The sequence below is a fragment of the Microbacterium sp. JC 701 genome (assembly GCF_021026215.1).
In the GTDB taxonomy this organism is placed as follows: domain Bacteria; phylum Actinomycetota; class Actinomycetes; order Actinomycetales; family Microbacteriaceae; genus Microbacterium; species Microbacterium algihabitans.
Window position 1 is genome coordinate 1,186,923 of the sequence record NZ_JAJNCV010000001.1, and the last position, 113,625, is coordinate 1,300,547.

Annotated in this window: 104 protein-coding genes, 1 tRNA gene, 1 pseudogene and 1 riboswitch (2 of these 107 running past the window's edge); of the genes and pseudogenes, 65 read left to right on the forward strand and 41 right to left on the reverse strand. The window is 71.3% G+C overall.

All coding sequences use genetic code 11. The annotated features are described in order from the left end of the window. The 3 genes from LPW41_RS05640 to katG form a co-directional block, all read left to right on the forward strand. Positions 1-378: the 3' portion of a stage II sporulation protein M gene (locus LPW41_RS05640; protein WP_154096023.1), read on the forward strand. The gene continues 618 nt to the left of window position 1, outside the view; 378 of the gene's 996 nt are visible here — the last part of the coding sequence; the start codon falls outside the window, past its left edge; the stop codon is at positions 376-378. Between the two features lie 96 nt (positions 379-474). Beyond that, positions 475-936 (forward strand): Fur family transcriptional regulator, encoded by a 462-nt coding sequence (locus LPW41_RS05645; protein WP_230704319.1) that lies wholly within the window; start codon positions 475-477, stop codon positions 934-936. Beyond that, positions 933-3,185 (forward strand): catalase/peroxidase HPI, encoded by a 2,253-nt coding sequence (gene katG, locus LPW41_RS05650; protein WP_230704320.1) that lies wholly within the window; start codon positions 933-935, stop codon positions 3,183-3,185. Before LPW41_RS05645 ends, katG begins: the two co-directional genes overlap by 4 nt. 277 nt (positions 3,186-3,462) lie before the next feature. Here katG and LPW41_RS05655 read toward each other — a convergent pair whose 3' ends face one another. The 8 genes from LPW41_RS05655 to LPW41_RS05690 all read right to left on the reverse strand — a co-directional run bounded on the left by LPW41_RS05655 (position 3,463) and on the right by LPW41_RS05690 (position 13,832). Beyond that, positions 3,463-4,422 carry an NAD-dependent epimerase/dehydratase family protein gene (locus LPW41_RS05655; RefSeq protein ID WP_230704321.1) on the reverse strand — a complete coding sequence of 320 codons (960 nt, stop codon included), beginning with the start codon at positions 4,420-4,422 and terminating at the stop codon, positions 3,463-3,465. Continuing rightward, positions 4,419-7,067 (reverse strand): alpha/beta fold hydrolase, encoded by a 2,649-nt coding sequence (locus tag LPW41_RS05660; protein ID WP_230704322.1) that lies wholly within the window; start codon positions 7,065-7,067, stop codon positions 4,419-4,421. The genes LPW41_RS05655 and LPW41_RS05660 overlap by 4 nt, the downstream gene beginning before the upstream one ends. Further along, complete coding sequence (locus LPW41_RS05665) at positions 7,064-8,086, reverse strand: 3-oxoacyl-ACP synthase III (protein ID WP_154096019.1); 1,023 nt, start codon at positions 8,084-8,086, stop codon at positions 7,064-7,066. The genes LPW41_RS05660 and LPW41_RS05665 overlap by 4 nt, the downstream gene beginning before the upstream one ends. 125 nt (positions 8,087-8,211) lie before the next feature. Continuing rightward, on the reverse strand, positions 8,212-9,513 hold the full coding sequence (locus LPW41_RS05670; RefSeq protein ID WP_230704323.1) for a DUF58 domain-containing protein: 1,302 nt from the start codon (positions 9,511-9,513) through the stop codon (positions 8,212-8,214). Continuing rightward, the gene (locus LPW41_RS05675; protein WP_230704525.1) at positions 9,513-10,442 is read right to left on the reverse strand and encodes a MoxR family ATPase; all 930 of its coding nucleotides are present in this window, start codon (positions 10,440-10,442) and stop codon (positions 9,513-9,515) included. Before LPW41_RS05675 ends, LPW41_RS05670 begins: the two co-directional genes overlap by 1 nt. A gap of 146 nt (positions 10,443-10,588) precedes the next feature. Next, positions 10,589-11,755, reverse strand: a complete 1,167-nt coding sequence (locus LPW41_RS05680) for a DUF4350 domain-containing protein (protein WP_154096017.1) — start codon at positions 11,753-11,755, stop codon at positions 10,589-10,591. Then, entirely contained in the window at positions 11,752-12,408 is a 657-nt protein-coding gene (locus LPW41_RS05685; RefSeq protein WP_230704324.1) for a DUF4129 domain-containing protein, read from the reverse strand. The genes LPW41_RS05680 and LPW41_RS05685 overlap by 4 nt, the downstream gene beginning before the upstream one ends. After that, positions 12,405-13,832, reverse strand: coding sequence for a glycerophosphoryl diester phosphodiesterase membrane domain-containing protein (locus LPW41_RS05690; protein ID WP_230704325.1), 1,428 nt, complete (start codon positions 13,830-13,832; stop codon positions 12,405-12,407). Before LPW41_RS05690 ends, LPW41_RS05685 begins: the two co-directional genes overlap by 4 nt. Before the next feature lie 163 nt (positions 13,833-13,995). Here LPW41_RS05690 and mtrA point away from each other — a divergent pair, with 163 nt between their 5' ends. From mtrA to iolD, 9 genes are all read left to right on the forward strand, one after another. After that, on the forward strand, positions 13,996-14,676 hold the full coding sequence (gene mtrA, locus LPW41_RS05695; RefSeq protein WP_144828821.1) for an MtrAB system response regulator MtrA: 681 nt from the start codon (positions 13,996-13,998) through the stop codon (positions 14,674-14,676). Between the two features lie 7 nt (positions 14,677-14,683). Next, positions 14,684-16,369 carry an MtrAB system histidine kinase MtrB gene (gene mtrB / locus LPW41_RS05700; RefSeq protein ID WP_144828818.1) on the forward strand — a complete coding sequence of 562 codons (1,686 nt, stop codon included), beginning with the start codon at positions 14,684-14,686 and terminating at the stop codon, positions 16,367-16,369. After that, positions 16,366-18,024 carry an LpqB family beta-propeller domain-containing protein gene (locus LPW41_RS17035; RefSeq protein ID WP_144828815.1) on the forward strand — a complete coding sequence of 553 codons (1,659 nt, stop codon included), beginning with the start codon at positions 16,366-16,368 and terminating at the stop codon, positions 18,022-18,024. The genes mtrB and LPW41_RS17035 overlap by 4 nt, the downstream gene beginning before the upstream one ends. Before the next feature lie 98 nt (positions 18,025-18,122). Continuing rightward, on the forward strand, positions 18,123-18,767 hold the full coding sequence (locus LPW41_RS05710; RefSeq protein WP_144828812.1) for a ComF family protein: 645 nt from the start codon (positions 18,123-18,125) through the stop codon (positions 18,765-18,767). Between the two features lie 135 nt (positions 18,768-18,902). After that, positions 18,903-19,565, forward strand: coding sequence for a ribosome-associated translation inhibitor RaiA (raiA, locus tag LPW41_RS05715; protein ID WP_144828809.1), 663 nt, complete (start codon positions 18,903-18,905; stop codon positions 19,563-19,565). Positions 19,566-19,765: 200 nt separating this feature from the next. Next, positions 19,766-20,737: a 5-dehydro-2-deoxygluconokinase gene (gene iolC, locus LPW41_RS05720; protein ID WP_230704326.1), complete on the forward strand. Its 972-nt coding sequence runs from the start codon at positions 19,766-19,768 to the stop codon at positions 20,735-20,737. Then, on the forward strand, positions 20,730-21,623 hold the full coding sequence (locus LPW41_RS05725; RefSeq protein WP_222123887.1) for a deoxyribose-phosphate aldolase: 894 nt from the start codon (positions 20,730-20,732) through the stop codon (positions 21,621-21,623). Before iolC ends, LPW41_RS05725 begins: the two co-directional genes overlap by 8 nt. Then, on the forward strand, positions 21,620-22,507 hold the full coding sequence (gene iolB / locus LPW41_RS05730) for a 5-deoxy-glucuronate isomerase (RefSeq protein WP_144828803.1): 888 nt from the start codon (positions 21,620-21,622) through the stop codon (positions 22,505-22,507). Before LPW41_RS05725 ends, iolB begins: the two co-directional genes overlap by 4 nt. After that, positions 22,504-24,438: a 3D-(3,5/4)-trihydroxycyclohexane-1,2-dione acylhydrolase (decyclizing) gene (iolD, locus tag LPW41_RS05735; RefSeq protein WP_230704327.1), complete on the forward strand. Its 1,935-nt coding sequence runs from the start codon at positions 22,504-22,506 to the stop codon at positions 24,436-24,438. The genes iolB and iolD overlap by 4 nt, the downstream gene beginning before the upstream one ends. Positions 24,439-24,517: 79 nt before the next feature. Here the strand turns inward: iolD and LPW41_RS05740 are convergent, their stop codons facing one another. From LPW41_RS05740 to LPW41_RS05750, 3 genes are read right to left on the reverse strand one after another with little or no spacing between them, the layout of a single operon-like run. Next, the gene (locus LPW41_RS05740) at positions 24,518-26,335 is read right to left on the reverse strand and encodes a glycoside hydrolase family 2 protein (RefSeq protein ID WP_154096014.1); all 1,818 of its coding nucleotides are present in this window, start codon (positions 26,333-26,335) and stop codon (positions 24,518-24,520) included. A 37-nt stretch (positions 26,336-26,372) separates the two neighbouring features. Beyond that, the gene (locus tag LPW41_RS05745; RefSeq protein ID WP_144828797.1) at positions 26,373-27,377 is read right to left on the reverse strand and encodes a LacI family DNA-binding transcriptional regulator; all 1,005 of its coding nucleotides are present in this window, start codon (positions 27,375-27,377) and stop codon (positions 26,373-26,375) included. Positions 27,378-27,385: 8 nt separating this feature from the next. Beyond that, complete coding sequence (locus tag LPW41_RS05750) at positions 27,386-28,150, reverse strand: GntR family transcriptional regulator (RefSeq protein WP_144828794.1); 765 nt, start codon at positions 28,148-28,150, stop codon at positions 27,386-27,388. A gap of 167 nt (positions 28,151-28,317) precedes the next feature. Here LPW41_RS05750 and LPW41_RS05755 point away from each other — a divergent pair, with 167 nt between their 5' ends. Genes LPW41_RS05755 through LPW41_RS05785 form a run of 7 tightly spaced genes read left to right on the forward strand, consistent with a single transcriptional unit; the run spans position 28,318 to position 38,702 of the window. Further along, complete coding sequence (locus tag LPW41_RS05755; RefSeq protein ID WP_144828791.1) at positions 28,318-29,673, forward strand: ABC transporter substrate-binding protein; 1,356 nt, start codon at positions 28,318-28,320, stop codon at positions 29,671-29,673. Next, on the forward strand, positions 29,670-30,611 hold the full coding sequence (locus LPW41_RS17040; RefSeq protein ID WP_222123886.1) for a carbohydrate ABC transporter permease: 942 nt from the start codon (positions 29,670-29,672) through the stop codon (positions 30,609-30,611). Before LPW41_RS05755 ends, LPW41_RS17040 begins: the two co-directional genes overlap by 4 nt. Before the next feature lies 1 nt (position 30,612). Continuing rightward, positions 30,613-31,491, forward strand: coding sequence for a carbohydrate ABC transporter permease (locus LPW41_RS05765; RefSeq protein ID WP_144828788.1), 879 nt, complete (start codon positions 30,613-30,615; stop codon positions 31,489-31,491). Next, positions 31,488-32,633, forward strand: a complete 1,146-nt coding sequence (locus LPW41_RS05770) for a Gfo/Idh/MocA family protein (RefSeq protein ID WP_230704328.1) — start codon at positions 31,488-31,490, stop codon at positions 32,631-32,633. Before LPW41_RS05765 ends, LPW41_RS05770 begins: the two co-directional genes overlap by 4 nt. Then, positions 32,630-33,463 (forward strand): ThuA domain-containing protein, encoded by an 834-nt coding sequence (locus LPW41_RS05775; RefSeq protein WP_230704329.1) that lies wholly within the window; start codon positions 32,630-32,632, stop codon positions 33,461-33,463. Before LPW41_RS05770 ends, LPW41_RS05775 begins: the two co-directional genes overlap by 4 nt. Next, positions 33,460-36,501, forward strand: coding sequence for a glycoside hydrolase family 38 C-terminal domain-containing protein (locus LPW41_RS05780; RefSeq protein WP_308071693.1), 3,042 nt, complete (start codon positions 33,460-33,462; stop codon positions 36,499-36,501). The genes LPW41_RS05775 and LPW41_RS05780 overlap by 4 nt, the downstream gene beginning before the upstream one ends. A gap of 2 nt (positions 36,502-36,503) precedes the next feature. Further along, a complete protein-coding gene (locus LPW41_RS05785; RefSeq protein WP_230704527.1) occupies positions 36,504-38,702 on the forward strand; it encodes an alpha-galactosidase in 2,199 nt (732 codons plus the stop codon). Positions 38,703-38,719: 17 nt separating this feature from the next. Here LPW41_RS05785 and LPW41_RS05790 read toward each other — a convergent pair whose 3' ends face one another. Further along, the gene (locus tag LPW41_RS05790) at positions 38,720-40,033 is read right to left on the reverse strand and encodes a hypothetical protein (RefSeq protein ID WP_230704330.1); all 1,314 of its coding nucleotides are present in this window, start codon (positions 40,031-40,033) and stop codon (positions 38,720-38,722) included. A gap of 183 nt (positions 40,034-40,216) precedes the next feature. Between LPW41_RS05790 and secA the strand changes: the two genes are divergently transcribed. After that, on the forward strand, positions 40,217-43,018 hold the full coding sequence (secA, locus tag LPW41_RS05795; protein WP_144828781.1) for a preprotein translocase subunit SecA: 2,802 nt from the start codon (positions 40,217-40,219) through the stop codon (positions 43,016-43,018). Positions 43,019-43,236: 218 nt separating this feature from the next. Further along, positions 43,237-44,463, forward strand: a complete 1,227-nt coding sequence (locus LPW41_RS05800) for a pyridoxal phosphate-dependent aminotransferase (RefSeq protein ID WP_144828778.1) — start codon at positions 43,237-43,239, stop codon at positions 44,461-44,463. Positions 44,464-44,737: 274 nt separating this feature from the next. Here LPW41_RS05800 and LPW41_RS05805 read toward each other — a convergent pair whose 3' ends face one another. After that, positions 44,738-45,163 carry an Rv3235 family protein gene (locus LPW41_RS05805; RefSeq protein ID WP_144828775.1) on the reverse strand — a complete coding sequence of 142 codons (426 nt, stop codon included), beginning with the start codon at positions 45,161-45,163 and terminating at the stop codon, positions 44,738-44,740. A 520-nt stretch (positions 45,164-45,683) separates the two neighbouring features. On the opposite strand from LPW41_RS05805, the gene LPW41_RS05810 reads away from it, so the two are divergent. Beyond that, positions 45,684-47,180, forward strand: a complete 1,497-nt coding sequence (locus tag LPW41_RS05810) for a sensor histidine kinase (RefSeq protein WP_144828773.1) — start codon at positions 45,684-45,686, stop codon at positions 47,178-47,180. A 147-nt stretch (positions 47,181-47,327) separates the two neighbouring features. On the opposite strand, the gene LPW41_RS05815 is transcribed toward LPW41_RS05810, so the two are convergent. After that, a complete protein-coding gene (locus LPW41_RS05815; protein WP_013583608.1) occupies positions 47,328-47,576 on the reverse strand; it encodes a WhiB family transcriptional regulator in 249 nt (82 codons plus the stop codon). A gap of 214 nt (positions 47,577-47,790) precedes the next feature. Between LPW41_RS05815 and LPW41_RS05820 the strand changes: the two genes are divergently transcribed. Then, the gene (locus LPW41_RS05820; RefSeq protein WP_230704331.1) at positions 47,791-48,180 is read left to right on the forward strand and encodes a histidine kinase; all 390 of its coding nucleotides are present in this window, start codon (positions 47,791-47,793) and stop codon (positions 48,178-48,180) included. 55 nt (positions 48,181-48,235) lie between these two features. Here LPW41_RS05820 and bcp read toward each other — a convergent pair whose 3' ends face one another. From bcp to aroA, 3 genes are read right to left on the reverse strand one after another with little or no spacing between them, the layout of a single operon-like run. Beyond that, positions 48,236-48,709: a thioredoxin-dependent thiol peroxidase gene (bcp, locus tag LPW41_RS05825; protein WP_154096009.1), complete on the reverse strand. Its 474-nt coding sequence runs from the start codon at positions 48,707-48,709 to the stop codon at positions 48,236-48,238. Further along, entirely contained in the window at positions 48,706-49,764 is a 1,059-nt protein-coding gene (gene rsgA / locus LPW41_RS05830; RefSeq protein WP_144828765.1) for a ribosome small subunit-dependent GTPase A, read from the reverse strand. Before rsgA ends, bcp begins: the two co-directional genes overlap by 4 nt. A gap of 3 nt (positions 49,765-49,767) precedes the next feature. Beyond that, positions 49,768-51,111 (reverse strand): 3-phosphoshikimate 1-carboxyvinyltransferase, encoded by a 1,344-nt coding sequence (gene aroA, locus LPW41_RS05835; RefSeq protein WP_144828762.1) that lies wholly within the window; start codon positions 51,109-51,111, stop codon positions 49,768-49,770. 112 nt (positions 51,112-51,223) lie between these two features. On the opposite strand from aroA, the gene LPW41_RS05840 reads away from it, so the two are divergent. The 5 genes from LPW41_RS05840 to LPW41_RS05860 all read left to right on the forward strand — a co-directional run bounded on the left by LPW41_RS05840 (position 51,224) and on the right by LPW41_RS05860 (position 57,317). After that, positions 51,224-51,826, forward strand: a complete 603-nt coding sequence (locus LPW41_RS05840; RefSeq protein ID WP_144831768.1) for a sigma-70 family RNA polymerase sigma factor — start codon at positions 51,224-51,226, stop codon at positions 51,824-51,826. Next, positions 51,823-52,065, forward strand: a complete 243-nt coding sequence (locus tag LPW41_RS05845) for a zf-HC2 domain-containing protein (RefSeq protein ID WP_144828759.1) — start codon at positions 51,823-51,825, stop codon at positions 52,063-52,065. The genes LPW41_RS05840 and LPW41_RS05845 overlap by 4 nt, the downstream gene beginning before the upstream one ends. A gap of 57 nt (positions 52,066-52,122) precedes the next feature. Next, on the forward strand, positions 52,123-53,421 hold the full coding sequence (locus tag LPW41_RS05850; RefSeq protein ID WP_230704332.1) for a GNAT family N-acetyltransferase: 1,299 nt from the start codon (positions 52,123-52,125) through the stop codon (positions 53,419-53,421). A gap of 84 nt (positions 53,422-53,505) precedes the next feature. Next, positions 53,506-56,016, forward strand: coding sequence for a bifunctional lysylphosphatidylglycerol flippase/synthetase MprF (locus LPW41_RS05855; protein ID WP_154096006.1), 2,511 nt, complete (start codon positions 53,506-53,508; stop codon positions 56,014-56,016). After that, positions 56,013-57,317 carry an esterase family protein gene (locus LPW41_RS05860; RefSeq protein ID WP_154096005.1) on the forward strand — a complete coding sequence of 435 codons (1,305 nt, stop codon included), beginning with the start codon at positions 56,013-56,015 and terminating at the stop codon, positions 57,315-57,317. The genes LPW41_RS05855 and LPW41_RS05860 overlap by 4 nt, the downstream gene beginning before the upstream one ends. Before the next feature lie 228 nt (positions 57,318-57,545). On the opposite strand, the gene LPW41_RS05865 is transcribed toward LPW41_RS05860, so the two are convergent. Further along, entirely contained in the window at positions 57,546-61,238 is a 3,693-nt protein-coding gene (locus tag LPW41_RS05865) for a multifunctional oxoglutarate decarboxylase/oxoglutarate dehydrogenase thiamine pyrophosphate-binding subunit/dihydrolipoyllysine-residue succinyltransferase subunit (RefSeq protein WP_144828747.1), read from the reverse strand. Between the two features lie 148 nt (positions 61,239-61,386). Here LPW41_RS05865 and LPW41_RS05870 point away from each other — a divergent pair, with 148 nt between their 5' ends. Next, positions 61,387-62,847, forward strand: a complete 1,461-nt coding sequence (locus LPW41_RS05870; protein WP_230704333.1) for a GuaB1 family IMP dehydrogenase-related protein — start codon at positions 61,387-61,389, stop codon at positions 62,845-62,847. Here LPW41_RS05870 and LPW41_RS05875 read toward each other — a convergent pair. Further along, positions 62,837-63,871 (reverse strand): glycoside hydrolase family 76 protein, encoded by a 1,035-nt coding sequence (locus LPW41_RS05875; RefSeq protein ID WP_154096002.1) that lies wholly within the window; start codon positions 63,869-63,871, stop codon positions 62,837-62,839. The two genes, LPW41_RS05870 and LPW41_RS05875, sit on opposite strands and share 11 nt — an antisense overlap. Positions 63,872-64,027: 156 nt before the next feature. On the opposite strand from LPW41_RS05875, the gene LPW41_RS05880 reads away from it, so the two are divergent. Both LPW41_RS05880 and LPW41_RS05885 read left to right on the forward strand, forming a co-directional pair. Then, positions 64,028-65,368 (forward strand): hemolysin family protein, encoded by a 1,341-nt coding sequence (locus tag LPW41_RS05880; protein ID WP_144828742.1) that lies wholly within the window; start codon positions 64,028-64,030, stop codon positions 65,366-65,368. Next, the gene (locus LPW41_RS05885; RefSeq protein WP_144828739.1) at positions 65,368-66,423 is read left to right on the forward strand and encodes a hemolysin family protein; all 1,056 of its coding nucleotides are present in this window, start codon (positions 65,368-65,370) and stop codon (positions 66,421-66,423) included. Before LPW41_RS05880 ends, LPW41_RS05885 begins: the two co-directional genes overlap by 1 nt. A gap of 74 nt (positions 66,424-66,497) precedes the next feature. Here the strand turns inward: LPW41_RS05885 and LPW41_RS05890 are convergent, their stop codons facing one another. Next, entirely contained in the window at positions 66,498-67,556 is a 1,059-nt protein-coding gene (locus LPW41_RS05890; RefSeq protein WP_154096001.1) for an NADH:flavin oxidoreductase/NADH oxidase, read from the reverse strand. 29 nt (positions 67,557-67,585) lie between these two features. Here LPW41_RS05890 and LPW41_RS05895 point away from each other — a divergent pair, with 29 nt between their 5' ends. The 3 genes from LPW41_RS05895 to LPW41_RS05905 all read left to right on the forward strand — a co-directional run bounded on the left by LPW41_RS05895 (position 67,586) and on the right by LPW41_RS05905 (position 70,280). After that, the gene (locus LPW41_RS05895; RefSeq protein WP_154096000.1) at positions 67,586-68,440 is read left to right on the forward strand and encodes an ADP/ATP-dependent (S)-NAD(P)H-hydrate dehydratase; all 855 of its coding nucleotides are present in this window, start codon (positions 67,586-67,588) and stop codon (positions 68,438-68,440) included. Between the two features lie 79 nt (positions 68,441-68,519). Next, positions 68,520-69,827 carry a glycosyltransferase family 87 protein gene (locus LPW41_RS05900; RefSeq protein WP_144828728.1) on the forward strand — a complete coding sequence of 436 codons (1,308 nt, stop codon included), beginning with the start codon at positions 68,520-68,522 and terminating at the stop codon, positions 69,825-69,827. 126 nt (positions 69,828-69,953) lie between these two features. Next, entirely contained in the window at positions 69,954-70,280 is a 327-nt protein-coding gene (locus tag LPW41_RS05905; protein WP_144828725.1) for a thiamine-binding protein, read from the forward strand. A 39-nt stretch (positions 70,281-70,319) separates the two neighbouring features. Here the strand turns inward: LPW41_RS05905 and LPW41_RS05910 are convergent, their stop codons facing one another. Next, positions 70,320-70,862: a hypothetical protein gene (locus tag LPW41_RS05910; protein ID WP_186325392.1), complete on the reverse strand. Its 543-nt coding sequence runs from the start codon at positions 70,860-70,862 to the stop codon at positions 70,320-70,322. Positions 70,863-70,910: 48 nt separating this feature from the next. Between LPW41_RS05910 and LPW41_RS05915 the strand changes: the two genes are divergently transcribed. Next, positions 70,911-72,158, forward strand: coding sequence for an MFS transporter (locus tag LPW41_RS05915; RefSeq protein ID WP_269074202.1), 1,248 nt, complete (start codon positions 70,911-70,913; stop codon positions 72,156-72,158). Between the two features lie 33 nt (positions 72,159-72,191). Here the strand turns inward: LPW41_RS05915 and LPW41_RS05920 are convergent, their stop codons facing one another. Continuing rightward, a complete protein-coding gene (locus LPW41_RS05920; RefSeq protein WP_154095998.1) occupies positions 72,192-73,397 on the reverse strand; it encodes a homoserine O-acetyltransferase in 1,206 nt (401 codons plus the stop codon). Between the two features lie 116 nt (positions 73,398-73,513). On the opposite strand from LPW41_RS05920, the gene LPW41_RS05925 reads away from it, so the two are divergent. Further along, positions 73,514-74,212 carry an SDR family NAD(P)-dependent oxidoreductase gene (locus LPW41_RS05925; protein ID WP_144782242.1) on the forward strand — a complete coding sequence of 233 codons (699 nt, stop codon included), beginning with the start codon at positions 73,514-73,516 and terminating at the stop codon, positions 74,210-74,212. Positions 74,213-74,378: 166 nt separating this feature from the next. On the opposite strand, the gene LPW41_RS05930 is transcribed toward LPW41_RS05925, so the two are convergent. Continuing rightward, entirely contained in the window at positions 74,379-75,701 is a 1,323-nt protein-coding gene (locus LPW41_RS05930) for a bifunctional o-acetylhomoserine/o-acetylserine sulfhydrylase (RefSeq protein ID WP_144828717.1), read from the reverse strand. A gap of 156 nt (positions 75,702-75,857) precedes the next feature. On the opposite strand from LPW41_RS05930, the gene LPW41_RS05935 reads away from it, so the two are divergent. Next, complete coding sequence (locus LPW41_RS05935; RefSeq protein WP_230704335.1) at positions 75,858-76,628, forward strand: SDR family oxidoreductase; 771 nt, start codon at positions 75,858-75,860, stop codon at positions 76,626-76,628. Positions 76,629-76,661: 33 nt separating this feature from the next. Here the strand turns inward: LPW41_RS05935 and LPW41_RS05940 are convergent, their stop codons facing one another. Further along, on the reverse strand, positions 76,662-78,158 hold the full coding sequence (locus tag LPW41_RS05940; protein ID WP_230704336.1) for an MFS transporter: 1,497 nt from the start codon (positions 78,156-78,158) through the stop codon (positions 76,662-76,664). 77 nt (positions 78,159-78,235) lie between these two features. Here LPW41_RS05940 and LPW41_RS05945 point away from each other — a divergent pair, with 77 nt between their 5' ends. The 3 genes from LPW41_RS05945 to LPW41_RS05955 all read left to right on the forward strand — a co-directional run bounded on the left by LPW41_RS05945 (position 78,236) and on the right by LPW41_RS05955 (position 80,160). Next, on the forward strand, positions 78,236-78,721 hold the full coding sequence (locus LPW41_RS05945; RefSeq protein WP_144828714.1) for a phosphoribosyltransferase: 486 nt from the start codon (positions 78,236-78,238) through the stop codon (positions 78,719-78,721). Further along, positions 78,718-79,404: a uracil-DNA glycosylase gene (locus tag LPW41_RS05950; protein ID WP_144828711.1), complete on the forward strand. Its 687-nt coding sequence runs from the start codon at positions 78,718-78,720 to the stop codon at positions 79,402-79,404. Before LPW41_RS05945 ends, LPW41_RS05950 begins: the two co-directional genes overlap by 4 nt. A gap of 141 nt (positions 79,405-79,545) precedes the next feature. After that, entirely contained in the window at positions 79,546-80,160 is a 615-nt protein-coding gene (locus LPW41_RS05955) for a GNAT family N-acetyltransferase (protein ID WP_154095996.1), read from the forward strand. A 237-nt stretch (positions 80,161-80,397) separates the two neighbouring features. Here LPW41_RS05955 and LPW41_RS05960 read toward each other — a convergent pair whose 3' ends face one another. From LPW41_RS05960 to LPW41_RS05995, 8 genes and pseudogenes are all read right to left on the reverse strand, one after another. Next, positions 80,398-80,736, reverse strand: coding sequence for a protealysin inhibitor emfourin (locus LPW41_RS05960; protein WP_144828705.1), 339 nt, complete (start codon positions 80,734-80,736; stop codon positions 80,398-80,400). Further along, positions 80,723-81,781, reverse strand: coding sequence for a M4 family metallopeptidase (locus LPW41_RS05965; RefSeq protein ID WP_230704337.1), 1,059 nt, complete (start codon positions 81,779-81,781; stop codon positions 80,723-80,725). The genes LPW41_RS05960 and LPW41_RS05965 overlap by 14 nt, the downstream gene beginning before the upstream one ends. Before the next feature lie 189 nt (positions 81,782-81,970). Next, the gene (locus LPW41_RS05970; protein ID WP_186325389.1) at positions 81,971-82,762 is read right to left on the reverse strand and encodes an ABC transporter ATP-binding protein; all 792 of its coding nucleotides are present in this window, start codon (positions 82,760-82,762) and stop codon (positions 81,971-81,973) included. A 218-nt stretch (positions 82,763-82,980) separates the two neighbouring features. Then, positions 82,981-83,754: pseudogene (locus LPW41_RS05975) on the reverse strand (ATP-binding cassette domain-containing protein); the annotation flags it as partial. Beyond that, positions 83,751-84,620, reverse strand: a complete 870-nt coding sequence (locus tag LPW41_RS05980; RefSeq protein WP_144828696.1) for an ABC transporter permease — start codon at positions 84,618-84,620, stop codon at positions 83,751-83,753. The gene LPW41_RS05980 and the pseudogene LPW41_RS05975, both read right to left, overlap by 4 nt. Then, positions 84,617-85,567: an ABC transporter permease gene (locus tag LPW41_RS05985; RefSeq protein WP_144828693.1), complete on the reverse strand. Its 951-nt coding sequence runs from the start codon at positions 85,565-85,567 to the stop codon at positions 84,617-84,619. Before LPW41_RS05985 ends, LPW41_RS05980 begins: the two co-directional genes overlap by 4 nt. Further along, on the reverse strand, positions 85,564-87,075 hold the full coding sequence (locus LPW41_RS05990; RefSeq protein ID WP_144828690.1) for an ABC transporter substrate-binding protein: 1,512 nt from the start codon (positions 87,073-87,075) through the stop codon (positions 85,564-85,566). Before LPW41_RS05990 ends, LPW41_RS05985 begins: the two co-directional genes overlap by 4 nt. A 180-nt stretch (positions 87,076-87,255) precedes the next feature. Then, a complete protein-coding gene (locus tag LPW41_RS05995; protein ID WP_230704338.1) occupies positions 87,256-88,176 on the reverse strand; it encodes an alpha/beta fold hydrolase in 921 nt (306 codons plus the stop codon). Positions 88,177-88,319: 143 nt separating this feature from the next. Between LPW41_RS05995 and LPW41_RS06000 the strand changes: the two genes are divergently transcribed. From LPW41_RS06000 to LPW41_RS06010, 3 genes are all read left to right on the forward strand, one after another. Continuing rightward, positions 88,320-88,826 (forward strand): carboxymuconolactone decarboxylase family protein, encoded by a 507-nt coding sequence (locus tag LPW41_RS06000; protein WP_144828684.1) that lies wholly within the window; start codon positions 88,320-88,322, stop codon positions 88,824-88,826. Then, positions 88,823-89,536 carry a tyrosine-protein phosphatase gene (locus LPW41_RS06005; RefSeq protein ID WP_144828682.1) on the forward strand — a complete coding sequence of 238 codons (714 nt, stop codon included), beginning with the start codon at positions 88,823-88,825 and terminating at the stop codon, positions 89,534-89,536. Before LPW41_RS06000 ends, LPW41_RS06005 begins: the two co-directional genes overlap by 4 nt. A gap of 69 nt (positions 89,537-89,605) precedes the next feature. After that, entirely contained in the window at positions 89,606-90,070 is a 465-nt protein-coding gene (locus tag LPW41_RS06010; protein WP_144828679.1) for an SIP domain-containing protein, read from the forward strand. 653 nt (positions 90,071-90,723) lie between these two features. Here LPW41_RS06010 and LPW41_RS06015 read toward each other — a convergent pair. The 4 genes from LPW41_RS06015 to LPW41_RS16825 form a co-directional block, all read right to left on the reverse strand. After that, complete coding sequence (locus tag LPW41_RS06015) at positions 90,724-91,179, reverse strand: Fe-S oxidoreductase (protein ID WP_144828676.1); 456 nt, start codon at positions 91,177-91,179, stop codon at positions 90,724-90,726. Further along, positions 91,176-91,988, reverse strand: coding sequence for an arginase family protein (locus LPW41_RS06020; RefSeq protein WP_144828674.1), 813 nt, complete (start codon positions 91,986-91,988; stop codon positions 91,176-91,178). Before LPW41_RS06020 ends, LPW41_RS06015 begins: the two co-directional genes overlap by 4 nt. Before the next feature lie 71 nt (positions 91,989-92,059). Next, positions 92,060-92,815: a PspA/IM30 family protein gene (locus LPW41_RS06025; RefSeq protein WP_144828671.1), complete on the reverse strand. Its 756-nt coding sequence runs from the start codon at positions 92,813-92,815 to the stop codon at positions 92,060-92,062. Positions 92,816-92,908: 93 nt separating this feature from the next. Then, the gene (locus LPW41_RS16825; protein WP_269074019.1) at positions 92,909-95,059 is read right to left on the reverse strand and encodes a YgcG family protein; all 2,151 of its coding nucleotides are present in this window, start codon (positions 95,057-95,059) and stop codon (positions 92,909-92,911) included. A 123-nt stretch (positions 95,060-95,182) separates the two neighbouring features. Between LPW41_RS16825 and LPW41_RS06040 the strand changes: the two genes are divergently transcribed. The 5 genes from LPW41_RS06040 to LPW41_RS06060 all read left to right on the forward strand — a co-directional run bounded on the left by LPW41_RS06040 (position 95,183) and on the right by LPW41_RS06060 (position 99,554). Continuing rightward, positions 95,183-96,016: a DUF3097 domain-containing protein gene (locus tag LPW41_RS06040; protein ID WP_144828668.1), complete on the forward strand. Its 834-nt coding sequence runs from the start codon at positions 95,183-95,185 to the stop codon at positions 96,014-96,016. Positions 96,017-96,075: 59 nt separating this feature from the next. Next, positions 96,076-96,801 (forward strand): tRNA (guanosine(46)-N7)-methyltransferase TrmB, encoded by a 726-nt coding sequence (gene trmB, locus LPW41_RS06045; protein ID WP_230704339.1) that lies wholly within the window; start codon positions 96,076-96,078, stop codon positions 96,799-96,801. Further along, positions 96,798-97,658, forward strand: coding sequence for a CPBP family intramembrane glutamic endopeptidase (locus LPW41_RS06050; RefSeq protein WP_230704340.1), 861 nt, complete (start codon positions 96,798-96,800; stop codon positions 97,656-97,658). The genes trmB and LPW41_RS06050 overlap by 4 nt, the downstream gene beginning before the upstream one ends. Positions 97,659-97,711: 53 nt before the next feature. Then, a riboswitch (guanidine-III (ykkC-III) riboswitch) is annotated at positions 97,712-97,776 on the forward strand. A 10-nt stretch (positions 97,777-97,786) separates the two neighbouring features. Next, positions 97,787-98,110 (forward strand): multidrug efflux SMR transporter, encoded by a 324-nt coding sequence (locus LPW41_RS06055; protein ID WP_144828662.1) that lies wholly within the window; start codon positions 97,787-97,789, stop codon positions 98,108-98,110. Positions 98,111-98,318: 208 nt separating this feature from the next. Continuing rightward, a complete protein-coding gene (locus tag LPW41_RS06060; protein WP_230704341.1) occupies positions 98,319-99,554 on the forward strand; it encodes a mannosyltransferase family protein in 1,236 nt (411 codons plus the stop codon). Positions 99,555-99,621: 67 nt separating this feature from the next. Here the strand turns inward: LPW41_RS06060 and LPW41_RS06065 are convergent, their stop codons facing one another. After that, on the reverse strand, positions 99,622-99,933 hold the full coding sequence (locus LPW41_RS06065; RefSeq protein ID WP_230704342.1) for a hypothetical protein: 312 nt from the start codon (positions 99,931-99,933) through the stop codon (positions 99,622-99,624). A 129-nt stretch (positions 99,934-100,062) separates the two neighbouring features. On the opposite strand from LPW41_RS06065, the gene LPW41_RS06070 reads away from it, so the two are divergent. The 5 genes from LPW41_RS06070 (at position 100,063) to LPW41_RS06090 (ending at position 105,233) form a co-directional block, all read left to right on the forward strand. Continuing rightward, complete coding sequence (locus tag LPW41_RS06070) at positions 100,063-101,220, forward strand: ATP-binding protein (protein ID WP_230704343.1); 1,158 nt, start codon at positions 100,063-100,065, stop codon at positions 101,218-101,220. A 115-nt stretch (positions 101,221-101,335) separates the two neighbouring features. Further along, a complete protein-coding gene (locus LPW41_RS06075) occupies positions 101,336-101,839 on the forward strand; it encodes an SRPBCC family protein (RefSeq protein WP_230704344.1) in 504 nt (167 codons plus the stop codon). Further along, positions 101,836-103,326 carry an NAD(P)/FAD-dependent oxidoreductase gene (locus LPW41_RS06080; RefSeq protein ID WP_230704345.1) on the forward strand — a complete coding sequence of 497 codons (1,491 nt, stop codon included), beginning with the start codon at positions 101,836-101,838 and terminating at the stop codon, positions 103,324-103,326. The genes LPW41_RS06075 and LPW41_RS06080 overlap by 4 nt, the downstream gene beginning before the upstream one ends. 2 nt (positions 103,327-103,328) lie before the next feature. Further along, the gene (locus tag LPW41_RS06085) at positions 103,329-104,153 is read left to right on the forward strand and encodes a DNA-formamidopyrimidine glycosylase family protein (RefSeq protein ID WP_230704346.1); all 825 of its coding nucleotides are present in this window, start codon (positions 103,329-103,331) and stop codon (positions 104,151-104,153) included. A 9-nt stretch (positions 104,154-104,162) separates the two neighbouring features. Beyond that, entirely contained in the window at positions 104,163-105,233 is a 1,071-nt protein-coding gene (locus LPW41_RS06090) for a spore photoproduct lyase family protein (protein WP_154095981.1), read from the forward strand. Positions 105,234-105,249: 16 nt separating this feature from the next. Here the strand turns inward: LPW41_RS06090 and LPW41_RS06095 are convergent, their stop codons facing one another. The 3 genes from LPW41_RS06095 to LPW41_RS06105 all read right to left on the reverse strand — a co-directional run bounded on the left by LPW41_RS06095 (position 105,250) and on the right by LPW41_RS06105 (position 106,298). Further along, a complete protein-coding gene (locus LPW41_RS06095) occupies positions 105,250-105,390 on the reverse strand; it encodes a hypothetical protein (RefSeq protein WP_186325387.1) in 141 nt (46 codons plus the stop codon). 190 nt (positions 105,391-105,580) lie between these two features. Further along, the gene (locus LPW41_RS06100) at positions 105,581-105,916 is read right to left on the reverse strand and encodes a hypothetical protein (protein WP_144828640.1); all 336 of its coding nucleotides are present in this window, start codon (positions 105,914-105,916) and stop codon (positions 105,581-105,583) included. Between the two features lies 1 nt (position 105,917). Next, entirely contained in the window at positions 105,918-106,298 is a 381-nt protein-coding gene (locus LPW41_RS06105; protein ID WP_144828637.1) for a hypothetical protein, read from the reverse strand. A 115-nt stretch (positions 106,299-106,413) separates the two neighbouring features. On the opposite strand from LPW41_RS06105, the gene LPW41_RS06110 reads away from it, so the two are divergent. The 8 genes from LPW41_RS06110 (at position 106,414) to LPW41_RS06145 (ending at position 110,469) form a co-directional block, all read left to right on the forward strand. Then, entirely contained in the window at positions 106,414-106,965 is a 552-nt protein-coding gene (locus LPW41_RS06110; RefSeq protein ID WP_144828634.1) for a MarR family winged helix-turn-helix transcriptional regulator, read from the forward strand. Between the two features lie 38 nt (positions 106,966-107,003). Next, complete coding sequence (locus tag LPW41_RS06115) at positions 107,004-107,141, forward strand: hypothetical protein (protein WP_186325386.1); 138 nt, start codon at positions 107,004-107,006, stop codon at positions 107,139-107,141. A 69-nt stretch (positions 107,142-107,210) separates the two neighbouring features. Beyond that, on the forward strand, positions 107,211-107,564 hold the full coding sequence (locus tag LPW41_RS06120) for a hypothetical protein (RefSeq protein ID WP_186325385.1): 354 nt from the start codon (positions 107,211-107,213) through the stop codon (positions 107,562-107,564). Positions 107,565-107,915: 351 nt separating this feature from the next. After that, the gene (locus LPW41_RS06125; RefSeq protein WP_230704347.1) at positions 107,916-109,085 is read left to right on the forward strand and encodes an RtcB family protein; all 1,170 of its coding nucleotides are present in this window, start codon (positions 107,916-107,918) and stop codon (positions 109,083-109,085) included. Positions 109,086-109,242: 157 nt separating this feature from the next. Continuing rightward, the gene (locus LPW41_RS06130; protein WP_154095978.1) at positions 109,243-109,536 is read left to right on the forward strand and encodes a hypothetical protein; all 294 of its coding nucleotides are present in this window, start codon (positions 109,243-109,245) and stop codon (positions 109,534-109,536) included. A gap of 65 nt (positions 109,537-109,601) precedes the next feature. Continuing rightward, positions 109,602-110,051: a hypothetical protein gene (locus tag LPW41_RS06135; protein WP_144828624.1), complete on the forward strand. Its 450-nt coding sequence runs from the start codon at positions 109,602-109,604 to the stop codon at positions 110,049-110,051. Between the two features lie 83 nt (positions 110,052-110,134). Beyond that, complete coding sequence (locus tag LPW41_RS06140; RefSeq protein WP_230704348.1) at positions 110,135-110,305, forward strand: hypothetical protein; 171 nt, start codon at positions 110,135-110,137, stop codon at positions 110,303-110,305. 91 nt (positions 110,306-110,396) lie between these two features. Beyond that, a tRNA-Arg gene (locus LPW41_RS06145) sits at positions 110,397-110,469 on the forward strand. A 53-nt stretch (positions 110,470-110,522) separates the two neighbouring features. Here the strand turns inward: LPW41_RS06145 and LPW41_RS06150 are convergent. Continuing rightward, entirely contained in the window at positions 110,523-110,729 is a 207-nt protein-coding gene (locus tag LPW41_RS06150) for a DUF2188 domain-containing protein (protein ID WP_230704349.1), read from the reverse strand. A gap of 109 nt (positions 110,730-110,838) precedes the next feature. Here LPW41_RS06150 and LPW41_RS06155 point away from each other — a divergent pair, with 109 nt between their 5' ends. The 4 genes in view from LPW41_RS06155 to LPW41_RS06170 are tightly spaced (at most 54 nt apart) and all read left to right on the forward strand, a layout consistent with a single transcriptional unit that may run on beyond the window. Further along, positions 110,839-111,093: a DUF6458 family protein gene (locus LPW41_RS06155; RefSeq protein WP_144828621.1), complete on the forward strand. Its 255-nt coding sequence runs from the start codon at positions 110,839-110,841 to the stop codon at positions 111,091-111,093. A gap of 31 nt (positions 111,094-111,124) precedes the next feature. Then, the gene (locus LPW41_RS06160; protein WP_230704350.1) at positions 111,125-112,282 is read left to right on the forward strand and encodes a serine/threonine-protein kinase; all 1,158 of its coding nucleotides are present in this window, start codon (positions 111,125-111,127) and stop codon (positions 112,280-112,282) included. Next, the gene (locus LPW41_RS06165; RefSeq protein WP_230704351.1) at positions 112,279-112,779 is read left to right on the forward strand and encodes a hypothetical protein; all 501 of its coding nucleotides are present in this window, start codon (positions 112,279-112,281) and stop codon (positions 112,777-112,779) included. Before LPW41_RS06160 ends, LPW41_RS06165 begins: the two co-directional genes overlap by 4 nt. Positions 112,780-112,833: 54 nt before the next feature. Continuing rightward, a protein-coding gene (locus tag LPW41_RS06170; RefSeq protein ID WP_144828612.1) for a transglutaminase family protein crosses the window boundary here: on the forward strand, positions 112,834-113,625 show its 5' portion. 12 nt of this gene lie beyond the right edge of the window; 792 of the gene's 804 nt are visible here — the first part of the coding sequence; its start codon is at positions 112,834-112,836; its stop codon lies off the right edge, out of view.

Sequence of the window (113,625 nt, forward strand, 5' to 3'; positions counted from 1 at the left end):
GTGTTCTTCCAGTTCATCCTCCCGCACGGTCTGCTCGAGCTCACCGCGATCTTCGTCGCGGGGGCGGCGGGCCTGCAGATCTTCTGGGCGTGGGTCGCGCCGGGCCGGCGCACGCGGGGCGAGGCACTCGCTGCCGCCGGGCGCTCGCTGGCCACGATCGCGGTCGGGCTCGTGTTCGCCCTCGCCCTCTCGGGTGTCGTCGAGGGCTTCGTGACCCCGCGCGAGTGGCCCTGGCAGATCAAGATCGCCATCGGGGCCGCGGCCCTCGGGGTGTTCCTCTTCTACATGCTGTGGGTCGGGCGTCGCGCGGCGCGAGCGGGCGAGACCGGCGACCTCACGGAGTACGAGGCCGGGACTCCCACGCTCACCGCGGGCTGACGGCATCCGGTCTCTCGGGTGATCCATCGCCCCGCGTTCCCGACCGTTCCCCGGCGTGTCATTTTTGATTCACTCAAAACTAGCTAGACTGGCGACATGCTCGACAGTCAGCCGGATGCCGCCGCGGATGCCCTCATCCGCGGAGCCGGGCTGCGGGTCACGGCGACACGCGTCGCCGTGCTCGACGCCCTCCGCGCCCGGCCGCACGCCACCGCCGACGACGTCTTCGACCGCATCGTCGGCTCCCTCCCCGGAACGAGCAAGCAGTCGGTGTACAACGCGCTCGGCGACTTCGCCGACGCGGGACTCGCCCGCCGCATCGAACCCGCCGGCCACGCCGGCACCTTCGAACTGCGCGTGGGCGACAACCACCACCACGTGGTGTGCACCCGCTGCGGTCGCATCGACGACGTGGACTGCATCGTCGGGTCGGCGCCGTGCCTGCACGTGCCGGAGGGGAGCGGCTATCTCATCGAGACCGCCGAGGTGACGTTCTGGGGCGTGTGCGCCGACTGTCGAGCAGAGTCCGAAGCCGAACGACCGAGAGGATCCCGATGAGCGACGCTCTGAACGGGTGCCCCGTTTTCCACGATGGAGCCGCCCCCGACGACAACCGACTGCCGGTGGGCGAAGCCCCCGCCGACAGCGAGCCCGCCGGCGCCCTGCCCCACCCGACCCAGGGATCCGCCAACCGCGTGTGGTGGCCCGAATCCCTGAACGTGAAGATCCTCGCGAAGAACAACGCGCTGCGCGACCCGCTCGACGAGGGCTTCGACTACCGCGCCGCCTTCGAGGCCCTCGACCTGGATGCCGTCAAGAGCGACATCCAGCAGGTCATGACCACCTCGCAGGACTGGTGGCCCGCCGACTTCGGCCACTACGGCCCCCTCATGATCCGCATGGCCTGGCACAGCGCCGGCACCTACCGCGTGACCGACGGTCGCGGCGGCTCGGGCGCGGGCATGCAGCGCTTCGCCCCGCTGAACAGCTGGCCCGACAACGTCAACCTCGACAAGGCCCGTCGTCTGCTCTGGCCCGTCAAGAAGAAGTACGGCCAGTCGATCTCGTGGGCCGACCTCATGATCCTCGCCGGCAACGTCGCGCTCGAAGACATGGGCTTCCCGACCTTCGGCTTCGCCGGCGGCCGCACCGACGTGTGGGAGCCCGACGACGACGTGTACTGGGGCCCCGAGACCACGTGGCTCGGCGACGAGCGTTACACGGGCAACCGCGAGCTCGAGAAGCCGCTCGCGGCGGTGCAGATGGGCCTCATCTACGTCAACCCCGAGGGCCCCAACGGCGAGCCCGATCCGCAGCTGTCGGCCCACGACATCCGCGAGACGTTCGGTCGCATGGCCATGAACGACGAGGAGACCGTCGCCCTCATCGCCGGTGGTCACACCTTCGGCAAGACGCACGGTGCCGCGAGCGACTCGCACGTCGGCGCCAACCCCGAGGCCGCCGACATCAACGACCAGGGCCTGGGCTGGAAGAACAGCCACGGCACCGGCAAGGGCGACGACACCATCACCAGCGGCCTCGAGGTCACGTGGACCTACCACCCCACCCGCTGGGACAACGAGTTCTTCCACATCCTCTTCGCCTACGAGTGGGAGCTCTTCCAGAGCCCCGCGGGTGCGCACCAGTGGCGTCCCAAGAACGGCGGGGGAGCCGACATGGTCCCCGAGGCGCACTCCGACGGCCGCCGCGAGCCCCGCATGCTCACGAGCGACCTGGCGCTGCGCGTCGACCCGGCGTATGAGAAGATCTCGCGCCGCTTCGCCGAGGACCCGGCCGCTTTCCAGGACGCCTTCGCCCGCGCCTGGTTCAAGCTCACCCACCGCGACATGGGACCGCGCGAGCGCTACCTCGGCTCCGAGGTGCCCGCCGAGGTGCTCGTGTGGCAGGACCCCGTGCCCGCCGTCGACCACCCGCTGATCGACGAGGCGGATGCCGCCGCGCTCAAGAAGCAGATCCTCGACAGCGGCCTCACGGTGCAGCAGCTCGTCACCACGACGTGGGCCGCGGCCTCCACGTTCCGCGGCAGCGACAAGCGCGGTGGCGTGAACGGCGCGCGCATCCGCCTCGAGCCGCAGAAGAGCTGGACGGTCAACAACCCCGAGCAGCTGGCATCCGTCCTGGAAATCCTCGAGAAGATCAAGGCGGAGTTCGACGCGCAGGGCGAGAAGAAGATCTCTATCGCCGACCTGCTCGTCCTCGCGGGCAACGCCGGTGTCGAGCAGGCCGCCCTCGCCGGCGGCGTCGAGGTCGAGGTGCCTTTCACCCCCGGCCGCACCGACGCCTCGCAGGAGCAGACCGAGATCGAGTCGTTCCGCTGGCTCGAGCCGGTCGCCGACGGCTTCCGCAACTACGCCTCGCGCTCGACGCGGCTGCCGGCGGAGTTCCTGCTGCTCGACAAGGCCAACCTGCTCACGCTCACCGCTCCCGAGATGACCGTGCTGGTCGGCGGCCTGCGCGCGATCGGCGCCAACTGGGACGGCAGCGACTGGGGCGTGTTCACCGACACCCCCGGCGCCCTGACCAACGACGTGTTCGCCAACCTGCTCGACCTCGGCACCACGTGGAAGCCGCTCGACAGCGGCAAGCACGCGTTCGAGGGCACGAAGGACGGCTCGGGCGAGAAGGTCGGCATCGGCACCCGCGTCGACCTGGTGTTCTCGTCGAACTCCGAGCTGCGCGCGCTCGCCGAGGTCTACGCCTCCGACGACGCCAAGGAGAAGTTCGTGCGCGACTTCGTCGCCGCGTGGCGCAAGGTCACCGAGCTCGACCGGTTCGACCTGGTCTGAGCCGCGGCATCCGGAAGGCCCGTCCCCTCGTGGGGCGGGCCTTCCGGCGCGTGGAGAGCGCCGCGTTGCGAGCAGACCATGTCCCACTACTGGCTGTCTGGGCGGGGGTCGGGCAGCCCTTTTCGGGACATGCTCTGCGCGGAGTGGGACGCGGGGGTCGGGGCAGACCATGTCCCACTTCTGGCTGTCTGAGCCGGCGTCAGGCAGCCCTTTTCGGGACATGCTCTGCGCGGAGTGGGACGCGGGGGACTGAGGAGGGGGCCGGATGCCGCGCGGCTCAGGCGCGCGCGAGGCGGCGCAGGCCCTCGTCGAGCGAGACCGCGGGCGTCCACCGCAGGTCGCGGCGGATCTCGGTCTGGTCGAACCAGTGCGCGGTCGACAGCTGCTCGGCGAGGAAGCGCGTCATGGGCGGCTCGTCCTCACCCGGGCGTACGGCCCACACGCGCTCGATGAGGGAGCCTGCGGCCTTGGCGAGGCCCGCGGGCACGCTGAACCGCGGGGGCGTGACGCCCGAGGCGCGGCAGATGCCCGCCAACAGGTCGCCGACCGGCCGCGGTTCGCCGTTGGTCAGCACGTAGGCGCGGCCGCTGACCTCGTCGACGCGGTGGAGGGCGGCGACGATCCCGGATGCCGCGTTGTCGACGTACGTGGAGTCGATGAGCGCCGTGCCGCCGTCGAGCAGCGGAAGCGTGCCCCGGCGGGCGCGCGCGACGACGCGGGCGATGAGCTGCGTGTCGCCCGGTCCCCACACGAGGTGCGGGCGGATGGCGACGAGGGCGGTGTCGCCCCCGGCACGGGAGAGGGCCAGCAGCTCGGCCTCGGCCTTCGTGCGGGCGTACTCGCCGTGCGCAGCCCGCGGATCGGCGGGCTCGGCGCCGACACCGGCGAGGGCGTGACCGGCGTGTGCGACCGAGGGTGACGACACGTGCACGATGCGCGTGACCCCGGCCGCGGCCGCGGCGTCGAGCAGTGTGCGCGTGCCCTCGACGTTCACGGCGCGGAACTGCGCCGGGTCTCCCGCGAGGGAGACCTTCGCCGCCAGGTGCACGATCCCGTCGATCCCCTCGAGGGCGGATGCCACGGCATCCGGATCCGTCACCGAACCCAGGCGGTCGTCGGCTCCGTCGACACCCGAGGGGCGGCGCTGCAGGGTGCGCACGTCGTGCCCCGCATCCTGCAGGGCACGGACGACTGCGCGGCCGAGGAACCCGGATGCCCCGGTCGCGAGCACCTTCACGGTGCGCTCGGCTTCTCGCCCGCGAGCACGCGCTCGGCCCACGCCGACACGCGCGTGCGGTCGATCTTGGAGTTGTGCCGGATGTCGGTCGGCAGCGTCGGCACCACGAGCACCGCCGCGAGGCGCTGCGCGGTGGCCGCGCGCACGGCCTCGGTGAGCTCGGGCGAGGCCAGGCCCGGGCGACGGGCCCCCGTCTCGACGACCGCGACGACGACCTGTCGGTCCGCGGGGCCGACCCCGACCGCCGCCGCGCGCTGCACGGCCGGAACGGTCTCGGCGTCTTGCTCGATGCCCACCGGGGTCACGGGACCCTCGGCGGTGGTGATGACGTGGGGGAGACGGCCCTCGACCCACAGCCGCCCCTCGGCGTCGAGGTGTCCGACGTCGCCTGTGCGGTGCCACCGCTCGCCGAGCCCGCGGCGGGCCTCGCGGTCGGTGAGGTGCAGGCGGAAGTAGCCGCGCTTGAGATGCGGTGCCGAGATGACGATCTCGCCGGTGACCCGCGGTTCGGTCGTCGTGTCGTCGGACGAACGGCCGAGCTCGTCGAGAGGGGCGATGCGCACCTCGCCGGTGCCGAGCGGACGACCCACGCACACACCGCGGTCTCCCGCGGCGGCCTCGATCTCGGGCAGGGTCACGTCGGCGACGAGCAGGCACTCGGTCATGCCGTAGGGGGTGTGCGCGACCGCGTTCGGCATGAGGGCCTGCGCCCGACGCAGCAGGTCGACGCCCACGGGCGCGCCGGTGGAGAGGAACGTCTCGACGCGCGAAAGCGCGGCCCGGTCGGCATCCGTCAGCCCTCCGGCGGTCGCGACGACGTTGGCCACCGCGGCGGGGGAGAGGAACACGATCCGCGCGTCGGAGGCGCGCACGGCGGCGGCGACGGCTGCAGCGGTGAGGGTGCGCGGGGCCGAGACGTCCATGTCGGGCGTCGCCGAGCGCGTGCCGAGGGCGGGGCCCAGCAGAGCGAACGGGGCGAAGCCGGTGACCAGCCCCGTGTCGGCCGTGACGCCGAAGTGTACGGCGAGGGTGTCGCGGAGGGCAGAGAGCTGCGCGTGCGTGTACACGACGCCCTTGGCCGGCCCCGTGGACCCCGAGGTGAACAGCACCGCGGCGTCGGCATCGGCGGCGGGAGGCGCGGGCAGGGGGCGGCCCCGACCGGCGCGAGCGAGGTCGGAGAGGCTCGCCTCGACCCCGAGCGCCCGCGACGATGCCGCGGGAAGCGCGGCGGCAGAGATGCGTCGCCCCGGCCAGCCGAGGGCACGGGCGGCCGCGAGACCGGCGACCTCGCCGATGACGACGTCGGGCACCGCGCCGCGCACGGCGCGGGAGAGGCCCCGGATGCCGAGACCCCGGTCGGCCACGACGACCACGGCCCCGATGCGCAGGCACGCGTACAGCGCCGCCGTGAGGGTGGGGCCGGGCTGCACGAGCAGCGAGACGCGGTCGCCGGCGCGGACGCCGAAGGCGTCGAGGCCCGCGGCGAGCTCGTCGACCCGCGTGGACAGCTGACGCCAGCTCACGTTCAGAGGGCCGTCGCCGCGCGCGGTCGTCATGTCGATCACGGCGGTGTCGTCGTCGTCGCGGCGCGCGTCGAGGGCATCCCACAGGCGGCCGGTGGGGGCCGGACGCTTCCGCGACGAGGCGCGGCGCGTGCGGGGGGCTGCCGGCGCGGCATCCGGAACCTTCTCGTCGAGCCAGTCGAGCACGACGTCGGCGTAGGGGCGCTCCTCGGCGAGCAGGTGTCCGGCACCCTCGAAGCGGTGCACATCGGCGTGGGGCAGACGCTCGGTGAGGTCGTCGAGGTGATCCTCGCCGAACACCGGGTCTTTCGGACCGCGCAGCAGCAGCGCCGGCACCTGAAGCTCGCGCAGGCCCGCCGACATGCGGTGCAGCGCGGGAGTGCTCTCGTGCGCGGGGGTCGCGGGGATGTCGCTGACGAACCCGCCGATGCCGCGCCGACGCGCGATCGTCGCGTACGGGGCGCGGAAGGCCGCGCGCACGGCCGGGTCGAGGTCGGCGAGGGCCAGCGTCACGTCGAGGAACGCCGTCGTGCCGGTCGTGCCGGCGGCGAGCATGCCGCGGGCCGTCGCCACGCGCAGCGCGAAGGGCAGCTCGGCCCCATCGGGGTGATGCACGGCGGTGTTCAGGGCGATGACGGCCGCGAGGCGGTCGCGGTTCTCGACGGCCCACCCGAGCGAGACGGGCCCGCCCCAGTCGTGACCGATCGTGACGATCGGACCCCGGATGCCGAGCTCCGTCACGAGCGCGTCGAGATCGGCGACGCGCTGGGCGAGGGTGCGGCGCAGCGGTGTGCGCTCCGAGAAGCCCATCTCGAGCTGGTCGACGGCGACGACGCGCCAGGGCGTCGCCCCCGCGTCGGCACGGGCGAGAGAGGCGTTCACGAGAGCGCGCCACAGGTACGACCACGTGGGATTTCCGTGCACCGCGACGATCGTGCCGCGCGGCTCGACGCCGCGTTCGGCGAGGGCGTCGCCGGTGTCGAGCACGTGCCAGAGCCGGGTCTCACCCGCATCGGCGAGCACTCCCTCGACGCTCACGAGCCGCGAGAGGGCGGGATCGAGACCGGGGAGACCGGCCGGGGGCAGGGTGGCCTGCGGGCCGATCACGCGGGGGTGACTCACCAGGCCAGCTCCAGCATGCCGGTGTTGAGTCCGGAGCCCACTCCCATCAGCAGCACGCGATCACCCCGCCGCAGCGTCTTCTGCTCGGCGGCCAGGGTGATGGGGATCGACGCCGGGCCGACGTTGCCCAGTTCGGGGTAGGTGACCGGAACGCGGTCGCGGTCGAGCTTGGCGGCTCGCACGATCGCGTTGGTGTGCACCGACGAGACCTGGTGGGTGACGTAGCGGTCCATGCCCGTCCAGTCGAACTCGCCCTTGGCCTCTTTCCAGGCCGAGACGACGAGGTCGAGGCCGCCCTTGAGCAGCGCCTTGGCGTCGGTGAACATGCCGTCGACGCTGCCGACGCAGAGGTCGTAGAACTGGGTCGCCGCGCGCGTCACGCCACCGACGATGCGGTGGCCCTCGGGGTGGTCGCTCGCGCGACCGAGCACGGCGGCGGCCGCACCGGAGCCGAGGGTGAGCGAGGCGAACTCCTGCATGAACGCGTCGCGGTCGAGGTCTTCGCGCACGAGACGGTTGATCGTGTTGACCTGGATCTCGTCGGCGTCCTCGCCGTTGACGATGAGGGCGTACTTGACCTGACCCGACTGGATCATGCCGGCGGCCAGACTCATGCCGTTGATGAAGCCGAGGCAGGCGTTGGCGACGTCGAAGTTGATCGCCGAGCTCGGCAGGCCCAGACCGTGGTGCAGGCGCACCGCGACCGAGGGCTCGAGGTGCTTGCGGGTCACCGAGGTGTTGATGATCAGGCCGATCTCGCTGGGATCGACCCCGGCCTCGGCGAGGGCCTGCTTGCCCGCGGCGATCGTGGCCTCGTCGGACGACTCGCCGTCGGCCCAGTTGCGGCGCTCGTTGACGCCCGCCACGCGGCGGAGCAGCCCCGGCTTGAGCTTGAGTCGCTTCAGCGCGGGAGCCAGACGCTCCTCGATGTCATCCGACGTCGTGATGCGGCTGGGCAAGACGCTCGCCACCGACACGAGGGCCACATCGTCGAAGTGCGTAGTGGCGTTTCCTGGCAAGAGAGCTCCCGCATCCTGTGCGTAGACGGCAGAGCCGCGCACGGAGGGGACGCGCAGACGGCTGGAAGGGTACCCCCCAGGATAAGCCGCGTCGTATGTCGCGGGCTGCATGCGGGCTGGACGTGCTAGAGGCGACCGGCGGCCTTGAGCGCGAGATAGCGGTCGGCCACGAGCGGAGGCAGGTCGTCGGCCGAGGCCGAGACCGCGTCTCCTCCGGCGCGCACGACCGCGTCGCGCACGCGCTGCGCGTCGTGGCGAGCGCGCTCGACGGCGGCGGCGGCGTAGACGTCGGCAGCGTCGTGATGAGCGGGAACCTCGCCGGGGCCGTCGGTGGCCGTGGCCACGAGCAGGCGCGAGCGCGCGGCGACAGTGGGGAGGGCGGCGAGGAAGGCCCGCGCGGCCTCGGGGTCGTCAGCCGCGGTGAGCAGCACCATGAGCGCGGGGCGCACCGCGAGCCCCCGCACCTGGGCGAGGGCGGCGTCCCAGTCGGTGTCGATCAGCTGCGGATCGACCGGGGCCATCGCGTCGACGAGGGCGGGCAGCAGCTGCGCCCCGTCGACGCGCGTCACGCGGGCGCGGGGCACGCGGTCGAACATCACGAGGTGCACGTGATCGCCCGCGCGCGAGGCCAGCACCGACAGCAGTAGCGCCGACTCCATCGCGGCGTCGAGGCGCACGCCGTCGCCGACGCGCGCGGCGGCCGTGCGGCCGGTGTCGATGACGATGACCACGTGCCGGTCGCGTTCGGGTCGCCACGTGCGCAGCATCGTCGTGCCGGCGCGGGCCGTCGCTCGCCAGTCGATCGAGCGCACGTCGTCTCCGCGCACGTACTCGCGCAGGCTGTCGAACTCGGTGCCCTGGCCGCGCACCTGCAGCGTGGTGTTGCCGTCGAGCTCGCGCAGGCGTGCGAGACGCGAGGGCAGGTGCCGCCGCGAGGTGAACGGGGGCAGCACGCGCAGGCGGGCCGGGGCGTCGACCACGCCCTGGCGGCCGGCGAGACCGAGAGGCCCGGCCGCCCGCACGACGACGAAGGCGCTGCGCAGCTCGCCGCGGCGGCGGGGGAGCAGGGGGAGAGGCGCCCCGCGCCGCTCGCCGGGTGGCACCGTGAACCGCTGGCGCTCCGCGGGGGCGCCGGCGGTCGGCTGCCACGCGTCGCGCACGCGCGCCCGCAGCGTGCGGGTGCCGAGGTTGCGCACGCGCAGCTCGCCCGCGACCGGCTCGTCGAGCAGGGCGCGCTCGGGGTGCGTGCGGGTGATCTCGACGCGCCGCGGATCGGCGGCCAGAGCGCGGTCGACCAGCGCGAGCACCGCGCAGAGCAGCAGCCAGCCGCCCGCCACGGCCCACGCCGACAGCCCCGCCGTGCTCAGCAGCACGAGGGGGACGACGCCGAGGGCGACGAGCAGGGCGAGACGGCCGGTGACGAACATCAGATCGGAACGCGGGTCTGCTGCAGGACCGAGGTGAGGATGGCATCCACCGACACGCCCTCGATCTCGGCCTCGGGCCGCAGGCGGATGCGGTGGCGCCACACCGGCACGAGCATGGTCTGCACGTGGTCGGGCGTGATCGCGGGATATCCGCCGAGCCAGGCCCAGGCCTTCGCCGCCGCGAGCAGTCCCGTGGTCGCACGCGGGCTCACGCCCAGCAGCACCGAGGGGCTCTGGCGCGTCGCGCGGGCCAGGTCGACGACGTAGCCGAGCAGGTCGTCGTCGACGGCGACGGATGCCGCGGCCCGCTGCGCGGCGAGGATCTCGGATGCCGTGACCACGGCATCCACCCCCGCCTCTTTCAGGCGTCGGGGGTCGAAGCCGCGCGCGTGGCGGCGCAGCACGTCGACCTCGGCCTCGCGGTTGGGCAGGTCGACGACGAGCTTGAGCAGGAAGCGGTCGAGCTGGGCCTCGGGCAGCGTGTACGTGCCCTCGTGCTCGATCGGGTTCTGGGTCGCGGCGACGAGGAAGGGATCCGGCAGGGGGCGGCTCTCGCCGTCGGACGAGACCTGGCGTTCCTCCATGGCCTCGAGCAGGGCGGCCTGGGTCTTGGGAGGGGTGCGGTTGATCTCGTCGGCGAGCAGCACGTGCGTGAAGACCGGGCCCGCGCGGAACTCGAACCCGCCGGCGCGCGCGTCGTACACGAGCGAGCCCGTGACGTCGCCGGGCATGAGGTCGGGCGTGAACTGCACCCGCGCGGTGTCGAGGCCCAGCGCCCGGCTGAACGAGCGCACGAGGAGGGTCTTGGCGACGCCGGGGACGCCCTCCAGCAGCACGTGCCCGCGCGAGAGCAGCGCGATGAGCAGACCGGTGACGGTGCCGTCCTGTCCGACCACGGCCTTGCCGACCTCGAGGCGCACGCGATGCATCGCCTCGCGCAGGGCCGCGTGGTCGGCATCCGGGGCGCCGTTGGCCGCGTTCGACGGCGACTCGGGCGCCGCGTCGGCCGGCTGCGCGGGCGCGGTCTCGGCCGGGAAGGCGGGCGCGGGCCAGGTGGGCGATTCGGGGCTGTCGGTCATCGTGTGGTCCCTTCGGGTCGGACGGCGGCGCGCACGCTCGCCTCGAGATCGCGGAGTCGGTCGGCGGCCGCGACCAGGTCGCGATCGGTGGTCGGGGTGTCGTCGACGAGGATGCCGCGCACGACCGAACGGTCGGCGCCCAGGCGTTCGGCGACGGCGTCGGCGACCTCGGTGGCGGGGGTGCGGTCGGTCAGGCCGAGCAGGCGCACGAGCCGCGCTCGGCTGGCGCGGCGCAGCTCGTCGAGGGCGTGGCCGGCGTCGCGCGCCGAGGCGTACAGACGGGCGCGGCCCTCGGTGGTCTCGTTCGCGCGGACCGTGACGGGCAGGCGTTCGACCACGAGCGGGCCGAAGCGCCGCCCGCGCCAGAGCGCCGCAGCGAGAGTGGCGGCGATGAGCAGCAGGAGGGCGGGGGTGACCCACGGCGGGGTCAGCTCGCCGAGGGTGGGCGGAGCCGAGCCGGGGGCCGCGTCGGCGGGAGAGGGCACGTACCAGACGATCGTGGCCGTCTGCCCGAGCACGCCCAGGGCCAGGGCCGCGTCGCCGTCGGCGGGCAGGGTCGAATTGGTCAGGACCGCCAAGCCGTCGAGGACCGTGACGGTCCCTCCGGCGGGGCGGTCGGCGGTCAACAGCGCGAACTCCCCGTCGACGGGGAAGCAGCCGGTGACGTCGTCGCCGGGGGTCATGAGTTCACCGGTGCGGGCGGCACCCGCGTTGTCGGCAGCGGGGAAGGAGCAGTCGGCCCGCACCGCAGTGCCGTCGGAGAACCCGCCCAGCGTCGACCCGTTCAGCAGCACCGAGAGGGCGCGCGAGCGGGGCTCGACGAGGACGACGTGGCGTGCGCGGTCGCCGAGCTCGGTGAGCGTGTCGTCGGACAGCATCGGGGCGTCGCGCATGACGAGGGTCGCGTCACCGGCGGCGAGGGCGCGCTCGGCCGCCTCGCGATCGCGGGCGACGACGACCCGTGCTCCCTGCTGCTCGAGCAGGCGGACGACGGCGCGCGTGCCGTCGGGCCCGGCCGACTCGGGGTCGAGCACGGCGCGCTGCGAGTAGCCGCCGTAGACGAACGACCCGCCGACGAAGGCGACCAGCAGCAGCCCGACGACGAGGGCCGCCCACCCGAGAGCGCTGCGGCGTCGCGAACGGACGGGGGCGGCGACGCTCACGGGGCGTCCACCGGCGTCGCGCGAGCCCGCACCGCGGCGTCGTCGAGGTCGGAGATGACGCGGTAGCGCTCGGCCGTGCCGGGACGACGCAGGTACCGCACGTCGTCGAAGATCGTCGCAGCGTCGTCGAGGGCGTCGGCGAGGCTCGGGAGGGCCCGGGCCGCCTCACGCGAGAAGGCGCGCACGGTCGCACCCGGCGGCGGGTCGACGAGCCCGCGCTCGCCGAGTCCGCGCGCGAAGGCACGGAAACGGAGCACGATCGCCTCGTCCCATTCGCTGCGCGCGGCAGCGGCGGCCGCATCGGCGCGCAGTTCCGACGCGGAGCGCGCGTCGTCGTCGTCGAAGAGCGCCTGTGCGGCGGGGGCGGCGCGGTTCGCGACGCGCGGTCGACCCCAGATGAGCACGGCGACCACGATGAGCGCGATCACGATCACACCGATCACGATGAGAGCGGCCGGACCCCACCCGTCGGTGTCGGGCACGCGCAGCAGGTCGCCGAGGAAGTTGGCGACGGCCTGGGCGATGCGGTCGATGAAGGTCGGTTCGGCAGCCTGGTACGACGGATCGCTCAGTTCCTTCTCGGCCCAATCCCGCGCCTGGTCGGGATCGGGCAGCAGGGGGAAGGTCGCGGCGAGGGCGGGGAGCGCGATCATTCGCCTCCGCCCGAGCCGGGGGCCGCCCACGCCGTGGGGGCGGGCGGTGCCGGCGGCGCGGGGGTGTCCGCCGCGGGCGGGTCGGCGCGCGGGGAGTCGCCGGTCGACGGGGGAGCCCACGAGGGGTCGCGCGGCGCCGGTGCGGCCGCCGGGGTGCCGGGGGCGGGTGGCGCCGGCGGGCCGGACGGGCCCTGTGCGGGAGCGCCGTAGCCGGGCTGCGCCGGGGCGCCGTATCCCTGCGCCGGGGCACCGTACGGTGCGCCGTACCCCTGCGCCGGTGCGCCGTACCCCTGCTGCGGGGCGCCAGCACCCGGCCCGTAAGCCGGCGCTCCCCACCCGGCGTAGGCCGGGGCGGACCCCACCGGCGCGGGGGCGGGCCGCTCGACCACCCGACCGACGCCCACCAGGTACGGGTCGGGCAGAGAGGTCGCCCCGGCGTCGCGCTGCTCGACGTAGGTCTGCAGGTCGTGGTCGAGGGCCTCGACGCGCATACGGGCGTCGACGTAGACGAGTGCGGCGGAGGTCGACTGCACGACCAGGGCGATGCACTGCACGAGCAGGATGCCGAGTTGACCGATGAGTTGCACCACGAGGTAGCCCATGAACGCCTCGACTCCGGAGCTGCCCGTCGGATCGACCAGCACCGGGATGAGGCCGCTGACGAGGCCCAGGGGGATCGAGATGATCTGGGCGACGATGCCGAAGGCGATCGAGATGATCAGGAGAACCCCGAGCGTCGACCAGAACCGGCCGCGCGTCAGGCGCCATGAGCGTGCGACCGCGCGGAAGACCCCCGCGCGTTCGAGGATGATGACCGAGGGCACGAGGAAGAGCTTGGGAGCGAGCCACAGATAGCCGGCGACCAACACCATCGCCAGCAGGATCCCGACGGCGACACCGACCCAGATCACGCTGATCACGAGCAGGGTGACGATGCCCACGACCACCCCGACCACGATCAGGCTGGCGAGGGCGCTCAGGGCGCTGTAGCCCACGAGGCGCCAGAAGACGGGCTTCACTCGGGCCCACACTTCGCGCAGGCGCGGCTTCTCGGACACGACGGCGTGCGCGACCTCGGAGACCACGACGCCCTGGACCACGACGCTGAGGGCCCCCGTGGCGAGACCGAGCACGAGGGCGGTCGCGGCGGTGATGACGGTGGAGCCCGCGAAGATCGCGTTGAAGTCGTCGCTGCCGGGGGGAACGGTGTCGAGTCGGGCGAAGCTCGCGATCGCGACGCCGCCCACCGCCGCCGTGAGCACGACGTACGCGATGGCCTGCACGATGAGCGCGAAGCCCAGCAGCACCTTGGGGTTGTGTCGCAGCGCGACGAACGAACGGCTCAGGATCGTGCCGAACCCGTACGGGTGCAGCGGAACGATGCCGGGGCGGGATGCCGGGGTCCAGGCCGGATACGCGGTCACGGTGGCGCCTCCTCGTCGCGTGGCGATGTCCTCATCGTGTCATAGACCTCCGACACGCACGCCTGCCGTGCGGGCAGGTCGACTACTCTCGATACGACGTGCCCCCACCCGGGGCGTTGTGCCCGTCCCCGAGCGGGTTTCGAGACGGAAGACGTACACCCGAATGACTTCACGGATCCTGGTCGTCGACGATGACACCGCACTGGCCGAGATGATCGGCATCGTGCTGCGCACCGAGGGATTCGACACGGTGTTCTGCGCCGACGGAGCCCAGGCGGTCGACGCCTGGCGCACCGAGCGTCCCGACCTGATCCTGCTCGACCTCATGCTCCCCGGCGTCGACGGCATCGAGATCTGCACGCGCGTGCGGGCCGAGTCGGGCGTGCCGATCATCATGCTGACGGCCCGCACCGACACCGCCGACGTGGTCAAGGGGCTCGAGTCGGGCGCCGACGACTACATCATGAAGCCCTTCAATCCGAAGGAGCTCGTGGCGCGCATCCGCACGCGCCTGCGTCCGACGCAGGCCGCGGTCGACGAGACGCTGCGCATCGGAGACCTCGTCGTCGACGTCGCCGCCCACGAGGTGCGCCGCGGCGACAGCCCGATCGCGCTCACGCCCCTCGAGTTCGAGCTGCTCGTCGCGCTCGCCGAGAAGCCGCAGCAGGTGTTCTCGCGCGAGATGCTGCTCGAGCAGGTGTGGGGCTACCACTACAAGGCCGACACCCGCCTGGTCAATGTGCACGTGCAGCGCCTCCGCGCCAAGATCGAGGCCGATCCCGACAACCCGCGGATCGTGACCACCGTGCGCGGCGTGGGCTACCGCGCCGGCGCGGTGGCCTGAGCGGGCCATGACCGGCGCGGTGCGGACCCTGCCGCCGCCGAGGCGACTGTCGCTGCGCGACTGGAGATCGCTGCGCGACCGCTTCGCCACCCTGTGGCGTCGATCGCTGCGCTTCCGCACGATCGTGATCACCGTCACGCTGACGGCGGCGACGATCCTCGTCACGTGCGTGGCGATGGCCCTCGTCATCCAGAACGAGCTCTTCACCGCCCGTAAGGACCAGGTGCTGCTCGAGGCCCAGCGCGCGACGGCGGCGGCCCAGGCGACGCTCGACGCGGCCGTGGATTCCACCGACCCGGCCGCGGCGCAGACCCTGATGAACGGCATCGCGACCCGGCTCTCGCAGCAGTCCTCGAGCGACCTGATCGCGCTCTATCGCATCGGTCCGCCCTCGCCGCTGGCTCCGCAGCCGTTCATCTCTCCCGCGTTCCAGTCGAGCATCGTCACCGAGGCGATGCGCACGCAGGTGCAGTCGAGCCCCGACCTGCAGTGGTGGCAGTCGGTCGCGCTGCCCACCGACAACGGCCGCGAGGTTCCCGGCATCCTCGTCGGTCATCAACTGCGCTTCCCGGCCGAAGACGGCGTCGATTCGTACGAGCTGTACATGGGGTACGACCTCACCAGCGCCTCGCAGACCCTCGCGTTCGTGCAGGTGCTGCTGTGGGTCGTGGGTCTCGTGCTGGTGCTGTTGATCGGGGCGATCGCGTGGTTCGTGCTGCGCTCGGTGACGACGCCGATCGCGGATGCCGCTGAGACCAGCGCCAAGCTCGCCGCGGGCGACCTCGGGGTGCGGCTGCCCGTGCGCGGAGAAGACGAGCTGGCCACGCTGAACCGCTCGTTCAACGCCATGGCCGACAGCATCGAGCAGCAGATCAAGGAGCTCGCCGACCTGTCGCTCGTGCAGCAGCGTTTCGTCTCCGACGTGTCGCACGAGCTGCGCACCCCGCTGACGACCATTCGCCTGGCCGCCGACATGATCAACGATCAGCGCGCGGAGTTCGACCCCGCCACCGGCCGCGCCGCCGAACTCCTACACGCGCAAGTGCAGCGCTTCGAGGTGCTGCTGACCGACCTGCTCGAGATCAGCCGGTACGACGCGGGGTCGGTGCAGCTCGAGCTCGAGGCCACGAGCCTCGCGCACCTGGCCGAAGACGTCATCGACTCGATGGAGCAGCTGGCCGAGGGCCACGGCTCCGACGTGCGGCTCGTCGCACCCGGCGGCTACACGCCGGTCGAGATGGACGCCCGCCGCGTGCGCCGCATCGTGCGCAACCTCCTCGGCAACGCCATCGAGCACGGCGAGGGGCGCCCCATCGTCGTGTCGGTCGACAGCGATCGGGATGCCGTGGCCCTGGGCGTGCGCGACTTCGGCCTGGGCATGACCGCCGACGACGTCGAGCGGGTGTTCGACCGCTTCTGGCGCGCCGACCCCTCGCGCGTGCGCACCATCGGCGGAACGGGCCTGGGCCTGTCGATCGCCCTCGGCGACGCGCGTCTGCACGGCGGCACCCTGGCAGTGTGGTCCGAGCCCGGCCGCGGCTCCAACTTCGTGCTGACCCTGCCGCGCGACGGCAAGCCCGTGAGCAGTTCGCCGCTGCCCCTCGTCCCCGACGACGAGCAGGGCGGCGCCCTGGAGGCGCTGGGACTGACCCAGCCGATCTCCACCCGCCCCGGCGTGAGGAGGACCCCGTGAGGCGCGCTCTCGCCCTCGTCAGCCTGACCCTCGTGCTCGCGCTCGCCGCGTGCACGGGGCTGCCGACCTCGGGATACGTCAATCCGGGCCGCGGCCCGCAGACCGACGACACCCAGGCCTTCGCGTTCGTCCCCGACGGTCCGCAAGACGACGCCGCGCCCGCCGACATCGTCGAGGGGTTCCTGCGCGCCGGTTCCGGCCCTGCCGACGACTGGGCGACCGCGAAGACGTTCCTGGCGCCCGGCACCCAGTGGGATCCGCGGGCGAGCGTCACCATCGACCGTCTCGCCGACCGCCGCGCCACGGCCACTGACGACGGCACCGGGGTCACGGTGTCGCTCGCCACCGTGGCATCCGTCGACTCTTCCGGCGCGTATGCGCCCGCGGCATCCGGGACCGCTGTCAACCTCGCGTTCGCCCTCACCCAGATCGACGGGCAGTGGCGCATCACCGCGGCCCCCGATGGCGTGGTGCTGTACGAGGAGGTGTTCCCGACCGTCTACCAGTCGGCCTCGATCGCCTACTTCGACCCGACGTGGAGCTTCATCGTGCCCGACGTGCGGTGGTTCCCGCGCGGGTTCGTGGCGAGCCGCGTCGCCACCGCCCTCGTCGACGGTCGCCCGAGCCCGTGGCTCGCCGGGGCCGTGCGCTCGGCCTTCCCCGACGAACTGTCGCTGGTGGGCCGCTCCGTCACGCTCTCCTCGAGCGGCGTCGCCCAGGTGCAGCTGCCCCCCGCGGCGCTGAGCCTGGACCGCACGACGCTCGACCGCATGCAGACGCAGCTCGCCCGCAGCCTCGTCACGGCCGGCATCAGCGACGTGCAGATGACGGTCGAGGGCACTCCCATCACCGCCTCCGAGGTGCCGGTGCGCGTCACCCGCGTCGACCCCTCGCCGGCGGTGCTGACCACCGCGGGGGCGTTCGGCTCGCTCACCGGCGACACCGTCGAGGCGATCGACGGTCTCTCCGACGCCGTGGAGTCGCTCGCCCCGACGGCCGTCGAGCTCGAGGCCGACCGGTCTCTCGCGGCGGTGCGCACCCAGCAGGGGCCGGTGGCCAGCGCCCTGGCCGACGGGCAGACCTTCCTGCTCGACGAGCGTCCCGGACTCATCGCGCCCTCGATCGACGCCGAGGGAGCCATCTGGAGCGTGCCGGCGAACGCGCCGAACCAGGTGCGCGCGATCACCGCCGAAGGTGTGCCGCGCCAGGTGGGCAACGCCTGGCCCGACGCGTCGGAGATCACCGCGATGCAGATCTCGCGCGACGGCACGCGGGTCGCGGCGATCGTGACGGTCTCGGGGACCCGAGAGGTGTGGGTCGCCGGCATCGAGCGCGAGGGAGGCGAGGTCACCCTCGGCGCCCCGCACGTGCTGTCGTTCTCGCAACAGGGGGCGTTCGACCTCGCGTGGCTCGACGACACCAGCGTCGGCGTGCTCGTCGCGGTCGACGGCGGCAGCCTGCTGCGCGAGCTCAACGTCGGAGGTCGCGGAACCGAGTCGGCCGCGCCCGACGGGGCGCGCACGCTGGCGGCCGGTAGCACGAGCGTGCGCGTGCTCGACGACTCCGGTCGTCTGTACAGCCGTCGCGGCAGCTCGTGGACCCTGGTGGCCACCGGCATCCGGGTGCTGGCGGGTCAGCAGGGCACGACCTCGTAGCGGCCGACCCCTCCTCCCCAGCGGTGTGTTCCGCCGTTCCCTCCCCGAACGGGGGAGGGTGGGCGGTGCGGCCGTGCCCTGTCGGCCAGCGTGGGGGAATGACCCTCGCCTCCGTCGTCGCCGCAGCCTTCAGCGACGCCCTGACGTTCTGGTTGCCGGTCTCGTGCGCGGGATGCGACGCGCTCGATGTGTCCCTCTGCTCCGGATGCCGCGACGCCCTCGCCCCGCGGTGCACGCGGCGTCCGCTGGCCCCCGGTCTCACCGTCACCTCGGCCCTGCCCTTCGACGGTGTGGTCGCGCGCACCATCCGCGCTCTCAAGGAGGACGGACGCACCGGGCTCGCAGGAAAGCTCGCCCCCGCCCTCGATGCCGCGCTGCGCAGCGCGACCCCGGCCGGTGCGCAGGTGACGAGCGTGCCCGGATCCCGCGCGGCGTTCCGGCGACGGGGCTACCGACCCGTCGACCTGCTGGTCGCCCGGGCGGGGTGGCGCACGCAGCGGCTGCTGCACCTGCAGCGATCGACGCTGGATCAGCGCGGGCTGGGCCTCCACGCGCGCCGGCGCAACCTCGAGGGGGCCCTGAGGGCGCGCCCCGTGACGGGCACCGTCGTGGTCGTCGACGACGTCGTGACCACGGGGGCGACCCTCGTCGAGGCGGCACGTGCGCTGCGCGCGGCGGGGGCCGATCGGGTGATCGCGGTCACCCTGGCGGCCACGCCGCGTCATCACGGCGATGCGGGATGAATCGGTGAGCCGCAAGATGAATCAGGGGTGATTGCCACGTGACATGAGGGTGGCCGAGCACTAGCGTAAGGATGACTGAAGGCGACGGACGTTCCGCCCTTAGACCGGGCGGAACCCGGAACAAGGAGGTCACGGATGGACACCAACATCGTCGGCGTGGGAGTCGGTATCACCGATCGTTTCCGCTCGGTGGTCGAAGAGAAGGTCAGCCGCATCGAGCACCTGGCGCCGCGTGCGCAGGCGCTCGAGGTCAAGGTGACGCATCGCTCCTATCGCAACGGACGGATGGAAGACGATACGGTCGAGCTCACCCTCGACGGCAAGGGCCCCGTCGTGCGGGCCGAAGCCACCGACGCCGACAAGTTCGCCGCTCTCGACCTCGCTGTCGACAAGATCTCGGAGCAGGTGCGCCGCGCGAAGGACAAGCGCGTCGATCTGCGCAACCACCCGCGCGGCGCGAAGTTCGAGAAGGGCACCGGAGAGATCGCCGGCATCGACGTCGAACCCGCCTCGGTCGAGGTGCTGCGCGCGGTCGCGACCGGCTCGGTGCCGGTGCAGGCCGACTCGGCCGGAGAAGAGGACTACTGCCCGGTCGTCATCCGCCAGAAGGAGTTCGAGGCGGAGTGGATGACCGTCGAAGACGCGGTCGACCGCATGGAACTGGTCGGCCACGACTTCTTCCTGTTCATCGACGCGCGCACCGATCACCCCAGCGTCGTCTACCGCCGCAAGGGCTGGGACTACGGCGTGATCGAGCTGACGACCCAGGCTCAGCCTGCCGTGCCGGTCGCTTCCTGACCTGAACGAACGACACGACGCCCCCGGCCGGAAGGTCGGGGGCGTCGTGTCGTGTGAGGGGGAGTTGCCGTTGCATGCGGAGTGATCCTTGGGGAAACAACGGTCGACGCCGTAGGATCGGTATTTGTAAGTACAAAGTCGTGCGAGCTATGCGCTCACGCGACCTGCCGGTTCCCCCGATCGAAGAGGATCGCCCCGTTTTGAGTTCTCCCGCAGCCACCGCACCGCTCGACGTGCTCGCCATCGGCCGAGCCGGAGTCGACCTGTATCCCCTGCAGGACGGCGTCGGCCTGCCGGACGTCTCGACCTTCGGGAAGTACCTCGGTGGTTCCGCGGCGAACGTCGCGGTCGCCGCCGCCCGCTACGGCCGGAGCGCGGCCTTGATCAGCCGCACGGGCGCCGACCCCTTCGGCGAGTTCGTGCGACGCGAACTGTCCCGACTCGGGGTCTCCGACCGCTTCATCGACGTGGTCCCGGGACTGAACACCCCGGTGACGTTCTGCGAGATCTTCCCGCCCGACCACTTCCCGCTGTACTTCTATCGCGACCCGATCGCCCCCGATCTGGTGATCCGCCCCGGCGAGATCGACGTCGATGCCGTGCGGACGGCGAGGGTGTTCTGGTCCACCGTGACGGGCTTGAGTCGGGAGCCGAGTCGGGCCGCCCACTTCGCGGCCTGGGACGCGCGGGGGCGCCGACCGCTCACGGTGCTCGACCTCGACTACCGCCCGATGTTCTGGGGGAGCCCCGACGAGGCGCGCTCCCAGGTGCGAGCGGCGATCGGGCAGGTGACGGTGGCGGTCGGCAACCTCGAGGAGTGCGAGATCGCCGTCGGCGAGACCGACCCGGACCGTGCCGCGGACGCCCTGCTCGAGCGGGGTGTTCAGCTGGCGATCGTGAAGCAGGGCCCCAAGGGCGTCCTCGCCAAGACGCGCGAGCGCCGCGTCGAAGTGGCGCCGTTCGCCGTGGCGGTCGTGAACGGTCTCGGTGCGGGCGATGCCTTCGGCGGGGCCCTGTGCCACGGTCTGCTCGCCGACTGGGACCTCGAAGAGACGCTGCGCTGGGCGAACGCCGCGGGCGCGATCGTCGCGGGCAGACGCGAATGTTCGACCGCGATGCCGGGCGAAGCCGACGTCCGCCACCTCCTCGACGGGTCGGTGGCGCGTGTTTGACCTCGACGAACTGCGCCGCATCCGAGCCGAGGAGCCGGGTCGTGTCGCGCACGCGCTGCGCGACCGGCGGCGGCGGTCTCTGCTTGACGGCGACGGGCGCCTGTTCATCGTCGCGGCCGACCACCCCGCGCGCGGCGCCTTGGGCGTGGGCGGCCGCTCCGGCGCGATGGCCAGCAGGGTCGACCTGCTGGAACGGCTCGTGGCCGCCCTGGGGCGCCCCGGTGTCGACGGCGTGCTCGGCACCCCCGACATCGTCGAGGACCTCGCCCTCCTCGGCGCGCTGGACGGGAAGATCGTCGTCGGATCGATGAACCGCGGGGGTCTGCAGGGCGCGACCTTCGAGATGGACGACCGATTCACGGCCTACGACGTGCCGGCCCTGACTCGCGACGGGATCGACCTCGCCAAGCTCCTCGTGCGCATCAACCTCGGCGACCCGGCGACGGCACCGACGCTCGAGGCGAGCGCGGCGGCCGTGACGGCAGCCGCCGAGGCGCGGATCCCGATCATGCTCGAACCCTTCATGAGCTTCTGGGAGCAGGGTCGCGTCCGCACCGACCTGACGGCCGACGCTGTCATCAGGTCGATCGCCATCGCCACGGGGCTCGGCAACACGTCGGCCTACAGCTGGTTGAAGCTCCCCGTGGTTCCCGACATGGAGCGCGTGGCCGAGGCCTCGACGTTGCCGACCCTCCTCCTCGGCGGCGATCCGACGACCGGTCCGGACGAGACCTTCGCCTCCTGGCAGGATGCGCTGACCCTCCCTGGCATCCGGGGCCTCGTCGTCGGGCGCACCCTGCTCTATCCCGACGACGACGACGTGGCCGGGGCGGTCGACACCGCGGCAGCGATGGTGCACCCCCGCGCGGTCGCCGGACGAGCATGACGAACGAATGGCTCTACCCTCGCGGGTCGCTGGCCGAGGGGCCGTGGGAGAGCATCGGCGGCGCGGGAAGGGCGCCGGGGTGGACGCACACGGGGATCCGCGTCGCGGAGCTCGACGGCGAGATCCGCCTTCCCGCCGACGCCGTCGAGCGCATGGTCGTGCCCCTGGCCGGATCGTTCTCCGTCGTGCTCGGCGACAGCCGCTGGGAGCTGGCGGGGCGGGAGTCGGTCTTCCACGGGCCGACCGACGTCGCGCACGCCGGCATCGACACGCCGCTCCGCGTCATCGGCACCGGTCGGGTCGCCGTCGCGGAGGCGCCGGCGACCCGGTCCTCGGACCCCACGGTCATGCGAGCCGCGGACGTGCCGGTCGAGATCCGCGGTGCCGGGCGCTCCACCCGGCAGGTGCACAACTTCGGTGTGCCGGGGGCGATGGCCGCGCAGAAGCTCATCGTGTGCGAGGTGATTACGCCCGCCGAGAACTGGTCGTCGTACCCGCCTCACAAGCACGATGCGCCGTCGCCGACCGAGAGCGAACTCGAGGAGATCTACTACTTCGAGACGGCTCCCGCCCGCGGCACGACGCCGCCCAGCGGAGCGGAGCCGTTCGGGCTGTTCGCGGCCTACGCCTCGGATCGACGGCCCATCGACACGACCGCCCGCGTCGGCACGGGCGACATCGCGTTCGTGCCGTACGGATATCACGGACCCGCGGTCGCCGCCCCCGGCTACGACCTCTACTACTTGAACGTCATGGCCGGCCCGGGCGCGGAGCGCGCCTGGCGCATCACGGACGACCCCGCTCACGCATGGGTGCGCTCTTCCTGGGCGCACCAGCGCCCCGACCCTCGATTGCCCTACGCGGCGAAGGAGACCGACGCATGACCCTCGACCCCGAATCCGCGCCGTCCATGGCACCCCGGACGCGGACGATGACCGTCGCCCAGGCGTTGATCACCTTCCTCGCCAACCAGTGGACGGTCGACGGAGACATCCGCGAACGCACCATCGCGGGCACGTTCGGCATCTTCGGTCACGGCAACGTCGCCGGCATCGGACAGGCGCTGGTGCAGCTGCACACCGACGAGCCCGGTCTCATGCCCTACCACCAGGCGCGCAACGAGCAGGCGATGGTGCATCAGGCCGTGGGCTACGCACGGATGCACCGCCGGCGCGCCACCTACGCCGCCGCCGCATCCGTCGGCCCGGGGGCCGCCAACATGCTCACCGGGGCCGCTCTGGCCACGGCGAACAGACTCCCCGTGCTGTTGCTGCCGTCGGACACCTTCGCGACGCGCGTGGCCGATCCCGTTCTGCAGCAGCTCGAGCATCCCCACGACACCGGCCTCCAGGTCACCGACGCGTTCCGCCCCGTCTCGCGGTTCTTCGACCGCGTCCAGCGCCCCGAGCAACTGTTCTCGATCGCGCTCGCCGCGATGCGCGTGCTGACCGATCCCGCCGAGACGGGGGCCGTCACGATCGCCCTGCCCGAAGACGTGCAGGCCGAGGCGATCGAGGTGCCGGTCGAGTTCCTGGAGCCGCGTGACTGGCACGTGCGACGGCCCGTGCCCGAGCCCGACGAGCTGGGGCGGGCGATCGCGGCGATCCGCGGGGCCCAGGCGCCGTTCATCGTGGCCGGGGGAGGAGTGCTCTACTCGGGGGCCGAAGACGCTCTGCGTCGCCTCGTGGAGCAGACGGGAATTCCCGTGGGCGCCACGCAGGCGGGCGTCGGCGTGCTGCCGTGGGATCATCCCCAGTACCTCGGCGGCGTCGGCGCGACCGGGTCCACGGCCGCGAACAGACTGGCCGCCGACGCGGACCTCGTCATCGGGGTGGGCACCCGCTACAGCGACTTCACCACCGCGAGCCGCAGCGCCTTCCGACGTGACGGGGTCCGCTTCGTCAACATCAACGTCGCCTCCTTCGATGCCTACAAGCACGGCAGCCGTCTGCCGGTGGTCGCCGACGCCCGGCGGGCACTGGACGCACTCGTCGACGGACTCGAGGGGACGGCCGTCGAGGCCTCGTACGCGGAGCGGATCCGGGTCGAGAAGGCCGAGTGGGAGGCGGTCGTCGACCGCGCGCTCGCTCCCACGGGCGCGAGGCTGCTCGGGCAGTCCGAGATCATCGGCGCCGTCCACGCCGCCAGCGACCCCACGGACGTGCTCGTGCAGGCGGCCGGTTCTCTTCCCGGAGATCTGCACAAGCTATGGAGGGTGCGCGACCCACTCGGCTACCACGTCGAGTACGCGTTCTCGACGATGGGATACGAGATCGCCGGCGGCCTCGGGGTGCGTCGCGGTGCGCCCGATCGAGAAGTGCTCGTCATGGTCGGCGACGGGTCGTATCTGATGCTGCACACCGAGCTCGTCACCGCGGTGTCGGAGGGACTGAAGATCGTCGTGGTCCTCGTGCAGAACCACGGCTATGCATCGATCGGACACCTCTCCGAGACCGTGGGCGCCCAGCGGTTCGGAACCGCGTACCGCATGACGGATGCCGCGGTGCCCGACCTCGAGGGCGAGCGATACGTGCCGATCGATCTGGCCGCGAACGCACGGTCGTACGGCGTGGACGTCATCGAGGTCGCGCCCGGTGAGGGCGCTGCGCGCGATCTCGAGGCCGCGGTGAGAGCGGCGAAGGCGTCTTCGCGGACGACCCTCATCCATGTCGATGCCGATCCGCTGCGGTACGCCCCCGACGGCGAGGGGTGGTGGGACGTCCCGGTCGCCGCGCACTCGACGCTGCCGTCGACCGCTCTCGCGCGCGCCGATTACGAACGGCTGCGCGCGCGGCAGCGGCCGCTGCTCGGCTGAGCACGGTCCTCCCCGTCCAGTCGCGAACGGCGGTGGCCCCGAAGGTCCACCGCCGTTCGCCGTCGTTCGAGGCGAGCGCTCAGGGCTGCGAGTGGGACTCCCGGCCGATGATGGATCGGAGCGTCTCGAGGGGCAGTTTCGGCGTCCGGTCCTCGAAGGCGAGGCCGTTCGCCTCCTGCATCGTGTCGGTGAGCTGCGTGTAGCAGAAGCCGGACAGCACGGTGCTGTCGAGGAGAGCGCCGAAGAGGCCGCGGAGGTGATGTTCCAGCTCTTCGGGGGTCGCGCTCGTGGAGTATCCCCATGCCGGCGCCGAGGCGGAGGTCTCGTACTTCACGCCCCCGAACTCGGTGACCATGACCGGGAGGGTGTCGACGTCGGCCGTCCCCTCCGCCATCATCAGCCGGTGCGACGGGCCGTACCCGGCGAACAATCGCGACAGGGCGTCCCGATCGGCGTAGCGCCGGGCGAACGTCTCGGGGTCGGGGTCGTAGTCGTGCACCGAGAGGATGTCCGATCGGGTGTGCTCCCACCCGTCGTTCGAGATGACGGGGCGGGTCGGATCGAGCGCGCGGGTCAGGTCGGCCAATCCGCGCGTGAACGCCCGCTGCGGCTCGTCCGTGACGACGTCGCGCACGCCCCAGCTCTCGTTGAAGGGCACCCACGTGACGATCGAGGGGTGCGAGCGATCGCGACGGACGAGGTCGACCCACTCGCGGGTCAGATCGGTCATCGCGCTGGTGGTGAATTCGAACGCGGCGGGCGCCTCTCCCCACAGCAGCAGGCCGAGCCGGTCCGCCCAATAAAGGAACCGGGGGTCCTCGGCCTTCTGGTGGAGGCGGGCGGCATTGAATCCCATGTCCTTGATGAGCTGCACCTCGGCCCGCAGCGCGTCCGCGCTGGGTGCGGCGAGGTGGGACTCCGGCCAGAACCCCTGCTCGAGTACCGAGCGGACGAAGTACGGCCGGTCGTTGAGCAGGAACCGTCCGGCCGCCGTGCCGACGGTACGCAGCCCCAGGTACGACGAGACCGCGTCGACGGAGTCCCCGTCGGTGATCGTGACGGTCGCGTCGATCAGTCGGGGTGTCTCGGGCGTCCAGACGAGCTTCTCGTAGTGCTGTCCGTTGCGCTGGTCGCGCAGGGGGATGTCGAGGATCGGCGCCCCCGTGGCCGGCGACGCGACCTGCACCCGGGTGAGAGGGGAACCGGCGTAGCTCAGCTGCACGTCGATCACCGCGTCGGGGCCGAGGGGGCGGTTGCAGAGGACTTCCAGGACGACGCTGTCGGTGCTGCGCGTCGTGCGCCACGAGAGTTCGGTGACGTGGGTCGCGGGCACCTCCTCGACCCACACGGGCTGCCAGATGCCGCTCGTGCGGGAGTACCAGATCTCGTGCGGCTCCGGCAGCCACTCCTGCTTGCCCCGGGGCTGACCGACGTCGAGGGGACGGTCGATCGCCTGCACGACGAGGAGATCGTCGCCGTCCGCGGCGATGTGGTCGGTGATGTCGGCGGTGAAGGGCGTCTGCCCACCGCGGTGCGTGGCCACCTGGCTGCCGTTGAGCCAGACGGTCGCGGCGTAGTCGACCGCGCCGAAATGCAGCAGAAGGCGCCCGGCGGGGTTGGTGCGCGCGACCTCCTCGGCGCTCAGACGACGGGAGTACCAGAGCACCGCGTGGTAGGACGTGTCGCCGATGCCCGAGAGAGCCGATTCCGGAGGGTACGGCACGGCGATGACGCGGTCGAAGTCGCCGGTGCGGAACCAGCCCGCCGCCGTGCCGGTTTCGTCGTCGTCGTAGGCGAAGCGCCACTCGCCGTCGAGGCTCCGCCAGTCGGGTCGGCGCAGCTGCGGTCGCGGGTACTCGCCATCGAGGTCGGATGCAGGAGGAGTCAGGGGTTGCATGCGCAACACTGTGGCGCAGATTTTCCAGCGCTGCAAATTAGCTCGCGGTACTCCCGCGCACGACCAGGTCGAATCCGACCGTCTCGTGCCGACCGGGGCCGCCCGCTCCGTCCATGCGCTCCCGGAGCATCCGGAAGGCCGTTCGGGTCAGCGTGGGCTTGTCGGGGCGGACGGTCGTCAGCCCCGGATTGGTGAAGTTGGACATCAGGATGTCGTCCCACCCGACGACGCCCACGTCGTCGGGGACGACGCGTCCCGCGCGGGCGAGGGCCTTCATCGCCCCGATGCCGGCGAGGTCGTCGAAGCACACCAGGCCGTCGAAGCTCACCCCCGTCTCGATCGCATCGATCACCGCCGCCTCGGCCGCGAACGCCCCGAAGCGCTGCATCGGGATGAGCAGGTCGTCGCTGCGATGAGCTCCGCAGTCCTCGAGGGCCGACAGATAGCCCTCGGCGCGCAGGCTCGCCGTCGCATGGCCGGCGGCTGCCGCGTATCCGAGGAAGGCGATGCGCGTCCGCCCCGAGTGCAGCAGGTGGAACGTGGCGGCCCGCGCCGCGGCGATGTTGTCGACCATGACGTGATCGACCGTCGGCGGCGGAGGGATCTCGCCCAGCAGGACGAGAGGGGTGGACCCGCGGAACTGCTCGATGGCGTCGGCGTCGAGTTCGGTGGGCTGGAAGATGAGTCCGTCGATCAGCCCCTGCTCGCGCCCCCGCAGAACCGCTCGCTCGTCATCGAGACTGCCCGACGTCTGCTCGATCAGCAGGCGGTAGTCGAAGCCGCCGATCTCGGTGGAGACGAGGGCGGCCAGCTCCGCGAAGTAGGGCGTCTCGATCGCCGGCAGCGCGAACGCGACCATCCCCGTCGTGCCGGTGGCCAGACGACGGGCGATGCTGTGAGGGACGTATCCCAGCTCATCGATGGCGGCCTGCACCCGGGCACGCGTGGAGGGGCGCACGTGCTGATACCCGCGCACGACGTTGGACACGGTCTTGATGGACACCCCCGCGAGCGTGGCCACGTCCTGCAGGGTCGCCGACACCGCGGGCCTCATCGCTCGACGAGGGTCATCTCGAACCCGTAGAGGTCGGGGCGGTAGCAATGGCGGCCGTACTCGACGGCGGCGCCGTCGGCGTCGTAGGCTGTGCGGTCCATGGTGAGCACGGGGGCGCCGCGTCCGATGTCCAGCAGCAGCCCCTCGTCGACGCTGGCCCGACGGGCGCCGATGCGCTGGCGCGCGACGCGCAGCGTCACGCCCCGGGCATGCAACTCCTGGTAGAGGCCGACCTCGGCGAGTCGCTCCGCGGTAATGTCGGCGAAGGTGTCGGGCAGATAGTTCTCGAGGACGGCGATCGGCACGGAGTCGGCGAAGCGCACGCGGCGGATCTTCAGCACGCGGGAGGTCTGGTCGAGACCCAACTGCTCGGTCACCTCGGGACCCACCCGGGCGAAGGTCACGTCGAGCACGCGGGTGGAGGGGACGCGTCCCGACCGCTTCAGGTCGTCGTACAGGCTGGTCAGATCGATCTGCCGCGCCACCGAACCGTGGACGACCTGTGTTCCCACTCCGCGTCGGCGAACGAGCAGGCCCTTGTCGACGAGTTCCTGGATGGCGCGTCGCACCGTCGGTCGCGAGAGCGACAGTCTCTCGCTCATCGAGACCTCGTTCTCGAGCCGAGCGCCCGGGGGCAGGGCCCCCGAGGCGATTGCGGCCTCGAGTCCGCGCGAGAGCCGGATCCACAGTGGCGCGGCCTGCGCCATAGGCTGAAGCAGCTGTTCCGCCGGCAGCACGACCGGCTGTTCTCCCTCGAGCATGCGACCCTCGACTCTCGTCCGGACTGACAAAACCTGCGTATGTCATGTTAGTACAAAGTCGCCCGAGACGGTTGACGACCTCATTCCAATTGTCCTAACATGCAGACGGGATGGACCCGACAGCTCGGCAAAGCAGCCGACGGGGTGTTTCCAGGAGAGGCATCGCAATGAAGCGCAAATACGTCGTTGCTGCGTTCACGGCCACCGTGGTCACCGCGGCGGGACTCACCGGCTGCTCCGCCGGAGACGCCACGAGCGGCGACGGCACGGACGGCCCCGTGACGATCAGCATTCTGGAGAGCAAGCAGACCAACATCGACGCGATCTCCAAGGAGATCCCGGGCTTCGAAGCCGCGATGAAGGAGCAGGGCAAGGACATCAAGGTCGACCTCATCGCCGATGTGCTGACGGACGAGCAGGTGAAGACCAAGCTCACCCAGCAGCTCATCGCCGGTCAGGCGCCCGACGTGCTCGACATCGGCGAGAACATGGCCATAGCGTGGTCGTCGGCCGGTTACCTCGAGCCCCTCGATTCCTACCTCGACCAGTGGGAGGGCTGGGAGCACTACTACCCCGCCGTCAAAGAGGCCATGACCCGACAGGACGGTCAGGTCTACAACCTCCCCTCCGGCGCCGGCGTGCTGAACCTCTTCTACCGCAAGGACGTGCTCGAGCAGCTCGGCGTCGACACGACGCAGCCCAAGACCTGGGACGACCTGATCTCGCGCCTCGAGAAGGTCAAGGCGGCCACCGGTGGGACGCCCATCGTCATCCCCGCCGGAACGGCCTGGGGTGGCGGAACGTGGGGCGAGGGCTTCCAGCCTCTGCTCGGCGGGACCGACACCGGGTACTACGACAGCGAGACGGCGACGTGGGATCTCGACACCCCCGGCTGGCTCGCCGTCTTCGAGCTCTACGCCGAGCTCGTGCAGAAGGGCCTCATGCCGGTCCAGGATCTGCAGAACCCGAACCCGTGGGAGCCGACGAAGTACGTCAAGTTCCCCGCGGGCGACATCCAGGTCTCGGCTCAGGGCACGTGGGGATGGAAGTTCGACTGGGGCCCCGACGGTGCCACCCCCATCGACGGCCTCACCGAGAAGGTCTCGACGTGGCAGTGGCCGGGTCTGCGCGACGGCGACCAGCCCTACGGCTGGAGCAGCACCGGTGGCGGTTACGCGATCTCCGCCGACTCCGACAAGAAGGCCGCGGCCTTCGAGTTCATCAAGTACCTCTCCAGCGGCAAGCCGCTGGCCGAGCAGCTCGTGGCCTCGGGAGCGGCGTCCGCCCGCGACGACCTCGACGACGTGGCCCCCTACTCCGGCGAGCCGCAGCTGCTGCAGGCCGGTGAAGACCTCTCGAACAGCGTCTTCGTGGTGACCGGCGACGGCGCCGACCAGATCAGCCAGGCGGTCGCCACCGCGACCGAGCTGATCCTGAGCGGTCAGGCCGACGGCAAGCAGGCCTACGAGGCCTTCAAGAAGGACGCCACCGACCTGCTCGGACCGAGCCTGGTGAAGCAGTGACGTCGATCATCGACGTCCCCGCCGCGGTGCAGACGGCTGAGCAGCCGCCTGCGCCGCGGCGCCGGCGCGCCCGCACATGGCCGCTGGTCCTCCTTCTGCTGGGCCCCTCGGCCGTCCTGATCGTGCTGTTCATCGTGCTGCCGGCCGTGTACGGCATCTGGCTCAGCCTCACCAACACGCAGTTGACGGGGTTCGCGGCGCGAAATCCGAAGTTCGTGGGGTTCGACAACTACGCGTACCTGCTCGGCAGCACCGACTTCCTCGGCTCCCTGGGGCAGACCGGCACCTTCCTCTTCTGGTCGGCGATCGTCGGGCAAACGGTGCTCGGAATGGTCGCCGCGATCCTGTTGAGTCGGCCGTGGATCCGCGGCAAGGGCTTCTTCGGGGCCGCGCTGCTCATGCCGATGGTCGTTCCGGAGGTCGTCGCCTCGCTCACCTGGGCCAGCGTGCTGGCGACCAGCCCGGAGGGGACGCTGAACCGGCTCACCGCGGTGTTCGGCTCCGAGCCCACCGCGTGGTTGCAGACGGCGCCGATGCTCGCCATCATCCTCGTCAACATCTGGCGTGGTCTGGCCTTCGCCATGATCATGTTCCAGGCCGCCCTCGAGGACGTCCCTGCTGAGCTGATCGAAGCCGCCCGCGTCGATGGGGCCAGCGCCGTCCAGGTGTTTCGGCACGTCACCCTTCCGCTCATCCGCGGTCCGGTCTTCCTCTACCTGCTGCTCACGACCATCAGCACCGTCGGCGTGTTCGGTCTCGTGTACTTCCTCACCCGAGGTGGCCCCGGCGGTCAGACGCGCATCGCCGCCATCTACATCTACGAGCGGGCCCTGCAGTTCTCGCAGATCGGCATCGGCAGCGCCGCGTCGATCATCCTGCTCGTCATCGTCGTCGTGCTGGGCTTCACATACGTGCGCCTGGCGAAGGTAGAGGTGTGACATGACCGCCATCGACAGCCGCGTCGCGGCTTCCGCGCACGTCGAACGTCGACGTCGTCTCGGTCCCGTCGACGTCCTGCAGAGATGCATCGGCTACGCGCTGATCGTCGTGCTGGCACTGTTCTGCCTCGTCCCGTTCGCGTGGGTCGTGTTCAGCGCCGTCGACGCCGATGCGGGCGCGACGGTCCAATGGCCGGCGCTCTCGTTCGAGAACTTCGTGCGCTTCTTCACGGCATCCGGAACGCCCCTGCTTCTGGTGAACAGTCTGATCATCGCGATCTCGTCGACGGCGTTGAACCTCGTCCTCGGGATCGCCGGAGGCTACGCCTTGTCGCGGTTCGCCTTTCGCGGACGACGGTTCTTCATGTTCAGCATCCTGCTGATCCGCGTCATCCCGGCGCCGGCGACGATCGTGGCGCTGTACCTGATCATGGTCAACCTGGGATTGGCCAACACCCTGCACGGGCTCATCATCGTGCAGGCGGTCAGTGGACTGCCGGTGACCCTCTGGTTGATGAAGGGCACCGTCGACGCGGTCCCGATGGAGCTCGAGGAAGCGGCCTGGACCGACGGCAACACCCGCCTCCAGGGTGCTCGGCGCATCGTCCTCCCGCTCATGGGACCCGGACTGGGCGCGGCGGCCATGCTCATGTTCATGGGTTCGTGGGGCGACTTCCTCACCCCGCTCGTGCTCCTGCAGAACCAGGAGCTCTACCCGCTCGCGATCGGACTGTTCCGCGCCTTCAGCGAGCGCAACATCGTCGACTGGGGCCTGCTGGCCGCGAGCGCCGTGGTCTATGTCCTGCCCCCCGCCGTGCTGTACATGCTGGTGCGCAAGAACCTGCTCAAGTCGAGCCTCGGCGGAGCGTTGAAGGGATGACGGAGATGTCCGAGTCGATGCGTCTACCCGTCGTGGTCGTCGGTGCCGGAGCGATGGGTGGGGAGTGGTTGCGGATGCTGTCGCGCTCGCCGCACGCACGCGCCGTCGGCGTCGTCGATCTCGACGTCGACCTCGCGCGCGAGACCGTCGCGGGGATCGGCCTCGACGCGGTCGTCGGCGCATCCCTCGTCGACGTCGTCGAGCGATCCGGTGCCCGAGCCGTCGTCAACGTCACGGTGCCGCAGGCGCATCGGGTCGTGAACGAGCAGGCGATGCGCGCGGGGCTCCCCGTCCTGTGCGAGAAGCCGCTCGCCCCGACGGTCGCCGAGGCATTGCGCCAGGTCGCACTCGCCGACGCGACGGGGCAGCTGCTCATGGTCAGCCAGTCGCGACGCTACTTCGACCACCTCGCGGCGTACCGCGACGTGGTGGGCGCGCTCGGTCCGATCGGAGCCGTGCACGCGCAGTTCTTCCACGAGGACCACGAGCCCGGCTTCCGCGAGCAGATGGCGCACCCTCTGCTGGTCGACATGTCGGTGCACCACTTCGACATGCTGCGTTACCTCAGCGCCGACGAACCGGTCAGCGTGCGCTGCGACTCCTGGAACCCGTCGTGGAGCTGGTTCGCCGGTGACGCGGCCGCCACGGCCACCTTCGAGCTGGCCTCGGGCGCGCGATTCGTCTACTCGGGGAGCCGCGCGACGCCCGGACTGCAGACGTCGTGGAACGCCGACTGGCGGGTCTACGCCGAGCACGGCGCCACGCACTGGGACGGGGATGCCCTCGTCGAGACCGACACGGTCGGCGTCGAGGTCGAGGTGCGCAGCGACAGCGAAGGCATCGAGGGGTCCCTGAAGGAATTCGTCGCGTCCCTGCGGTCGGGTCGCACCCCGCAGAACGAAGTGCGCGCGAACGTCCGCACCCTCGCGATGGTCGAGGGCGCGATCCGCAGCAGCGACCGCGGCGGCGAGAAGGTCGTGCTCGACGACCTGATCGAGGAGTCGCTCGCGCTCGCCATCGCCGCCGAGGAGCACGATGACATCCGCGACCTTCTGCGGTCGTGGACGAGCGCCGCCGACGGCATCACCACACCGGCCTGGGGGTCAGCCCCGGCCATGATCGCGTCTGGAGGCGCTCGATGACCACTCCCACCCTGCCGAAGAAGGCCATCCGCGTCGTCGTGTGGGGTGAGAACCGCCACGAGCAGATCAACGAGGTCGTCCGCGGCATCTATCCCGACGGGATGCACAGCACCATCGCGGCCGGCATCACGGGTCTGCTGGGCGAGGAGGTCACCGTGACCATGCGCGTGCTCGACGACGCCGAGCACGGGATGACGGAGGAACTGCTCGCCGAGACCGATGTACTGCTCTGGTGGGGCCACACCGCCCACGAGGAGGTCGCGGACGAGGTCGTGGACCGCATCCAGAAGCACGTCCTCGAGGGGATGGGCATCATCGTCCTGCACTCGGGGCACCACTCCAAGATCTTCCGTCGGCTCATGGGGACGACGTGCAGCCTGCGGTGGCGCAACGACGCTGACAGCGAGCTCGTCTGGACGGTGTCGCCGCGGCATCCGATCGCCGAGGGCGTCCCGCAGCCGCTCGTCATCCCGGGGCAGGAGATGTACGGCGAGTTCTTCGACATCCCCGAACCCGATGAGCTGGTGTTCATCAGCAGCTTCTCCGGCGGCGAGGTGTTCCGCAGCGGCATCACCTATCGCCGCGGATACGGCAAGGTCTTCTACTTCAGCCCCGGCGACGAGATCTACCCCGTCTACCACCATCCCGACGTGCAGCGCGTGATCGCGAACGGCGTGAAGTGGGCGTACTCCTCTCGCGAGCGCGAGTCGTACCTCGTCACGCCCATGTACCTGACCGGGGAGTTCGACCGGCCGGTGCTCGGCTCGCCCGACGGCCTCGTCGATTACTACACCCGTGAGCTGATCGCGCCGCGGGAGAACGGCGCGTGACAGCCGAGGAGAACCCCAACGGGCGGGTGAGATTGGATGCCGAGACGCTCGCGATGCAGAGGGTGCGGCGCTTCACCCGCTTCCGCCTCGCGCCGGCCGTTCACCGCGATACCCGTCCGGTGGAGATCCGGGCATGGAGGGTCGGCGGGGAGCCCGTCCCCTTCGCGACCGCGGCGGTGCAGGAGTTCGAGCCGATCGCCCTGGGCGCGTCGTGGGGGCGGCCGTGGGACACGGTGTGGTTCGACGTGCGCGGAGAGGTCCCCGCCGAGTGGCCGGTCGACGAGGCCGAGCTGCTGGTCGACCTCGGATTCGTCGAGGAGCAGCCCGGGTTCCAGGCGGAAGCGACCGCCTACCGCCCCGACGGCACGATCGTGAAAGCCATCGAACCCCGCAACGCGTGGGTGCCCCTCCCACACGCGGGCTCGTTCCGGCTGCTGCTGGAAGCCGCGGCCAACCCGACCATCCAGGTGCCCTACGAGTACGAACCGACGTCGCTGGGCGATCCTGCGACGGCCGGCGACGACGAGCACTACCGCCTCGTCCGTCTCGAGCTCGTTCGCCGCGATGTCGTCGTGTGGGAACTGCTGCAGGACGTCATCGCCCTCGAGGGACTGGTTCAGACCCTGCCCCCCGAGACGGCGCGCCGCGCCGACATCGTGCATGCGCTGGAGCGCATGGTCGACGTCATGGATCCCGACGACGTCTCGGCGACGGCGCAGAGCGGGCGCGAGGTCCTGGCCCCCGCGCTCGCGATGACGGCGCCGGGCAGCGCGCTGCGCGTGAGCGCCGTGGGACACGCGCACATCGATTCGGCGTGGTTGTGGCCGACTCGCGAGACCGTCCGCAAGGTCGCGCGCACGTTCGCGAACGTCGTCGACCTCATCGATCGCGACCCCGACTTCGTCTTCGCCGCGTCGTCGGCACAGCAGTACCTCTGGTTGAAGCAGAGTCAGCCGGAACTGTTCGAGCGGGTCCGCTCGGCCGTGGCCGCCGGTCGCTTCCGCCCGGTCGGGGGGATGTGGGTCGAATCCGACACCAACATGCCCAGCGGCGAGTCGCTCGCTCGACAGTTCGTGCAGGGCAAGGCGTTCTTCCTCGAGGAGTTCGGGGTCGACAGTGCCGAGGTGTGGCTGCCCGACTCGTTCGGGTACAGCGCCGCCCTGCCGCAGATCGCCCGCGCGGCCGGTGCCCGGTCGTTCGTGACGCAGAAGCCGTCGTGGAACGAGACGAACCGCATTCCCTACTCGACGTTCCACTGGGAAGGGATCGACGGGTCCCGCCTGTTCACGCATCTTCCGCCCGCCGAGACGTACAACTCCGATCTCGGGGCCGCGGATCTCGCCCGCACGGAGCGCGTCTTCAGCGAGAAGGGTCGGGCCCGCGAGGTTCTTGGGCTGTTCGGCTGGGGGGACGGAGGGGGAGGGCCCACTCGCGAGATGCTGGCCCAGGCTCATCGCAAACGCGACCTCGAGGGTTCGCCCCGGGTCTTCCTGAGCGATCCGCAGTCGTTCTTCGCGGCCGCGGAGGCCGAACTCGCCTCTCCGCCCGTCTGGGTGGGTGAGATGTACCTCGAACTGCATCGCGGCACGCTCGTCTCGCAGCAGAAGACGAAGCGGGGCAACCGCCACAGCGAGGCGCTGCTGCGGCAGGCGGAGTTGTGGGCAGCGACGGCGGCGATCCTCCGGGGGACCCCCTATCCCGCGCGGGAACTGCGCGACGCCTGGCGGCAGGTACTGCTGCTGCAGTTCCACGACATCCTCCCGGGGACCTCGATCGCCTGGGTCCATCAGGAGGCCGAGGCCGCGTACGCGCGCGTGGCCGAGGTCCTCGAGAAGATCATCGCCGCGTCGCTCGCGTCGCTCGCGACGGGGGGAGACGCTCAGCTCAGCGCCAACGCGGGCCCGTACCTCCGCGACGGCGTCGAGGCGATGTCGATCGGGCCGTCCCGCCCGGTCGAGCCCGTCGTGCCCGCCGCCGACGGCGACGTCTTCGTCCTCCAGGACGACACCCTCCGCGTGGTCGTCGATCGTCGGGGAGCATTCACCTCCATCCGCGACCTCGTCGTCGGACGTGAGGTCCTTCCCGACGGCGTCCCCGGGGGCGTCCTGCACGTGCTGCGCGACACTCCGCGTGAGTGGGACGCGTGGGACATCAATGAGGAGGATCAGCGCTCCGGCCGCGCGCTGACGGATCCGGTCGACGTCCGGATCGACGGCGACGCGGTCTTCATCCGGCACCGGTTCGGCGCCTCGCGCATCGACGTCCGTGTGCGCGTTCGCGAGGGGCGCGTGGACCTGTCGTTCGACATCGACTGGCACGAGTCCCAGAAGCTGCTCAAACTGGCGTTCCCGCTCGATCTGCGCGCCGACCGCGCGGCCTCTGAGATCCAGTACGGCCATCTGCATCGGGCCATCCACCGCAACACGTCCTGGGACTCGGCCCGCTTCGAGACCGTGGCCCACCGATGGGTCCATGTCGGCGAGCCGTCGTGGGGTGTCGCCATCGCGAACGACGTGGTCTACGGCCACGACCTGCGCACGCTTCAGGCGCCGTCCGGTCGGCCGATGGTCGTCGCGCGGCTGTCCCTCCTTCGCGCACCGCGATACCCCGACCCGGGCGCCGACCAGGGTCGTCACGAGTTCACCGTCAGCCTCCGGCCGGGTGGCATTCCGGACGCGGTCGTGGACGGATATCGCCAGAGCCTGCCGATGCGCCCGTTGCGTGGTGCGGCCGTGCCCGCGCTCGTCGCCGTGTCGCACCCCGCGGTCGTGATCGAGGCGGTCAAGCTCGCCGAGGACGACAGCGGAGATCTCGTGGTGCGCCTCTACGAGGCCCATGGTGACCGCGTGAGCGCGACCCTGACCACCTCCATCGAGTGGGATGCCGTGGAGGCGACGGATCTGCTCGAGCGGGCACTGCCCGGGACGGGGGTTTCGTCGACCTCTGACCGGGCGATCGAGCTGGACCTCCGGCCCTTCGAGCTCGTGACGCTGCGCCTGCGCGGCCCCCGCTCGCCCTCCGCTCGGGCGTCCGCGTGAGCATGCACGGGAGCGCCGAGCTGATCCCCGCGGACACGATTCTCCATCTCGCTGCGGGCGGGGTGAGCGTTCTTCTCGACCTCACCGAGGGGCGCCTGCCGGCGATCCTGCACTGGGGGGCGGGTCTCGGCCGGCTGAGCGAGGTCGAGGCCGACGCCCTGCGCCTAGCGGCGATCGAACCGGCATCGGGAAACGTCGTGGACGAGCCCGTGCGCGTCGCGATGCTCCCCGAGCACCATGCCGGGTGGGAGGGCAGGCCCGGAGTGACGGGGCATCGCGCAGGTGCGGACTGGTCGCCGAAGTTCACCGTCGTCTCCGTCGCGGTCGCGGCTGAGGGGGATCCCCTCCGTCGCGATGGACGTCTCGTCGAGGCCGGCCCGGCCGTCGTGACGGTGGCCGCCGCCGACGAGACCGCGGGTCTGCGCCTCGAGCTCGACATCGAGCTGGCGGCGAGCGGACTGCTGCGCGCCCGCGCAGAGCTGGAGAACATCGGGGCGGGCGTGTACAGCGCCGACGGGATCGCGCTGGCGTTCCCGATCCCGGTGCGGGCTCGGGAGATCCTCGACTTCGCCGGACGATGGAGCAAGGAGCGCATCCCGCAGCGTCGCGAGCTCGTCGTCGGCATCCACGATCGCGAGGGCCGCAAGGGCCGCACGGGTCCGGATGCGGCGACGGTGCTCACCGTCGGCGAGACGGGATTCGGTTTCGGCGCCGGCGAGGTCTGGGGCGTCCACGTCGGTTTCAGCGGCAACCACCGTCACTACGCCGAGCGGTTGTCGGCGGGGGCGCAGGTGATCGGGGGCGGCGAGCTGCTGCTCCCGGGCGAGGTCGGGCTCGACCGGGGCGAGAGGTACCGATCACCGTGGGTCTACGCGGCCTACGGTGCGGGACTCGATGAGCAGGCTCATCGTTTCCACCGGTTCCTGCGCGGGCGCCCGACGCACCCGGCGACGCCCCGGCCGGTGACCCTGAACGTGTGGGAGGCCGTCTACTTCGATCACGATCTCGATCGGCTCCTCGACCTCGCCGACCGCGCCGCCGCGATCGGGGTGGAGCGGTACGTGCTCGACGACGGCTGGTTCACCGGGCGGAGGGACGACACGAGCGGGCTCGGGGATTGGACGGTGGATGCCGGCCTCTGGCCCGACGGCCTGACCCCGCTCGTGGATCGGGTGACGTCGCTGGGGATGCAGTTCGGGCTGTGGTTCGAACCCGAGATGGTCAACGAGGACAGCGCCCTGGCCCGGGCGCACCCCGAGTGGATCATGCAGACGGGCGGGCGGCTGCCCGTCCGCGGACGCGGCCAGCAGGTGCTCAACCTCGGCATCGACGAGGCGTATCGATACGTCCTCGACGCGATGACGGCGGTCCTCGCCGCCCACGACATCTCGTACATCAAGTGGGATCACAACCGTGACCTCATCGATGCCGGCACCGCCCCGGCGGGGAAGCCGGGCGTGCACGCGCAGACACTCGCGGCTTACCGTCTGATGGACGAGCTGCGTCGCCGGTTCCCCGGTCTGGAGATCGAGTCCTGCTCGTCCGGCGGCGGTCGCGTCGACCTCGGCGTCATCGAGCGCACCGATCGCGTGTGGGTGAGTGACTGCATCGATCCCCTCGAACGGCAGCAGATGATGCGGTGGACCCTTCAACTGCTTCCGGCCGAGCTGCTCGGTTCCCACATCGGTTCGAGCGTCAACCACACGACCGGCCGGTCACATCCGCTGTCGTTCCGGGCGGCCACCGCGCTCTTGGGCCATTTCGGCATCGAGTGGGATCTGGCGCAGGCGACCCCGCAGGAGAATGCCGACCTCGCCGAGTGGATCCGCTTCTACCGCGACCATCGCGCCCTTCTCCACACGGGCGAGATCGCTCGGGCGGAGGAGATCGACCCCTCGTTCCAGGTCACGGCCGTCGTGGCTGCCGATCGCTCGGAGGCACTCGTCTTCCTCGTGTTCCTGACTCGTCCGACGGTGTCTCCGCGCGGCCGCTTCACCCTGCCGGGCCTGGACGCCGAAAAGACCTACCGGGTCGCGCCGGTGGTCGTCGGCACACCCGACCCGGGCCGCGCCGACCCACCGTGGTACGCCGACGGGGCCGGTGTGACGATGAGCGGGCGGGCGCTTGCCGCGGCGGGGCTGCATCTGCCGGGTTCGTTCCCCGAACGGGTCGTGCTCCTGCGCGCCACGGAAGTGGTCTGACGGGGGGAGTGGCCGGGTCAGCCGTCGAAGATGTCGCCGAGGAGCGATCCGATGACGAGGCCGCCGAGCATGCCGCCGACCATGTTGCCGCCGCCCATGCCGCCCCCGCGGCCGTAGCCGCCGCCCCGGCCGTAGCCGTTGCCGCCCCAGTCGTCGGGGCGTGACTGCTCGATGTCGCGCTGGGCGATCTGCAGGGCCTCGGATGCCAGGGAGCCGGCGCGACGCGCGGTGGCGAGGGCCGTCTCGCGGTCGTCTTCGGAGATGGGGCCGAGGGGGAGTCCGGCGCGCAGACGCTCCGCCTCGACGAAGCGCGTGCGGGCGTCGGCCCCGATCCAGCCGCGGTGGCCGGTGATGAGGCCGCGCGCGACGGCGATCTGCCGATCGGCGTCGTCGATCGCGTGGTCGACCTGGTCTTGCGAGGGCACCGGCCGGGCGGCGCGCTCGCGCGCGCGGTCGAGGTCGGCGTTGGCCTGGCGCAGCGACGACAGGGCCGCGAAGGGGTCGCTCCGCGTTCCGGATGCCGGCAGGGCAATCAACGCCTGCTGCAGCGTCGCCATCGCCTGGGTGACGACGGGGGTCTGCGGGCCGCGTCGCGCTTCGACGAGGTCGTTGCGCGAGTCGTCGACGACGGCGGCGAGGGTCGACTCGGCGCGCAGCGCCTCGATCTCGAAGGTGTCCACGGCGTCGAGGAGAGATTCGGCCCGGCGCACGGCCTCGGTCGCGGCCTCGAGGGCGACGGACGCCTGCTCGCGCTGGCCGGCGTCGCGACGACGCTCGGAGACCGAGGCGGTGTGCACGGCGAAGTCGAGCAGCTGCTCGATCTCCTCCGGGTTGCCGCCGATCTGCGAGAGGGCGGAGTCGCTGTAGCGCCGCGAGAGGCGATCCACGACCTCGCGGGCGTTCGGGATGCGTTCGGCGAGGCGGTCGCGGTCGGCGCGGACGCGCGCGAGGATCTCGGGGGCGCGTCGCACGGCGTCGATCTTGGGCTGCAGCACCTGGGTGCGCTCTTCGAGCAGGTCTTCGGCCCACTGCGAGAGCTGGATGATGCGCGCGTTGCGCGTGCGCAGCTCTTCTTTGGTGTCGGGGATCTCGTCGTGGTTCAGCTGGTGCAGCTGGAATGCCTCGGCGAGGTGCGTCCGCACGGAGTCGAGGGCCGCCGCAAGGTCTTCCGTGGCCTTGTCGCCGAGCTCGGCACGGGCGAAGTCGAGCTCATCGGAGGTGAGGCGCACACGTTCGTCGGCCGCGACGATCGCCAGTTCCGCTCGGCGTGCCAGGTCGGCATCCGCCGCGTCTTGTTCTTCGCGCTTCCTCTTGCCCCAGAAACCGGCCATGGCTCGATCCTAAGCCGGTGTTTCGCGCCCCCAGCCGTGTGTTCGCTGCAGGCACGAGCGGCTCTTTCGGATTGCGGCCTGCTCGCAGGTCACGAACGGGTAACACGGATAACATGGGCGATGTATGCCTGTTCGCAGGCCGGTGTCCGTACGGACACCGCACCCGACCAGATGGAGATGCTCGTGGCCAATCCGCTCGAGAAACTGCTGCGCGCCGGCGAGGGCCGCATCCTGCGCCGACTGCAGGGCGTCGTGAAGGCGACCGGAGCGCTCGAAGAGGACTACGAGCAGCTCACCGACGACGAGCTGCGCAACGAGACCGTCGAGCTGCGCGCCCGCTTCGACGCCGGCGAGACGCTCGACCAGCTCATGCCCGAGGCGTTCGCCGCCGTGCGCGAGGCGGCCAAGCGCACGCTCGGCCAGCGTCCCTACGACGTGCAGATCATGGGCGGCGCGGCCCTGCACCTCGGCAACATCGCCGAGATGAAGACCGGTGAGGGCAAGACCCTGACCGCCGCCCTGCCGGCCTACCTCAATGCGATCGCGGGCCAGGGCGTTCACGTCATCACGGTCAACGACTTCCTCGCGAGCTACCAGTCCGAGCTGATGGGTCGCGTCTACCGTGCGCTGGGCATGACCACGGGCACCGTCGTGGCCGGTCAGACCCCCGAGGTGCGCCGCCAGCAGTACGAGGCCGACATCAGCTACGGCACGAACAACGAGTTCGGCTTCGACTACCTGCGCGACAACATGGCCTGGCGTAAGGAAGACCTCGTGCAGCGCGGTCACTTCTACGCGATCGTCGACGAGGTCGACTCGATCCTGATCGACGAGGCCCGCACCCCGCTGATCATCTCGGGCCCGGCATCCGGTGAGGCCAACCGCTGGTTCGCGGAGTTCGCCAAGCTGGCCCGCACCCTCGAGGCCGGGGTCGACTACGAGGTCGACGAGAAGAAGCGCACGATCGGTGTGCTCGAGCCCGGCATCGAGAAGGTCGAGGACTACCTCGGCATCGACAACCTGTACGAGTCGGCCAACACCCCGCTGATCTCGTTCCTCAACAACTCGATCAAGGCGATCGCGCTGTTCAAGCGCGACACCGACTACGTCGTGATGAACGACGAGGTCATGATCGTCGACGAGCACACCGGTCGCATCCTCGTGGGCCGTCGCTACAACGAGGGCATCCACCAGGCCATCGAGGCGAAGGAGAACGTGCCGGTCAAGGCCGAGAACCAGACCCTGGCCACCGTCACGCTGCAGAACTACTTCCGCCTGTACGAGAAGCTCTCGGGCATGACCGGTACCGCCGAGACCGAGGCGGCCGAGTTCATGTCGACCTACAAGCTCGGTGTGGTGCCCATCCCCACGAACAAGCCGATGATCCGCAAAGACCAGTCCGACCTCGTCTACAAGAACGAGACGGCCAAGTTCGCGCAGGTCGTCGAAGACATCGTCGAGCGCCACGAGAAGGGCCAGCCCGTCCTCGTGGGCACCACGAGCGTCGAGAAGAGCGAGTATCTCTCGCGCCTGCTCGCGAAGAAGGGCGTGCGCCACGAGGTGCTCAACGCCAAGAACCACGCGCGCGAGGCCGAGATCGTCGCCCGCGCCGGTCGTCTGGGCGCCGTCACCGTCGCCACCAACATGGCCGGTCGTGGAACCGACATCATGCTCGGCGGAAACGCCGAGTTCCTCGCCGTGCAGGAGATGAAGGCGAAGAACCTCGACCCCGTCGAGACGCCCGAGGCCTACGAGTCCGAGTGGGACTCGGTCTACCAGGGCATGCGCGACGTCGTCGCCGAGGAAGCCGCGAAGGTCGTCGAGGCCGGTGGCCTCTACGTGCTCGGCACCGAGCGCCACGAGTCGCGCCGCATCGACAACCAGCTGCGCGGTCGCTCCGGCCGTCAGGGCGACCCCGGCGAGAGCCGCTTCTACCTGTCGCTCACCGACGACCTCATGCGCCTGTTCCAGTCGGGCGCGGCCGAGGCCATCCTCGCCCGGACCAACTTCCCCGACGACGTCGCCATCGAGTCGGGCCTCGTCTCGCGCGCGATCAAGAGCGCGCAGTCGCAGGTCGAGGCGCGCAACGCCGAGATGCGCAAGAACGTCCTCAAGTACGACGACGTGCTGAACCGCCAGCGCGAGGCGATCTACGCCGACCGCCGTCACATGCTCCAGGGCGACGACATCGCCGACCGCGTGCAGCACTTCATCGAAGACGCCATCACGGCCGTCATCGACGACCACACCGGCTCGGGTCACACCGAGTCCTGGGACTTCGACGCCTTGTGGACCGAGCTGAAGACCATGTACCCGGTGAGCGTCACGATCGACGAGGTCGTGGCCGAGGCGGGCGGCAGCAAGGGCCGCATCACGCCCGAGGGGCTCAAGCGCGAGATCATCTCCGACGCCCGCATCGCGTACGAGAACCGCGAGAAGGCCCTCGGCGCCCAGGCTCTGCGCGAGCTCGAGCGCCGCGTGGTGCTGCAGGTGCTCGACCGCCGCTGGCGCGAGCACCTCTACGAGATGGACTACCTCAAGGACGGCATCGGCCTGCGTGCCATGGCCCAGCGCGACCCGCTCATCGAGTACCAGCGCGAGGGTTACCAGATGTTCCAGTCGATGATGGGGCAGATCAAGGAGGAGTCGGTCGGCTTCCTCTACAACCTCGAAGTCGAGGTGCGCGAGGTCGAGGGCGAGCCCGCGGCCCAGGTCGAGGCGAAGGGCCTGGCGCCCACCCCCGTCGAGACCCAGCGCCTGGAGTACTCCGCCGCGAACGACGCGGGCGAGGTCGAGGTGCGCAACGACCGCGGTCAGGTGCAGCAGGCGGCGACCAACCGCGTGCGCCAGGCGGCTCAGCCGGCCGCCGCTCCCGCCGCCGAGGCGCCCGCCGCCGCCCGCGGCGCGTTCGGGCAGCGCACCGACGCTCCCGAGCAGGCGGGGTCGGGCAACCGCGCCGATCGCCGGGCCGCGAAGAAGAAGTAAGACGGATCCCCGGATGCCGCGTCCCACCCCGGGACGCGGCATCCGGCGTTTCCGGGCTCGGGTGCGGCGGGACCGCCGTCGCGCGGATCGCGGGCTCGGCGCGTCGGCGGGAACGCCCTCGGGGCGGCGTGTCGGGCTCCGGATCCGCACGACGGTTCCGCCGCGGGCGGGCCACCGGGTGTCGATTGGCTCCGAAGGGGCGGGGATATCCTGAACCGATGAGCCCGCTGCGCCCCCTCGACCAGTCATCGAAGCTGAAGGACGTCCTCTACGAGATCCGTGGAGAGGCCCTCGTCGAGGCCGACCGTCTGGAGGCCGAGGGGCACGCGATCCTCAAGCTCAACACCGGCAACCCCGCCATCTTCGGCTTCGAGGCGCCGCACCAGATCGTGCGCGACATGATCGCCTCGGTGCCCAACGCGCACGGCTACAGCGACAGCCGCGGCATCCTGTCGGCCCGTCGTGCGATCGTCTCGCGCTACGAGCAGGAGCCCGGCTTCCCGCACCTCGACCCCGACCACGTGTTCCTGGGCAACGGCGTGTCCGAGCTCATCACGATGACCATGCAGGCCCTGCTCGACGAGGGCGACGAGGTGCTCATCCCCGCCCCCGACTACCCGCTGTGGACGGCCATGACGAGCCTCGGCGGCGGGACCCCCGTGCACTACCTGTGCGACGAGGCGCGCGAGTGGCAGCCCGACCTGGAGGACATCCGGTCGAAGGTGACCCCGCGCACCAAAGCGATCGTGGTCATCAACCCGAACAACCCCACCGGCGCGGTCTACTCGCGCGAGGTGCTCGAGGGGATCGCGGCGATCGCGCGCGAGCACTCGCTGCTGCTGCTGTCGGACGAGATCTACGACCGCATCCTGTTCGACGGGGCCGTGCACATCCCGATGGCGACGATCGCCCCCGACCTGCTGTGCCTGACCTTCAACGGCCTGTCCAAGACCTACCGCGTCGCTGGCTACCGTTCGGGGTGGCTCGCGATCACGGGCCCCAAGGACCACGCGCAGGGCTTCCTGCACGGCATCAATCTGCTCGCCTCGACGCGCCTGTGCCCCAACGTCCCCGCGCAGTTCGCGGTGCAGGCGGCGTTGTCGGGGGTGCAGTCGATCGACGCGCTCATCGCCCCGTCGGGTCGACTGCACGAGCAGCGGGATGCCGCGTGGGAGGGCCTCGAGGCCATCCCCGGGGTCTCGTGCGTCATGCCGCGCGGCGCTCTCTACGCCTTCCCGCGCTTCGACCCCGAGGTGTACGAGATCCCCGACGACGGCAAGTTCGTGCGCGACTTCCTGGTCGCCGAGCACGTGCTGCTCGTGCAGGGGTCGGGCTTCAACTGGCCGGCGACCGACCACGTGCGCATCGTCACGCTCCCCGAGGCGCGGGTCATCAGCGACGCCATCGAGCGGCTCGGCAACTTCCTCTCGACCTGGCGGCCGTGACGCGGATGCCGTGACCCCGGACGCCGTGACGTGGTCACCGGGACGCGGATGCCATGGCGTGAATGCCGTGACGCGGCTGACGTGACGCCGGACGCCGTGACTCAGAGGCCGTGACGCGGATGCCGTGACCCGGTCGATCCGCGGCGACCAGGGCCCGTGCCCGGCACGGCGCCCGCCGGCGTCGCTTCGGCCGGCCGGGGTGCCGCCGCAGCGCCGACCGGTCCGCCCGCGCGGCTGAAGAGCTCGCCGGGCGGCGGACGGTCGACGCTGCGAATCACATCATGCCGAGCGAGGTGACGCGCCAGCGACCGTCGAGGCCCTCGATCCGCATGGCCAGGGCGCGGGTGCGCGCCCGCGCGGAGGCGGTCACCGTGGCCTCGATGATGCCGTCGCCGGGCGAGGAGAGGCGCACGCGCTGCACCTCGTACACGTCGTAGAGGCTGAGCACGCGACGGGCGCTGCGCGCGCGGGCCGACAGGTTCTTGATCGTGGTGAGGCGGTCGAGCACGTCTTCCGACATCCAGCGCGTGAGCTGCTCCGCTCGGCGGACTCCGGCGAGGACCTCGAACGCACCGCGCGCGACGTTGCGCGTGAAGACCGCCGGCGGCGGGAGCTGGGCGGTCGGGGTGCGCTGCCGATCGAAGAAGTCGGGGTCGGATGGAGCGGGCGGGGTGGGGCGAGGGGCGGGCTTCGGTGACATGGATTTCCTCCGGGCTGTGGTGCGTGCAGCGAGCGGGGGGTGATGCCGACAGTAGGGGAGCCGCGCGGAGCGACGACGGCACCGGGAGCATCTGTGGACGACACGCCACGGCGCCTGGAATGTGGAGAATCCGCGGCGCCCGGGGTTCGGGAGCGGGCCGACGACCGTGCACAGGAAGCCGGCGGAACCGCTCCCACCCTGACCCGGAGTGGTCTCGCCGCTCGCCTTGTCCCCCGTTCTGAGGGATGGGGGAGTTCACCTGCGACCCGCACGGCTCGCGGCCCGCCATGCCCCGGGGCTGGGCCCGCCGCGCCCCGGGGCCGGGCCGACCGCCCGTCGTGGGGGAGTGGCGGTCGGCGACGACGGCGTGCGAAGTCCGTCATGTACATGTATACATGCGATGCGATGCACGGCAGTCCGCCGCAGCGGGTGAAATCGATCGCCCGACGGTCGAATCTCGGCGCCCACCGGGCTCGCTCAGCCGGCACACGCCGACGACACGGCGTGGTTGACTGAGTCGGTGTCGACACTGAGTGAACTCGTCTACGCCCAGGGCCGCTCCAGCGAGGCGGACGTCGAGTGGCTGCACCGGCTCGCGGGTGACGGGCAATTGCTCGCCGACCTCGCGTTCGCCGACATCGTCATCTGGGTGCCCACCCCCGACGACTCGTTCGTCGCGGTCGCCCACACCCGGCCCGGGGGAGCGGCGACGCTGTTCTATCGCGACATCGTCGGAGACCGCGTGCGACCGCAGTGGCGCACCCAGGTACGCGACGCCTTCCAGAGCGGGCGCATCGTCGACTCCGCGTCGCCCGACTGGTTCGAAGAGACGCCCACGCGCGTGCGCGCAGTGCCGATCGTGCGCGAGCTGTCGCGCGAGGGCCACGCCGTCACCACGGTCGGCGTGCTCACCCGCCACACCAATCTCGGTGAGACGCGCACCCCCTCGCGTCAGCAGATCACCTTCAACGACTGCGCCGACGACCTGTTCGGCATGATCTCGTCGGCCGAGTTCCCCGACCTGGCCGCCCCCACGGCCCCGCGCCGCGGAGCGCCGCGCGCCTCGGACGGGCTGATCCGTCTCGACGTCGACGGCATCACGACCTTCGCCAGCCCCAACGCCCTCTCGGCGTTCAACCGCATGGGCTTCGACGACGAGCTCGAGGGCGAGTCGCTCGCCGAGGTGACAGCGCGCATCCTTCCGGCCAAGCGGCAGGACGTCGACGAGTCGCTGCCCGTGGTCGTGAGCGGGCGCGCACCGTGGCGCGCCGACATGGAGGCGCGGGGCGTGCAGGTGTCGCTGCGCACCATTCCGTTGCGCGACCGCGGCACGCGCATCGGTGCAATCGTGCTGAGCCGTGACGTCACCGAGATCCGCCACCAGGAGCAGGAGCTCATCACCAAAGACGCGACGATCCGCGAGATCCACCACCGCGTCAAGAACAACCTGCAGACGGTCGCCTCGCTGCTGCGCATCCAGGCGCGCCGCACCCACTCCGACGAGGCGCGCGACGCCCTCACCCAGGCCATGCGCCGCGTCTCGGCGATCGCCGTCGTGCACGACACCCTGTCGGAGGGTCTCGCTCAGAACGTCGACTTCGACGACGTCTTCGCGCGCGTGCTCAAGCTCGTCGCCGAGGTCGCCGCCGCTCCGAACACGCGCGCCCGCACGCGCACGACCGGTCAGTTCGGCACGCTGCCGAGCCAGTTCGCGACGCCGCTCGCGCTCGCCCTCACGGAGTTGGTGACCAACGCCGTCGAGCACGGGCTCGCCGGTCAGGAGGGCGACGTCGAGATCGCCGCGGAGCGCAACGGCGAGATGCTCGAGGTCAGCGTGCGCGACACCGGCGTCGGCCTCCCCGAGGGGCAGGTCGGTCGCGGTCTGGGCACGCAGATCGTCCGCACCCTCATCCAGGGCGAGCTCGGCGGCACGATCGACTGGCACACCCTCATGGGCAGCGGCACCGAGGTCACGATCGAGATCCCGCTGCGCTACATCGGCGGCGCGTCGGCCTGAGCCCCGCGGCATCCGTTCCGATTCCGGATGCCGCGTGCCGGCGCATTCCGCGCGGAACGGCGCCCGGGCCGAAACGGATTCCCGGGAGAGCCCCGAAACGCGGAGAAGCCCGCCCCGAGGGGCGGGCTTCTGCCGGAGACGCTGTCGTCAGGAGGCGCGGCGGGCGCGGGCGGCGCGGCGCTTGAGCGCGCGACGCTCGTCTTCGCTCAGGCCACCCCACACGCCCGAGTCCTGACCGGACTCGAGGGCGTACTGCAGGCAGACCTCGGTGACGGTGCAGCGTGCGCAGACCGACTTGGCCTTCTCGATCTGATCGACCGCGGGGCCGGTGTTGCCGACCGGGAAGAACAGTTCGGGGTCGACGGTCAGGCAGGCTGCTTTGTCGCGCCAATCCATAGAGGTGCTCCTTGTAACAGAAATTTCAGACGATTCGGCACCGGGATTCGGGTCCGGTACCCTGGTGGGAACGCGAGCGATTGCTCGCCCCACTTCGCTGTGGGAGCACACGGCTTGTTCTATGCTCCCATAGCGATTACGCCTGATCAAGAGGTAACCGCGAGGTTTCCGGAACGTAACGGCGCGGAGCTGCGCGTCGAGGAGGCCATTCCCGATGCCCGTTCGTCTCGCGGCAGCCGCACTCCTGGGTCTCGAAGCCCTCGGCATCCTGGCCCTCGCCGGGTGGCAGACGGTCGCCCTCATCGGCGGCGACACCGACTCCGCCGTGAGCTCGATCGCGCTCATCGTGCTGACCGTGATCGGCGCCGTCGCGGTTGCCGGATTCGCCGTCGCCACCGCGCGAGACGTGTCGGCCGGACGCTCGGGTGGCATCGTGACGCAGCTGCTCATCCTGTCGGTCGCGATCGGTGCGATCACGGGGGAGTGGGCCGCCCCCTTCGTGGCTCTTCTCATCGCGCTGCCCGCGATCGTCGGCCTCGTGCTGCTCTTCCTCGCCGTTCGTGGTGCCGTACCGCGACGCCGCGACGCCGACACCGACGCCTGAGAACGGCAGAACCCCGCCGACCGCGGGCGCGGGGCGGGGTTCCGGATGCCGTGGCTCAGGCCGCGTCGACGCCGAGCTTCTTGCGCAGTCGCGCGACGTGCCCGGTGGCTTTGACGTTGACCATGGCCTCGACGACGGTGCCCTCTTCGTCGATGACGAAGGTCGAGCGCAGCACGCCGGTGATGGTCTTGCCGTAGTTCTGCTTCTCGCCCCACGCGCCGTAAACCTCGTGCACGGCGTGGTCGGGGTCGCTCAGCAGCGGGAAGGTGAGTCCGTCGCTGTCGCGGAAGGCGCGCAACTTCTCGGGGGTGTCGCGCGAGACGCCGAGCACCGTGTAGCCGGCGCCCTGCAGCGAGGCGAGGCTGTCGCGGAAGTCGCAAGCCTGCGTCGTGCACCCGGGCGTCTGCGCCGCGGGGTAGAAGTACACGATGACGCGGCGCCCGCGGAAGTCGCTGAGCGATACGGGGTGCTCGTCTTGGTCCATCAGGGTGAAGTCGGGCGCGGCGGAGCCGGGTTCGAGGTTCGTCACCCCTCCAGCCTAGAACGCTCGATGCCCTGGAACGTCGTCAGCAGGCGCTGCAGCGAGTCGAGTCGCGCGGCGGCCCCGGGTCCGAGTCGGCCGGACTCGACGGCCTCGATGATCGCGCAGTCGGGGGCGTCGGGCAGGTGCGTGCAGCCGCGGGGGCATTCCTCGGCCACCGCGGCCAGGTCGGTGAAGGCGCCGAGCACGTGCGCGGGATCGACGTGGCCGAGGCCGAACGAGCGCACGCCCGGGGTGTCGATGACCCAGCCGCTGCCGGCTGGTCCGCGATAGCGCAGCGAGACGGCCGACGACGAGGTGTGGCGCCCGCGACCGGTGACGGTGTTGACGTGACCGATCGCGCGTTCGGAGCCCGTGAGGGCGTTCACCAGCGTCGACTTGCCGACACCCGAGTGCCCGACGAACACCGTGGAGTGCCCAGCGAGGGCCTCGCCGATCTCGTCGAGCGGCATCTCTCCCTGTGCACTGGTGAACACGCGCAGGTCGATGCCGACGAAGTGCGCGAGGAACTCGGTCGGGTCGGCGAGGTCGGTCTTGGTCACGACGAGCAAAGGGCGGATGCCGGCGTCGAGGGCCGCGACGAGGTACCGGTCGACCAGTCGCGCACGCGGCTCGGGGTCGGCCGCGGCCACCACGACGAGCATCTGGTCGGCGTTGGCGACGATGACCCGCTCGACCTGATCGGTGTCGTCGGCGCTCCGGCGCAGGAGCGAGGTGCGCTCCTCGAGGCCGATGATGCGGCCCAGCGTCCCCTCGTCGCCGGAGAGGTCGCCCACGACCTTGGCGCGGTCGCCGTTGACGATCGGCTGCTTGCGCAGCTCGCGGGCGCGCGTCGCGAGCACGCGCCGCTCGTCGGGGCCGTCTTCGTCGACGAGCACGGTGTAGCGGCCGCGGTCGACGCCGAGCACCCGCGCGATCTGCGCATCGGCGTGGGCGGGACGACGCTTCGTGCGTGGTCGGTTGGCCTTGGGATTCGGGCGGACCCGGATCGACGACTCGTCGAACTCCAGGTCGTCGTCGTCATCGTCGTCGAGCCAGCTCATCACTCAGTCGCCCGCCGCATCCGCGCCCAGCATGGCCTGCCACAGGGCGGCGAACTGAGGGAGCGTCTTGGCCGTGGTGCCGATGTCGTCGATGCGCACGCCCGGCACGCGCAGGCCGATCAGCGCGCCCGTCGTGGCCAGGCGGTGGTCGTGGTGCGCCTTCCACTCTCCACCGCGCAGCGGGCGGGGGACGATGCGGATGCCGTCGTCGAGCTCGTGCGCCTCTCCGCCGAGCGAGCGCAGGTTGCCGACGAGGGCGGCGATGCGGTCGGTCTCGTGGCCGCGGATGTGGCCGATGCCGTGCAGCGTGGTGGGGCCGTCGGCGAAGGCCGCGAGCCCGAAGAGCGTGGGGGCCAGTTCGCCGGCCGCCGACAGGTCGAGCTCGACGCCGACGATGCCGTCTTCGCCGCCCGCCACGGTCAGCGCCCCGCCGCGGCGGCTCACGCGAGCGCCCATCTCGGCGAGGATGTCGACCAGCAGAGCTCCCGGCTGGGTGCTGTGCAGAGGCCACCCCGTGACCGTGACCGAGCCGCCCGTGACCATCGCGGCGGCCAGGAAGGGGGCTGCGTTGGAGAGGTCGGGCTCGATCGCGACGTCTTTCGCGCGCACCGGCCCCGCCGGCACGATCCACTCGCCCGGCGCGGGGCGCTCGACGTGCACCGCGCGGTGGGCGAGGGCCTCGACGGTCATGTCGATGTGGGGAACGCTCGGCAGGCGCGAGCCGACGTGGCGCAGGTGCAGACCGACGTCGAAGCGGGGGGCGGCCAGCAGCAGGCCCGAGACGAACTGACTTGACTGGCTCGCGTCGATCTCGACCTCTCCGCCGCGCACGTGACCGTGCCCGCGCACCGAGAAGGGGAGCGACCAGTGGCCGCCGTCGTCGATGTCGACGCCCACATCGCGCAGGGCGCGGATCATCGCACCCATGGGGCGGTGCAGAGCGCTCTCGTGGGCCGTGACGTGCACGTCGCCGCGGGCGAATCCCGCCAGCGGGGCGACGAAGCGCATGACCGTGCCGGCCTGCCCGCAGTCGACCGTGCTGTCGCCGGCGAACGACGACGGGGGAGTCACGAGCAGATCGGGGCCGAAGGGCGAGTCGGTCTCGACCTCGTCGATGCCGACGCCGAGCGCGCGCAGGGAGTCGATCATGCGCGCCGAGTCGTCGGAGTGCAGCGGCGCGTGCAGCGTGCCGGGCCCGTCGGCGATGGCCGCGAGCACGAGCTCGCGATTGGTCAGCGACTTCGACCCGGGCACGGTGACGGTGGCCTCGACCGCACCCCGTGCGACGGGCGCGTCCCATTCGCCACGGGGAGTGTCTGCGGAAGGGGAATACCCGAGGGGAGTCATCAGTTCCTAGCCTACTGAAAGGGGACGACACGTGACCGCACTTCTCGAGCTCGACCGCACGGCGACAGCCGTCCCGGTGGTCGTCGACGCGCCCGACGTAGACTGGCGCGCGATGAACGACACCGCAGACGCCGGCCCGCAGGCGGAGCCCCGCGCACAGTTCGAAGAGCAGGCCCTGCCCTTCATGGATCAGCTCTACGCCGCGGCCATGCGCATGACGCGCAACCCCGCCGACGCCGCCGATCTGGTGCAGGAGACCTTCGTCAAGGCCTTCGGTTCGTGGGCGACGTTCACGCAGGGCACGAACCTCAAGGCGTGGCTGTACCGCATCCTGACGAACACGTACATCAACACGTATCGCAAGAAGCAGCGCGAGCCTTACCAGAGCGCGATCGACGACCTCGAGGACTGGCAGCTCGGCGGAGCCGAGTCGACCACCGCGAGCAGCGCCCGTTCGGCCGAGGCCGAAGCGATCGACCACATGCCGGCATCCGTCGTCAAAGACGCCCTGCAGTCGATCCCCGAGGATTTCCGGATGGCGGTGTACCTCGCCGACGTCGAGGGCTTCGCCTACCAGGAGATCGCCGACATCATGAAAACTCCGATCGGTACGGTCATGAGCCGTCTGCACCGCGGCCGGCGGCTGCTGCGCGACCTGCTGTCGGACTACGCCAAGGAGCGCGGCATCACGGCCGCGACGGGAGAGAAGAAATGAGCGACTGCGGCTGCGACAAGGCGCGACGTGACCTCGAGGAGTACCTGCGCAACGAGGTCTGCAAGACCGAGGCGAAGGACATCCGGGAGCACCTCGAGAACTGCCCCGGATGCCAGGACGAAGCCCTCGTGGCGCGCACGCTGACCGATGTGGTGGCGCGGGCGTGCAAAGAGACGGCGCCCGACGAGTTGCGCGACCAGGTGCTCTCGCGCCTGCGCGCCATCCAAGCCACGCACTGAGCCGGCCCCGGTCGCCGGTCGCTCGGCGATGTCGGAGGGTGTCCCTAGGCTGGGGGCATGGCATCCCTCGACACTCTGACGCTGCCCCTCGACCAGACCTCCGGCGACGACCTCGCCGCCGCGGGCCTCGAGTACCGGCGGGTCGACGCCGATGGCGACGACTTCCGTCCGTTCCTGCAGGCGGTCGGCCGCGGGTTCCTCGGTGGGGAGTCGACGGATGCCGAGGTCGACAACTCGCGGCTCACGCTGCGCACCCGCCGACTGACGGGCGTCTTCGATCGCGCGGGGGCCGTCCCCGCCATGCCCGTCGGAACGATCGACTCGTGGGCGACCGCGCTGACGGCGTCTCCCGGTCGCACGATCGATCTGTGGGCCATCAGCGCGGTCACCGTCGCCCCGACGCATCGACGGCGCGGGATCGCGCGCGCCATGATCGGCGGAGAGCTGCGCACGGCCAAGGCCGCCGGGTTCGCCCTCGCGGGCCTCACGGTGACCGAGGCGACGATCTACGGCCGGTGGGGCTTCTCGCCCGCGGCGTGGGCGTCCGACGTCGTCGTCGACACGCGGCGCGCGCGCTGGACGGGGCCGCAGGCTCCGGGGCGTCTCGACTTCGTCCCGAAGGATTCACTCGTCGAGCGCCTGCACGCCGTGCACGAGCGGGTGCGGGTGCGCCAGCCCGGAGCAGTGCCCGGCTGGGACGGCCGCTGGCGCGGTCTGGCCGGTCTGGCCCCCGGCGACAAGGCGGCCGAGCGCGTGCGCGCGGTGGTCTACCGCGACGCCGACGGCGTCGAGACCGGCGTCCTCGTCTACACGATCGACGAGCGCGACGACTTCTCGGCGCACGATCTCGAGGTGCGCACGCTCTTCGCCGCCGACGCCGACGCCTACGCCGCACTCTGGCGTTTCGCGATCGAGCACGACCTCGTCGGTCGGGTGAAGGCGTGGCTGCAGCAGCCGGTGCCGCCCGTGCAGTGGATGGTCGACGACCGCCGGGCCGTCACCGCGACCCTGACCGACCACCACTGGCTGCGCGTGCTCGACGTTCCGGCCGCGCTCGCCGCGCGCGCGTACGCCGCGCCCCTCGATCTCGTGCTGCGCGTCGACGACCCGCTCGGACTCGCCGACGGCACGTGGCGCGTGACGATCGGCGACGACGGAGAGGCCGCGGTCATGCCGACCGACGCTGCCGCCGCCGTGGAGATGACCGTGGGGGCGCTCGGCTCCCTGCTGCTCGGCGGCGTCCGCGCCACCGAGCTCGCGGCCGCCGGCCTGGTGAAAGCGGGGATGAACGAGTGCGCGGCGCTCGATCGCGCGTTCGCCGCTGCCGTCACGCCGCACCTCGACATCTGGTACTGACCCGCGTCGCGGGCGCAGGGGCTATCGGCGCATGATGGTCATCTGATCTGGGCCCTCATAGGAAACAGCAATACGATGCCGCCGATGTCCGAAACCGCTGCGCCCCCGCTCGAGGAGCGACCTCCGACGCGCCTGGGTGCGGTGAGTTCCGCTCTGCGCCGATACGTGCGCGCCAATCCCGTCGCCGTGTGCGCCGCGGTGCTCGTGATCGCCGCCGCCGCCGCGACGGGATCGCTGTGGAATGAGGACGCCCTGGTCTGGGGTGCCGGACCCCTCGCGACGTTCGGCAGCGGCCGGTGGTGGACCCTGCTCACGGCTCTCGTCGTGCCCGACTCGACCATCGACGCCGTGTCGTCGGTGCTGCTGGCCCTCACCGTTCTGGCGTACGCCGAACGCCTGCTCGGATCACGCCGCACCGCGGTGCTGCTGTTCGTGATCGGCTTCAGCGGACTCCTCGTCGGCATCGGCCTGCACGCGGCCGCGTGGACGCTGACCGACCTGCGCCCCGTGGTGGCCGCCGAGGTGCCGGTGCTCGACCCGACCACTCCCCTCGCGGGCGCCGTCATGGCCGGCACGGCTTTCGCCCCCACCCTCTGGCGCCGCCGCGTGCGCCTGATCGGCTTCGCGCTGCTGGGCATGTTCGCCCTTTACGCCGGCGATGCCGACTCCTGGTACCGCCTCAGCGCCGCCGTCATCGGCCTGCTCGTCGGGGCGGTCCTGGCCCGCGGGCGCGAGCGCCGGTCGTGGCACCGCAGCTCGACCCGTGAGACGCGCACGCTCCTGGCACTGCTCGTCGCCGTGGTGGGCAGCGGTCCGATCGTGGCACTGGTCAGCGGCGGGGGTCGCGGTCCGCTCTCGCTCGTCGTCGAGGCGTACACCCAGTACGACGACGAGATCCTCTCGCAGTGCGGGAGCGTCGCCTCCTCGGTCTGCGACGAACAGATCGCCCTGCTGATGACCCGCGGGGCCGGTCCCGCCCTCCTGGCGATCGTGCCCCTCGTGCTGCTGCTGGTGGCCGCGTGGGGCCTGCGACAGGGGCGCCGCTCGGCCTGGGTGCTGGCGACCGTGGTGCTTCTGGCATCCGCCGTGCTCCCGATCGTCTCGCTCCTCGACGGCCGGCTGCGCATCGACCCGTGGGTCGACGGCAGCGGCGCCGAGTACGTGCTCTGGGCGTTGGCGTCGATCGTGCTCCCTCTCGTGCTCGCCGCGGCACTGTACGTCGCCCGTGCGCGCTTCCCGGTGCGCGCGACCCGTCGTGCCGCCCGCACCGTCGCCGTGGCGCTCGTGGTCGCCTTTATCGTGTGCGCATCGACCCTGTTCGTGGTCGAAGCCGTGGGGCGACGCGCCTTCGACCGCGAGGTCTCGGTGCTCGACCTGCTCGGACTGACGCTGCGCCGCTTCCTTCCGCCGGCGTTCGCGCATCCGGGCGGCGGCGGAGCCTTCCCGCACGGGGGCCCTGCTCTCTTCGCCTACCAGTGGATCGGCGTGCTGTTCTGGGCGATCGTGGTCGCGGCGATCCTGTGGCTGTACCGCCGCGCTCGGCGCCCCGATGCGGGCGACGAGGCCCACTACCGCGAGCTGCTGCGCCGCGGCAGCGACACCCTCGGGTTCCTCGGCACGTGGGAGGGCAACCGCCACTGGTACTCCGACGACCGCGAGTGCGCCGTGGCGTACCGCCTCGTCGGCGACGTGGCCCTCGCCGTCGCAGACCCCCTCGCGCCCGAGGGGCGGCGGCCCGAGGCTCTGCGCGCCTTCACCGACTACTGCGTCGAGCATGACTGGACGCCGGCGTTCTACAGCATCCACTCCGACACGCTCGACGACCTCGCCGCGCTCGGCTGGCGCCACGTGCCGGTGGGCGTCGAGACGGTGATGGACCTCCCCGGCCTGACCTTCGCGGGCAAGACCTGGCAGAAGGTGCGCCAGCCCCTCACCCGCGCCGAGCGCGAGGGCTACACCGCGGTCTGGTCGCGCTGGAACGAGCTCAGCGTCGCGCAGGCCTCGCAGGTGGTGGCGATCGACGAGGAATGGGTGGCCGACCGCGCGCTGCCCGAGATGGGTTTCACGCTCGGCTCCCTCGACGAGCTGCGCGATCGCGACGTCCGGCTGCTGCTCGCCGTCGGACCCGATGACCGCATCGAGGCCGTCACCAGCTGGATGCCGAGCTGGACCGACGGGGTGATCACCGGGTGGACCCTCGACTTCATGCGGCGTCGCACCGATGGCCAGAACGGCATGATGGAGTTCCTCATCGCCAAGGCCGCCCTCGAGCTGCAGCAGGAGGGCGCCGTCGTGCTGAGCCTGTCGGGCGCCCCCCTGGCCGACGACCCCGACGAGGAGGCCGACGACGACCCCGCCCCGCTGCGCGCGCTGCTGCGATGGCTGGCCGAAGTGCTCGAGCCGGCGTACGGCTTCGCGTCGCTCTTCCGCTTCAAGGGCAAGTTCCGGCCCCGTTACCGCCCCCTCGCGCTGGCCTACCGCGATCCCCTCGAGCTCCCCGCGATCGGCGCCGCCGTCGGGCGCGCGTACCTGCCCGACGCGTCGCGCCGGGAGATGGTCGCCCTCGCCCGCACCGCATGGGAGGGGCGTCGATGAACAGGTTCGTGCTGTCGTTCGAGCTCATCGACAGTCCGTTGCTCGCCGTCTGCGCCATCCTGACGGGTCTCGGTGTCGTCGCGATCGTGCTGTGGGCCCCGCGTCGCCTCGTCGCGACGGGCGCGATCGGCCTCGGAGCGGCCGTGGCGATGTACATCGCAGCGCACGTGCTCGAGTCGATGGGCGTGTTCGAAGGGCCGCTGCCGGTCGGCGCTGCGTCGAGGGCGGCCGTCGCGGTCGGAGCAGCCGCGGTGGGCGTCGTCGGCATCTGCCGCCGCCCGTGGGCGCGGCGCATCATCGGGATCGTGACGGTGATCGCCTCGCTGCTCGCGGGAGCGCTCGGCGTCAACGCGGCATACGGCGTGACCCACAACATCGCCGCGATCCTCGGTGTGCAGGCGCTCGATCCGGCCTCGTTGCCGCCGCGTGACGACGCCGCGGGCGATCCGGCGACCCTGTACGAGCGGTGGCAGCCTCCGGCCGACATGCCCACGATGAGCTCGGTGAGCGCGCTGACCGGCTCGACCAAGATCCCGACGGGGCAGTTCGCGGCGCGTGACGCCTCGCTGTACCTCCCGCCCGCCGCCCGTGTCGCCAACCCGCCGGCGCTCCCGCTTCTCGTCTTCATGATGGGGCAGCCGGGCAGCCCCGACCCCTCGGCCCTGGCGAAGGCCCTCGACGCGTTCGCCGCCCAGCACGGCGGCCTCGCACCGATCGCGGTCGTCGTCGACCAATTGAGCGCCCCCGAGAAAGACCCGGCGTGCGCCGACTCGGCGACCTACGGCGCGGTGGAGACCTACATCAACAAGATGGTCCCGCAGTGGGCGGCGAGCAACCTCAACATCGTGCAGGACCACCGCTACTGGACCATCGGCGGCTTCTCGAACGGTGGTGCCTGCGCCGCGTACTACGGGGCGAAGTACCCCGACATCTGGGGGCAGGTGCTCGACGTCTCGGGCAACGAGTTCCCCGGGTCGGAGCACCCTTCCCAGACGACGACCGACGTGTACAAGGGCGATGCGAACGCCTTCCAGGCCTCGAAGCCCTCGGTCATCATGGCCGCAGCCCCCGCGGGGACCTACACCGGTCACACGGCGGTGTTCACGTGGGGTGGCGCGGACACCACGTTCGGTCCGGGGCAGCAGGCGAACTCCGAGGCCGCGCGGGCCGCGGGCTTCACGGTGCTGACCTACGTCGTCGACGGCGCCGGCCATACCGGTGAGGCGCTCGACAAGGGCCTCGCGTGGGCCATCCCGGCGCTCGCGCCTGCGCTCGGTCTCGCGGCACCTCCGGCGTCCTGAGTCCTGCGCGGGAGGGCTCCGCCCGCGGGAAGGTCGCCGCCGTTCAGCGGATCCGCAGATCAGCGCCGGATCCGGACTTCTCGGTGCGGAGGGTGCGATTCCTCGACGTCACGCGGATTCTGCGACGCCTCCGCGGCATGACAGGTGACGTCTCACGACCTCGGCACCGCGGCATCCGGGAACGACGAAGGGGCCCCGCCGGTCGGCAGGGCCCCTTCGTTCGCGAGATCAGCGCGCGAGCGCTTCGCTCATGATCGCGGCGTGCTCGTTCGCGTGCACCTTGGGCGAACCGGTCGCCGTCGAGGCGGCGGCGGCACGCGAGATGCGACGCACCGGGCGGCCGTCGAGCTGGTCGGCGACCTCGAGGGCGATGAACGGCCACGCGCCCTGGTTCTCGGGCTCGTCCTGCACCCACGCCAGCTCGGCGTTCGGGTACTGCGCGAGCACCTTCTTGAGCTCGTCGATCGGGGCGGGGTAGTACTGCTCGACCCGCACCAGGGCGATCTCGGGGTTCGGGTTCTTCTCGAGCTCGGCGCGCAGATCCCAGTGGATCTTGCCGGCGTGCAGAAGCACGCGCTTCACGGCGCCGCGGTCGAGGCCGCGATCGTCGTCGAGCACCGGCTCGAACCGACCCTCGAGGAAGTCATCGACGGGGCTGGTCGCTCCGCGCAGACGCAGCATCGCCTTCGGCGTGAAGACCACGAGCGGACGACGGGGGCGCTGGTACGCCTGACGACGCAGCAGGTGGAAGTACGACGCGGGGGTCGAGGGGCGCGCCACGATCATGTTGTCCTGCGCGCACATCTGCAGGTAACGCTCGATGCGTGCCGACGAGTGGTCGGGTCCCTGTCCTTCGTAGCCGTGGGGGAGCAGCAGCACGACGCTCGACTGCTGCGCCCACTTCTGGTCGGCCGACGAGATGAACTCGTCGATGACCGACTGCGCGCCGTTGGCGAAGTCGCCGAACTGGGCTTCCCACAGCACGAGGGCGTCGGAGCGCTCGACCGAGTAGCCGTACTCGAACGCCATCGCGGCGTACTCGCTGAGCAGCGAGTCGTAGACCCAGAAGCGGCCCTGGTTCTCGCTGAGGTTCGCCAGCGGCAGCCATTCCTGGCCGTTGTCGCGGTCGTGCAGCACCGAGTGACGCTGCACGAAGGTGCCGCGGCGCGAGTCCTGACCGGCCAGGCGTACGGGCGTGCCCTCCATCAGCACCGAGCCGAAGGCGAGGAGCTCGCCGAAGGCCCAGTCGATGTTGCCGTTGCGGCTCATGTCGTGACGCTTGTCGAGCAGCTGCTGCAGCTTGGTGTGCACCGTGAAGCCGTCGGGCTTGTTCACGAAGGCGTCGCCGATGTGCTGGACGACCTCGCGCGAGACGCCGGTGGTCTCGGGAGCGCCCACCGCGGGCTCGTCGGCCGCGTCGGTGGTGACGACCGGGTTGGTGCCCGTCTCGGCCTCGTGCGTGTCGGCGAAGGCCACCTCGAGTCGGCGCTGGAAGTCCTGCTTCGCCTGCTCGTACTCGTCTTCGGTGATGTCACCGCGGCCGACGAGCGACTCGGTGTACAGACGGCGGACCGAACGCTTGGCCTCGATGAGGTTGGTCATCAGCGGCTGGGTCATCGAGGGGTCGTCGCCCTCGTTGTGACCACGGCGGCGGTAGCAGACGAGGTCGATGACGATGTCGCGGTGGAACTCCTCGCGGTACATGAACGCGAGCTCGGCCGCGCGCACGACGGCCTCGGGGTCGTCGCCGTTCACGTGCAGGATCGGCGCCTGGATCGTCTTGGCGACATCGGTGGCGTACACCGAGGTGCGGGCGTCGGTGGGCGTGGTGGTGAAGCCGACCTGGTTGTTGACGACCACGTGGATCGTGCCGCCGGTGCGGTAGCCGCGCAGCTGCGACATCTGCAGCGTCTCGACCACGACGCCCTGACCCGCGAACGCGGCGTCGCCGTGCACGAGGATGGGCAGCCACGAGAACGTGCCGATGGGCTTGCGGTCCTGCTTGGCGCGGACGATGCCCTCGAGCACGCCGTCGACGGTCTCGAGGTGCGAGGGGTTGGCCGCCAGGTAGACCGGGAGCTCGTGTCCCTCGTCGCCGACGAAGGTGCCCTCGGTGCCGAGGTGGTACTTCACGTCGCCCGAGCCGCGCTTGCTGCCGATCGCGACGGCGCCCTCGAACTCGCGGAACACGTGACCGTAGGTCTTGCCCGCGATGTTGGTGAGCACGTTGAGGCGGCCGCGGTGGGCCATGCCGATCGCGGCTCCGTCGAGGCCGGTGGCCGCCGCGCCCTGGAGGATCTGGTCGAGTAGCGGGATGAGCGACTCGCCGCCCTCGAGGCTGAAGCGCTTCTGGCCGACGTACTTGGTCTGCAGGAACGTCTCGAACGCCTCGGCCTGGTTCAGCTTCGACAGGATGCGCAGCTGCTCGTCGTGGCCCGGCTTGGTGTACTTGACCTCGATGTTGCTCTGGAACCACTGGCGCTGGGCCGGGTCCTGGATGTGCATGTACTCCACGCCCATCGTGCGGCAGTACGAGTCGCGCAGCACGCCGAGGATGTCGCGCAGCTTGGCCACGCGCTTGCCGCCGAGACCGTTGGTGACGAACTCGCGGTCGAGGTCCCAGAACGTCAGCCCGTGCGACTCGATCTCGAGGTCGGGGTGCGTGCGCTGGACGTACTCGAGCGGGTCGATGTCGGCCATGAGGTGACCGCGCACGCGGTAGGAGTTGATGAGCTCCTGCACGCGCGCGCTCTTGTCGATGCGCTCGGAGATGTCGACGCTGACGTCGGCCGCCCAGTGGATGGGGGCGTAGGGGATGCGCAGCGCGGCGAAGATGTCGTCGTAGAAGCCGCGCTCGCCGATGAGGAGCTCGTGCACCTTCTTGAGGAACTCGCCCGAGCCGGCACCTTGGATGACGCGGTGGTCGTAGGTGCTGGTGAGCGTGATCGTCTTGCCGATCGCGAGCTCGTTAAGCGTCTTGGTGCTCGCGCCCATGAACTCGGCGGGGTAGTCGAGCGCGCCGGCGCCGATGATCGCGCCCTGGCCGCGCATGAGGCGGGGGACCGAGTGCACGGTGCCGATGCCGCCGGGGTTGGTCAGCGACACCGTGGTGCCCTGGAAGTCGGCGGGGGTGAGCTTGTTGGTGCGGGCGCGACGCACGAGGTCTTCGTACGAGGCGAGGAACTCGCCGAAGCTGAGCGTGTCGGCGCGCTTGATGCTGGGGACCAGCAGGGCGCGCGAGCCGTCGGGCTTGGGCATGTCGATCGCGATGCCCAGGTTGACGTGCGCGGGTGCCACGACCGAGGGCTTGCCGTCGATCTCGGCGTAGTAGACGTTCTGGCTCGGGAACTCCTTGAGCGCCTGGATGAGCGCCCACCCGATGAGGTGGGTGAAGCTGACCTTGCCGCCGCGCGTCCGCGACATGTGGTTGTTGATGACGATGCGGTTGTCGATCATCAGCTTCGCCGGGATGGTGCGCACGCTGGTCGCGGTGGGAACCGTCAGCGAGTCGTCCATGTTGGACGCGAGGGCCTTCGGCATGCCCTTGAGGACCGTCACGCGGTCTTCTTCGGTGCTCTGGCCGGCGGCCGAGGGCACCGTGCTGGGCGCCTGCGCCGGGATGGGCTGCGGCTTCGCGGGCTTCGCCGTGGTGCGGGCGACGGGCGCCTGACCGACCACGGGGATGGGGGCCGTCACCGGCTTGGGCTCGGACCCCGACTGCGCCTGAGGCGCGGAGGGCGGGGGAGCGGCGGCGGAAGACCCGTCGACGACCGGGTGGTACGCCTCCAGGATCGGCCACCAGGCCTTGTCTACGGAGTGCTTGTCGACTTTGAACTGTTCGTAGAGTTCGTCTACGAGCCACTCGTTCGCGCCGAACTCGCCCTCGCTCGAAGTACCGACGCCCGTCACCTGGCTCGACACAGTCGATCGCCTGCTTTCCTCAATGAAGATTCCTGTGGATGCGCCGACGTCGCCGTCAAACGCGTCTTCCAGCCTAGCCGAGGTTTCTGCGGGCATCCGGGGGCTTTACGGGGCCTTTACTTTCGAATGGTGTGATGGGGTGGATGCCATGGAGTTCTCCGGCGCCCAGCCCGATGTCGACCTGACCTACTCGGACGTCTTCCTCGTCCCCCGTCCTTCCGAGGTGCGCAGCCGCCTCGACGTGGACCTCGCCCCCGCCGACGGCAGCGGAGCGACCATTCCCCTGGTGTCGTCGAACATGAACTCGGTGACCGGCACGCGACTGGCCGCGACCCTCGCGCGTCGCGGCGGACTCGGCGTGTTGCCGCAGGACATGCCGCTGCCGCGCCTGGTCGAGGCCATCGCCCACGTCAAGGCGCAGCCGGTGGCGTGGGACGCCCCGCTGGTCTTCCCGCCGTCGGCCACCGTCGCCGACGCGCGCCTCGCCCTGCCTCCCGTGCCCGGCCGCGGCGTGATCGTCGCCGACCAGCGCGAGGGAGGGGTCATCGACCTCGCCGGGTTCCGGGGGATCGTCTCGGCGCAGCGCCTGGCGACGGCCCTTCCCGACGCCCTGCTCGGCGACATCGCCCGCAGCGACGCCCCCGTCGTCGAGGTCGAGCGCGTGGGCGACCCGCGCGCGGTCTTCTCCCTCGTGGAGTCGGCGGGCGCCGACATCGTCGCCGTGGTCGACGGCGATCGCGTCGTCGGCACGCTCTCGGCGCGCAGCGCGCTGCGCGACTCGGTCTACCGCCCCGCAGTCGACGCCGACGGCCGCCTGATCGTGGCCGCCGCGGTGGGCGTCAACGGCGACGTGGCGACCAAGGCCCGCGCCCTCGCCGGGGCCGGGGTCGACGTGCTGGTGGTCGACACCGCGCACGGCCACCAGGCCCAGATGCTGCGGGCCCTGCGCGAGGTGGCGGCGCTGGATCTCGGCATCCCGATCGCCGCCGGCAACATCGTCACCGCCGTCGGCGTGCGCGACCTCACCGACGCGGGCGCGACGATCCTCAAGGTCGGCGTCGGTCCGGGCGCGATGTGCACGACCCGCATGATGACGGCCGTCGGGCGCCCCCAGTTCTCGGCCGTACTCGAGACGGCCGAGGCCGCGCGGGCGGTCGGGGCGCACGTCTGGGCCGACGGCGGGGTGCGCTACCCGCGCGACGTGGCTCTCGCGCTGGCCGCTGGCGCGGCATCCGTCATGATCGGCTCGTGGTTCGCGGGCACCATCGAGGCGCCGGGGCGCCTGCGCACCGACGACGCCGGGCGGCTCTACAAGGAGTCGTGGGGCATGGCCTCCACGAAGGCGGTGCAGGGGCGCTTCGGAGCGCTCGACCCCTTCGAGCGGGCGCGCAAGGAGCTGTTCGCCGAGGGGATCTCGTCGTCGCGGATCTACCTCGACCCCCAGCGCCCGGGTCTCGAAGACCTGCTCGACATGATCACCTCGGGCGTGCGCTCGTCGTTCACCTACGCCGGGGCGGCCACCGTCGCCGAGTTCCACGAGCGCGCACGGGTCGGCCTGCAGTCGGCCGCCGGGTACGAAGAGGGAAAGGCGCTCCCCGTCAGCTGGTGAGCATGCGGTCGAGGCTCGCCGCGGCCTCGAGCGTGATCCAGGCGCCCATCTGCACCGAGAGGTCGAGGTCGTCGCCGTCGGCGGTGGCCGCACGGCGCGGGTCGGCCGGGAACAGCCCCTCGCGCCGGCCCTCCCACAGGGCGTCGGCATTGCGCTCGACCAGGCGGCGGGCCGCGCGTGCGGCGGCGTCGCCCTCGGCGTCTTCGCTCTCGGACAGCTCCACGGCCGCATCGGCGAGGTAGCGGGCCAGGATGCCGCCGAACAGGCCTCCGTCGCCGCCTCCGGCCGCGGGGAAGAGGCCGTCGTCGTCGGCGCACCAGCGCTCGACCGCGAGCACGAGCTCGCGCGCCCGGCGCACGTGCCTCCAGGCGGCGTCGGTCTCGTCGATCGCCGACTCGCCCAGCAGCAGCTCGAGGGCGATCGTGGCGCCCTGGTTGTAGGTCCACAGGTCGGGGCGCACCGCGTCGTGCTCGATGCCGTCGCGCACGAGACCGGTGGCCTCGTCGTCGAGGATGGATGCCATCCAGTCGGCGAGTCGCTCCGCCTCGGCCCGGTGGCCGGTGAGGGCGAGCACCATCGCCCCGGGCGCGTTCGCGGGGGCGTTGTACAGCGCGCTGCCGACGCTCCACGGCAGGGCGCCGACGTTCGGGTCGATCGCCTCGTGCAGAACGCCGGCGATCTTGCGGAACGCGCGGGGGTTGGCGCGGCTGGAGAACAGTCCGAGACCCATCCAGGCGATGTCGTCGTAGAACGGCGTGGTCCAGCGCCCGATGGTGCGCAGGGTCACGCCGCGGCCCAGTCGTCGCAGGAGCCGGCGGCGGCGCGGATCGGGGCGGTTGCGCTCGGCGTCGGCGAGCACGTGGATCAGATGGGCGTGCCACCAGTAGTGCCACGTCCGGGCGGTGCGGGCGTCGGCGACCGAGGCGTGCGCCCAGGCGACGGGGCCGTAGCGGTGGAGGTAGCGATCGAGCACCGCTCTTTCCGCGGCGGCGGCGCGGTGCTGCGCCGGGGTGTCGGCATCCATCCGCCCATCCTCCCCGCTGCGAAAGACCTGCTCGAGACGGATGCCGCAGGCCCCGGGCTGCAATAGAATCGACGTCACGATGGACGACCCTCCCAGTTGTAGACCCAGGCCCCACAGACCCTCTTCCGCCGCACGCTCGAGCGGGGGTGATGCCTGATGGATTACGTCATGCTGGGCGTGGGGCTTCTGCTCACCGTGGGTACCGGTCTGTTCGTCGCGAGCGAGTTCGCGCTCGTCAACCTCGACCGCGCCGACCTCGAATCCCGTCGCGCCGCGGGCGAGACCCGCCTGTCGCTCACGATCGATGCGCTGCGCATCACCTCGACGCACCTGTCGAGCGCGCAGTTGGGCATCACGCTGACGACGCTGCTCACCGGTTACACGATGGAGCCGGCGATCTCGAACCTGCTGCGCCCGCTGTTCCAGGGGTGGGGCGTGCCCGAGACGGTCCTCATCCCCCTCGCGGCGATCATCGGCGTCGGCTTCGCCACGGTGCTGTCGATGATCCTCGGCGAGCTCGTGCCCAAGAACTTCGCCCTGGCCATCCCGCGCCAGACCGGCAAGCTCGTGCTGCCCTTCCAGGTGGCCTTCACCGCGGTGTTCAAGCCCGCGATCCTCGTGCTCAACGGCAGCGCCAACGGCGTGCTGCGCGCGATGGGCGTCGAGCCGAAGGAGGAGCTCTCGGGCGCCCGCTCGGCCGAAGAACTGTCGAGCCTCGTCAAGCGCTCGGCGAGCGCCGGCATGCTCGAGAAGGACACCGCCTCGCTCCTCGACCGCAGCCTCACCTTCGCCCGCCTCAGCGCGGCCGACGTCATGACCCCGCGCCCGAGCGTGCACGCGCTCGCCGCGGGCGACCCCGCCGACGACGTGGTGCAGCTCGCCCGTCGCACCGGCCACAGCCGCTTCCCCGTGTACGGCGAGTCGATGGACGACATCATCGGCGTCGTGCACCTCAAGGCCGCGATCGGCGTGCCCCGCGAGCGTCGCGGCGACGTGCCCGTGGCGGCGCTGTCGACCGAGCCGCTGCGCGTGCCCGAGACGGTGCACCTCGACACCCTCGTGTCGGAGCTGCGCTCGCGCGGCTACCAGATGGCGATCGTCGTCGACGAGTACGGCGGAACCGCCGGCGTCGTGACGCTCGAAGACCTGGTCGAGGAGATCGTGGGCGAGGTGCTCGACGAGCACGACCGCTCGCGCGCGGGTGTCGTGCACTCCGCGGCATCCGTCACCTTCCCGGGCGACCTGCGACCCGATGAGGCCCTCGACCGCGCCGGCGTGCGCGTGCCCGAGGGCGAGGTCTACGACACCGTCGGAGGATTCATCATGGCCGCGCTCGAGCGCATCCCCGCCGTCGGCGACACCGTCGACCTCGACGACGGGGTGCTCGCCGTGCAGCGCATGGACGGTCGCCGCGTCGACCGCGTGCAGTTCACGCCCACCCCCCACGAGCAGGACGTCGACGACCTCGTGCGTGCCGCGAAGGGAGGGGACCAGTGATGAACGACTGGGCCGGAATCGCGTGGCTCGTGGTGCTGCTCGCCTTCAACGCGTTCTTCGTCGCCGCGGAGTTCGCGGTCATCTCGGCACGCCGCTCGCAGATCGAGCCGCACGCCGACCGGGGATCGCGTGCCGCCAAGACCGCGCTGTACGCCATGGAGCACGCGACGATGATGCTGGCGACCTGCCAGCTCGGCATCACGATCTGCTCGCTGCTGATCCTGAACGTCTCGGAACCGGCGATCCACCACCTGCTCGAGGGGCCCCTCGGGCTCACGGGTCTGCCGGAGGCCGCCGTCGGCGTCATCGGATTCGTCGTCGCACTGCTGCTGGTGTCGTACCTGCACGTGGTGTTCGGCGAGATGGTGCCGAAGAACCTCGCGTTCTCGCTGCCCGATCGTGCGGTGCTCATGCTCGCCCCGCCGCTGGTGGCGGTGTCGAAGGCGTTCCACCCGATCATCGTCGCGCTGAACTGGACGGCCAACCACGTGCTGCGCCTGTTCCGCGTCGAGCCGAAGGACGAGGCCGCCTCGACCTACACGCTCGATGAGGTCGCGACGATCGTGACGCAGTCGCGTCGCGAGGGCGTGCTCGACGACGCGTCGGGCACGGTCACCGCGGTGGTGGAGTTCACCGAGAAGAAGGCCGCCGACATCGCGGTGCCGATGGCCGAGCTCGTGACCCTTCCCGAGACGACCACGCCCGCCGAGATCGAGCGCGCGGTCGCGCAGCACGGCTACTCGCGCTACGTGATCGTCGACGGCGCCGGCAACCCCACGGGGTACGTGCACCTGAAGGACGTGCTGCGCGCGGCGGAGGGGGCGGATGCCGACATGGCGCGCCCCATCCCGAACAAGCGCGTGCATCACATGGTGTCGGTGCTCGAGACGACCGATCTCGAAGACGCGCTCGCGCTCATGCGTCGCTCGGGTCGCCACCTCGCCCAGGTGCGCGACGACGAGGGTGACGTGCGGGCCGTGCTCTTCCTCGAGGACGTCATCGAAGAGCTCGTCGGCGAGGTGCAGGACGCCACGGAGCGTCGCCGCTTCGTCTGACCCCGGTTCGAGACACCGGATGCCGCGGCCCCTGGGGCTCGCGGCATCCGGTGTCTTCGTGTGAGGGGCCGGCCTCAGTACGCGCGGAGGTACTGCGCGGGGGCGGGGTTCGGTGCCCCCAGGGCCGCCGCGGCGCGCAGCGCGTAGTGCGGGTCGCGCAGCCACTCGCGGGCCGAGAGGATCGCGTCGGCGCGGCCGTCGGCGAGGATCTGCTCGCCGAAGGTCGGGTCGTCGATCATGCCGACCGCGGCGACGAGCAGGCCCGTCTCGCGGCGGACGGTCTCGGCGTAGTCGACCTGGTAGCCGGGCCCGGGGACGATGTGCTGGTGGGGCACGAGTCCGCCGCTGGAGACGTCCACCAGGTCGGCGCCCGCGTCGGCGACGAGACGTGAGGCCGCGACGGTGTCGTCGACGCTCCACCCGCCCTCGGCCGCGTCGGTGGCCGAGAAGCGCACGAACACCGCCGCGTCGGGGGCGGCGGCACGCACGGCCTCGGTCACGCGCACGAGCAGTCGCACGCGGTTCTCGAACGAGCCGCCCCACTCGTCGTCGCGGTGGTTGGTCAGGGGCGAGAGGAACTGGTGCAGCAGGTAGCCGTGGGCGGCGTGCACCTCGAGCACCTCGAAGCCCGCGGCAACGGCGCGACGGGCCGCATCGGCGAAGTCGTCGACGACCTTCTCGATGCCGCGCGCGTCGAGGGCGACCGGCTCGGCGAACGCGTCGTAGGCGATCGCCGAGGGGGCGACGGTGCTCCAGCCGCCGTCGTCGATGGACACGGTGCCGCGCCCGCCCGTGAGGGGAGAGGTGGTCGAAGCCTTGCGGCCCGCGTGGCCCAGCTGCACCCCGGCCACGGCGCCGCGCGCGCGGATGGCCGCCACGATCGACGACCAGGCGTCGGCCTGCGCGTCGGTCCACAGGCCCGTGTCGTCGGGCGAGATGCGGCCCTCGGGCGACACCGCCGTCGCCTCGGCGATGACGAGGCCGGCCCCGCCGGCAGCGAACTGCGCGAGGTGCACGTGGTGCCAGTCGTTCGGCATTCCGTCGACGGCGCTGTACTGGCACATGGGCGAGACCCACAGGCGGTTGCGCAGTTCGATACCGCGGATCGTGAGAGGAGTGAAGAGGGCGCTCATGGGGAACCTCCGCGTTCTAGGGTGACGCCATGACGGCGATGGAGTTCAGCGGGCGCGATGCCGCCCGGGCACTGCGGAGGCCAACCGCGCACGACGACAAGTATTCCCGCGGAGTGGTCGGCCTGCGCACCGGATCGGCCCGCTATCCGGGTGCCGCGGTGCTCGGCGTCGAGGCCGCGTGGCGCACCGGCACGGGCATGGTCCGCTACCTGGGGCCGCAGCGCGCGCAGGATCTCGTGCTGCAGCGACGGCCCGAGACCGTGACCGCCGACGGGCGCGTGCAGGCGTGGGTGATCGGATCGGGGACGGATGCCGCCGAGCGCGACGCAGCCGAGACGGCGGCCCTGCGCGGCATCCTGAACGGCGATCTGCCGGTCGTGGTCGACGCCGGTGCGCTCGATCTGGTGCCGGCCGCGAGCGCACCCGTGATCGTGACGCCGCACGCCCGCGAGCTCACGCGGCTGCGCGAGGCCCTCGGGCTCGCCTCCGTCGAGATCGGCGACGACGACGAGCGGGAGGAGGCGGCCCTCGAGACGGCGGCCGCGTTCGGCGGGGTCGTGCTGCTGAAGGGCGCGGTCACGATCGTCGCCGCGGCCGGGCGCAGTCGACGGGTGAGTGCGGGCACACCGTGGCTGGCGACCGCCGGCACGGGCGACGTGCTCGGCGGGGTGCTCGGCGCGGTGGTCGCCGGCGCCGTCGCCGACCGGCGCGACGGCCTCGACGATCTTTCCCGGTGCGCGGCGGCCGCGGCCTGGCTGCACGGAGCCGCGGGGACGCGGGCCTCGAAGGACAGCGGAGCCGACGGGGGACCCCTCACCGCGCTCGACGTCGCCGAGGCGCTGCCGCGGGTCGTGGCATCCGTGCTCTCCGACGACCGCGACTGAAGGTCCTGCCGACGGTCCCACCGGCCGGGCCGAGGGGGCTCGTCGGGGGCCGGGGGAGCCGCCCGCTTAGGATGAAGCAGTGTTGAGGCGTGTCGTTCCCCTGTTGATCGCGTTCGTCGCCGTACACGTCGTGGTGGGGATCCTGGGCTACCAGCAGCCCAACGAGCCGATGGGCGACGTGTACCTGGTGTACGAACCGTGGTCGCGCTGCGCCCTGTTCGGCGGCATCGACGTGACCTCGTGCACCCGCAGCGACACCTGGCAGTGGCCCGGGATCACCGAGAAGTGGATCTACCCGCAGCTCGCGTTCCTGCCGATGACCTTCGCGTGGATCTTCGCCTGGTTCACCGGGTACACCCCCGCATGGGCGATCACCGTGTCCCTGTTCAACCTCGTCGCCTTCGTCATCCTCGTGGGCAAGGGTCGCTCGACCGGCCGCGTGCTCGCCGCATGGTTCTGGCTCGCCGCGATCCTGCTGGTCGGCCCCGTCGGCCTCTACCGCATCGACGGCATCACCGTGCCGTTCGCGATCCTCGGCGGCATCTGGATGCTGCGGCGCCCGTTCCTCGCCTCCGTGCTGCTCTCGGTCGCGGTGTGGATGAAGGTGTGGCCCGCCGCGATCCTCGCCGCCGGCCTCGTCGCCATCCGCCGACGCCTCGCTCTCGTCTACGGCGCGGTCGCGGTCTCGCTCGTGACGATCGTCGCCGTGGTGGCCCTGGGCGGCGCCCCCTACGTGTTCGGCTTCGTGGGCGATCAGACCACCCGCGGCATCCAGATGGAAGCGCCCGTCGGGGCGGTCTACATGTTCCTCGCGGCCTTCTACGTGCCGGGCAACGAGGTGTACTACGACGGCGACGTGCTGACCTTCCAGGTGACGGGGCCCGGAGCCGAGCCGCTGATCGCCGCGATGACGCCGATCATGCTGCTCGTCATGGCGGGGGTCGCCGTGGTCGGCGTGCTGAAGATGCGTCGCGGCGCGACCTTCCTCAGCCTCTTCCCGCCGCTCTCGCTCGCCCTGGTGACGGCGTTCATCGCCCTCAACAAGGTCGGCTCGCCCCAGTACTACGTGTGGCTGTTCGCCCCCGTCGTGCTCGGCCTCATGATCGACCGGCGACGCTGGTACGGCTTCGCCGCGATGACCCTCGTGATCGCCGCGCTCACCCAGTGGATGTACCCGCTCATGTACGACGGGCTCATGGCCCAGCACCCGAACCCCTTCCCGGTGTTCGTGCTCGAGGCGCGCAACGTGCTCGGCCTCGTGCTGCTGGTGTGGGCCATCGTGCGGGTCGTGCGCGTGCCGGTGGGGCGCGTCCGCCCGCCCGCGGGGCTGCGCGAGATCGTCACGGGTCGCCGGCCCCTGCCGACGCGCGTGCCCGCGGGGCGCTGACGCCCGTCGTCCCGCGGGTCGCCGGCGCGCGCTCCTGCGACGCGTTGACGCCGTCCCGCCCCGCCGGTACGGCGGCGCCACGCTGAGCCCGTTCCGCCCGCGGGCACGTCGCCGTAGGCTCGCACCATGCTCATCGCCTTCTCCGTCGCCCCCTCGGGCGTCGGCACCCTCGCCGCCGAGAACCCCGACGCCTCGGTTCACGACGCCGTCGCCGCGGCGGTCGCCGTGGTGCGCGCGTCGGGACTGCCGCACCGCACGACCTCGATGTTCACCGAGGTCGAGGGGGAGTGGGACGAGGTGTTCGCCGTCGTGAAGGCGGCGACGGATGCCGTGATGCCCTACGGATCGCGCGTGTCGCTCGTGCTCAAGGCCGACATCCGTCCCGGTCGCACCGGCGAGATCGACGGCAAGATCGAGCGCCTCGAAGACGCGCTGGAGCGTCGCGAGGACTGATCCCCGCGGACGCCCGTTCGGCGTGGCAGGGCCCCTGCCTCAGTCGCGCGGCGGGTCGTTCCAGATGCGTTTCGTGATCGCTGTCACGTCGGCGTCGATGCGGGCCATGTCGCCCCGGAGCCGACCCTCGACGCCGTCGATCTTCGCTTTGAGCCCGGCTTCGACGCTGTCGATCTTCGCGTTGAGTCTGCTCTCCACACCGTCGATCTTGTGGTTCAGGACGGCTTCGACGGTGTCGATCTTCATGCCCAGTTCGTTGCACCTCGCGTCGATCTTGACGTCGAGCCGATCGGTGTTCGCGGTGATGACCTGGGTGAGCGTGGTCGTGATGAGCCTGGTCGTGAAGGTCATTCCCCCGAGGATGGCCGCTGCGAACGTGCCGATGAGGACCCAGGACTGCGGTTCGGTCATGATCGGTGCCCTTCTCGTCTGCGGTGGAGACCAGCGTGACAGTCGGATGCGTCGCCCAGACGGCCCAGAAGCCGCATCGGGGGAAAGTTCACCCGATCTGCCGTCGGGGGAGGAGCCGTCGCGGGCCGCCACACCCGGGTCCCGAAACGATTCGACCCGTGCCGTCGTCACGACTAGCATCGCCTGGTGACCTCTTCGACGACCTCGAGAGGTGCGGCGATGCGGGCGCTCCTTTCTCTTGCCATCGGCAGCTTCGGCATCGGCATGACCGAATTCGTGGTGATGGGCCTGCTGCCCAACATCGGCCGCGATCTGCTGCCCACCGCCTACGCGGCGTCGCCCGACGACGCCATCGCGCAGGCCGGGTGGCTCATCTCCCTCTACGCGCTCGGCGTGGTGGTCGGCGCCCCCACCATCGCGGGCTCGGTCGCGCGCTTCCCTCGCCACCGCGTGATGATCGTGCTGGCGGCAGCGCTGGCGTTCTTCACCCTGCTGACCGTGATCGCCCCGACGTTCGAGCTGGTCGCGGCATCCCGCTTCCTCGCCGGACTCCCGCACGGGGCGTACTTCGGCATCGGCGCCCTCGTCGCCGCCGACGTGCTCGGCCCCGGCAACCGCGCCAAGGGAGTGGCCTTCGTGCTCACGGGCCTCACGATCGCGAACGTCGTGGGCGTGCCGCTGGGCACCCTGCTCGGCCAGCAGGTCGGATGGCGCGCCGCCTTCGCCGTCGTCGCGGGCATCTTCGCCCTCGCGACGGTGTGCATCGCGTTCTTCGTGCCGAAGCACCCCGGAACCCCCGGACGACGCCTGCGCGACGAGATGCGGGTGTTCCGCATCGGGCAGGTCTGGTTCGCCCTCGGCATCGGCGCGGTCGGCTTCGGCGGGTTCTTCGCCATGTACAGCTACATCGCGCCCATGATCACCGACGTCGCCGGCCAGCCCGAGTGGGCGGTGTCGGTCGTGCTCGTCATCGTCGGGATCGGCATGACCATCGGCAACATCGTCGGAGGCGCGCTCGCCGACAAAGACCTGCGGTTCTGGCTCTTCGTCGGGCTGATCGCCCTGGGCGTGGCATCCTTCGGTCTCGCCCTGACGGCCGGCTGGATCGTGAGCCTCGTGCTGTTCGCCTTCCTCGTGGCGTTCTGCGGCTCAGCGCTCAGCCCGTCGATCCAGACGCGACTCATGGACGTCGCCGAAGACAACCAGTCGATCGCCGCGGCCCTCAACCACTCGGCGCTGAACATCGGCAACAGCCTCGGCGCGTTCCTCGGCGGTCTCGCGATCGCCGCGGGCCTCGGGCTCGTGGCCCCCGCGTGGGTCGGCGCCGTGCTCGCGATCGGCGGACTCGCCGTGGCGTTCGTCGCCTACCGGGTCGAGGACCGCAGCGGCCGGCACCCCGCGCACCGGATACCGGCGGCCGAGGCCGCGCAGACCGCCATCACCGGCTCGATCCCGACGCAGCGCTGACGCGGGCGGTCGAGGCGGCGGCATCCGGAATCGTCAGCTCGCGAAGAGGCGGCGGAGGTGCGTCGCCACCGCGGCGGTCTCGATGAGGAAGCCGTCGTGGCCGAAGTCGCTCGAGAGCACGACCGCCGCGTCGCCGTCGAGGGTGTTGCGGATGCCGCGGGCGATGCGGTGCTGGCCGTCGATGGGGAACAGGCGGTCGCTGTCGATCCCGAGCACCAGCGTGGTCGCGGTGACGCGGCCGAGTGCGTCGTCGACGCCGTCGCGATCACGGCCGACGTCGTGCGAGTTCATCGCCTCGACGAGGGTCAGGTAGCTGTTCGCGTCGAAGCGGCGGGTGAACTTGTTGCCGTGGAAGTCGAGGTACGACTCGACCGCGAAGCGTCCGCCGCGGCCCAGCGGGCTGACCCCCGACTGCCACGAGCGCTGGAAGCGCGAGTTGAGCTCGGTGGGACTGCGGTAGTTGAGCAGCGCCATGCGGCGCGCGAGCGCGAGACCGCGGTGCGGGCCGTCGCCGTCGCCCGCGTCGTAGTACTCGCCGCCGGCGAAGCGGGGGTCCATGCGCACGGTGTCCATCTGCACGGAGTTCAGCGCGATCTGGTCGGCCGTCGTGATCGGCGGGGCGGAGAGGATCGCGGCGCGCTCGACGCGGTCGGGGTGACCGACCGCCCACTCGATCGCGTGCATGCCGCCCATCGATCCGCCGACGACGGCGTGCCAGCTGCCGATGCCGAGCTGATCGGCCAGCAGCGCCTGCGCCGACACCTGGTCGCGGATGGTCAGGTAGGGGAAGCGGGAGGCCCACTCGTACCCGTCGGGGGCGATGCTCGCAGGACCGGTCGAGCCCTGGCATCCGCCCAGCATGTTCGGGGCGACCACGAAGAAGCGGTCGGTGTCGATCGCGGCCCCCGGGCCCACGAGGTCGCTCCACCAGCCGGCGGTGGCGTGTCCGGGTCCGGCCGCTCCGCGCACGTGGCTGTCGCCGGTGAGGGCGTGCAGGATCAACACGGCATTGTCGCGCGCGGGCGAAAGCTCACCCCAGGTCTCATAGGCGAGACGGATGCCGGGGAGCGAGCCCCCCGTCTCGGTGCGGAACTCGCCGAACGAGGCGAAGCGGCGGTCGCCGACGGGGTCGCCGTCGCGCCAGGCTCCGGTCGCGGGGGGCCGGCCGAGGAGGGAGCGGGCGTCCGCCTCCGTCACCGGGGCCGAGGGCACCGTGTCTTCGGAGATCTGCCAGTCCATGGCATCCATTCTCTCCGGTGTCGGAGGGGTCGACCGGACTGTTACGGTCGCTCACCACGGCGACGGGGGTTGTCAAGAACCCGTTCTCTCCCGGGTGCGGTCGTCATGATCCCGGCATGGCGAACTTCCTCCTCATCGCGGCCTCGAGCGACATCGGTCAGGCGACGGCGAAACGACTGCAGGGCGCGGGACACCGCGTCGTGACCACCGCGCGGGATTCCTCGCGGATCGAACCCGATTTCACCCTGGATGCCACCGACTTCGACGCCGTCGACCGGGTCGTCGGCGAGGCGGGCGAGCTCGACGGCATCGCGGTATTCGCGGGCTCGATGCTGCTCAAGCCCGCGCACCTGACCTCTCGCGAGCAGTACGACGAGCTCATCGCGGCCTCGCTCACCACGGCGTTCGCCGCCGTCCGCGCCGCAGGATCCCACATGCGCGACGGGGGAGCGGTGGTGCTGGTGTCGTCGGCGGCGGCCCTCGCAGGTCTTCCGAACCACGACGGCATCGCTGCGGCGAAGGCCGGGGTGATCGGCCTCACCCTGTCGGCCGCCGCGAGCTACGCCGCGCACGGGCTGCGCGTGAACGCCGTGGCCCCGGGTCTCGTGCAGACGCGGTTGACCGAGAAGCTCACCGCGAGCGACATGTCGCGCAAGGTATCGGAGGCCATGCACCCGCTCGGTCGCCTCGGCGAGCCCGACGACGTCGCGCGCGCAGTGGAGTTCCTCCTCGCACCCGAGAACGCGTGGATGACCGGCCAGGTGCTCGGCGTCGACGGGGGCTTGGGCAGCCTGCGGCCGCGCCAGAAGGTGTGACCGCCTCCCCGTGAGGGGTCGGTTTCTGTCGCCTCGCGCGCGGCTCGGCGACACATTCTGACCCCTCACGCACGTGGGCGCACGCGCGAACGCCCCGACCCGGCGGACCGGGGCGGGGCGTTCGGCGTGTTCGGCCCGGGTGCGTGCTCGGCCCGGGCGCGGCGGCTCAGGCGCGGGCGGCCTCGGACAGGCGACGCGCGGCGGCGAGGGCCTGGTCGAGGTCGGCCTTGAGGTCGTCGATGTTCTCGAGCCCCACCGACAGGCGCACCAGGCCCGGGGTGACACCCGCGGTGAGCTGCTGCTCGGGCGTGAGCTGCGAGTGGGTGGTGGATGCCGGGTGGATGACCAGCGAGCGCACGTCGCCGATGTTGGCGAGGTGGCTGAACAGGCTCAGCGAGTTGACGAACTCGCGGCCCGCCTGGACGCCGCCCTTCAGCTCGAACGACAGCACCGCGCCGACGCCCTTGGGGGCGTAGTTGTTGGCCGCCGCGTACCAGGGCGAGGTCGGCAGGCCCGAGTAGTTCACGGTCGCGACGTCGGGGTGCGATTCGAGCCACTCCGCGATCTCCTGCGCGTTCTGCACGTGGCGCTCGACGCGCAGCGACAGCGTCTCGATGCCCTGGATCAGCTGCCACGCGCTCTGCGGCGAGATCGAGGCGCCGAGGTCGCGCAGCAGCTGCACGCGCGCCTTGATGATGTAGGCGAGGCCGTCGCCGACCGCCTGGGTGTAGACCGCGCCGTGGTACGAGGGGTCGGGGGTCGTGAGGCCGGGGAAGCGGTCGGAGTGCTCCGACCACGCGAAGGTGCCGCCGTCGACGATGACGCCGCCGATCGTGGTGCCGTGCCCGCCGAGGAACTTGGTCGCCGAGTGGACGATGATGTCGGCGCCGTGCTCGAAGGGGCGGATGAGGTACGGGGTCGCGATCGTGTTGTCGACGATGAGCGGCACGCCGGCCTCGTGCGCGATGTCGGCGACCGAGCGGATGTCGAGCACGTTGATCTTGGGGTTGCCGATGGTCTCGGCGAAGAACAGCTTCGTGTTGGGGCGCACCGCCGCGCGCCACTCCTCGGGGTCGTCCTGGTTCTCGACGAAGGTCGTCTCGATGCCGAGCTTGGCGAGGGTGTACTTGAAGAGGTTGTAGGTACCGCCGTAGATCGAGCTCGACGAGACGATGTGGTCGCCCGCCTGGGCGATGTTGAGCACGGCGAAGGTCTCGGCCGCCTGGCCGCTGGCGACGAGGAGGGCGCCGGTGCCGCCCTCGAGGCCCGCGACGCGCTGCTCGACGACGTCTTGCGTGGGGTTCTGGATGCGCGTGTAGATGTTTCCGAACTCGGCCAGCGCGAACAGGTTCGCGGCGTGGTCGGCGTTGTCGAACACGTACGAGGTGGTCTGGTAGATCGGGGTGGCGCGGGCCTTGGTCACCGGGTCGGGCTGAGCGCCGGTGTGGATCTGCTTGGTCTCGAAACGCCAGTTCTCGGGTGCCGACATGACTGCTCCTCAGCTTCTGGAGGCCGGGCGGTCGCCGTGGCCTGTTGCGAGCGTAGGGATGACCTCCGACACCGACAAGCGCCCCGGACACAGGCCGTAACAGCGCTCCGCGCGACGCGGACGGCGGTGTCGGAGGAGGGCGCTAGCGTGGATGCCATGACGCGACGTGCAGTGGTGACCGGGGCCAGTTCGGGAATCGGAGAGGCGACCGCACGCCTGCTCCGCGAGCGCGGATGGGATGTCGTGGGCGTCGCCCGTCGGGCCGAGCGTCTCGACGCGCTCGAGGCCGAGACCGGCATCGTCGCGCACGCGGCCGACCTCACCGACGCCGACGCCGTCGCCGCCCTCGCGGCGTGGCTCGACGAGACGGGTGGCGTCGACGCCCTCGTGCACGTCGCCGGCGGCGCGCGGGGCAGCGACCGCATCGAAGACGGCGCGGCCGACGACTGGCGCTGGATGTTCGAGGCGAACGTGCTCTCGAGCCAGCGACTGACCGCCGCCCTCCTCCCGCAGCTGCGGCGCGCGGCCGACGACGAGGGCCACGCCGACCTGCTCTTCGTCACCTCGACGGCCGCGCAGACGGCGTACCCCGGCGGCGGCGGGTACAACGCCGCGAAGGCGGGGGAGGCGATGCTCGTGCACGCTCTGCGTCAGGAGCTCAACGGCGAACCCCTCCGCGTGATCGAGATCGCCCCGGGCATGGTGCGCACCGAGGAGTTCACGCTCAACCGCCTCGGCGGAGACAAGGACGCCGCCGACAAGCTCTACGAGGGCGTCGAGGCGCCGCTGTCGGCCCACGACGTGGCCGACGTGGTCGCCTACGCGCTCGACGCGCCGGGCCACGTCAACCTCGACCTGGTCACGGTGCGTCCCGTCGCGCAGTCGGCGCAGCACCTGCTGGCGCGGGGTCCGTTGCAGACCCGCTGACCGCTCGGCGTTTCGGGGGCGGATGCCGCGGGCTCAGGCCACCTCGCCGCGGGCTGCGCTGGCCGCGACCTCGGCCTCGGCGGCATCCGCGAACGCCACCTTCGGCACGAAGAACAGCAGCACGGCCGCGACGAATCCGCCGGCACTGCAGATGACCCAGACGGTCAGATAACCGGCGAGGGGCGCAGCCGTACCGACCGCCGCTCCCGCGGCCCCGGCGAGCACGACGCCGAAGATCGCCGACGACATCGAACCGCCGATCGTCTTCGTCGTGTTGGTCAGGGCCGAGGCCACGCCGGTCTGCCCGCGCGGGGCCGCGGCGGCGGCGGCCGCGGGCATCGCCGCCACCAGGGCGCCCGATCCGAGTCCGGCCACGGTCAAGCAGGCCAGCGTCGGGATCAGGCCGGTGTGCAGGGGCAGCAGGAGCCCGTACCCGATGCCGACGAGGGCCGCGGCGCCGATGAGCGTGAGGCGCGGGCTCGCCCGGCGGGAGGTCACGGCGAACAGCACCGCGCCGACGATCAGCGAGAGCAGGTACACGCCGATCACGTTCGAGCGGTCGGTGGCATCGAGACCCAGGCCGTAGCCGAGGGCGGGGTCGGTGCCCATGTAGGTCGCGAGCGGTCCCTGGGCGCCCAGCAGGCTGATGCCCACGAGGAACGCGGTGGCCTGCACGGGCCACATCTCCGGGCGGCGCAGCACGCGGATGTCGATCGCCGGATCGGGCTGACGCAGCTCGAACCGCACGAACCATGCGCCCAGCGCCACGCCCGCCGCCAGCAGCGCGATGATCGCGACCGGTCCGGGACCGGCGGGGAGCCGGACGAACGACAGGGCCCCGGTGACGCACAGCAGGGCCGCGGCGAGGATGACGAACCCGCGCAGGTCCAGACGGCGCTCACCGCCGGCGCGCTCGGACTCGGGGACGCCCAGCCAGATGACCACCGCGATCGCGCTGACCACGATCGCGGGGACAGCGAGGGCGAGCTTCAGATCGCCGCCGGTCGCCGTGAACAGACGGCCCGCGGCGAGGGCGCCGATGATCGCGCCCGCGTGCAGGCCGACCACGAGCAGGCCCGCCGCGCGACGCGTCTGCGACGACCCGCGACTCGCGCTCCGGCCACGGTCGAAGATGAGCGCGATCTCGAGCGGCAGCCAGACCACGTAGAAGCCCTGCAGCGCCCAGGCGAGCAGGAAGGTCGTGAACGAGTCGGCGAACACGAGCCACCAGCTGGCGGCGGCCGTCGCGATCGCCGCGAACAGCAGGATGCGCTTGTGCCCGAACATGTCGCCGAGCTTGGCCAGCACCGGCAGGACCAGGGCCGACAGCAGCAGCTGCGCCGCTTCGAACCAGTTGACGTCGGCATCGCGGATGCCGAGGTGTCCGACGATGTCGGGGAGCAGTGGCACGTAGTACCCCTGCAGGATTCCGCTGGCGAGCTCCACGAGCACGAACCACCCGATCAGACCCGCGGTCACGCCGAGCGCCGAGGTGCGCACGCGTCCGACCGCACTGGAGATGCGCGACATGGCGAGACCCTAGCACCGCGCCCGGGCCCCCTCGCGGAAAGACCTAGGGTGAGAACAGTCGATGAAAGGAGTCCGCCGTGACGGACGAACGCGAGCGCCTGAGCTGGGACGATTTCGGGGCCGCCACGCGCGAGATCTCGCGGGCGATCGTGGCCGACGGATTCCAGCCCGAGGTGGTCGTCGCCATCGCTCGCGGGGGACTCCTGCCCGGCGGCGCCATCGCGTACGGCTTGGGAGTGAAGAACTGCGGGGCGCTGAACGTCGAGTTCTACACGGGCGTGGGTACGGTGCTCGATGCCCCCGAGGTGCTGCCGCCCGCCCTCGACCTGTCGTACCTCGAGGGGCGGCGGGTGCTGCTCGTCGACGACGTCGCCGACAGCGGTCGCACGCTCGACCTCGCCGTGAAGCTGCTCGATCGCCACGGCGCCGAGGCCCGCTCGGCCGTCATCTACACCAAGCCCACGACCGTGGTCACCCCCGACTACGCGTGGAAGGACACCTCGCTGTGGATCGACTTCCCGTGGTCGCACCAGGGGTCGGTGAGCGAAGAGGACGCGGCGTGACGGCGCATTCGCTCAGCGAGCTGGCGGATGCCGGTCTGATCGACCGCTCGTGGGTGCAGCCCCTCGAACCCGTGGCCGCCGACATCTCCGCGCTCGGCGAGAGGCTGCGCTCGGACGGCGCGCCCTACCTTCCGGCGGGCGACCTCGTGCTGCGCGCCTTCCGCACGCCGCTCGACGCGGTGCGCGTGCTCATCGTCGGTCAGGACCCCTATCCCACGCCCGGGCACCCCATCGGCCTGTCGTTCGCGGTCGATCCGCACGTGCGTCCGCTGCCGCGCAGCCTGTCGAATATCTACCGCGAGCTCTCCGACGATCTCGGGATCGCCCCCGCCGCGCACGGCGACCTCTCGGCCTGGTCGGCGCAGGGGGTCATGCTGCTGAACCGTGTGCTCACGGTCGCGCCCGGCGCCCCGGCCTCGCACCGCGGCTGGGGCTGGGAGCGGGTGACCGAGCACGCCATCCGCTGCCTCGTCGCGCGCGACGCCCCGCTCGTGGCGGTGCTGTGGGGCAAGGACGCCCAGGGGCTCACGCCGCTGCTCGGTGACACCGCGATCGTGTCGTCTCCGCATCCCTCGCCGCTGTCGGCCAGTCGCGGCTTCTTCGGCTCCCGGCCGTTCTCGCGCGTCAACGCGCTGCTGGAGGAGCAGGGGGCGGATGCCGTCGACTGGCGCATCCCGGCGTGAGCGGGGCCGCGACGCTCTGATCGGAGCGACCGGATGCCGCGGGCGGCGACCGAGACGTCGGGCCGGGGTCCCGGCATCCGGTGTCGTCACCGCACGCGCGACGTCATACGCGTGAAACGGCGACGCCCGTAGAGTGGCGGGGTGCTGGAAGAGGAGTACGAGAAGAGCCGACGCCGGCTACCGGCGCACCTGCGCAAGACGCCCGAGCCCGAGCGTCCGTTCTCGTACGAGATCCGCCCGGCCACTCCCGCCGACATCCCCGACATCCGCGAGATCTACAACTACTACGTGCGCAACTCCGTGGTGACCTTCGACGAGAAGGCGTGGTCGATCGCGAAGTGGCGTGACAAGTACGCCACGCTCGACAAGCTCGGGCTGCCGTTCCTCGTTGCACAGTCGCCGAGCGGACAGATCCTCGGCTATGCGCTCGTGCAGCCGTGGCAGTCGAAGTCGGCGTACCGCTACACGGTCGAGAACTCGATCTACCTCGGTCAGGCGGCCGCGGGCAAGGGTCTCGGTCGCGCGCTGCTCGAGGCGCTGCTGGCGGCCTGCCAAGAGCTGGGCATCCGCGAGATGGTCGCCGCGATCAGCGACAAGGGCGCCGACGCCTCGATCGCGCTGCACGAGAAGCTCGGCTTCACCGAGGTCGGACGCATGGGACGCGTCGGCTTCAAGTTCGGGCGCTGGCTGGGCGTGGTGTACCTGCAGAAGAGCATCCCCTCGAAGAAGAAGCCCCGCCGGCGGCTGTTCGGCTGACGCGCTTCGCCGCCGCGTGCGAGGTGGCTGAGCCTGTCGAAGCCGCCGGTTGCCGCGTGCGAGGTGGCTGGGCCTGTCAAAGCCCCCGGTTGCCGCGTGCGAGGTGGCTGAGCCTGTCAAAGCCCCCGGTTGCCGCGTGCGGGGTGGCTGAGCCTGTCGAAGCCGCCGGTCGTCGAGCGGGTACCGGCCCCTTCGACACGCTCGGGGACCTCTGATGCGAGGTGGCTGAGCCCGCGGCTACCGGCGGACCGGCGTCGCGGGCGCGGCGCGGCGCACCTCGTCGACGAGCGCGCGCCACGGGCCCGCGACCTGGGTGTCGCCGAGGCGCACCTCGTGCACGGCCTTGTCGCCGTGGTGCACCTCGATGCGCCAGCTGTAGCGGTCGGCTCCGGGGGAGGGCTCGGCGGCGGCGTCCCACGGGCAGCTCTCGACCAGCGCGCGCCAGTGCGGAGCGCCTTCGGGGTCGGGCTCGGCCCGCCACTGCTTCGTCAGGCCCGCGAGACCGCCCGAGCGCACGACGATGACGACGAAGCGCTCCGCGCTCTCGGTGTCGTCCTCGGTGTCAGGCTGCGGCATCCTCCTCGACGCCGACCCCGGCCCACGCGGCGCGGACGGCGGCGACCTCCTCCGACTCCTCACCGTACTCGCTGGCCGCGGCCGACAGGGTGGCGGTCGCGAACGCCGAGAAGTCGGCGGTGGGCGACAGGGTGCCGGCGGTGATCGTGCGGTACCAGATGAGACCGGCGCGCTCCCACGCGAACCCGCCGAGCGCGGTCGCGGCGAGGTAGAAGGCCTTGTTCGGAATGCCGGAGTTGATGTGCACCCCGCCGTTGTCGTCGCTCGTCTCGACGTAGTCGCGCATGTGCGCCGGCTGCGGGTCTGTGCCGAGCACGTCGTCGTCGTAGGCGGTGCCCGGCGCCTTCATCGAGCGGAGGGCCTCGCCCTGCACGGCGGCGGCGAAGATGCCCTCGCCGATGAGCCACGACGCCTCGTCGGCGCTCTGGCGGAGGTGGTGCTGTTCGGCGAGGGCGCCGAACACGTCGGACAGTGACTCGTTGAGCGCGCCCGACTGCCCCTGGTACTCGAGCCCGCCGGAGGCCTCGGTGACGCCGTGACCGAGCTCGTGCGCGATCACGCTGAGCGACCGGGTGAACCCGACGAACACGTCGCCGTCGCCATCGCCGAAGACCATGCGCTCGCCGTTCCAGAACGCGTTGTCGTAGTCGTCGCCGAAGTGCACGGTGGCCAGCAGCGACCCGCCGGCGGCGTCGATGCCGTCGCGGGCGAAGGCGTCCCAGAAGAAGTCGTAGGTCTCGCCGAGGCCGTCGTAGGCCTCGTCGACGGCGGCGTCGCCCGAGGGGGCGTCGTCTTCGCTGCGCACGCGACGGCCCGGCAGGTTCTCGGTGTTCGCCGCGTCGGAGATGATGCGATCGGGCGCCGGCCCGGTCTCGGCCACGAGGGTGTCGCCCTCGATCGAGAGTCGCAGGCGGGATCGTGTCGGTCGTGCCGGGCGCGGCACGGCGAGGGTCTTGCGCGCCGCTTCCGCGGCCCGCGCCATGCGCGGGTCGTCGGTGGAGGCGAGTCGGTCGAGCAGGAACGGGGGGACGATACCGGGGGTCATGCGCCGAGGGTAGCGCCGACCTCCGACATCGCGGGATCCCTTGATCGGCGCGTGCGCGACCGTGCCGAACGGCCGATCCGCCGGCATCCGTCGCCAGAACAGGAGATGCGACGAGAACAGGACGACCCGCGCCGGAACGGCCTGTTGCGGTGACACTCTCCTGTTCTCGTGACCGCCGGCGGGCGAGCGTCAGGCCGGCAGCGTCGGGATCGACGCAAGAAGCTGCCGTGTGTAGGCCGCCTGCGGCTGCAGCAGCACCTTCTCGGTCGGTCCCTGCTCGACGATGCGGCCGTCTTTCATCACGACGACCTGGTCGCAGACGTTCTGCACCACGCCGATGTCGTGCGAGACGAGCACGAGGGTCAGCTGCTCCTCGGTCCGCAGCCGCGCCAGCAGGCGCAGGATCTGCGCGCGCACCGTGACGTCGAGGGCCGAGAGCGGCTCGTCGCCGACGAGGATGCGCGGACGATGCACGATCGCGCGCGCGAGGGCGATGCGCTGGCGCTGACCGCCCGAGAACTCGTGCGGGAAGCGCGTGGCCATGTCGGCCTCGAGGCCCACCTGCTCGAGCACTTCGCGCACGCGGGCGCGGCGGTCGCCCTCGATGCCGAGCGCCCACAGCGGTTCGCCGACGATGCGCTCGACGTTCATGCGCGGGTCGAGCGAGGCGTACGGGTCTTGGAACACGATGCCGGTCGTACGGCGGAGCCAGTGCAGCGAGCGCGCCGATCCGCGCGCGTCGACGGGGCGTCCCTCGACCTCGATGGTGCCCGCGGTGGGCACGTCGAGTCCGAGCAGCAGGCGCACGAGCGTCGACTTGCCCGAGCCCGATTCGCCGATGATCCCGACGGCGGAGCCTTCCCGCACCGAGACGTCGACGTCGCTCAGCCCGACGGTGCGCTCGGGGCGGCCGAATCCTCTGCCGCGCGGCGCGGGGTAGGTGCGCGAGAGTCCCCGCGCGCGGATCAGCGTCTCGCTCACGGCGTGTCCTCCTCGTCCGGCCCGGTCTCGGGCGGCCGCCGGCCAGCATCCCGCGCGTCGGCCGGACCCGCCGGGGTCGCGTCGGGCCGACCGGCGCCTGCATCCGGCGCGGAGCCCTGTGCCGCGGCATCCGGGGTCGATTCCGGATGCCGTTCGCCCGAGCCCTGCGCCGGCTGGGGCGTCGCGGCCTCCGGGATCGCGGTGGGAGTTCCGGTCTCGGGATGCCACAGCGTCGCGGTCGCATCGCGCAGCAGAGCCTGCGTGACGGGCGACGACGGCGCGCGCAGCAGTTCTTCGACGGCGCCCTGTTCGACGACGCGGCCGTGCTCGAGCACGACGGCATGCGTGGCCACCTGCGCGAGCACCGCGAGATCGTGCGTGATGAACACCAGCGACATGCCGGCGTCGTGCACGAGGGAGCGCAGCAGCGAGAGGATCCCGGCTTGGATCGTGACGTCGAGGGCGGTGGTCGGCTCGTCGGCGATGAGCAGGCGCGGGCGGCACGCGAGGGCCATCGCGATCGCGACGCGCTGGCGCTGGCCGCCGGAAAGCTGGTGCGGGTAGCGCGAGACGAGGTGTTCGGGGTCGGGGAGGGCCACGCGCTCGGCCTCGACGACCGCGCGGGCGAGGGCCTCGCGCTTCGACACCTTCTCGTGGATCCGCACCGACTCGCCGATCTGGCGACCCACCGTGCGGATGGGGTTGAGGGCCGTGCGGGGCTCCTGGAAGACGATGCCGATGTCGTCGCCACGCAGGCGCGCGAGCTCGCGGTCGGGGAGTCCGAGGATCTCGCGGTCGTTCCACCGCACGCTGCCGGAGGCCACGGCCCCGTCGGGCAGCAACCCGAGGATGGCGAGGGCCGTCAGCGACTTGCCCGAGCCCGATTCGCCGATGAGCCCCACGCGTGCGCCGTCGGGCACCGCGAACGAGATGCCGTCGACGACGGCCCGGCCGCCGATCTCGATGCGCAGGTCGGTCACCTCGAGGCTCATGCGACCACCCCCGGAACATGCGTCCGTGCCGACGGCGCGCGCTCGGCGAGCGTCGGGTCGGCCGCCTCGCGCAGGGCGTCGCCCAGCAGGTTGAGTCCGAGCACGGTCAGGGTGATCGCCAGCCCCGGCCACACCACCGTGAGCGGGTGCACGGCGATGTAAGGCTGCAGGCTGTTCAGCAGCACGCCCCACGACGGCTGCGTGACGGGGGCGCCGAACCCGAGGTACGACAGTCCCGCCTCGGCGAGCACGGCCACGGCCATGCCCCACGACAGCTGCACGATGAACACGGGCGCGACGTTGGGCAGCAGGTGCCGCGTGAGGTTCTGCCAGGTCGAGAGCCCGCTGGCCCGCCCGGCGAGCACGAAGTCGCTGTGCAGTACGCGGCGCAGCTCGGGCCGGGTGACGCGGGCGACGTTGACGCCGAACCCGATGCCCACCGACCAGATGACCACGAACAGCGACCCGCCCCACACGGCCGAGATCATCATCGCGATGATCAGCACCGGGAAGGCGATGAGGATGTCGACGAGCACCGAGACGCTCTCGCGCACCCACCGGGTCGTGAGGGCGCCGAGGGCGCCGAGGGCGATGCCGATGACGGATGCCACGACCCCCGCCCCGACCGCGACGACCACCGTCGTGCGGGCGCCGGCGAGCAGGAGGCTTGCGATGTCGCGGCCGCTGTCGTCGGTGCCCAGCACGTGGGGCCACGAGGGATCCGTCCACCGCGCGCGGGCGTCGACGGCGGCGGGGTCGAACGGCGTCCACACCAGCGAGACCGCGGCGGCGAGCAGCACGAGCAGCACGATGACGAGACCGAAGCGGCCGGTGCCCAGCCCCCAGAGGCGTTTCAGGGTGTTCACTCGGCCTCCCGCTGTCGAGGGTCGATCAGGCGATGCGCGAGGTCGACCACGAAGCCCACGATGAGCACGAAGCCGGTCACCGCGAGAAGCTCGCCCTGCACCTTGGGCAGGTCGCGCGAGGCGACGTCGGTGACGAGCATGCGGCCCACGCCCGGGAGCGTGAAGAGCTGCTCGATGACGACGGCTCCCACGATGATCCCGGCGATCTGCAGCCCCAGCACCGTGATGACCGAGAGGCCCACGTTGGGCAGACCGTGGCTGAGCAGCGCGCGCGTGCGGGTCAGGCCTTTGGCGGCGGCGGTGCGCACATAGTCCTGGCCGATCGCCTGCAGGGTCGCGCTGCGCACGAACCGCAGCAGCATGGCCCCCTCGATCACGCCGATCGTCAGCGCGGGCAGCACGAGCGCGCGGAATGCGGCGGCGGGGTCGTTCCAGCCGGCGCGCGGGAAACCCTGGGGTGGCAACCACCCGAGCCCCACGGCGAACACCACCACGAGCATGAGTCCCGCCCACACCACCGGCACCGCCGCGAGCGCCTGCGCGGCGACGCTGAGCGCTGCCCCCGCCGCACGCCGGCGCCCGAGGGCGGAGAGCACACCGAACGGAATGCCGATCAGCAGCGCGATCGTCAGCGACATGATCGACAGGGGCACGGTGACCCGTGCCTTGTCGATCAGCTCGGCGCTCACCGACGTCCCCGTGAGCAGAGAGGTGCCGAGGTCGCCGCGCAGCAGACCGCCGATCCAGTCGGCGTACTGCGTCCACAGGGGAGCGTCGAGTCCGAGGCTCGCGCGCAGGGCGGCGATCTGCTCGGGGGTGGCCTGCGTTCCGGCGATCACCTGCGCGACGTCGCCGGGGAGCACCCGCAGCGAGACGAAGATCAGCACGCTGGCCACGGCCAGGCCCAGAACGAGCAGGCCCAGCCGTGTCAGCGCGTAACGGATCACTCCGACGCGACCGTCACAGCCGACAGCGGCAGTCGCACGTTGAGGGAGTTCTTCGGGAAGTTCGCCACGTTCGTGCCGACCGCGGTGAGCGGCGTCGACAGGAACAGCCAGTCGGCGGCGTCGTCGTCGCTCACGATGCGCGCGGCCTCGGCGAGCAGGTCGGACGACTGCTGCTCGTCGGTGGTCGCCAGCGCCTGGGCGTAGAGACCCTGCACCTCGGCGTTGTCGTAGCCGAAGTAGTACGAGGGGTTCGCCCAGTTGCCGAAGTCGCGGGCCTCGACGTGGCGCACGAAGCTGAGGTCGTAGTCCTTGTTCTGGTAGACGTCCTGCAGCCAGGCCGAGAAGTCGACCTGCTTGACCTGCAGGGTGACGCCCACGTCGGCGAACGACGACACGAGGAAGGTCGAGATCGCGCCGGGGTAGACGTTGGGGATCGTCAGCGTGAGGTTGAGGTTCTCGGCGCCGGCCTGCGCGAGCAGCTCGCGTGCGCGGTCGGGGTTGTACGAGATGCTGCCCGAGAGGTCTTCGTACCCGGGGTCGAGCGGCGGGATCGGGCCCGACAGGGTCTCGCCCGACCCGAGCGTCTGGATCAGCGCGTCGTGGTCGATCGCCAGGCGCAGCGCCTCGCGCACGCGCTGATCGTTGAGCGGGGCCTTGGCGTTGTTGAACGCGAGCGTGCCCTTGTCGGTGGTGAGGCCGGAATCGATCGTGAAGTTGTTCGTCCCGTCGATCTGTCCGCGCAGCTCGGGGTCGACCTCGAGCTGGACGTCGAGATCGCCGGCGACGGCGGCGTTGACGGCGGCGTTGCGGTCGGGGATGTAATCGAGCACGACCTCGGCCACTCCGGCCTTGGCGCCCCAGTAGCCGTCGTAGCGCGCGAGCGTCACGCTCTGGCCGACGTTGCGGGACTCCACGCGGAAGGGGCCCGTGCCGTTGGCCGAGGTCTGGAAGTTGGTCGTGTCGCCGTTCTTGAAGATGAGCCCCGCACGGCCCGTGAGGGCGAACAGGAAGTCGATGTTCGGCTGCGCGAGGGTGACCACGACGGTCGAGGCATCGGGGGAGGAGATGGATGCCACGTTCGCCAGGTCGGCGCTGTTCTGGATCGTCGCGTCGTCCTTCGTCGTCTGCAGCGACGTGACGACGTCGTCGGCGGTCAGCGCGCTGCCGTCGTGGAAGGTCACGCCCTCGCGCAGGGTGAAGGTGTAGGTGAGGCCGTCGGGCGAGATCGTCCACGCGGTCGACAGGGCGGGGACGATCGCGTTGTTCTCGTCGCCGTTGCGGGTGACCAGACCCTGGTAGACGTTGTCGATGAGCGCCTGCTCGAGAGAGGCGCCGCTGGTGTGGCGGATGTCGAGGTTGGTCGGCTCGAGGCTCAGCCCCACCGTGAGGGTGCCGTTCGGGTCGGCTTCACCCGTCGGAGCGGGGGAGGTGTCGGTGCCGGTGCACGAGGTGAGCAGGAGAGCTCCGATCAGGAGCGCGCTCGTGGCGAGGGCGGTGCGGCGCAGCATTGCGGGGTGTCCTTTCGCAGGCCGAAGGCATCCGAGTGCTGTGGATGCCGTGCAGGGGTGGCAACAGCCTACTTTCACCCGCATTCCCTCGCCGTCGTCTGTGACGGTGCGCGACGGCATGTGACGCGGGGCGCAGAGTCCACTAACCCACGCCCTGCCCGGCTGATCGACGCGTCGGGGTCAGCGCGCCGCGTCGACCGCGCCGCGCAGGAGCTCCGCGAGACCCGCCGGATCCTCCTCCTGGGCGTTGTGCCCCGTCGACAGGGTCTCGATGCTTGCCCCGGGCACGCGCCGGGCGAAGTCCGCGGCATCCGGTGCCGTGACGAATCCGCGCTCGCCGCGTACGAGGGTGACGGGCGCGCGCACGGCCTCGAGGTCGTCCCATCCCGTGCTCGCGAGCACCGCGCGCACGGCATCGGGGGTCGAGGGGTCCGCTCCGGCGTTCACCGCGGCGGCGGCGAGGTGCGCGAAGTGGTGCTTCCACTCCACGCGGCCGTCGGGGCGCACGCGCGAGTTGAGGAAGACACCCCGCGTGGCCGCCTCGCGCGAGCCGCCGAGGCCGAACGACAGGGCGCGCTCGACGAGCTCGTCGCGCGAGGCCCAATCGGTCGGGCCCGCGAAGAAGGCGCGGATCTGCGCGGGGCCCGCGCTCGGGTCGACGCCGGGGGTGATGTCGACGATCACGAGACGCGACACGAGGTCGGGGCGCGCAGCGGCGACGGCTGCGGCGGTGAGGCCGCCCAGCGAGTGTCCGACCAGCACCTGCGGACCGCTCGTCCACGCCTCGAGGGCGGCGATCACGTCGGGGGCGAGAACGCGCGCCACGTATGCGGCGTCGTCGCGCCACGACGAGTCGCCGTGCCCGGGGAGGTCGAGCGCGAGCGCGGGGACGCCGAGGTGCAGCAGCGTCGTGTCCCACGTGTGGGCGTTGAGTCCCGCCCCGTGCAGCAGCGTGATCGCCGGATCGGCGTCGCCCCACCGCAGGGCGCTCAGCCGGCGGTGGTCGGCGAGGGTCAGGTCGACGCGTTCGACGGCGGCGACCTCGCGGCCGAGATCGGCGGCCTGGGCGGGAAGGAACGAGAACTCGTCGAGCTCGGGCATCCGTCCAGCCTGTCACCGCGCGGCCTCCGCCGCCACCGCCGTCGCGTTGCCGTACCGCCGCGGGGGAAACCCCGGGTGAGCGGATGCCGTGGACTCGGCGAACGCCACGCCCCGGCCCCGCGGGGTCGCCGTAGGCTGTGGCCATGGGCGAAGAACGGCGCGTGCACCTGTCGAAATCGGCTCCCGAGGCCTACGCGGCGCTGCGCTCGTTCTCGACGACCGTCGGGCGCCTCGCCGCTGAGGCGGGCATCGACGCGCGGCTGCGCGAGATCGTGCAGATCCACGCCTCGCAGCTGAACGGCTGCGCCTACTGCGTGCGCGTGCACGTCGATGCCGCGGTCGCCGCCGGGCTCGACGCCGACGTCATCGCGCAGATCGCCACCTGGCGCGAGTCGGGGGTCTTCGACGAGCGCGAGCGCGCCGCGCTGGAGCTGACCGAGTCGTTCACCTTCATCCACGAAGACGGCATCCCCGACGAGGTGTACGACCAGGCAGGCGGCATCCTCAGCGAGCAGGAGTACGTCGCGCTCAGCTGGGTGCTCGTGGCCATCAACGCCTTCAACCGCGTCGCCATCGCCGGTCGGTACCCCGTGCCGCCGCGCCCCTCGGCCCGTGCCGCCCCGCACGTGCACGCGGACGGCACGGCATGACCGGCTCGCTGGTCTCGGGGGCCTCGAACTTCCGCGACGTCGGAGGACTCCCCGCAGGTGAGGGCACCACGCGCTCGGGGGTGCTCTTCCGCTCGGGCAACCTCGTGCAGGTCGACGACACCGGCATCGCGGATCTCCGAGCCCTCGGCATCCGCCGCATCATCGATCTGCGCGACGAGGCCGAACTCGCGAACGATCCGAGCCGGTTGGACGACCTTCTCATCGAGGTGCAGCACGAGCCGCTGTTCCTGGGATCGGTCGCGTCGTTCTTCGAGCGCGACGTCAGCCTCGAAGAGCTCTACTCCTCCATCGTCGACGACTCGGCCGACCGCGTGGTCGCCGTGGTGCGCGGCATCCTGACCGCCCAGCCCGTGCTCGTGCACTGCACCGTCGGCAAAGACCGCACGGGAGTCACGATCGGGGTGGCGCTCGCCGCGGCGGGCGTCGACCGCGAGGCCGTGATCGCCGACTACGCGCGCACCGAGCAGTTGCTGCCGGTCGCACGCACCGAGCGCGTGCGCGCCGCGATCCGCGCCCTGCACCCCGACAACGTGCACGCCGACGAGCTGGCCACGCGGTCGCCCGCGCGCGCCATGCGGGCGCTGCTCGATCGCCTCGACCGCGAGTTCGGGTCGCCCGCGGGCTATCTCCGCGCCCACGGCATGACGGATGCCGAGCTCGAGCGGTTGCGCGAGGTGCTGGTGGCATGATCCACGCGTGGATCATCAGCCGACACCAAGGTTAGGCAACCCTTCACTGAGGGTATAGTGGGGGTCATCATGGCCACCTCCACCGAGCACAACGACGCCGCCTGCCGCGCGTCGCGGCACACCCGCGTCCAGCACCTCGTGACCGCCGACGAGAACTCGCTCGCCGAACTCGAGGCCCTGCTCGCCACCCTGCCGATCTGCTCGACCGGCCGCGTGTTCATCGAGGTGCCCGACGAGTCGTGGATCGGCCGCATCGCCGCCCCCGCCCGCATGACGCTGAGCTGGCTCGACCGCTCGCGTCGCGGCGGCGCCCCCGGCACCGGTCGCGGCTGCGCTCCGGGCGAGGCCGTCACCCGTGCGGTGTCGGGCTGGGCCGGAGAGATGCTCTGCTGCGACGACGACGCCACCCGCGTCGTGCTGCTCGGCGGCTACCTGGGCACGGCCGAGATCGTCGACGAACTCGTCGCGCGCCACGGCGTCGACCCGCAGGCGATCCACACGCCGGAGCGCTTCGGTCTCTCGACCGCCCGCTGACGGGGACCGGGCCCTTCGACGAGCTCAGGGACCTGTGCGTCGCGGGGTGGCTGAGCCTGTCGATGCCACCGGGACAACCGCGGGTACCGGGCCCTTCGACGAGCTCAGGGACCTGTGCACCGGGGCCTTCGCGGGTACCGGGCCCTTCGACGAGCTCAGGGACCTGTGCGTCGCGCGAGGTGGCTGAGCCTGTCGAAGCCACCGGGGCCTTTGTGGGTACCGGGCCCTTCGACAAGCTCAGGGACCTATGCTGCGCGAGGTGGCTGAGCTTGTCGATGCCACCGGGACAACCGCGGGTACCGGGCCCTTCGACAAGCTCAGGGACCTCTGCTGCGCCAGGTGGCTGAGCCTGTCGAAGCCACCGGGGCCTTTGTAGGTACCGGGCCCTTCGACAAGCTCAGGGACCTGTGCACCGGGGCCTTCGCAGGTACCGGGCCCTTCGACAAGCTCAGGGACCTATGCTGCGCCAGGTGGCTGAGCCTGTCGAAGCCACCGGGGCCTTCGCAGGTACCGGGCCCTTCGACAAGCTCAGGGACCTGTGCACCGGGGCCTTCGCGGGTACCGGGCCCTTCGACAAGCTCAGGGACCTGTGCACCGGGCCCTTCGACGAGCTCAGGGACCTGTGCGTCGCGGGTCGCGTGCCGCGCGGCGGTTCAGCTGCCGCGCGGTACGTAGTTGCCCTCGACGAGCCCCGCCTCGATCTCGAAGCGGTTACGCAGGGGATCGCGCCCGGCCAGCCCGTAGAGCAGCGGCATAAGGAAGCCGTACCGCTGCCACTGGCGCTTGTGCACGGCCTCGTGGCCCAGCACGGCGTCGCTCGGGCGGTCGTCGCCGGTGAGGAAGCATCCGCCCACGCATACGCCGCCCCGCGGGAACGCCCACGACGGCAGCCCGCGGAACACCCAGAGCCCGTGGCGCTTCTCGATGCGTCCGGTGCTCCAGATCGAGCCCCACACCCATCCGACCGTGCAGCCGTACCAGTAGCCCACCCGGCTGACGCGGGAGTCGAGCAACGCCGCCGGGATGAAGCGGTCGAACCGGCGACCGCGGGCCACGGCCGTGTCGGCGCGCTCGCGCCATCCGGCGGGCGGGCGGGCGATCGGGCTCACGCGAGGGCTCCGATCAGTCGCAGGATCGTGCCCAGGTCGTCGACGGCCGCGGCGGGCGACGCGGGCGAGAACTCCGTCAGGGTGGCTCCCGCGAGCGGCGTCGTCTCTTTCAGGCGACGAATGGATGCCACGAGGTCGGCGGTGCGGGCGCCGAAGGGAACGGCCTGCGCGACGCCGCCGATCTCGGCCGGGTCGAGAGCGTCGAGGTCGACGTGCACGTGCACGCGGCTGGCACCGGTCGCGGCGACCGCGTCGGCGAGGGCGTCGGGGGAGGAGAGCTCGTCGGCGGAGACGACCGTGATGCCGTGCGCCGCGACGAAGGCCTCTTCTTCGGGATCCCACGCGCGCGTGGCCACCAGCACGAGGCGCGCGGGGTCGATCCCGGGCTCGAGGCGCAGCAGCGGCTCACCCTCGCCCACGATGCCGCGCAGCACCATGCCCGTGAAGGCACCGCTGGGGGAGGAGTCGGGGGTATTGAGGTCGGGGTGCGCGTCGATCCAGACGACCGCGAGATCGTCGCCGGCCACGGCGGAGACGGCCCCGAGGGCGACGCCGCAGTCCCCGCCGACCACGATCGCCGTCTCGTCGGCCGAGCGGACGGCGTCTTCGATGCGCTGCCGCATGCGCACCAGAGCGCTCATGCGGTGGATCCGCGAGCCCTGCGCGTCGCCGGCCTCGGTCGGGGCCTCGAGCAGGGTGGTCGCGGCACGGGGGAGGTCGCCCGCGACGGCCTCGGCCCCGTCGACCAGCTGCATCGCGCGGGACGACGACGAGCCCTGCCACTGCGGGGCGACGATGAATCGGGTCATGGGCGGCTTCCCTCGCACGTGTGACGAGAGTGCACCGCCCGGGGTCCGGGCGATGCACTCTCGGGTGTCTGTCAGACCTGGTCGGGGCTCGGTGCGTCGATCGCGGCGCGCTGGGGGCCGCCGACCTTCAGCGCGGCGAGGCGCGCCTCGACCTCGGTGAGCTCGCCCACGTCTTCGAGGGCGTTGAACTGCGCGTCGATGCTCGAGGCGGCGAGCTCCTGCTTGCCGGCGGCGAGGGCCTCCTCGCGGCGGATCTTGTCTTCGAAACGGCCGAGCTCGCTCGTGGGGTCGAGCACGTCGATCGACTTGACGGCGTCGTGCACCTTGTTCTGGGCCTCGGCGACCTTGGCGCGGGCGAGCAGCTCGCTGCGCTTGCCTCGCAGCTGCTCGAGCTTGCCCTTCATGCCGTTGAGGCCGTCCTTGAGCTTGTCGACGACCTCGGTCTGCGAGGCGATGGTCGGCTCGGCCGCCTTGGCCTCGCTCTCGGCGGTGATCTGACGCTGGAGCGCGATCTTGGCGAGGTTGTCGAACTTGTCGGCCTCGCTCGCGTTGCCGGAGGCGCGCAGCTCGTCGCCCTTGCGGCTGGCGGCGAGGGCCTTGTTGCCCCATTCGGCGGCTGCCTGAACGTCTTCCTGGTGGTCGCGCTCGAGCAGGCGCAGGTTGCCGATCGTCTCGGCGATGGCCGACTCGGCGTCGGCGATCGAGTTCGAGTAGTCGCGGACGAGCTGGTCGAGCATCTTCTGCGGGTCCTCGGCCTGGTCGAGGAGCGCGTTGATGTTCGCGCGGACGAGGGTCGAGATGCGACCGAAGATGGACTGCTTGGCCATGCGGGGTGTTCCTTTCAGAAGGCGACGATGTCGAGTCTGGTGGCGGTTGCTACGAATTCTCTGTGATCGGGCGATGCTCCGCGAGGGGGTGGATCAGCGGCGTCCTCCTCGTCCGCCCCCGGCACGATTGCGGCCTCCGCCGGAGAACCCGCCGCCCCCGCCGCTGCGGGAGCGACCGCCGCCGGAGAACCCGCCGCCCCCGCCGCTGCGGGAGCGACCGCCGCCGGAGAACCCTCCGCCGAAGCCGCCGCCGCTCGAGCGCCCCGAGCCGGAGAAGCCTCCGCCCAGTCCGCCGAGCACGCTGCCCAGGCCTCCTCCGCCGAAGCCGCCGCGGCGTCCGCCGCCCAGCACCGAGTTGACGGCGATGCCGCCGAGGATGGCGCCCATCAGATCGCCTCCGCCGCCACCTCCGCCGAAGCCCCCCGAACCGCCGAAGGCACCGACGTCGTTCTGGGCGAGCGAGCTCGCGTCGCCCGCCAACTGCGCGGCGCGCTGCGCGGCGGTCAATGCCGTGACGGGGTCGGTCTGTCGCATCTGCTCGGCCTGCACGAGCGCCGCGCCCGCCTCGGCCAGGCGCGTGCGGGCGGTCGGTCCGATGGCACCGCGGCGCGCGGCGATGAAGTCCTCGGTGGCGCGCACCTGGGCACGCGCCTGCGTCAGCGTGGCCTCGAGCTGCGCCTCGGCGCGGCGACGGCGTTCGGCTTCGTCGCGAGCGGCGTCGAGTACCGCGTCGATGGTGCCGTTCGCTTGCTGCAGGGCCTGCACGGCGCGGAGGGGGTCGGTGCGGGCACCGCTCGCGGCGGCACGCGCGGCGTCGAGTTGGGCCCGCGTGGAGGCGATGGCCTGGGCGATGCGACCGTCGGTATCGGGGAGCGCCGCCGCGGCGGCGAGGTCGCCCTCGACCTCGGCCCGAAGGGACGCCGCGGTCTGCTGGGCCTCGGCGAGGTCGGTGCCGAGCGTCGTGATCGCGCGTTCGAGGGTCTCGGCCTGAGCGACCGCCGCTTGGGCGGCGCGGATCGCCACCGCAGCCTCGCCCGTGCGCCCGGCGGTGAGGGCGGCATCGGCTGCGGCCTCCTGCTCGGTCGCCAGGGCGAGCCGCGCCCGCGCCTGCGCGGGGTTGTCGGCGATGGGCGCGAGCGCCTCGGCGGTGAAGAGGGTCGCGAGCCGCGTGCTCTCGGCGTCGGCGGCGGTCAGGGCCTGCTCGGCGGCGGTGCGTCGCTCGCGTGCCGCAGCCAGGGCGGCGGGGGCGTCGGCCTCGAGGGCGCGCAGCTCGTCGAAGGCCGCGGCCTTGGCGTCGAGGGCCTCGTCGGCCGAGGTGCACAGGCGCAGGATCTCGGCGTAGCCCGCGCGCTGCTGCTCGGGTGTCTCGGGGGTGCTGTCGTCGAGCTGCTGCTGAATCGAGAAGGCCCGGTCGAGATCGGCCTTGGCCAGGGCGAGCACCTCGATGAAGGGCGCCGCGGCCTCGTCGCCGAACTGCGCGCGGGCGAATCCGAGCTCTTGCTCGCTCGTCTTGACCGCGTCGTCGGTGGCGACGAGGGCCGATCCGGCGCGGCGGCGCAGCTCGTCGACGCTCTCGGCCGGGGCAGCGGTCGATCCGCCCTGTGCGGCGGCGCGACGTCGTCGCACCGCGAAGAAGATGAGACCGCCCGCGATGGCGAGCAGCAGCACGCCGACCAGCACGACGGGGACGATGGCCGGGCCGCTCTGGGTCGCGGGGGTCGGCGGGGGAGCGGGCTTGTTGCCCCCGGCCTGGGCGTGGGCGGTGCGGATGCCGTCGGCTGCGGCGATCGCGGCACCGGCGTCGTCGCCGGCCTCGAGAGCCGGTTGCACGCGGTCCTGCTCGATCGAGGCGAGCTGGTCGGCGGAGAGATCCCCGCCGTCGACGTCGCCGGAGAGGTAGTACTCGAAGGTGTCGCCCTGGATCGCGATCGCCAGGAGGTACTGGTGGGGGCCGAGGTTGTTGCGGTTGGCGGCCTCGTTCGCCCAGTCGGCCGCGCCGGTGGGATTGGTGAACGAATCGACGTAGACGACCCACATGTCGAGACCCGTCTGGTCGGACAGGGCGAGCAGTTTCGCCTGCACCTCTGCTTCTTGGGCGTCGGTGAGCGCGTTCACGTCGTCGAGCACGAAGCTCGAGCCCAGCGACGGCGGCGGCACGGCCGAGGCGCTCAGCGGCGCCGCGACCACGCCGATGAGCGCGAGCATCACGACGCAGATCGCACGAGCCATCATCGGCTTTCGCATGCATCCCCCTTCGGCGGCCGGAGGTTCCACCCTACAAACGACCGCCGACACCGGGGAAGGAGCGGCGCGTCCGCTGTCAGCGCACGCGGGCGCCGCCTAGGCTCGAACGCTCGGAGGTACACCATGGACGACCGTTACGGCACCGACGTGCTCGCCCGCGGGTGGCGCGACGCCGGACGCATCACGCCCGCCGAGGTCGCGGCATCCGCCGATCTCGTCGTCGAGGTCGCCGGCAGTGACTTCGTCGGGGCGGTGACCCGCATCGACGGCATGAACGTCGAGCTCGAAGACCGCTTCGGCAAGCGCCGGCTGTTCCCGCTCGGCGGGGGCTTCCTCGTCGACGGCAAGCCCGTGGTGCTGAAGGCTCCCGCGGCCGCGCCGAAGGGGCGCACGCGCACGGCCTCCGGCTCGTTCGCGGCGGCCGACCAGCGCGCGCGCACCGCCCGCGCGAGCCGCATCTTCGTCGAGGGCAAGCACGACGCCGAACTCGTCGAAAAGGTGTGGGGCGCCGACCTGCGCGCCGAGGGCGTGGTCGTGGAGTTCCTCGAGGGCGTCGACCTGCTCGAAGAGAAGCTCGACGCCGAGCCGCCCACCGCCGAGCGCCGGTACGGCGTACTCGTCGACCACCTCGTGCCGAACTCCAAGGAGTCGCGCATCGCCGAGAAGATCGCCCGCGGCCGCCACGGCGCGCACGTGCGCATCGTCGGACACCCCTTCGTCGACGTGTGGCAGTGCGTCACCCCCCGCGCCCTCGGCATCGCCGCGTGGCCCGAGGTGCCGCGCGGCATCGAGTGGAAGGTGGGCGTCTGCCGCGCCCTGGGCTGGCCCGCCGAGGAGCAGGCCGACACCGCCCGCGCGTGGCAGCACATCCTGTCGAAGGTCACCACTTTCCGCGACCTCGAGCCGGCCCTGCTCGGCCGCGTCGAGGAGCTCATCGACTTCGTGACCGTCCCGTGAGCGGCCGAAAGGTGCCCGTTCGGCACATTCCCGGCGACCGTCCCTCTAGCCTGGACGGCATGGACACCGCCGCGCCTGTCTTCCGCGACAAGCCGGTGTCGTTCGTGCGGCGCAGCGGCCGCATGTCGGAGGCGCAGGATCGCGCGTGGGCCGAGCTCTCGCCGTTCTACCTGCTGCCGGTCGAGCGCGCAGCCGCCGAGACCAGCGTCAAGCCGGGCACCGCCGTCGACCCCGCCGCCGTCTACGGCCGCACGGCCCGCCTGGTCGTCGAGATCGGCTCCGGCCAGGGCCACCAGATCGTCTCGGCCGCCGCCGCTCACCCCGACACCGACTTCCTCGCCGTCGAGGTGTTCACCGCGGGGCTGGCCCGCACCATGCTCGACGCCGACCGCGAGGGCGTGAAGAACCTCCGCCTCGTCGAGGCCAACGCGCCGGAGGCGCTCGAGCACCTGCTGCCCGCGGCATCCGTCGACGAGCTGTGGGTGTTCTTCCCCGACCCGTGGCACAAGAACAAGCACACCAAGCGCCGTCTCGTCGCCCCCGAGTTCGCGCGCATCGCCGCGCAGGCGATCCGCCCGGGCGGCACTTTGCGCCTCGCGACCGACTGGCAGGACTACGCCGACCAGATGCGCGATGTGCTCGACGACGCCCCCGGTTTCGAGCGGGCATTCGACGGGGACTGGGCCGAGCGGTTCGAGGGGCGCGTGCTCACCGCCTTCGAGCAGAAGGGTCTTCGCGTCGGCCGCGACATCCGCGACCTCACCTACACGCGGGTTTCGCCGTGACCGCGCACACCGCGGTGCCGGTCCGCGAGCGTTCCACGTGGACGCCCAAGCTGATCCCGGCGCTCGCGGTGTGCCTCGCCGCCCCCGCGCTCTTCGTCGTGCAGATCGTGTGGCTCGGGTGGATCCTGCTCGCCCTCGCCGTGGCATCCGCCGTGCTCGTCGACCGCCTGGGCGGCGTCGCCCTCGCGCGCGGCGAGGAGCCGAGCATCGCCCGCGATGTATCGCTCATTGCGATCGGGCAGTTCATCGTCAGCCTGATCCCGCTGCACGCCGAGCTCGACAACGCCGCGTTCGTGCGTTTCACCCTCGCCCTCGGCGGGGCCGTCGTCGTGCCGTACGTGGTCTCGCGCTTCGTCTACCGCGACTACGCGATCCGTTTCCCCTGGCGCGGGGGAGGCCGCTGGACCTGGTGGCAGTGGGCGTGGCTCGGCGGAGTGATCGTGCTCGGCTATCTGATCCTGCCGTTCTACTTCATCACCTCGGGCGTCTACCGCAACTGGCCCGAGGTGGTCACGGGCGACCTCATCGCGCGCCTGTTCGTCGGCGTCGGCGCGGTGGGCATCTGGGACGAGCTCTTCTTCATCTGCACGGTCTTCGTCCTGTTGCGCCGGCACTTCCCCGACCTCACCGCCAACCTGCTGCAGGCGGTCGTGTTCGTGTCGTTCCTGTGGGAGCTCGGCTACCAGGCATGGGGCCCGCTGCTGACGATCCCGTTCGCGATCGTGCAGGGCTTCCTCTTCTTGAAGACCCGCTCGCTCTGGTACGTGGTGACCGTGCACCTGCTGTTCGACGCGGTCGTCTTCGGAGTCCTCGTGCACGCGCACAACCCGGATTCGGCATCGATCTTCCTCATCTGATCCCGGATGCCGCGGTGCCCGGGTCCTGCCCAGGTCGGCTCGCTACCCTGGAAGACGGACGCCGACCCGCGTCCCCGGACGACGGATCAGTACCCGGACTGCGACAAGACTGGCCAAGGAGCACCGTCATGTCGTGGATCGTCCTCATCCTGTCCGGAATCCTCGAGGCCGTCTGGGCCACCGCCCTGGGGCGCTCGGAGGGCTTCACCAAGCTCTGGCCGAGCGTGATCTTCGGCGTCGCGCTGGTGGCATCCATGGGCGGTCTCGCCTTCGCGATGCGCGAGATCCCGACCGGCACCGCGTACGCGGTCTGGGTCGGCATCGGTGCAGCCCTCACCGTCGTGGTGGCGATGATCGGCGGCACGGAGGCGGTCTCGGTGGTGAAGGTGCTGCTCGTGCTCGGTCTGGTGGGGTGTGTGATCGGCCTCAAACTCGTGGGCGACACCCACTGATTAGGCCATTTCGCCGAAAGTCAACCGGAGGGAACGTTCGGTTTCATCCGGTACGATCCGACCCAATTGCACTTGTCCGGGCCAGACACCGTCGTCACTCGCCCATGTCTTCCCCTGTGAAAGGTTCCGAGTGAGCGCACCGCCGAGCGAGCTTGCCCCCGCGACCCGCCCGTCACCCGTCATCGGGCGACAGCGCCGCCTTGATCGCGTGCGCGATTCGCGCCTCGGTCGTGCCCTCGTCCAGTACGGGCGCGACGTCATGCGCAAGCCCGAGGGCGTCGTCCCGGTCGAGCGCGGTGCCTTCACGAAGGTCCTGATCCTCTGGGCCATCGCCCGCGTCGTCAACTTCGGCATGCTGTGGGGCTTCTACTCGATCGCCAAGGCCGCGCGCTGGGGCTTCGGGCCCGACAGCGAGCGCCTCGGCACCTTCTGGGACTACCTCACCGGGTGGGACGCCGACCGCTACGGTCAGATCGCCGCTCAGGGCTACCCGATGTCGCTGCCCATGAACGTCTCGGGCGACATCCTCCCGAACAACTGGGCGTTCCTCCCCGTCTGGCCGACCATGATCCGCGTGATCTCCGGGGCCACCGGTCTCGGGTGGCAGCCGGTGTCGGTGATGATGAGCCTGGGCGCGAGCCTCGGCGCCACCTGGCTACTGTTCGTGCTGATGCGCACGGTCACCAAGCCGCAGGCCGCCTGGTGGGCGCTGGTGTTCTTCTCCTTCGCCCCGATGTCGTTCCTCTTCGTCATCGGGTACAGCGAGGGCCTGTTCATGCTGCTGATGTTCGCGGGCATGCTGCTCGCCATCAAGCGGCGTTACCTGTGGATCCTGCCGATCGGGCTCGTCACCGCGTACACGAGGCCGGGCGTGCTCGCCCTGGGGCTCGCGCTGGGCATCGTCTTCCTCGTGCGCTTCTTCCGCCGCAAGGTCGACCCGTTCCCGGTGCGCGAGTGGGCCTCGCTCATGGCGTCGGGCCTCGTGATCGCCGTGGCGGGCCTGTCGTGGAACCACATCGCGCAGTACGTCACCGGGACCCACAACGCCTACATCCGCACCGAGCTCGGCTGGTGGCTCGACTACGTCGGCAACGACGAGTTCACGCCGTTCACGCCGTGGTTCCGCCAGGCGGGAACGCACCTCGGCTTCGTGGGCATCGTTCTCGTGATCGCTCTGCTCGTCGCGTTCGCGGCGCTCATGTGGTCGCGGCCGGTGCGCAAGCTCGGCCTGATGGTCGTGACCTACGGCTTCAGCTACGGCGTCTACATCTTCGCGGTGTTCCTGCCGCAGCAGAGCACGTTCCGACTTCTCATGCCGATGGCGCCGATGCTGGGCGACGAGCGGTGGTCGTCGACGCCGCGCCGCCGCACGGCCATCCTGGTCGGATGCCTCGTGCTGCAGGCTGTCGCGATCCTGCTGCTGTGGACCCGCGGCAACCCGTGATCCTCATCTGAACGGACGAAAAAGGGCGGTGCCGGAAGGCACCGCCCTTTTCCACGTCGTCGGCTGGTCAGTCGGGGCGCCCGCCCGGGTCCACCGCGTCGATCATGTCCTGCTCCACGGCGTTGTCGGCGTCCATCTCGGCCGATCCCACGGCGTCGGCGTCGTCGGTGGCGAAAGCGCCGGGTTCGGAGTCATCGGTTGCTCCGCCGTCGCGGCCCGCCGAGGCCACGGCATCCGGTGACGACGTCCCCGCGCTCGGTGCCGGATTCGGCTCGGCCGGGGAAGGGACGGTCGGTTCCGTCGGCGTCGGGGCGAGCGGCTCCGACGGGTTCGGCGGTGTGGGCTCGGACGGGGTCTGGGGGAAGGACGGAGTGCTCATGCCCCGACTCTCGGCGCTGCGAGACGATGGCGCGAGCCCCTTTCGCTTCGGACGGCCGCGGTGTAACCGCCGACCAGTAGGCTTTCCCGGGAACCAGATCGGGGGAACGACGTGTCCACAGCACACGATGTGAGCAGGCGTGAGGCGATCGCGCAGTACCGCCTCGTCGGCGAACCCTCCGAACCCGACCTGCAGGGTCTCGTCGAGCTCGCCGCCACCGTGTGCGGAGTGCCGACGGCGGTCATCAACATCATCGACGACCGCATGCAGCACCAGGTCGCGGCCGTCGGCATCCAGGCCGCGTCGTGCGCGCGGGAAGACTCGATGTGCGCGGCCGTCATCAGCACCCCCGGTCGCGTTGTCGTCCCCGATGCCCGACTCGATGCCCGCTTCGCCCAGAACGCCTTCGTCACCGGCGAGATCGCGTTCACGCGCTTCTACGCCTCGAGCCCGCTCATCACTCCGGCCGGGGTGGCCATCGGCACGCTGTGCGTCTTCGACACCGAGGTCGGAGAGCTGTCGGATGCCAGTAGTCGGGCCCTCGATCTGCTCGCCCACCAGGTGATCGACGTGCTCGAACTGCGGCGGGCGCAGCGCGATCTCATCGAGTCGAACGAGCAGCTCGAGCACTTCGCGGTGCAGATCAGTCACGACCTGCGCAACCCGCTGACGGCGCTGGCCGGCTTCCTCGAGCTCGCCGCCGACAGCCCCGAGATGGTCGACGCCCCGCGTGCGGCGCAGTCGCTCGCGCGCGCGGAGGCCGCCGCCGGCCGCATGACGTCGATGGTCACCGACCTCCTCGACTTCGCGCGGATGGGCGGGGCGCGACCGCACATCACCCAGGTCGACGTCGCCGAGACGGTCGACGCCGTGCTCGAAGACCTCGACGGCGTCGTCGTGAGCGCCGGGGCCGAGGTGACGGTCGACACGTCGACGCAGGTCCGCGCCGACGACACCCTGCTGCGCGTGCTGCTGCAGAACCTCATCGCCAATGCCGTGAAGTTCACCGTCGCCGCCGACCGGGTCCCGCGCATCGTGATCAGCGTCGAGACCCTTCCCGACGGCTGGCGCGTGAACGTCGACGACAACGGCGACGCGGTCTCCGAAGACCAGCGCGAGCGGGTGTTCGAACCGATGCAGCGCGGTCACGGGGCCGAGGTGCAGGGCATCGGCATCGGTCTGGCGACGTGCCGGCGCATCGTCGAGGCGCATCGCGGCTCGATCGGCCTCGACGAGTCTCCTGCCGGTGGCACGCGCGCGTGGTTCGTGCTGCCCGCTGCCGCCTGAGTCCGTTATCCCGCGACGCGCCGGGGCGCAACCTCCGTGCCACGAGTGCGGACGGAGCCGTAGCGTAGGCCGTGCCGGGCGCGAGCCCGCCCCCGCCGACGAGGAGGAGCGACCCATGGCCCGCAATGTGCGCCTCCTGCGCTGCACGCCCGACGACGTGTTCCGCGTCTTGGCGAACGGCTGGCTGTACCCGCTGTGGGTGGTCGGCACCTCTCGCATGCGCGACGTCTCGGAGCAGTGGCCCGCCGAAGGGGCGACCCTGCATCACTCGTTCGGGTCATGGCCCCTCGTGGTGAACGACACGACGGTGATGCGCGAGTGGGACCCGCCGCGCCGCGCGGTCCTCGAGCCGCACGGCGGACCGATCGGCATCGCCCGCGTCGCGATCGACGTGAAGGCACGGGGTGACGCGTGCGTCGTCCGCATCCAGGAGGAGCCGGTGACCGGCCCGACGAAACTTCTGCCCGACACCGTGTTCGACGCGATCACGCGCTACCGCAACGCCGAGACGCTGCACCGGCTCGCCTACCTCGCTGAGGGCGGGGCGCCCGGAACCTCGGGCGGCTCTGCGGCGGCGGGCTTCGCATCCACCGCCGAGAGGGAGCCGATCCAGCGATGAGCGAGAGTTACGACGCCGTCATCGTCGGGTCGGGCCCCAACGGGTTGGCTGCGGCGGTCACCCTCGCCCGGGCGGGCCTGTCGGTCGCCGTGTACGAGCGGGCCGAGACCTTCGGGGGAGCGGCCTCCACGGCCGAGCTCACCCTCCCCGGATTCCGCCACGACGTCGGCTCGGCGGTGCACCCGCTGGCCCTGGAGTCGTGGTTCTTCCGCGAGTTCGGACTCGAGCGCCGCGTGCCCCTGATCGTGCCCGAGGTGTCGTACGCGCACCCGCTCGACGGCGGGCGCGCAGGCCTCGCCTACCGCGACCTGGCCCGCGCGGCCGACGGGCTGGGCGTCGACGGCCCCGCGTACGAACGCCTCATGCGCCCTCTGGTCGAGCACCTCCGCGGGGTCGCCGACTTCACGGGCAATGCGCTGCTGCGCATTCCGGGCGATCCTCTCGCGGCCGTGTTCTTCGGCCTGCGCGCGCTCGAGCAGGGCGGTCCGTGGTGGAACGCGAGGTTCCGCGACGACGTCGTGCCCAGCATGATCACCGGCGTCTCGGCGCACACGATCCTGCACCAGCCGAGTCTCGCCGCGGGTGGGGCCGGCCTGGTGCTCGCGACGTACGGGCACGGACGAGGCTGGCCGATCCCCGTGGGCGGCAGTCAGTCGATCGCGGATGCCATGATCGCCGACATCCGCGCGCACGGCGGAGTGCTGCACGCCGGTGTCGAGGTCACCGCGCTCGACGAACTCCCGCCCTCGCGCGCGGTGCTGCTCGACACCACTCCGCGTGCACTGGTGACGATGGCGGGGGAGCGGATGCCGGAGCTGTACCGCCGTCAGTTGGAGCGCTTCCGCTACGGCGGCGGCGTGGCCAAGGTCGACTTCGCCCTCTCGGATCCGGTGCCGTGGGCCCACCCCGACGTCGCCCGCGCGGGGACGATCCACATCGGCGGCACGCGCGCCGAGATCGCGGCGGCCGAGAACGCCGTCGCCCGCGGCGAACTGCCCGACGCGCCCTACGTGCTGGCCGCCCAGCCCACGCTGTTCGACCCCACCCGGGCGCCGGAGGGCAAGCACGTGCTCTGGGCCTATACGCACGTGCCGTCGGGCAGCCCGGCCGATCGGGAAGAGGCGGTCGTTCGCCAGATCGAGCGCTTCGCCCCCGGCTTCCGCGACACGGTGCTGGCGTCTTCGTCGCGCACCGCGACCGACATCCAGGCGTGGAACCCCAACTTCCCCGGCGGTGACATCTCGGCCGGCGCTCCGAACCTCACGCAGTTGCTCGGGCGTCCCGTCTACAGCCCCGACCCGTGGCGTACCCCGATGAAGGGCGTCTACCTGTGCTCGTCGTCGACCAGTCCCGGGCCCGGCGTTCACGGTCTGGCCGGATGGCACGCGGCGTTGAGCGCTCTGCGCCACGAGTTCGGCACGCGCCTGCGACCCGACCTCGCTCCCCGCGACGACCAGCTGCACGCGGCGGCCTCCTCGGCGTCGTAGCCGTGCCCGAGGGCGACAGCGTCTTCCGGCTGCGGCGACGACTCGACGCCGCCACCCGGGGAGTGCGCATCGCCGACGGCGAGCTCCGCTCGGGCAACGCTGCGGGCAGGAGCCTGGCGGGTCTCGGCATCCGGAGCCACGACACCCACGGGAAGCACCTGCTGACGCGGTTCGACGACGGGTCGACGCTGCACACCCACCTGCGGATGCAGGGGAGCTGGACGATCACCCGCGCGGGCCGGACGCTGCCGACCGCCGTGCGCGAGAAGGCGCGCGTGCGGTTCCGCCTCGACGACGGGCGCGAGGTGTGGGGCCTCGATCTCCCCGTGGTCGACCTCGTGCCCACGGCCCGCGAGGTCGACGTCGTCGGCTTCCTCGGCCCGGATCCGCTGCGCGACGACTGGGACGCCGCCGAAGCCGTGCGGCGCCTCTCGGTGCACCCCTCGCGGCCCTTCGTCGCGGCGCTGCTCGACCAGTCGCTGATCGCCGGCCTCGGCAACCTGTGGGTGAACGAGCTCGCCTTCCTCCGCGGCATCCACCCCTTCGCACCCATCGGGGCGACCGACCTCGACGCGCTCGTGGAGCTGGCGGCGCGGTGCCTGCGCGTCTCGGCGACGGTGCCCGGGATGTATCAGGTGACCACGGGGAACGCGCGCAAGGGAGCGTCGCACTGGGTGGCCGGTCGAGCCGGGCGGCCCTGCCTGCGCTGCGGCACGCGCGTGCGCGTGCGCGATGAGGTGGCGAACGATCCCGAGCAGCGTCGCACGTGGTGGTGTCCGCGGTGCCAGCCGATGCCCGAGGGGCCCGATGTCGGAGGTTCCGGGTAGAACGGAACCATGGCCGTCGAACGCGAGAACCTGTTGCGGGTCACCCGCATCTACGCCGAAGACGCCGCTCTCGAGCTCGAACGCGGGCGCGAGATCGTGGCACGCTGGCCCGAGGCCGACATCGTGCCGATCACCTCGCACTGGCAGATCCCCGAGGTGCACGGCGACGAGACCAACGTCGCCCGGTGGGTGCGCATCAAGACCGAGGCGCTCGTGCTCGGGGTCAAGAAGAGCGTCGTCACGCGGGTGAACGGCCGCTCGGCGGACTTCATCGCGCCGTCGCTCTCGAACGGGTGCGCGATGGCCTGCAGCTATTGCTACGTTCCGCGACGCAAGGGCTACAGCAACCCCATCACGGTGTTCGCCAACGTCGAGCAGATCTCGCGCCACCTCGCGCGCCATGTGGCGGCGCGCGGGGCCAAGACCGAGCCGAACCAGTGCGACCCCGACGCGTGGGTGTACGACATCGGCGAGAACGGCGATTGCTCGGTCGACGCGATGATCAGCGAGAACGTCCGCGACGTGTGCGACCTGTTCCGCATGATGCCGACGGCGAAGGCGTCGTTCGCGACGAAGTTCGTCAATCGCGATCTTCTCGCGTGGGATCCCGCGGGTCGCACCCGCGTGCGGTTCTCGCTCATGCCGGCCGGCACGGCCCGCGTCACCGACCTGCGGACCACGCCGATGTCGGAGCGCATCGCCGCGATCAACGACTTCGTCGACGCGGGCTTCGAGGTGCACGTCAACTTCTCGCCCGTCATCCTCACGCCCACCTGGCTCGCCGACTGGGAGCAACTGTTCGACGAGCTCGACGCGGCGCTGCACGCGCGCGCCAAGGCGCAACTCGCGTGCGAGATCATCTTCCTCACGCACAACGAGGCGCTTCACGAGGTCAACCTCGGGTGGCACCCGAAGGGCGAAGACCTGCTGTGGACGCCCGAGGTCCAAGAAGAGAAGGTGTCGCAGAACGGCGCGACGAACGTGCGTTATCGCCACCCGCTGAAGGCGCAGAGCGTCGCCGCGCTGACGGAGCTGGTGGCGCGCAAGCTGCCGTACTGCCGGGTGCGCTACGCCTTCTGACGACGCGTTGCGGCGGTCAGCTGATGTCGCCGGCGGGCGAGCCCTCGGTCGTCGCCGCTTCGTCGGCGTCGTGCTGGGCGGCCGCGCCCTCTTCGGGCGATTCGCTGCCCGCGCCGGCGGAATCGTGGTCGGGCGTGCTCTTGTCGTGGGTGGTCATCGCTTCTCCTCGCGTTCGACGTATCGGCGACGCTCGCACGCGGGCGCCCGGGTGACAAGGGGGTCGACGCGCCTCTTCGGACACGTCGGGGGTCAGAGCGGGGTGACGCCGTAGCGCTCGCGGAAGTCGGCGGTCGCCGCCTCCTCGAAGTCGTCGACGTCGTCGCGCAGGTCCATGTCGCCCATCGCGATCACAGCAGCGGCGCGAGGGCGCCGGCGGTCAGGGCGAAAGCCAGGGCGGTGCCGCCGACCGCGGTCGCCGTCAACACGCTCGCACGCTCGAAGCGGTGTCGACGGGCGGTGTTCGCGGGGTGGGAGGTGGTGCGCAGCGAAGCCTTCGCGGCGCTCAGGGCGTCGTAGCGCCCGATCGGAATGCCGTGCGCGTCGCGCGAGACATACCCGCCCGAAACGGCGTCGACGCAACCGAAGTACTCGCCGCCGCGGTGGGCGACCCAGAATCCGGTGTCGACGTTGGCCCAGAGCACGCGAGCGGCGCCGAGGGTGGAGGGGATGGATGCCGTGGTCATCTCAGGCCGCCACAGACAGCGAGCGGCGACGCGCAGGTGCCGTCGTTCGCGTGGGGTTGACACGAGGCGACGCCTCGCTGGTGGGGATGTCGACGCGGAGGTCGACCACCAGGCCGGCGGAGGAGTTGGCCATGTCGGCCATGTTCTTCAGCACGGTGGCGTTGAGGGTCTCCGGCTCGGCGCTGTCGAAGACGAAGCGCATCGGGATCGCCGGCTGGAGCCAGAGGGTGGAGCGGCCGGGGGTGCCGTCGACGTGCGTCCAGCTGAGGGTGAAGCTCTCGCTGCGGCGGAGCTTGGTCGTGACGACGACCTTGAGGTGGGACAGCAGGCGGTCCGGGATCTGGATCGACTCGGTTGCGGTGCCGTAGTACAGGTGGCCCATGGGGAACTCCCTTCGGAAGCGATTAGCTGTGTTTAGAACATACTCGATTAGTAACTAGTTTGTCTAACTATTATTTCGGGTGTACAGTTCCGGGAAGAGCGGGGAGGAGTGTGTCATGACAGACGTCGAAACCACGTCCCGCGGACTCACGCCCACGGGAACCGACGAGGTCACCTACTGGTACGGAGACGAGCCGAGCGATCGACGACACCGCAGCAAAGCGGTGCTCGAGGCTTTGCGCATCTATCGCGCCGCCGAGGTGGCGATGCGTCGTCGTACCCGCGACTCCATGTCGATGGGCGAGAACGAATTGCTCGTGCTGCGCTACCTGCTTCGCGACTCCACGCGGCGGGTGCGGCCGGGGGAGCTGACGAGGTATCTCGGGCTCTCCACCGCATCGACCACGGCGATCCTCGACCGTCTCGAGCGGTCGGGTCACATCACGCGGTCGAACAACCCCGACGACCGCCGCAGCATCTTCATCCAGGCCACCCCGCGCGCTCACGCCGAGGTGCGACAGACGCTCGGCAACATGCACGACCGCATGCTCGCCGCCGTCATCGACATGACGCCCGACGAGTCCGCAGCGGTCGTGGCGTTCCTGCAGCGCATGAGCGACGCCGTCGACGGCGTCGCGGTCGAGACCCCGGCGGTCGATTCGCCGTGATCTATGTGCTCGTCGGCGGCCCGCGCGACGGACAGCACGTGGATGATCTGCCCCGCGGTTACCGCCTCTCCCTCAGTGACCCGCAGCCCGCACCCTTCGGCGAGTTCGACACCGTGCGGGCGGTGTGGTTCGAGCTCGACGAGGCCATGTTCCGCACGACGCAGCGTCGCGACTGAGCCGTACTGCACGGGGAGTCGCGAGGCAACCCACCGGCGGTGCGGGGCGCGAGGCCGCAGTGTTGCAGCATGCGATGCGTGACTTATGCCGGCGAGACCGTGATCACGACCGACGACGTCGCGGCGTCACTGGTCGAGCTGACCGCGGCGGTCGCCAAGGAGGGCCAGGCCGAGGCCGTGAGCATTCCGATCGTGACCGACGACAAGAAAGTCGCACAGGCTGAGCTCGTGATCGGCGTCGGCAACGACGTCTTGTCGGCACCCCTCGAGTGGGATGACGAGCAGCCCGACTTCTCGCACGCTGCGAAGGAGCTGAAGGAGCACCGGCTGTTCCCCCGACCGCACCTGCGCGCCGTCGACCCCGATCCTCACGCCGACGACGAGCCCATCGACTGGGACTTCGATCAGCCCACCCAGGCCTGAGAACGCACCGGCTGATTTCCGCCGCCGCGCGGGTGAGCAACGAATCGATGCTTGCCCGCCGCGGAGGCATCCGTTATGTTCGCAAGTCCGTGCCGCCGGCACGGAAGGCCGAGAGGACGAGACGATGACCGCCATGCGCGATCTGCGTCAGGAGCAGCAGGGAACGAACAAGTCGTTCCCTCTCTCGTCGTACCCTCCGGCGCCGGTCGTCTAGAGCTCATTTGCTCACGCCCCGCACCGTCAGGTCGGGGCTTTTCTCTTTCCCTCGTGGGGGAGGCGTCTCGATCCGAGGCCGCTCCCGCGACGTCTACGGGACACCCACACGACGTCATCGCACGAAGGAAAGGAACCATGCAGAAGCTCACCGAACGACTCGTGTCGTGGGCGAGCCTGATCGACGACAAGACCGTCGAACAGGCCCGCACCTCGTCGCGGATGCCGTTCATCCACCCCCACATCGCCCTCATGCCCGACGCCCACCTCGGCCTCGGCGCGACGGTCGGCTCGGTCATCCCCACGCTCGGGGCGATCATGCCGGCCGCCGTCGGCGTCGACATCGGCTGCGGCATGATCGCCGTCAAGACGCAGTTCACCGCCGCCGACCTCGACGGACGCGACCTGTCCGAGCTGCGTCAGCAGATCGAGCGCGCCATCCCGCTGTCGGCCGGCCGCGACAACCGCAAGATCGTCGCGACCGCCGAACCGCGCATCGCCGAGCTCGAAGACCGCGCCGAGAAGGCCGAGTTCGATCCGGCGTCGTACGCGGGGCACTGGCGTCACCAGCTGGGGTCGCTCGGCAGCGGCAACCACTTCATCGAGATCTCGCTCGACGAGAACGACGACGTGTGGATGTTCCTGCACTCCGGGTCGCGGGGCATCGGCAACCGCATCGCGAAGCACCACATCGGTGTCGCGCAGCGCCTGGCGAGGCAGTGGTGGATCGAGCTGCCGCATCCCGACCTCGCGTACCTGGTCGAGGGCACGCCGGAGTTCTCGCGGTACATCCGCGAACTGCGGTGGGCCCAGCACTTCGCGCTGCTCAACCGCGAAGAGATGATGGACCGCGTCGCGAACCAGCTCGGTCGGTTCCTCGACACCCCTGTCGAAGAGCGCGAGCGGATCAACTGCCACCACAACTTCTCCGAGTCCGAGATGCACTTCGGCAAGCGGGTGTGGGTCTCGCGCAAGGGCGCGATCATGGCCGACGAAGGTCGGCCGGGCCTGATCCCGGGGTCGATGGGCACCGCGTCGTACGTGGTGGAGGGGAGGGGCGACCCGGTGTCGCTCAACTCGTCGCCGCACGGGGCGGGCCGGGAGTACTCCCGGTCGGCCGCGCGAAAGACCTTCACGCACGAGCAGCTGCGTGAGGCGATGCGCGGCATCGAGTACCGCGACACCGACGCCTTCCTCGACGAGATCCCGCAGGCCTACAAGCCGATCGACCGGGTCATGGCCGACGCCGCCGACCTGGTGAGCGTGCGACACGTGCTGCGGCAGATCGTCAACGTGAAGGGCGACTGAACCGGATGCCACGGGCGCGAGCGAGCGCCCGTGGCATCCGTCTGCGATCCTCCGAATGTCGTTCTTCCGGAGGATGCGGGAGCGTCCTCGGTCGGTGAGCATGGAAGGGAGCTTGCGAAGCCGCGCGGGCCGTCACTTCCCCCCTGGAGTGCGAACCATGTCACCTGAGTCCGTGTCACCACAGCAGGTCGCCGACCGGCGAGAACGACAGCGCGCGTGGATCCGTCTCGCGAGGGAACGCCTGTCGGCGTTCGTCCTCAGCTCGGCGGGGGAGGTCGACGCCGCGTCCCGCGAGGCCGAGACGGCCCTGCGCGAAGCCGTGTCGTCGGGAGCCGCGATCGAGACCATCTCGGCCGAGCTCGAGGTCAGTCCGCGAGCTCTGCAGGCGATCGTCGACGGCTCCGTGCCGTTGCGCAGCCTGCACCCCGACGACAGCCTGCGGCCCGCCTGAGTCGACGCCGGCCGTCTCGAGCGGGGTTACGCTCTGTCGAGAGCGTGCGGCGAGGAGGCGACGGCATGAGCGAACGCCGGTTCGAGTGGGGTGGGCTGAGCGCCGACCGCGGCGACTACGTCACTGCCGCCGAGGCGCTGGCCATGCTCGAGGTGCTCGCGCTCGCGCAGGCCGATCTGGCGGTGACGACCGAGCTGCGCGACGGCGCCGCGTGGGCGCGGTTCGCCCGCGGTGACAGGTGGGCGCTGGTGTCGACCCCCGGGTCGCGCTGGTTCTCGGTCGAGACCGACACCGGCCATCGCGTGCAGATCGTCGATGCGAACTCGTCGAAGGACCAGAGCGCGCAGTTGCTCGCGGTGTACGTCGACGTCGCCGAGGCCTACGTGCGCGGTGACGCCGAGCCGGTGCGCGGCCGGGGCCTGGCCGGCTCCACGCTCACGGTCGACGTGAACGGCCGGCAGGTTATCCTCACGCAGGCCATCGGTCGACGCGTGCGGGGACTCTTCGGGCGTTAGAGCCGGCGGCGGTCGCGGTCAAGCCGGTGCCTCCGCCGGGTCGCGGTTGCGAGGCTGGGGGTCCACGCGACGAAGGGACCCGCATGAGCGACAAGCAGAACTCCACCCCCGACGACGCCGCCGACCTCGGCGACGACGACACGGTCAAGCCCAGCCAGGAGAACGACGTCGACGAAGAGGCCAAGGCGCCGTCGAAGGACGACCCCAACGCCGACCACCAGGCCACCGGCATCGGCGTCATCGGCGACGAGTGATCCGGATGCCGCGGGGTGGTGCGATCGCACGCCCCGCGGCACCGATCCGCGTCGGGGTGGCGCCGGGCGCGGTGATAGCCTTGACCGGTCCGCCTCCGTAGCTCAGGGGATAGAGCGTTGGTTTCCGGTACCAAAGGTCGCAGGTTCGATTCCTGTCGGGGGCACCGAGGAAAGGCCGCGATCGCATCGATCGCGGCCTTCGTCGTCCTCCGGGCGGTCAGTCCTCGTCGGTGACGGCTCCGGTCGGCTCGGCGTCTTCGACGACGTGCTGCGAACCGAGTTCGTCGGCGACGGCGCGACCCTGATCGACCGCCTCCTCCCGGCTCGAGAAGCTCGCCGAGAGTTCGGGGCGTCCCTCCACGGAGTTCTCCCACTGGCCGCGGTTGGATCGGGTGGTCACGTCGTTCTGGCTCATGGCATCCATGTCACACCCCCGTGCCGGGAGCCGCACCGCTCTTGACAGCCGTTGTCAAGCGCATACGGCATCCGCCCCGTCCTTGCCATGCTGGGGGCACCTTCGAAAGGGGTTCATCATGAGCATCGGAGCCGGCATCGCGCTGTTCGTCATCGGCGCCATCCTCGCGTTCGCGGTGGATCTGCCCAACCAGTTCGTCGATCTGACCACGATCGGCTACATCATGATGGGTGCGGGCGTCGTCGTCTTCCTCATCGGTGTGGTCATGCTCGTCCGTCGCCGTCAGACCGACACGGTCACCCGCACCGAAGGCGTCGGGGGCGCACAGGTCACTCGTTCGACCACGCGCTCCGACAACGACCCCCTCGTGTGACGCGGCGGGGCCGCCGCCCCGGAGGACACCCATGAGCGAACCGACACCCACCGTCGCCTACGACCCTGCCGTCGACGATCTGTTCGACGGTCGCTACCGTCTCGGCCGTACCCTCGGCCGGGGCGGTTACGCGTGCGTGTACGAGGCGGTCGACACCGCGCTCGAGCGCACGCTCGCGCTGAAGGTCATCGACGGCGACGGTGCCGACCCTTCCGACGTGGCGCGGGTGCGGTCCGAGATCCGGCTGTTGGCCTCTCTCTCGCACCCCTCGCTCGTCACCCTCTACGACGCCAAGCTCGACGCGACTCCGGCGTACCTCGCGATGGAGCTCATCGCGGGCCCGACCCTCGCGGAGCGGATCGAGCGCGGACCACTCCCCGGCCCGGAGGTCGCGAGCATCGGGCGCGAGATCGCCGAGGCGTTCGCGGTCATCCACGGCCGCGGCATCGTCCACCGCGACGTGAAGCCGTCGAACATCCTCATCCGCCCCGCCGCCCACACGGGCGAGATGCCCCGGGCCACCCTCGCCGACTTCGGCATCGCCTCCCTGGTCGGTGCGACGCGCATGACCAAGGCCGACACCGTCATCGGCACCGCCGCCTACCTCAGCCCCGAGCAGGCGCGGGGCATGCCCGCCGCCCCCGCGAGCGACGTGTACTCGCTGGGCCTGGTGCTGCTCGAGGCGCTCACGGGGAAGCGTCCGTTCGGCTCGCGCACGCCGCACGAGGCGCTCGCGGCCCGACTGGTCTCGGCCCCCGACCTTCCCGCGAACCTCCCGCATGCGTGGCGCGAGGTGCTCGAGCGCATGACGGCGATCGAAGCGAGCGAGAGACCGGATGCCACGGGCCTCATCGTCGCCCTGCGCACCCTGTCCGATGTGGCGGTGCCGCCGCCCTCGACGGAGGCCGACGCGCAGACGCGGACCCTGCCCGGGTCGACCGCGCCGACGCGCATCTTCGAACCGGCGCCTCGCGATGCGGGTCGGGCGACGGAGCCGCGGTCGGACCGGCGTCCGTCGCGGCGCTCGCTGATCATCGGCGCGGTCGTCGCCGCCGTCCTGGTCGCGGGGGGAATCACCGCCGCCGTCGCGATGACCAACGCGGGCGCCGCGAGCGAACCCGCTCTGCCGACACTGCCGCAGCCCCTCGACCAGCACATGAACGACCTCTACGACGAGGTGGCCCCGTGAGGCGACACGGACTTCCCGCGGTCGTCGTGACCGTCGCGGCGGTGTTCGTGCTCGCGGGCTGCACCCCGCCCGCCGCGACGCCGACCGCGTGGCAGCAGAGCGTGCAGACGGTCGCCGAGCAGGCCTCGACGGGCGACTACTCGACGGCCCTGACGAGCCTCGACGCCCTCGAGGCCGAGGTCACCGCGCGCCGCGACGCGGGGGAGATCACGGCCGACGAGGCCGACGCCATCCTCACGCGCATCGCCACCGTTCGCGCCGACCTCACCTCGCTGGTCCCGGCTCCGGCGTCGACCCCCACGCCGACGCCCGAACCCTCGCAGACCACCGAGTCCAGCACCGACGATCAGCAGGACACGGTGACCGACGACGGCGGCGACGATTCGTCGAACGACGGCCCCGCCGACAAGGCGCCCGGGCCCGGGGACAACGGCAAAGACAAGGGTCCCGGCAAAGACGGCGGCGGGCCCGGCGGTGGTCCGGGCAAGAAGGGCTGAAGCCCGCTCGTCGCGGCGGCCCGTGCGGTGCGCACCGCGTGCGAGGATTGCTCGGTGCCGCGCCGCGTGACCGCCGAACTCGACCTCGATCTGGGGACGTCCGTCGACCTCATCTTCCAGATCACCGCTGCGCGCGGCGTGCCGCTCTCGGAGGAGACGCTGACCTTCTCGAGGGGTGACCTCACGTGGGCGGCCACCGAGCTCGTCGACGCCGCCGGGAGTCGTCTGCACCGGCTGATCGGCGACCAGGGTCCGCTGAGCATCCGGTACGAGGCCGTCATCGACGCGCAAGCCACGCCGCCGGCGACGAGCGCGCTCGACACCATCGCCTACCTCCGTCCGAGTCGGTACTGCCAGTCCGATGAGGTCTTCGGGCAGGCCCGTCGCCAGTTCCGCGGACTGGTCGGCGCCGACCTGATCGACGCGGTGTCGGAGTTCGTGGCATCCACCGTCACGTATTCGCCCGGACTCAGCCTCGGCACCGACAGCGCCGTCACCACGCTGGCGAGCGGTCAAGGCGTGTGCCGCGACTACGCGCACCTCGTGATCGCCCTGCTGCGCGCGATGGACGTTCCCGCCCGCTACGCCGCCTGCTACGCGCCGGGCCTGGTGCCCATGGACTTCCACGCGGTCGCCGAGGCGTACCTCGACGGACAGTGGCACGTCATCGACGCGACGCGCCTGTCGGACCGCCGGTCGCTGGTGCGGATCGCGACCGGGCGCGACGCCGCGGACTGCGCCTTCCTCAGCTATCACGGCGGGTACGTCGGCCTCGAGAGCATGCGCGTCGATGCGGTGCTCGAAGACGAGGCCCCCGTCGGGCCCGACGACCACCGCGGCCTGGTG

Coding starts and splice junctions, on each gene's coding strand:
- LPW41_RS05645 (WP_230704319.1), top strand. CDS start 475: ATGCTCGACAGTCAGCCGGATGCCGCCGCGGATGCCCTCATCCGCGGA.
- katG (WP_230704320.1), top strand. CDS start 933: ATGAGCGACGCTCTGAACGGGTGCCCCGTTTTCCACGATGGAGCCGCC.
- LPW41_RS05670 (WP_230704323.1), bottom strand. CDS start 9,513: ATGTTCGTCACCGGCCGTCTCGCCCTGCTCGTCGCCCTCGGCGTCGTC.
- LPW41_RS05675 (WP_230704525.1), bottom strand. CDS start 10,442: ATGCATCGCGTGCGCCTCGAGGTCGGCAAGGCCGTGGTCGGACAGGAC.
- LPW41_RS05685 (WP_230704324.1), bottom strand. CDS start 12,408: ATGATCGCGCTCCCCGCCCTCGCCGCGACCTTCCCCCTGCTGCCCGAT.
- mtrA (WP_144828821.1), top strand. CDS start 13,996: ATGACTTCACGGATCCTGGTCGTCGACGATGACACCGCACTGGCCGAG.
- mtrB (WP_144828818.1), top strand. CDS start 14,684: ATGACCGGCGCGGTGCGGACCCTGCCGCCGCCGAGGCGACTGTCGCTG.
- LPW41_RS05710 (WP_144828812.1), top strand. CDS start 18,123: ATGACCCTCGCCTCCGTCGTCGCCGCAGCCTTCAGCGACGCCCTGACG.
- raiA (WP_144828809.1), top strand. CDS start 18,903: ATGGACACCAACATCGTCGGCGTGGGAGTCGGTATCACCGATCGTTTC.
- iolB (WP_144828803.1), top strand. CDS start 21,620: ATGACGAACGAATGGCTCTACCCTCGCGGGTCGCTGGCCGAGGGGCCG.
- iolD (WP_230704327.1), top strand. CDS start 22,504: ATGACCCTCGACCCCGAATCCGCGCCGTCCATGGCACCCCGGACGCGG.
- LPW41_RS05740 (WP_154096014.1), bottom strand. CDS start 26,335: ATGCAACCCCTGACTCCTCCTGCATCCGACCTCGATGGCGAGTACCCG.
- LPW41_RS05750 (WP_144828794.1), bottom strand. CDS start 28,150: ATGCTCGAGGGAGAACAGCCGGTCGTGCTGCCGGCGGAACAGCTGCTT.
- LPW41_RS05755 (WP_144828791.1), top strand. CDS start 28,318: ATGAAGCGCAAATACGTCGTTGCTGCGTTCACGGCCACCGTGGTCACC.
- LPW41_RS05765 (WP_144828788.1), top strand. CDS start 30,613: ATGACCGCCATCGACAGCCGCGTCGCGGCTTCCGCGCACGTCGAACGT.
- LPW41_RS05770 (WP_230704328.1), top strand. CDS start 31,488: ATGACGGAGATGTCCGAGTCGATGCGTCTACCCGTCGTGGTCGTCGGT.
- LPW41_RS05775 (WP_230704329.1), top strand. CDS start 32,630: ATGACCACTCCCACCCTGCCGAAGAAGGCCATCCGCGTCGTCGTGTGG.
- LPW41_RS05785 (WP_230704527.1), top strand. CDS start 36,504: ATGCACGGGAGCGCCGAGCTGATCCCCGCGGACACGATTCTCCATCTC.
- LPW41_RS05790 (WP_230704330.1), bottom strand. CDS start 40,033: ATGGCCGGTTTCTGGGGCAAGAGGAAGCGCGAAGAACAAGACGCGGCG.
- LPW41_RS05800 (WP_144828778.1), top strand. CDS start 43,237: ATGAGCCCGCTGCGCCCCCTCGACCAGTCATCGAAGCTGAAGGACGTC.
- LPW41_RS05805 (WP_144828775.1), bottom strand. CDS start 45,163: ATGTCACCGAAGCCCGCCCCTCGCCCCACCCCGCCCGCTCCATCCGAC.
- LPW41_RS05815 (WP_013583608.1), bottom strand. CDS start 47,576: ATGGATTGGCGCGACAAAGCAGCCTGCCTGACCGTCGACCCCGAACTG.
- LPW41_RS05820 (WP_230704331.1), top strand. CDS start 47,791: ATGCCCGTTCGTCTCGCGGCAGCCGCACTCCTGGGTCTCGAAGCCCTC.
- rsgA (WP_144828765.1), bottom strand. CDS start 49,764: ATGAGCTGGCTCGACGACGATGACGACGACGACCTGGAGTTCGACGAG.
- aroA (WP_144828762.1), bottom strand. CDS start 51,111: ATGACTCCCCTCGGGTATTCCCCTTCCGCAGACACTCCCCGTGGCGAA.
- LPW41_RS05840 (WP_144831768.1), top strand. CDS start 51,224: ATGAACGACACCGCAGACGCCGGCCCGCAGGCGGAGCCCCGCGCACAG.
- LPW41_RS05845 (WP_144828759.1), top strand. CDS start 51,823: ATGAGCGACTGCGGCTGCGACAAGGCGCGACGTGACCTCGAGGAGTAC.
- LPW41_RS05850 (WP_230704332.1), top strand. CDS start 52,123: ATGGCATCCCTCGACACTCTGACGCTGCCCCTCGACCAGACCTCCGGC.
- LPW41_RS05855 (WP_154096006.1), top strand. CDS start 53,506: ATGTCCGAAACCGCTGCGCCCCCGCTCGAGGAGCGACCTCCGACGCGC.
- LPW41_RS05860 (WP_154096005.1), top strand. CDS start 56,013: ATGAACAGGTTCGTGCTGTCGTTCGAGCTCATCGACAGTCCGTTGCTC.
- LPW41_RS05870 (WP_230704333.1), top strand. CDS start 61,387: ATGGAGTTCTCCGGCGCCCAGCCCGATGTCGACCTGACCTACTCGGAC.
- LPW41_RS05875 (WP_154096002.1), bottom strand. CDS start 63,871: ATGGATGCCGACACCCCGGCGCAGCACCGCGCCGCCGCCGCGGAAAGA.
- LPW41_RS05880 (WP_144828742.1), top strand. CDS start 64,028: ATGGATTACGTCATGCTGGGCGTGGGGCTTCTGCTCACCGTGGGTACC.
- LPW41_RS05885 (WP_144828739.1), top strand. CDS start 65,368: ATGAACGACTGGGCCGGAATCGCGTGGCTCGTGGTGCTGCTCGCCTTC.
- LPW41_RS05890 (WP_154096001.1), bottom strand. CDS start 67,556: ATGAGCGCCCTCTTCACTCCTCTCACGATCCGCGGTATCGAACTGCGC.
- LPW41_RS05895 (WP_154096000.1), top strand. CDS start 67,586: ATGACGGCGATGGAGTTCAGCGGGCGCGATGCCGCCCGGGCACTGCGG.
- LPW41_RS05905 (WP_144828725.1), top strand. CDS start 69,954: ATGCTCATCGCCTTCTCCGTCGCCCCCTCGGGCGTCGGCACCCTCGCC.
- LPW41_RS05915 (WP_269074202.1), top strand. CDS start 70,911: ATGCGGGCGCTCCTTTCTCTTGCCATCGGCAGCTTCGGCATCGGCATG.
- LPW41_RS05920 (WP_154095998.1), bottom strand. CDS start 73,397: ATGGACTGGCAGATCTCCGAAGACACGGTGCCCTCGGCCCCGGTGACG.
- LPW41_RS05925 (WP_144782242.1), top strand. CDS start 73,514: ATGGCGAACTTCCTCCTCATCGCGGCCTCGAGCGACATCGGTCAGGCG.
- LPW41_RS05930 (WP_144828717.1), bottom strand. CDS start 75,701: ATGTCGGCACCCGAGAACTGGCGTTTCGAGACCAAGCAGATCCACACC.
- LPW41_RS05935 (WP_230704335.1), top strand. CDS start 75,858: ATGACGCGACGTGCAGTGGTGACCGGGGCCAGTTCGGGAATCGGAGAG.
- LPW41_RS05940 (WP_230704336.1), bottom strand. CDS start 78,158: ATGTCGCGCATCTCCAGTGCGGTCGGACGCGTGCGCACCTCGGCGCTC.
- LPW41_RS05960 (WP_144828705.1), bottom strand. CDS start 80,736: ATGCCGCAGCCTGACACCGAGGACGACACCGAGAGCGCGGAGCGCTTC.
- LPW41_RS05965 (WP_230704337.1), bottom strand. CDS start 81,781: ATGACCCCCGGTATCGTCCCCCCGTTCCTGCTCGACCGACTCGCCTCC.
- LPW41_RS05990 (WP_144828690.1), bottom strand. CDS start 87,075: ATGCTGCGCCGCACCGCCCTCGCCACGAGCGCGCTCCTGATCGGAGCT.
- LPW41_RS05995 (WP_230704338.1), bottom strand. CDS start 88,176: ATGCCCGAGCTCGACGAGTTCTCGTTCCTTCCCGCCCAGGCCGCCGAT.
- LPW41_RS06000 (WP_144828684.1), top strand. CDS start 88,320: ATGGGCGAAGAACGGCGCGTGCACCTGTCGAAATCGGCTCCCGAGGCC.
- LPW41_RS06005 (WP_144828682.1), top strand. CDS start 88,823: ATGACCGGCTCGCTGGTCTCGGGGGCCTCGAACTTCCGCGACGTCGGA.
- LPW41_RS06010 (WP_144828679.1), top strand. CDS start 89,606: ATGGCCACCTCCACCGAGCACAACGACGCCGCCTGCCGCGCGTCGCGG.
- LPW41_RS06020 (WP_144828674.1), bottom strand. CDS start 91,988: ATGACCCGATTCATCGTCGCCCCGCAGTGGCAGGGCTCGTCGTCGTCC.
- LPW41_RS06025 (WP_144828671.1), bottom strand. CDS start 92,815: ATGGCCAAGCAGTCCATCTTCGGTCGCATCTCGACCCTCGTCCGCGCG.
- LPW41_RS16825 (WP_269074019.1), bottom strand. CDS start 95,059: ATGCGAAAGCCGATGATGGCTCGTGCGATCTGCGTCGTGATGCTCGCG.
- LPW41_RS06040 (WP_144828668.1), top strand. CDS start 95,183: ATGGACGACCGTTACGGCACCGACGTGCTCGCCCGCGGGTGGCGCGAC.
- trmB (WP_230704339.1), top strand. CDS start 96,076: ATGGACACCGCCGCGCCTGTCTTCCGCGACAAGCCGGTGTCGTTCGTG.
- LPW41_RS06055 (WP_144828662.1), top strand. CDS start 97,787: ATGTCGTGGATCGTCCTCATCCTGTCCGGAATCCTCGAGGCCGTCTGG.
- LPW41_RS06065 (WP_230704342.1), bottom strand. CDS start 99,933: ATGAGCACTCCGTCCTTCCCCCAGACCCCGTCCGAGCCCACACCGCCG.
- LPW41_RS06075 (WP_230704344.1), top strand. CDS start 101,336: ATGGCCCGCAATGTGCGCCTCCTGCGCTGCACGCCCGACGACGTGTTC.
- LPW41_RS06080 (WP_230704345.1), top strand. CDS start 101,836: ATGAGCGAGAGTTACGACGCCGTCATCGTCGGGTCGGGCCCCAACGGG.
- LPW41_RS06090 (WP_154095981.1), top strand. CDS start 104,163: ATGGCCGTCGAACGCGAGAACCTGTTGCGGGTCACCCGCATCTACGCC.
- LPW41_RS06095 (WP_186325387.1), bottom strand. CDS start 105,390: ATGACCACCCACGACAAGAGCACGCCCGACCACGATTCCGCCGGCGCG.
- LPW41_RS06100 (WP_144828640.1), bottom strand. CDS start 105,916: ATGACCACGGCATCCATCCCCTCCACCCTCGGCGCCGCTCGCGTGCTC.
- LPW41_RS06105 (WP_144828637.1), bottom strand. CDS start 106,298: ATGGGCCACCTGTACTACGGCACCGCAACCGAGTCGATCCAGATCCCG.
- LPW41_RS06110 (WP_144828634.1), top strand. CDS start 106,414: ATGACAGACGTCGAAACCACGTCCCGCGGACTCACGCCCACGGGAACC.
- LPW41_RS06120 (WP_186325385.1), top strand. CDS start 107,211: ATGCGATGCGTGACTTATGCCGGCGAGACCGTGATCACGACCGACGAC.
- LPW41_RS06125 (WP_230704347.1), top strand. CDS start 107,916: ATGCAGAAGCTCACCGAACGACTCGTGTCGTGGGCGAGCCTGATCGAC.
- LPW41_RS06130 (WP_154095978.1), top strand. CDS start 109,243: ATGTCACCTGAGTCCGTGTCACCACAGCAGGTCGCCGACCGGCGAGAA.
- LPW41_RS06135 (WP_144828624.1), top strand. CDS start 109,602: ATGAGCGAACGCCGGTTCGAGTGGGGTGGGCTGAGCGCCGACCGCGGC.
- LPW41_RS06140 (WP_230704348.1), top strand. CDS start 110,135: ATGAGCGACAAGCAGAACTCCACCCCCGACGACGCCGCCGACCTCGGC.
- LPW41_RS06150 (WP_230704349.1), bottom strand. CDS start 110,729: ATGGATGCCATGAGCCAGAACGACGTGACCACCCGATCCAACCGCGGC.
- LPW41_RS06155 (WP_144828621.1), top strand. CDS start 110,839: ATGAGCATCGGAGCCGGCATCGCGCTGTTCGTCATCGGCGCCATCCTC.
- LPW41_RS06160 (WP_230704350.1), top strand. CDS start 111,125: ATGAGCGAACCGACACCCACCGTCGCCTACGACCCTGCCGTCGACGAT.